Raw genomic sequence first — 113718 nt, forward strand, 5'->3', positions numbered from 1 at the left:
CCCGTCCTGCACAAGGAGTTCGCCACGTTCGTCGGCAGGCAGCCGATAGCGCAGGCGCACGGGATGACCGTGACGGAGCTCGCTCTGCTGTTCAACGGCGAGTTCCTGGAGCGCCCCGTGGAGCTGGAGACCGTGCGGATGACGGGCTGGAAGCGCTCCGACTTCTACGACGCGTCCGCGCTGCCCTGGGTGCCGCCGAGCCCGAACATGCCCACGCCGGAAACCGCCCTCGTCTACAGCGGGACCTGCCTCTTCGAGGGCACGAACCTCTCCGAGGGACGCGGTACGACCCGCCCCTTCGAGCTGATCGGCGCGGACGGCATCGACCGGAAGTGGGCGGAAGCCGCCAACGAAGCCGGCCTGCGCGGCGTGCACTTCAGGGAGGCCTACTTCGCGCCGACCTTCTCCAAGTTCCAGGGCAAGACGATCGGCGGCGTCCAGCTGCACGTGCACGACCGCGAGTCGTTCGACCCGGTGCGCACCGGCATCGCGCTCCTGATCACCGCCAAGAGGACGTGGAGCGGCTTCGCCTGGCGCCCCGACAACTGGATCGACAAGCTGACGGGCACCACGCGGGTCCGCACCATGATCGACGCGGGCGCGGACACGGACGAGGTGGTGGCCGGCTGGCACGACGATCTCGCGCGGTTCCGAGCGGTGCGCAGGCGGTATCTGCACTATCGGTAGGCGGTATTTGCACTACCGGTAGGGGGTGGGGAAGGCCCTACCCGGCAGAGGGGTGCCTGCTGGCTGGTGTGCTCACGGGCGGTCCGGGACCGTGATCTTCAGCTCCGTACAACCGAGTTGAGGAGACCCCGCATGGCACGGACGGTACGCCGCACGGTTCCGCCGGCACTGGCCGGGACGCTCGGCCTGGGGGTGCTCCTCGCCCCACAGGCCGGCGCTTCGCCCACGTCGACTGACCCCGTCCCCGCGATCGAGCGCGCCGCCCACCCCTTGCGCTCCACCGGCCCCGGCGGCTCCGCGAGGGACCTGCGCCCCCTGGGCCGGATGGTGGGTGACGCGAAGGTGGTGGGCCTGGGCGAGGCCACACATGGCTCGCACGAGTTCTTCACCATGAAGGACCGGGTTTTCCGCTACCTCGTGGAGGAGAAGGGATTCACCACCTTCGCCCAGGAGGTCAGCTGGACCACGGGCCTGCGCTTCGACGCCTACGTACAGGGCGGCGCGGGCGACGTGCGCGAGCTCGTCCACAAGGAGCTGGCGAAGACGCCCTGGGACACCGAGGAGTACGTCGAGCTCCTGACGTGGATGCGCGCGTACAACGACGAGCACCCGGGCCGCCGGGTGCACTTCATGGGCGATGACCTCAACTACCCCGAGATCGGTCACGAGTTGTTCGACGGGGTCGAGGACTACCTCCGCGCGCACAAGCCCGCCCTGCTGCCCAGGATCACGGAGCTGTACGCGCCGATCCGCAGGCTCGCGGACGGCGACACGTACATGGCGCGGCCCCTGGAGGAGCGGCGGAAGCTGGCGGAAAAGGCGCGGGAGGCGCTGAAGCTGGTGCAGGGCCTGCAATCCGCCTCCGGGCGACCGGGAGTTCGCGACGGTCGTGCATCACGCCCGTTCCGTCTCACAGACCTCCACGATCTACGCCTTCGACCTGGAGTCCCCCGAGGGGATCAAGGACGGCATGCTGTACCGCGACCGTCTCATGGCGCGGAACACCGCCTGGTGGCAGCGGCAGACCGGCGACAAGGTGCTCATGTCCGCCCACAACGCCCATGTGGGGTACGAGAGTTACGATCCGCGCTATCCGAAGATGCAGGGGGCCTTCCTGCGGGACCGGCTCGGCAAGCGGTACGTGAGCATCGGGTTCACCTTCGACCGGGGATCGCTCATGGCGCAGAGCGCGGAGTCCGAGGTGTGGAAGCCGCGTTCGGTGGGCGCGGCCACGCGCGGCATGAACGAGTACACGCTCGACAAGGTGCGCCACGACGACTACTTCCTGGACATGCGGACCGCGCCGGCGACCGCCCGGAAGTGGCTGGAGAAGGGGCGGCTGACCAAGAGCATCGGCACGGCGTTCCCGGACGGCCCGCACACGATCCGGCTCGCCCCCACGCACGACATCCTCATTCATCTGCACCGCGTCACCGCAGCTCACCGACAGTCTCAATGACCGAGACGAGCCGTCCCAGGTATTGACTGGCCCCTACATCCAACGCGACAGTGCCGGTCGTGCGGAGTGAAACGACAGCAGCAGAGAAGCAGCAGGTCCGGAGCGATGACGGCGCGGACGGCGGCGCGGACGGCAGCCCCGAGAGCATGCGCCGGGTGGCCGTCGCGTCGTTCATCGGGACGGCCATCGAGTTCTACGACTTCTACATCTACGGCACGGCGGCCGCGCTCGTCCTGAACGACGCGTTCTTCCCGACCCTGGACCCGGTCAACGCCACCCTCGCCTCCTTCTCCACCTACGCGGTGGCGTTCGCGGCGCGGCCGATCGGCTCGGTGGTCTTCGGGCACTTCGGTGACCGGGTCGGCCGCAAGTCGGTGCTCGTGGCCTCGCTGCTGCTCATGGGCCTCTCGACGGCGCTCGTCGGACTCCTGCCCGGATACGGCACGTTGGGCATCTGGGCGCCCGTCCTGCTGATCCTGCTGCGCTTCCTTCAGGGCATCGGACTCGGCGGCGAGTGGGGCGGGGCCGCGCTGCTCGCGGTGGAGCACGCGCCGAAGAAGAAGCGCGGCCTGTACGCCGCCTTCCCCCAACTCGGCCCGTCCGTCGGCTTCTTCGCGGCGACCGGTGTCTTCTGGCTGCTCTCCGCCGCCCTCTCCGATGACGCGTTCCGCTCCTGGGGCTGGCGCGTGCCGTTCCTGCTCTCCTTCCTCCTGGTCGGCGTCGGGCTCTTCGTACGGCTGCGCATCAGCGAGACGCCGGTCTTCGCGCAGGTCATGGACGCGCAGGAGGCCAGCAAGGTCCCCACGCTCGACGTGCTGCGGCGCCATCCGCGCGAACTGCTGCTCGGCGCGGGCGGGATGATCGTCGCGTACGGGCTCTTCTACACGGCGACGACCTACTGCCTCGCCTACTCCACCGGCACCCTGGGTGTCCCCCGCAACACCATGCTGGGCCTTTCGCTGGTCGCCTGTCTCTTCCTCGCGGCCGGTACGTGGCTCGCCGCGACCCGCTCCGACGGCGCGGGGCGACGCAAGCTGGTCCTCGTGGGCGCGGGGCTCGCGGTGGTGTGGGGCCTCGTGCTCTTCCCGCTCCTGGACACCGAGCAGCCGGTACTGATGGCCCTTGCGCTCGGCGGCGCGCTGTTCTGCATGGGCGTCGTCTACGGGCCGATGGGTGCGTATCTGCCGGAGCTGTTCGGCACCCACGTCCGCTACTCGGGAGCCTCGCTCGCCTACAACCTGGGCGGTGTGCTCGGCGGCGCGGTCTCCCCGCTGGTGGCGACGCGGCTGCAGTCCGCTTTCGGTTCCTCGTCGGTGGGCTGGTACGTGAGCGCGATGGCGATCGTGTCCCTGGTGTGTGTGCTCGCGCTGCCCGAAACCCGCGAGCGGGAACTGGTGTGAGAACGGCGTGAACCCGATATACGTGGTGGGCGTCTGTCGCAACGCCTGCTGCGGGACATCTGGTCAGTACAGCGGGCCCGCAGGACGATGGGCCGCGTGGAGCCCTACTGGGAACTGACCTTCGACGCCGACGGGGATGTCAACACCACGCAACGCGACCATCTCCTCGCCGAGGTGGCCGCCGAGCACGTCACCGACCTCCTCGTGCTGGCGCACGGCTGGAACAACGACCAAGACATGGCGACCGACCTCTACCGGCGGTTCTTCGCACCCTGCCGGGACCTCGCCGGCCCGCGCGTGCGCCTGGGTTACGTGGGCGTGCTCTGGCCCGCCATCCGCTTCCCCGACGAGCCGATCCCGGACTTCGAACCCTCCCTCACGGCCGCCGGACCGGGCCCGGCGCCGGGCGCCGGGCCCCTGCTCGACGAGCCGACCCGGCTCCTGCTCGCACGCGCGTTCCCCGATCATGACGACGACCTCCGGCGGATCGGGGCGCTGCTGGAGGAGCGGTCCGAGGTGACCACGCGCCTGTACGAGTACAGCCGCCTCGTACGCGACCTGGTCGCCGTGCACCAGAACAGCGCCGCCTGGCGCTTCGCCAACGACACCTGGACGGGCCTGCCCGCCATGCTGACCGACGACGCGGTCGAGGTGTGCCAGATGTTCGCCGCGGCGATGGAGGGCACCGGCCAGCAGGAACTCTTCGGCAGCCTGCGCAAACGGCTCTGGAACGGGGCGCACGAACTCCTGCGCCAGGCCAGCTACTACGCCATGAAACGCCGGGCGGGCTCCGTGGGCCAGCTCGGCCTCGGCCCCGCGATCGGACTGCTGGCCCGCGAGGCACCGGACGTGCGGATGCACCTCATCGGGCACAGCTTCGGCGCACGGCTCGTGTCGTACGCGCTGCGCGGGATGCCGGCACCGGTGCGCAGCGTGAAGTCCACGACGCTGCTCCAAGGGGCCTTCTCGCACTACGCGTTCTCCAAGCGGCTGCCGCACGCTCCCTCGCGCGGCGGCGCGCTCAGCGGCGTGCAGCGGCGGATCGACGGGCCGCTGGTGTCCTGCTACTCGCGGCACGACGACGCCCTGGGCAAGATCTACCCCCTGGCGTCGAAGACCGCCGGGGACTCCTCGACGTTCCTCGGCCTCTGGGAGCGCTGGGGCGCCATCGGCTACGACGGCATCCGGGCGGTGGACGGCGCCAAGCGCGTCAAGCTGGGCCGGGCGATCCCCGCCAAGGGGTGTGTGAGCGTGGACGCGTCGGCGGTGGTGCGGCGCGGCGGTCCGCCCGCCGGCGCGCACAGCGACATCTGCCACGAGGAACTGGCGCGTGTCGTGTTCGCCGCAGGGCGGATCCCGCTGGCGTGACTCCCTTCCTGTTGAACTGTTGAAGTGCTGCTAGTTGAACTGTTGAAGTGCTGAAGTGCTGAAGTGCTGCTAACGGTGCTCGGGGAACTCGACGACCTGCTGGTACGTGGGCCTGTTCTGCCACTGGACCGGCCCGTGCGTGATACCGCCGAGCGCCCGGTGGATGATCGAGTCCGCGCACCACTGCTCGCCGGGCTTGCAGCTGTCGTCGCCGGGATAGACCTCGGCCGCGGGCTTGGCGGCGGCCTGCGTCAGGGTGGCCAGTAGCACGTCCCGGCAGGCGTCCAGCTTTCCTTCACCGCAGTACGCCTCGCCCAGCTCGCCCTCGACGGGCTGCCCGAGCACGGCCCGCAGATCCTTGTCCGCGTAGCCCCACCAGCCGTACTGGAAGGCCGATCCGGCGTGCGCCCCGGTCGGGCCGTGCCCGGCCGAGGGTGCCTCGTCGGTGCTCAGCTGCGCCGTCAGCGCGTCGTACAGCTCCTTGCCCATGCCCGGCTTGAACTCAGCCTCGATCAGCAGGGGCCACCAGGCGTCCATGATGCGTACGGCATCGGGGTGGGCGTACGTCTTGGAGCCGGCCGCCGTCTGGTTGCGCTGCGAGCCCGCCTTCCGCCAGGCCTCCAACTGCTGGACGGCCTGCGCCTGCTGTGGGTCGGTGACGGGCCTGCTCCGGAGCACCTTGAGCAGTTCGGGCAGCACCTGTTCGCCGCGCAGGTCCGTGACCGCGGCCTCGGACATGGCCCGGGTCAGCGAGGCCCGCGTGACGCCGCCTTCCTCGGTGAGCTTCTTCACCCGTCCGTCGAGCAGGTCGCCGCGGTGCACGGCGCTGAGGCCGAAGCCCGCCGTGCTGAAGTCCTTGGCCTGTTTGTTGTTCCAGGAGATGTAGTAGTCCTGGTTGACGGACTGCGGGTGCTCGGCCGCCGGGGTCTGGGCGGAGGTGTTGTCCTCAGGGTCGAAGTCCAGCCATTCGTAGGCCTGTTCACCCTTGACGGGCAGGGCGGGGTCGATGTCCTTGGCCCGCTCGGGGTTGGCGCCGCTGTTGTAGTACGCGGTGTCGCGCGCGTCGGCGTAGAACCAGTTGAAGGCGTAGCTGATGTTCTGGGCCGCCTTCATGAAGGTCGAGGCGTCCTTCACGTAGGTCGGGTCGTTGAGCATCTGGAAGCCGATGATCGAGTCGGCCTCGTGGCGGTAGGTGGAGCGCAGCGAGACGTACGCGACGGGCTTGCCCTCGACGCTCGCGCGGTGCGTCACGACGCCGTACTTCGTGCGGAACACCTGCATGCGGTAGGAGCCCGCGGCCGTGGAGTCGGCGAGGGTCGGCTTCCAGGCGTTCTTGCGCTCCAGCTTCTCCATGGGGGTGCAGGTGCCGTGGTGGAGGTAGTGGGCGGACTGCTTCGTGGGTGCGCCGCCGCCCGGTTCACAGAGCTCCACGGCGTACGTGTCCGTGATGTCCTGCCCGGCGGACGTGGCCGACCAGGCGTAGTCCTGGCCGCGCCCCAGCTGGACGTACATGCCGACGCCCGCGAAGGAGACGCCGCGCGCGCTGATGCCGGGTCCCTGGAGTTCCTGCTGCATCAGGAGCTGCGGGGCGAAGTAGCCGGTCTGGGGTCCGAAGACGGCGACGGGGTTTCCGCTCGCGGTGTGCTTCCCGGAGACGAGGAGGGCGTTCGACATGCCCTTCTTGTGGCCGTCCCGCTGGAACAGGTCGGCGGGCAGCACTCCTTCGTCGTACATCCCCTGGAGCGGTTCGAGCTTCTTGGGCGCCTTCACCGGGTCCTTGGGCGCCTTGGACGCGGACTTGGCGCCGCCCTCGCGGTCGTACACGAGCTGCTCGCGCTCGACCGACCCCTTGTCGGGCATCGCGGTGCCGCGCGCGTTCTCGGGCTTGCCCGCGTAGGGGAAGCTCGTGCCGTCGTGGATGGTCTGGACGGTCTCGGGGTCGTTGCGGGCGCGGAAGGACTCCCAGACCTTCGTGCCCTTCTCGACGCCGTACTTCTCCTGCGACTTGAGGAGGGAGAGCGCCGCGTCGACCTCTCCCCCGCCGCCGTTGCCGAAGAGGCCGCCGACGACGGAGGCGAGCGCGATCATGTCAGTGATCTTGAAGGGCTCGATCTCGCCGATGTTGGTGATCGCGTCGATCTTGCCGGTGAGGACGTACTCGCCCGGGAAGTAGCGGCCGTTCTTCGACTTCACGCGGTAGGCGTTGAGCCCGTCGATGTAGGCCTGTGCGTCCTCCATGGCCTGCTCGCCGCGCTCGCCCTGCGTCGACCTGATGTACTCGACCTGCTTCTCCAGGTCCTTCTCCGTGTACGGGGCCTGCGGCCAGAACTGCTGCTCCAGGCCCTGGTTGGCGAGTGCGCCGCCCGCGAAAGAGGTCAGCTCACCGCGGCCGATGTGCCGGAACAGGTCGATGAGCCAGAGCCGGTCCTGCCCGGCCGCGAAGCCCGCGCCGAACTCGGTGCCGTAGCGCGTGGAGCCCTTGATGTGCGGGATGCCGTACTTCTTGTCCCGGGTGATCGTCACATCGTCGCGGGGTCTGGTGACGGAGGCGACCTGGCCCTCGCGGACGCCGAAGGACGCGTCGTTGAAGAATTCCGTCAGTTTGCCGTCGGTGAGTGACGGATAGCCGGAGGAGAGGGCGTCGTAAGGACCCAACTGGTCATCGGCGTGCTTGGGCTGAGTTCCGAAGACGCGGTGGGCGAGTATTTCGGCGAGCGTGGCGTTGCCGTTGGCGCCGGGTGGCAGCACGTCGGCGCACTGCCCCTCGCAGTGATCGGTGACCGGCGGGGGTTCGTCCGCCGCCGTCCCCGGCTGTGGCGAGAGGAGGGACGCGGCGAGCGCGAACGCCGCAGTGGCGGTGAGGGTTCTGAGCCGGACGATGCGTTGACGCATGTGTGCTCCTCTGGGCTCCGCTTGTGCTCCTGTGGGAGGGAGTTGGGGCGGAGGTTACTGGCGGGTTGCCGAACCCGGAAGATGAGCATGCGTCGCCTTTTCAACACCCGCACATAGCTCCAGCTCACGGCCGCCTTATGTCAGTCATCGAAAATCGGATGGAAGTCGAGGGAGCCGAATCGCGTGTCGATACGTCTACTCGGCAACGTCCGAGAACGTGCGACGGAGGTGCAGGGCGATGGCCGGATTCCGGAGTCTCGCGAGACAGGTGCGCGATCCGCTGAGCGATTTGGCACTGCGGCGGTACTCACTGCGCAAGTGCCTGGAGAGGTTCGCCCCATACGGCCACCGGGCGACCTGGGACCATTTGTGCTCCCGGGCGGGCTTCGGGCCCGAGGACCGCTCACCCGACCCGGCGCGGCTGGTGGCCGCGCTCGACGAGCTGGAAGCGGCGCGCGCGGTCTGGCTCGCCTACGAGGCGGGCTTCGCGGAGCGCCGCCGCAAGGAGAAGCACGACGGGCTCCGCAGCCCCGGCAGCGTGGACGACTGGCACCGGTGCACCTGGGGAGGGTTCGGGGTCGCCTGGTGCGACGACCCCGGTGTGCATCCCTCGGGACCGCTCGCCGAGGTGCTGCGCAGGCTGATAGCGGCCCTTGAGCGCGAGCCGGGCACGGACTGCCCGGTGTGCGACCGCTCCGACCTCGTCTGGACCCACGGCCTGGTGCACGAGCCCTCTTCGGGCGCCGTCTGCACGGGCTGCGGCATCGTCGTGCCGGCCCCGGTGCTCACGCCCGCCGCGATGGCGAGGGCGCGGGCACGGCGGGCTCGGCCGCTGGTCTCGGCATGAGGTCCTGCCGGACCGGCTGCGGGTGTACGGCGGCTAGGGCGTCGCCACGTCGGACTGTATGGCCAGCTTGAGCTCGGCGAACATCAGCGGCGCGGCGATCTTCACGTCGCCGGGGCCGCGCGCCGACAGCTTCAGGCAGACCGGAGTCTGCGGATGGACGAACATCTGCCAGGTGTGCGTCCGGTACTGCCCGCCCCTGGTGGGAACCCAGTCGGTGGTGGCCGTCGAGTCGTACCCGGTGGACAGGCCGAGCGGATCGCGCACGAAGCGCGCGCGGTACTCGGTGGGCCGGCTGTCCGGCTCCCAGAAGATCATCGCCGACAGGGTGCCCCAGCCGTCGTGGCTCGGCCAGATGAGCCCGGACCTGGCGTCCGGGAACTTCGACGGGCTCGTGCCCCCCTTGGCTGGGTCGTGCATGTGCCACGGGTCGTACGACTCCTCGGCGTCCGCGTACGGGAACCGCACGAGGTGGTAGCCGTCGCTGTCGTATGTGATCTTCTGCCGCCCCGAGTGCGCGGCGCTCCACAGCAACGAGCAGATGGCGATTCCCATCGGCCTTTCCCCCTGTGTGTCGTCGTCTGTACTGTCCTTCGGTGATGCAGGTCTGCGTGAACGGCGCCCGCGGCGCGAGCGATGGTGCGTCGATCCCGATGTCACCCGGGGCGATGGCCGAGTCCGTGGCACAAGCTGTCGCGGCCGGTGCTCGGGATGTCCATGTACACCCCAAGTCCCCTTGTGGACAAGACACGTTGGCGCCACGTGCGGTTGCGGCCACGCTCGAAGCGGTGCGTTCCGCCGCATCGGTACCGGTCGGCGTGACCACGGGCGCCTGGGCCGAGCCGGACCCCGGACAGCGGGTGGCGCGGATCCGCGCGTGGACGGTGCTGCCCGACCACGCGTCGGTGAACTGGCACGAGCCCGGCGCGGAGGCGGTGGCCGAGGCCCTCCTCGACCGGGGGATCGGCGTGGAGGCGGGCATCTGGTCCGGTACGGACGCCGCGGAACGCTTCGCGGCATCCCCGCTCGGCCCGCGCGTCCTGCGGGTCCTCGCGGAGGTGACCGACCCCGACCCGGCCACGGCCCGTGACTCCGCCCGCGCCCTGATCGCCGTGATCGGCCGCGCGCACGGCCGTCCCGTCCTGCTGCACGGCGAGGAGGGCGGCACCTGGCCGGTGCTGCGCCTCGCGGGCCGCCTGGGCCTCGCGACCCGGATCGGTCTGGAGGACACACTGACCCTGCCGGGCGGGGAACCGGCCGGGTCGAACGCCCAGTTGGTGTCGGTGGCACTCTCGATAGCAGGTGGATAATCGATCGCTCCAGCGGTTTGCCGTCGGCAGAGTTGGCGTCGATGACAGACATCTGCGCGTGCCGACACGGCAGCGTAGAACCCAAGGAGCCCGCCCCATGTCGACGCTGCGCGTCACCGCCGAAGTGCTGACCGTCCACGAGCATCCCAACGCCGACGCCCTCGAACTGGCCCAGGTGGGCCTGTACCGCGCGGTCGTCGCCAAGGGCGCCTACCGCACGGGTGATGTGGCGCTCTACATCCCCGAGCAGTCCGTGCTGCCCGCGGAGTTGATCGAGGAGCTGGGGCTCACCGGGCGGCTCGCGGGCGGCAAGTCGGACCGGGTCAAGGCGGTGCGGCTGCGGGGCGAGCTGTCCCAGGGCATCGTGTGCAGGCCGCGGGCGCTCGCGGACGTGGACCTGGCGCGGGCCGCGGCCGACGGCACGGATTTCGCGGAGCGTCTCGGTGTCGCGAAGTGGGTGCCGCCGATACCGCCCACCATGAACGGTGACGTCGAGTCCGCGCCGGATCTGCTGCCGTGGGTGGACATCGAGAACATCCAGCGTTACCCCGATGTCTTCGCTCCGGGCGAGGCCGTGGTGGTCACGGAGAAGCTGCACGGTTCCGCGTGCCTGCTGACGTACGTGGCGGAGGAGGGCGGCCGGGTGCACGTCTCCTCGAAGGGCTTCGGCTCCAAGTCCCTCGCACTGAAGGAGGATCCGCGCAACCTCTACTGGCGCGCGGTCCACGGGCACGGCGTCGCCGCGGTGGCCGCCTCGCTGGCACAGCGGCTCGGCGCTCGCCGGGTCGGCATCTTCGGCGAGGTGTTCGGAGCGGGGGTCCAGGACCTGACGTACGGCGCGGACGGGCGCCGAGAGACGCTCGGCTACGCGGTCTTCGACGTGAGCGCCGAGATCGACGGCGAGGTCCGGTGGCTCGACCCCGCGGCGCTGCTGGAGGGCGAACTCCCCCTGGTGCCACGCCTGTACGAGGGGCCGTACGACGCCGAGCGCGTCCTGGAGGTGGCGACGGGCCGGGAGACGGTCTCGGGCCGCGCCCTGCATCTGCGCGAGGGCGTCGTGATCCGCCCCGCGGTCGAGCGGTACTCCCCCGTGACCGGGGGCCGCGCCATCGCCAAGGCCGTCAGCGCCGCCTATCTGACGCGCAAGGGCGGCACGGAGTTCGAGTGACTCCCTGGAGGGAGCGGGCGGCCCGGGGTCACGCCCCGGGTCGGCGCTCCGCCAGCAGACGGGAGCCGGTGAGGCGTTCGCCGAAGACGTCGTCGGGGTTGGAGAGCACGCACGTCTCCAGGGAGAGGCAGCCGCAGCCGATGCAGTCCGTGAGGTGATCGCGCAGCCGGCCCAACTGCTTGATGCGCTCGTCCAGTTCCGATCGCCAGGTCTCCGAGAGGCGTGCCCAGTCCTCGCGGGTGGGGGTGCGCTCCTCGGGGAGCGAGTCGAGCGCCTCGCGGATCGTGGCGAGCGGGATGCCGACGCGCTGGGCGGCGCGGACGAAGGCGACGCGACGCAGCGCGTCACGGTGGTAGCGGCGCTGGTTGCCCGAGGTGCGACGGCTGGTGATCAGGCCCTTGGACTCGTAGAAGTGCAGGGCGGACACGGCCGCGCCGCTGCGGGCCGAGAGCTGGCCGACCGTGAGCTCGTGGATCTTCTCTGGGATCTGGGGCACCCGCCCAAGCCTAATGGCCTGCCCGCCGGCCCTTGCCGGCTGGCCCTCGGCCGTGCTGGCCGCTCCGATCGGCCGCTCCGTTGACACACGTCGGCGCACCCAGCATGCTGAGCAAGCGCTTAGTTCGATTACTTTGAGGAGGCCAGGGACATGGCAGAGCCGAGGATCTTCGCGTCGGCCGACGACCTGCGTGCCGGAGTCGGCGAGCAGCTCGGGCACAGCGAGTGGCTGGAGGTCGACCAGAAGCGGATCGACCTGTTCGCCGACGCCACGGGCGACCACCAGTGGATCCACGTGGACGCGGAGAAGGCGGCCGAGGGCCCCTTCAAGACGACCATCGCGCACGGCTATCTGACGCTGTCGCTGCTGCCGAGCCTGGTGCCGCAGGTGATGCGGGTCGAGGGCATGAAGATGGGCGTCAACTACGGCACCAACAAGGTCCGCTTCCCCTCGCCGGTGCCCTCGGGCTCCCGGGTGCGGGCGACCGCCGTGCTGACGGAGGTCGAGGAGACCAAGGACGGCGGCGTACAGATCACGGCCAAGGTCACCGTCGAGCGCGAGGGCGGCGACAAGCCCGCCTGCGTCGCGGAGTCGGTGTCGCGCTACTACTTCTAGAGCGCCCCGGGGCTTCGAGAGGGCTCACGAGACCCGCTCCGGAGCTCAGGAAACCCGCTTCTGAGCTCCGACCATGCGCAGCACGAGGTCGGCGTAGAGCGCGCCGACCTCGTCGGGCGTCCGGGTGCCCGCGACGTTGAACCAGCGGGCCACGTCGATGCAGAGCGAGAGCACGGCCAGCGTGGTGCCCGGCACGTCGGGGACGTCGAACTCCCCGTCCCGCACACCGTCGTTGATCATGTCCCGCACGGTGGCGTCGGTCTGGCGGCGCAGCGCGACGATCTCCGTGCGGTGCTCGTCGCCGAGCGCGTCCAGTTCGTACTGGACCACGCGGGCGGTGGTGTGATGGTCCGCGTGCCAGCGGACGAAGGACCGTACGGCGTCGGCGAGCCGCTCCGCCGCGCTGCCCGGACCCTCGGCCGCGGTGCGCAGGACCCGCAGGGCCTTGTCGTGGCCGATCCGGCTGATGCGGTGGAGCAGCTCTTCCTTGGTCTTGTAGTGGATGTAGAGCGCCGCGGGGCTCATGCCCGCGCGGCCGGCGATGTCCCGGGTGGTCGTCGCGTGGTACCCACGCTCGGCGAAGGCCTCGACGGCGGCGACCAGCAGCCGCCGCGCCGCATCGGGCGTGACCTCGCCCCATGGCAGGTCCTCGCCCTCGGTCTGCTCCGCCGTGCTCATCGCCCACTCCTTCCGCCGGTCGGGAGGGACACCATACCCCTGACGGTGAGCAAGCGCTTAGGGAGCCGGTCAGGCCACCGGCTTGAACGGGTCGTGTTCGGCGAGGATCTTCTCCAGGCGGGCCTGGTCGACGCGGCTGACGAGCTGGCCCGCCTCCTGTCTGTCCCTGACCACCTTGGCGAGGGTGAACGCGGACGTCGTCAGGTACAGGACGGAGATGGCGAGGAAGGCGCGGATCCAGCCGCTGACGTCGAGGCTGTAGACGCCGATCGCCACGGCGGCGAGCGCCACGGCGAACGATGCGACGGCCTGACCGTAGTAGGCGTTGGTGCTCTGCTGCTTGACCGGTGTCTCACTCATGATCAGAGCTTCGCCCGGGAGGGGCCGCGCCACATCCGTTCCCGTACTCAGCTCACGTACTCAGCCCTCCCCCGGGGAACACGCGCTCAGAAGGCCGAGACCCCGGTGAGCGCCCGCCCGATGACCAGCTTCTGGATCTGGCTGGTGCCTTCGTAGAGCGTCATCACGCGCGCGTCGCGCAGCAGCTTGCCCGCGGGGTACTCGTCGATGTAGCCGTAGCCGCCGAAGACCTGGAGCGCGTTGTTGGCGGCGCGCACCGCGGCCTCGGAGGCGAACAGCTTGGCCTTGGAGGACTCCGTGGTGAAGGGCTGCCCGCGGTCGATGAGGTCGGCGACCCGCCAGGTCAGCAGGCGCGCGGCGTCCACGTCCACCGCGATGTCGCTGATCAGCTCCTGCACCAGCTGGTGTCCCGCGATGGGCTTGCCGAACTGTTCGCGCTCGGTCGCGTACGTCACCGCCGCGTCGAGGGCGGCCTGGGCGATGCCCACGCACCCCGCGGCGACCGACATCCGCCCCTTGGCGAGCGCCGACATGGCGACCGAGAAGCCCTTGCCCTCGGGCGCCATCATGGCCGACGCGGGGACACGGACGTCCTCGAGGACGAGTTCAGCGGTCGCCTGGCCGCGCAGGCCCAGCTTGCCGTGGATGGTGCGGCGGCTCAGGCCCGGAGTGTCGGTCGGCACGAGGAAGGCGGAGACGCCCTTGTGTCCGGGGGCGTCGTTCGTCCGGGCGAAGAGCAGCACGACGTCGGCCCAGGTGCCGTTCGTGATGAACATCTTGGAGCCGTTGATCACGTAGTCGCCGCCGTCGCGCACGGCCTTCGTCGAGAGGTTCCCCGCGTCGGAGCCGGTGCCCGGCTCGGTGAGCCCGAAGCAGCCGACGTACTCACCGGAGGTGAGTCCGGGCAGCCACTGCCGCTTCTGCTCCTCGCTCCCCCAGTACGCGATGGTCTTGGCCACGAGCCCGAGCGACACCGACACGATGCCGCGCACGGAGGAGTCGCCGCGCCCCAGCTCCTCGGTCACCAGGCAGTACGCGAGGTGGTCGCCGCCCGAGCCGCCGTACTCCTCGTCGACGGTGAGCCCGAGGAAGCCGACCTCGCCGAGCTTCTTCACGATCGCCCGGTCCACGCTCTCGGCGCGGTCCCACTCGATGACGTGGGGCGCGATCTCGCGGTCCACGAAGTCCTTGGCGAGCTGCCGTACGGCGGACTGCTCCTCGCTGAGCTCCAGATTCATCGCGTGGCACCTCTTCGGGTCGGCTCTCGGGGTCGGTCCGCGGCTCGGTCTTCCGCCGGGCTTTAAATTAGCACTGCTAGTTTCTTGCGGCAGCCCTACTATGTGCCGCATGGCCCGACCGCGCAAGCCCCTCCTCAGCAGAGAACGCATCGTCGACACGGCGCGCGCGCTCGTGGACACCGAGGGCCTCGCGGCCGTCTCGACGCGCCGCCTCGCCGCCGAGCTCGGGGTCAGCGGGCCTTCGCTCTACAACCACTTCCGTACGAAGGACGAGATCCTGGAGGCGGTCGCGGACTCGGTGAGCGCGCAGGTCGACCTGTCGATGTTCGAGGCCGCCGACGAGCGCGACTGGCGGACGGCGCTGCACGACTGGGCCGTCTCGTACCGCGCGGCGCTCACCCTTCACCCCAACATCGTTCCGGTGCTCGCGAGCGGCCCCGGCCGCCGGCCTGCCGGACTGCGGCTCGCTGACGCGGTGTTCGGGGCGATGGTCGACGCGGGCTGGCCGGCCGCGCAGGCCACGTCGATCGGTGCGCTGATGCGCTACTTCATCATGGGCTCGGCGCTCGGCTCCTTCGCGGGCGGCTTCGTGGACGACGCGACCGCGTACGACCCCGCCGACTATCCGCACCTGGGCCAGGCCCACCTTCTCGCCGAGCGTCAGCAGGAGGTCGACGAGCGGGCGTTCGAGGCGGGGCTGCGCGCGCTGCTCGACGGACTCGCCCTCCAGTACGCGCAGGTGGCGACGCCGACGGGGTGACGGGCCCACCGCGGTATCGCGGCACCCGGGCGGGTGGTTGTAAGGTGCATCCGTCTTGTCGGGGGAAACATGGACGTAACACGGGAGTGAGCCGTGCGGCACTCAACGGATGCCAGTCGCCCGCTCTTCGGCGCGCCGGTCTTCGTCGCCCAAGTCCTGCGCGGCCAGGCGCAGGTGACCTTCCTGCCCAGCGCGGCGGCGGGCGCGCTCTTCTGCGTGGCGCTCTTCGCGGCGGGCTGGGAGTACGGGCTCTACGGGCTCGCGGGAACAGCGGTCGGTACGGGCACGGCGCTGCTCCTCGGGGCGGCGCGGGACCGGGTGACGACCGGGCTCGAAGGCTTCAACGCCTGCCTCACCGCGCTGTGTTTCGCGGTGTTCCTCGGCGCCGGGTACCTGTCGACGGCCGTGCTCGCCCTCGCGGGCTGCGTGGTGGTCACGGTCGTGACGGCGGCGGCCGGCAATTTCCTCGCCGTCTGGGGCCTGCCCTCGCTCACGCTCCCGTACTGCCTGCTCGCGAGCGTGACGACGATGGCGGCGCCGGGCTTCGAGCGGGTCTGGCACCACAGGGTCGACCCGGCGGCGCTGACGCAGGCGGCGAGCGGTCCGACAGCGATCGAACCCGCCGATCTGGCGCGGGCGTTCTTCGCGGGCTTCGCGCAGATCTTCTTCATGCCGCAGTGGTACGTCGGTGCGCTGGTGCTCGTCGGCCTCTTCGTCGCCAGCCGTCGCGCGGGGGCCGTGGCCTGCCTCGGCAGCCTGACGGGCATCGGTACCGCGGTCGCGCTCGGGGCGCCGGCCGCGCGGATCGCGGACGGCACGATGGGATACAACGCGGTGCTCGTGGCGCTCGCGCTGTGCGGCGTCTTCCTGCCCGTCCGGGGCATCACCCTGGCGTACGCGCTCGTGGGCGCCGCCACCGCGACCATCGGGGGTTCGGCCCTGACGGCGCTCCTCGCCCCGTCCGGCGGGCACGCGTTCACCTGGCCGTTCGTGCTGACGACCCTCGCGTTCCTGGCGGCGGCGAAGTCCTTCTCGCGCCTGGGTGAACCGGCCGCGGCTCCGTCGGCACAGACGGGGCCGCAGCCGGTCACGAACGCTGCCGTCAGCGGGAACTCGCCCGCCCCGCAAGCACCTTGATGGAGATCAGGGCGATCACCGCGAGGCCGATGATGTAGGCGGCGACGGCCATCGAAGTGCCCGTCGCCTCCAGGAGCAGCACCATCACGAACGGCGCGAGGCCGCCGCCGAACACGGCCGCGATCTGGTAGCCGAGCGAGGCTCCCGTGTAGCGCATCTCGGCCGTGAACAACTCGGCGAACAGCGCGGCCTGCGGCCCGTACATGATGCTGAGGAAGCAGCTGGTGACGAAGGTGCCGACGGCCAGCCACAGCAGTGAACCGGTGTCGATGAGCAGGAACATCGGCACGGCCCAGACCGCGAGCCCCGCGGCGCCGAGGGCGTAGATCCTCAGCCGTCCGATGCGGTCGGAGAGCGCGGCGGACGCCGGGATCAGGGCGAGTTGGGTGAGGCTGACGCAGAGCGAGACGGTGAGGACCGCGCTGCGTTTCATGTCGAGTTCGCGGGTGGTGTAGTCGAGGACGCCCGTGATGATGATGTAGAAGGTGGCGGTGTTCACCGCGAACGAGCCACCGGCCAGGAAGACCGTGCCGAGGTGGTGGCGGAGGATGGTGCGCAGGGGCGAGTTGCCCTCTTCGCCGCCTGCGCCCTTCTGCGCCTTCTCCTTCTCGGCGAGCGCCCTCTCCGCCTCGCGGAACTCGGGGGTCTCCTCCACGCGCGTGTGGATGTACCAGGCGAGGACGAGCACGAGGAGCCCGACCATGAAGGGCACCCGCCAGCCCCACGCCTCGAAGGTGCTCTCGCTGGTGACGGCACCGGCGATCAGGAACACCGTGTTGGCGGTCACCACACCTATGGGGACGCCGAGTTGGACCAGGCTGCCGTAGAGGCCGCGCTTGCCCTCGGGGGCGTACTCGGTGGCCATCAGCATCGCGCCGCCCCACTGCGCGCCGACCGCGATGCCCTGGAAGACGCGGAGGGTGACGAGCAGGATCGGCGCGGCGATGCCGACCGTCTCGTACGTGGGGAGCAGGCCGATGCCCGTGGTGGAAAGGCCCATCAGGGTCAGCGCGAGGACCAGCATGGGCTTGCGGCCCCGCTTGTCGCCGAGGTGACCGGCGATGATGCCGCCGACGGGCCGGGCCAGGAACCCGACGGCGAAGGTCGCGAACGCGGCGAGTACTCCGGCGGACGAGCTGCCGGAGGGGAAGTACAGGTCGCCCAGGACGAGGGCGGCCGCGATGCCGAAGACGAAGTAGTCGTACCACTCGACGGCCGAGGCGAGCGCGGCCGCGGTGGCCACCTTGCGGCGGTGGGGGTCCGCCGGTGACGCGGGAGCGGGAGCGGAGAGGGGGGTTACGGAGGACGGTGCGGGGTCCATGCGGGTGCACACTCCGGTGGGTCCGGGGACGGGACGGGGGGTGGCGTGTGGTTGCAGGGACCGTACCGACCGGTGGGTATGTGGTCAACGGTTCACGCAGGGGGTTTCCTTCCCCGACCCCGCCCCTTCCCGAAAACCCGGCTCCGCCGGGACCGATGCCTACCGTCGATCACCGGCTTCGCCGAGTTCGTCCTCAAACGCCGGACGGGCTGAGAACGCCTAGAACACCACCAACGCCCGCCCGCCCTTCCCCGCGACCATGTTCTCGAAGGCGGCGGGGATCCCGTCCAGCCCGATCCGGTCGGTCACCAACGCGCTCAGGTCAAGGCGCCCGGCCCGAATATGCTCCGCCAGGACCGGCAGATCCGCCGCCGGGTCGGAGTTCCCGTACACGCACCCGGCCAGCGTCCGCCCCCAGTGGAAGATCTCCAGGGCGTTGAAGGTGACCTGCTGGTCCTTGCCGCCGATGCCGACCACCGTCGTACGCCCGCCGCGCCGCGTGGACTCCCAGGCGGTACGGATCGTCACGGCGCGCCCGACGCACTCCACCGCCACGTCCACGCCCTGGCCGCCCGTCAGCTTGCGGATGTCCTTCGCCGTCGTCTCGGAGGCGACCACGTACTCCGTCGCTCCCGCCGACCGCGCCAACTCCTCCTTCGCCGGGGACACATCGACCGCGATGATCTTCGAGGCGCCGGCGATCCGTGCCGCCTGGAGCGTGGCGAGGCCCACGCCCCCGACGCCGTAGACGGCCACCGTCTCGCCCTCGCGCACCTTCGCGGAGTGGTGCACGGCGCCGTACCCGGTGAGCACGGCGCAGCCGAGGAGCGCCGCGTCCGTCAGCGGGACTCCGACGGGGGCGGGCAGTACGCAGTTGCCCGCGACGACTGTCTCCTCGGCGAACGCCGCGACGTTCAGGCCGGGGTGGAGGTCGGCGCCGTCCGACGCGCGGCGGGCGTAGACGTCGGCCGCGCCGGCGAGCGCGTTCACGCACAGCCATACCTCTCCGAGCGTGCAGGCATGACAACTGCCGCAAGAGGGCGCCCAGTTGAGCACGACCTCGTCGCCCGGCGCGACATGCGCGACCCCCTCACCCACGGACACGACCGTCCCCGCGCCCTCGTGCCCGAGCACGGCGGGCACGGGCACCCGCATCGTTCCGTTGGTCAGGGACAGGTCGGAGTGGCAGACCCCGGCGGCGGCGAGACGCACCCGTACCTGGCCGGGCCCCGGCTCGGGCAGGTCGATCTCGGTGATCTCCAGGGGAGAGCCGACGGCGGGCAGAACAGCGGCGCGGACCACGGTGACGTACTCCTTGAAAGGCGGGCAGCGGAAGGTTCAGAACTGGAGGGACTTCGTCTGGAGGTACTCGGCGAGCCCGTGCGGGCCCAGCTCGCGTCCCACTCCCGACTGCTTGTAACCACCGAACGGGGCAAGGGGGTTGAAGCTGCCGCCGTTGATGTCGACCTGGCCCGTGTCCATGCGGCGGGCGAACGCGATCGCCTCCGCGTCGTCGGCCGCCCAGACGGCACCCGCGAGCCCGTACACGGTGCCGTTCGCGATCCGCAGGGCGTCGTCCTCGTCCTCGTACCTGATGATCGAGACGACCGGGCCGAAGATCTCCTCCTGCGCGATCGTCATCTCGGGGGTGACGTCGGCGAAGACGGTCGGCTGGACGAAGTAGCCCTGCTCGCGCGGTGCTTCGGAGCCGCCGGCCACCACGCGTGCGCCTTCCTCGACGCCCTTGTCGATGTAACCCCGCACGCGCGCCTGCTGCTTGGCGTTGACGACGGGGCCGATGCGGGAGCCGTACTTGGCTGCGGCCTCCGCCGCGAGCGAGACCGCCTCGTCGTAGCGCGCGGAGTCCACCAGCATGCGGGTCCACGCGCTGCACGTCTGGCCGGAGTTGGACATGACGTTGGCGACGCCGGCCTTGACGGCCTTGGTCAGATCGGCGCTGGGCAGGATGACGTTGGCGGACTTGCCGCCGAGCTCCAGGGCCACGCGCTTGACCGCGGCGCCCGCGGTGGCGCCGATCTGCTTGCCGACCGCCGTCGAGCCGGTGAAGGAGACCAGGTCGACGCCCTCGTGCTCGGCGAGGGCCTGCCCCGCGACCGGGCCGAGGCCCGTGACCAGGTTGAAGACACCGGCGGGGATGCCCGCGTCGTGCGCGGCCTCCGCGAAGAGCTGGGCGGTGAGCGGGGTGTCCTCGGCGGGCTTCAGGACCACCGTGCAGCCCGCGGCGAGCGCGGGGGCCACCTTGTTGACGATCTGGTGGAGGGGGTAGTTCCAGGGCGTGATCGCGCCGACCACACCGACCGGCTCCATGTAGACGGTGGAGTTGCCGATCTTCTCCTCGAAGGAGTACGTCGCCGCGAGCTCGGCGTACGAGCCGGAGACCAGGATCGGCACGCCCGCGTGCACCATCTCCGAGAACGGCAGGGGTGAGCCCAGCTCCGCCGTCACCGTCTCGGCGATCTCGTCCTTGCGGGCGACCAGCTGGTCGCGCAGTGCCCCGATGAGCGCGCCGCGCTCGGCGGGCGGGGTCGCGGCCCAGGCGGGGAAGGCCTCGCGGGCGGCGCGCACCGCCGCGTCGATGTCCTGCGCCGTACCGGCGGGGACCTGACCGACCGGCTGCTCGTCGGCCGGGTTCAGGACCGTGATGGTGTCCGTGCCGACGGCGGGCCGCCAGGCGCCGCCGATGTACATGCCGTCGTGGGCCTTCATCGCACTCCTCGAGTAGTCGTCCGCACGACTCACATGGTCGCCCGCACGTAGTCCACTCCAAACTAGCGCTGATAGTTTTTTGGCACCAGGGGGGTCGGGACGGGCGGGTCCGGGGAAGGTCTCGTCGGCTCACGCCGCAGCCCCAGCCCGGCCGCCACCAGCAACAGCCCGCCCAGCATCACGAACGGCGCCGCCACGCCCGCGACCCCGGCGATCAGCCCGGCCCCGGCCGGCGCGGCGACCTGCCCGAGCCGGTTGCCGGTGAGCCGCAGCGCGAGCGCGGTGGAGCGAGCCCCCTCCGGGGCCGCCCGGACGACCGTCGTCATCGACAGCGGCTGCCCTACCCCCAGACAGAAGCCGAGCAGCCCCAGCATCACCGCGAGCCCCCACACCGGCACCGGCAGCGCGACTCCCGCGCACAACAAGGCGGCCAGCAGACACGTGACCACGATCAGCGCCGTACGGCCGAGCAGGTTGATCAGCGGCGTCATCACGAGCCGGCAGGCGATCGTCGCGGCGGCCCGCAGCGAGAGGAGCACGCCGACCGTCGCGGGCGCGATGCCCCGGTGCTCGCCCACCACCGGCAGATAGGCCGTGAGGATGTCCGTGGCGGAGAGCACCGCGAGGCTGATGAAGATCCCCGCGGGCACACCGCGGGTGCGCAGGATGCCGAGCACCGGGACCTTCTCCGAAGCTACGGCCCCGGCCCGTGGCGCCGCCGACCGCGCATGCTCGATGCGCCACAGCGAGGTGAAGGACACCGCAGCCACCCCCGCCGATACGAGCAGGGCGAGCGCGCTCGTACGGCCCATGTCCCCGCCGATGAGGGAGCCCGCGGCGATCGGCCCGACCAGCTGCCCGAGTGAGGCCCCGATCGTGAAGTGCCCGAAGTTGCGGTCCTGTTCGTCGGGTGCGGACTGCCGGGCGACGATCGACTGGGCGCCGATCACGAAGCAGAGGTGGCCGAGGCCCATCAGACCGCTCCAGGCGGCGAGCGCGCCGAGGGACCCGGCGGTGCCGCTGAGCGCACACCCGCCGGCGATCAGGACGACGCCGATCGGAAGGAGCGGCGCGCACCGCCCGTGGTCCGTCCTGCGCCCGAGCGGCACGGCGGCGAAGAGCGGGAGCAGTGCGTACACGCCCGCGATGACGCCGATCGCCCGCTCGTCGGCGCCCAGCGAGAGCGCCCGGTAGGAGACGGCGGGACGCGCCATCGACACCGCCCCCTGCGCGAAGCTGAAGGCGATGACGAGGCGCAGCAACCAGGCGCGGCCCGGTGTCGACGGCCTCACCGGTGTCGATGGCATCAGATGATGCCGAAGAGGATTCCGGAGGCGAGCACCACGAGCGAGGTGAGCACGGCCCATTTGACGGTGAACTTGGTGTGGTCGCCGAACTCGACCTTCGCCATGCCGACGAGGACGTACACGGCCGGCACCAGCGGGCTCGACATGTGCAGGGCCTGGCCCGCGATCGAGGCGCGGGCGATCTCCAGGGTGCTGACGCCGTGTGCCTGGCCCGCCTCGGCGAGGACGGGCAGGACGCCGAAGTAGAAGCCGTCGTTCGACATGAAGTAGGTGAGCGGCAGGGACAGGAGGCCGGTGACCAGGCCCATCTGCGGGCCCATGCCCTCCGGGATCGCGTCGACGAGCCACGTGGCCATGCTGTCGACCATGCCGGTGCCCTGGAGGACGCCGGTGAAGACGGCGGCCGCGAAGACCATGCCGGTGACGTTGAGGACGTTCTCGGCGTGGGCGCCGATACGGGCCTTCTGGTCGGGCATGTGCGGGAAGTTGACCGTCAGGGCGAGCGCGGCGCCGAGCAGGAAGAGGACCGGGATCGGCAGCCACTCCATGATCATGGCGGTGAGCAGGACCACGGTGAGGCCGGCGTTGAACCAGTAGAGCTTGGGGCGCAGGGTGGAGCGGTTCGGATCGAGCCCCTGGAAGCCGTCGTCCTCCTCGTCGGCCTCACCGGAAGCGTCCGCGTCCGCACCGGAGCCCGCTCCCCCGGCGGTCTTCTTGGTGAGCGACATACGCCCGCCGTTCCCGGTGCCGCCACCCGCGCCCACCAGGACCGTCTCGTGCGCCGTCTCCTTCTCCAGGACCTCGTCCAGGGAGAGCATGCCGAGCCGCTTGCGCTCCCTGAGCCCGAGTGCGTAGGAGAGCAGGAAGACGCACACGAGGCCCATGGCGAGCGCCGGGATCATCGGCACGAAGATGTCGGCCGCGTCGACCTTGAGGGCGGTCGCGGCGCGGGCCGTGGGGCCGCCCCAGGGCAGGGTGTTCATGACGCCGTTGGCGGTGGCCGCGACGCCCGTCATGACGACGAGGCTCATCTTGAGGCGTTTGTAGAGCGGATACATCGCCGAGACCGTGATCATGAAGGTCGTCGAGCCGTCGCCGTCCAGCGAGACGATCGCGGCGAGCAGCGCGGTGCCGACGACTATGCGCACCGGGTCCGCCTTGCAGAAGCGCAGGATGCCCCGGACGATCGGGTCGAAGAGGCCGACGTCGATCATGACGCCGAAGTACACGATGGCGAACATGAGCATGGCCGCCGTGGGCGCCAGATTCCCGACGCCTTCGAGGACGTAGTCCCCGAGATGGGCTCCCTTTCCTACGAACACGCAGAAGAGCGCGGGGATCAGCACCAGTGCCGCGATCGGCGACATCTTCTTCATCATGATCAGCACCAGGAAGGTGGCGATCATGACGAATCCGAGGATTGTCAGCATGGGGGCTACCTAACGTTCACCATCGAACTCCCACCAGGTCTGGCGGTCCGGTTGACGTTAGGACCCGTTCTCAAGCGTTAACAAGATGTTGACGTGTGAGCAATAAGCGCAAAACTCCAGGTCAACGAGTTACTGCTGGCGTCAGGGGCGTCAGGGACACCGGGAAGCCGTTGAGTACGGACGTCCCGGAGAGCGGGTCGATGAGCGTGCCGTCCAGGAGCTGGTTCACATTGGCTCCGGGGTTCTCCGCGGCGACGGCGAGGCGCGTGCCGGGGCGGTCGTGGCCCCAGCCGTGCGGCAGGCTGACCACTCCGGGGCGCACGGCGTCGGTCACCTCGACGGGGACGGTGAGCGAGCCGCCGGCGGACTCCACGCGCGCGTGGCCGCCGTTCTCGACGCCGATGCGGGCCGCGTCCTCGGGGTGGACGTGCAGGGTGCAGCGGTTGGAGCCGCCGGTGAGGGTGCGCACGTTGTGCATCCAGCTGTTGTTGGAGCGCAGATGGCGGCGTCCTACGAGGACGAGCTCGTCCGGGGCGGCTCGCAACGCCTCGGTGAGGCGCGGCAGGTCGTCCGCGATGGGTCCCGGGAGGAGTTCCACCCGTCCGCTGCGCGTCTTGAGGACCTGCGGGAGGCGGGGTTCGAGCGGCCCGAGGTCGATGCCGTGCGGGTGGGCGAGGAGCCGCTCCAGGGTCAGGCCGTCCGCGCGTACGCCGAATCCGTCGCCGTAGGGGCCAAGGCGCAGCATCAGGTCGAGCCGCCGCTCGGGGCCGTTGTCGCCGGTGAGGAGAGCGGCCAGTTCCCTGGGGTCGCGGCCGTACGCGGCGGAGTGCGGCTCGGTGACGGCCTTGCCGAGGGTTTTGTCGATGACCATGGCGTCGACGGCTGCCGGATCGGCGCCGTGCATGCCGCTCGCGGCCAGGACGAGACGCGCGAGGATCTCCGTCTCCGCCATCCTGCCGTCCGCCAGGGGCAGTGCGGCGCGGGTGTGGCGGACCTGGTTGCGTACGGCGAATCCGTTGAAGGCGAAGTCGAAGTGCGCGCTCTGGGAGGGCGGGGGCGGCGGCAGCACCACGTGGGCGTGGCGTGAGGTCTCGTTCAGGTACGGGTCGACGCTGACCATGAAGTCCAGTGCGGCCAGGGCCTCGTCGAGGCGGTCGCCGTCCGGCGCGGAGAGGACGGGGTTGGCCGCGACGGCGACGACCGCGCGGATCGCCTCGTCGCCGGGGGTGTCGATCTCCTCGGCGAGCGCGGCGATCGGCAGTTCGCCCTTGGCCTCGGGGTGCCGGCTGACGCGGCTGTGCCAGCGGCCGAGCGCGAATCCCTTGCCGGGGCCCGCGGGGCGGGGCGCGCGGTCGGTGGCCGAGAGCGGGAAGAGGGCGCCGCCGGGCCGGTCGAGGTTGCCGGTCAGGACGTTCAGGACGTCGACGAGCCAGTTGGTGAGGGTGCCGTGGGCGACGGTGCTCGCTCCCACGCGGGCGTAGACGGCGGCGGTGGGCGCGGCGGCCAGCTCGCGGGCGAGGACGCGGATGGTGTCGGCGGGGACGTCGCAGGCCGCGGAGACGGCGTCGGGGGTGAAGTGACGTACGGCCTCGCGCACGGCCTCGACGCCCTCGACCTGGTCTTCGAGCACGCCCAGGTCGGTGAGCTTCTCCTCGAAGAGGACGTGGGCCATGGCCGCGAGCAGCAGCGCGTCCGTGCCGGGCCGGATCGCGAGGTGCCGGTCGGCGAGCTTGGCGGTGCGGGTGCGGCGCGGGTCGACGACGGTGAGCGTGCCGCCGCGGGCGCGCAGCGCCTTCAGCTTGCCCGGGAAGTCGGGGGCGGTGCACAGGCTCCCGTTGGACTCCAGGGGGTTGGCGCCGAGCAGGAGCAGATGGCTGGTGCGGTCCAGGTCGGGCACGGGGATGGCGAAGGCGTCGCCGAAGAGGAGCCCGCTGGAGACGTGCTTGGGCATCTGGTCGACGGTGCTCGCGGTGAAGATGTTGCGGGTGCCGAGCGAACTCAGCAGCACGGGCGGGTAGAGGCCGCCCGCCATGGTGTGCACGTTCGGGTTGCCGAGCACCACGCCGACCGCCTGCGGCCCATGCCGCTCGATCAGGGGCCGGAGGCCTGCGGCTACGGCATCGAACGCCTCGTCCCAGCTTGCCTCTTGGAGTACGCCGTCCTTGCGTACGAGGGGGTGCTTCAGACGGTCGGGGTCGGAGTCGGCCTCTCCGAAGGAGGCGCCTTTGGGGCAGATGAAGCCGCGGCTGAAGACGTCGTCCCGGTCACCGCGCGCACCGGTCACGCGCGCGGCGTCGGTGCCGTCAGGGGGTCCTTCGATGGTGAGCGTGAGCCCGCAGGTGGCTTCGCAGAGGGGACAGATACGCAGGGCGGTGCTGGGCATGGAGAACCCTCCAGGGCGGCGGCTACGGCGCACGTGCGCTCTCACCATACCGACCGGTATGCATGGCGTCAGGACCCGCGAAGGGTCGGGGCACGAAACCGCCGACGCAGATACGGCCCCAGTGTCAGTCCAGTGAACCCGCGAAGTAGGAGTGCAGCAGGGTCCGCGTCTCGTCGATCAGGTCGGGGTCGCCCGACGGGTGTGCGCGGAAAGCGAGTTGGAGGACGGCGTCGACCGCCTCGACGCCGACGAGCACCGTGCGCCGCAGCTTCTTGTCCAGCGGCCGATCGAGGTGGGCCGCGAGCAGGCCCGCGACCCGTTCGGCGACGTCCGAGTTGGCGTCGGGCATCGCCTCGGGCGCCGATGGGATGCCGAAGTCGACCAGGCCGAAGCCGGGGACGCTGCGTTTCATGGCGAGGTACTCGTCGAAGGCCGCGTCGACGGCACCGCGCCAGTCACCGCGCTCCACCCCGGCCATACGGGCCGCCACGCGCTCCCCGTAGGCGTCGAGATTGCGGTGGGCCAGGGCGTCGGCCATGGCCCGCTTGTTGCCGAAGAAGCGGTAGACCGAGCCGATCGGGACGCCCGCGCGGGTGGCGACGGCGCGGGTGCTCAGGCCCTCGTACCCGACCTCGTCCAGGAGGTCGGCGCAGGCGTCGAGGATGCGGGTCAGACGCTCGGCACTGCGCTCCTGCACGGGCACGCGGCGCAGGGTTTTCGGGGGCGGCGGCGGCTTCTTCTGATCACGGTGGGGCATCCCCGGGAGAGTAGAGCATTGTTCACATCCATGGATCCCCTTGCGGAAGGAAAACGTGAATCCTACGGTGACCCATAGGAATCGTTGACGAGGGAGCGATGATGAGCCGGGAACACACCAGCGACGCCGGACGTGCGGACGCGAACGACCCGCGCAAGACGGCGGAGGCACTGACGTACCTCTCCGGCTTCGGCAACGAACACAGCTCCGAGGCGGTGCCCGGCGCCCTGCCGCACGGCAGCAACTCGCCCCAGCGCGCCCCCCTGGGCCTTTACGCGGAGCAGCTGAGCGGCACCGCCTTCACCGAGCCCCGCGCCCACAACCGCCGCTCGTGGCTCTACCGCATCCGCCCCTCGGCCGCGCACCCGGCGTTCACCCGTGTCGACAACGGCGCGATCCGCACGGCGCCGTTCACCGAGACGCCCGACCCCAACCGGCTGCGCTGGAACCCGCTCCCGGTGCCCGCAGCCGGCACGGACTTCCTCGCGGGCCTGTGGACGCTGGGCGGCAACGGCGACGCCACCCAGCGCACCGGCATGGCCGTGCACCTCTACCACGCCAACTCCTCCATGACGGAGCGGGTGTTCAGCGACGCGGACGGTGAACTCCTCGTCGTACCCGAGCAGGGCGGTCTGCTCCTTCGCACCGAGTTCGGCATGCTGCGCGTCGAGCCGGGCGAGGTGGCGCTGATCCCGCGCGGGGTGCGCTTCCGCGTGGAACTGCTCGACGAGACCGCCCGCGGGTACGTGTGCGAGAACTACGGTGCGCCCTTCCAGCTCCCCGACCTGGGCCCGATCGGTGCGAACGGCCTCGCGAACGCACGGGACTTCAGGGCTCCGGTCGCCGCGTACGAGGACGTCGACCGCCCGGTGGAGGTCGTGAACAAGTTCTGCGGCAATCTGTGGCGGGCGACCTACGACCACTCGCCGCTCGACGTCGTCGCCTGGCACGGCAACCACGTCCCGTACGTGTACGACCTGCGCCGCTTCAACGTCATCGGCACCATCAGCTACGACCACCCGGACCCGTCCATCTTCACGGTCCTCACCTCTCCGTCCGATACGCCGGGCCTCGCGGGCGTCGACTTCGTGGTCTTCGCGCCGCGCTGGCTGGTGGGCGAGGACACCTTCCGGCCGCCGTACTTCCACCGGAACGTGATGAGCGAGTACATGGGCCTGATCGAGGGCGCGTACGACGCCAAGGCGGAGGGCTTCGTGCCCGGCGGCGGCTCGCTGCACAACATGATGTCGGCGCACGGGCCCGACCGCGACACCTTCGAGAAGGCCTCCGCCGCCGAGCTGAAGCCGCAGAAGATCGACGACGGGCTTGCCTTCATGTTCGAGACGCGCTGGCCGGTGACGGCGACCGAACAGGCAGCTCAGGCCGCCCATCTGCAGCGCGGATACGACGATGTGTGGGAGGGTCTGGAGCGCCATTTTCGAAACTGACCCCGTTTCGAAGCCGACGCGACAGACTCGGACTGATTCGGAGAGACCGTGACCGCTTTCGCCCCGGACTCGATCGTCCTGAATCGCAAACTGCCGCTCTGGTATCAGGTGTCGCAGTCCCTGCGCGCCTCGATACTCGGCCGCACACCCGAAGCCCCGCTCCGGCTGCCCACCGAGGAGCAGCTCGCGGGGCACTACGGCGTGAGCGTCCTGACCATGCGCCAGGCGCTCAAGGAGCTGGAGGACGAAGGCCTGATCACCCGCCACCGGCGGCGCGGCACGTTCATCGAGCCCAGCGCCCAGCGCGGCTCGCCGGTCCGGCTGCTCGGCTCGGTCGACGCGATCGTGGCCCAGCAGTCGGGCATGAGCACCCGGCTGCTCGCGCATGGGACGTCGCCGGTCTCCGGCGAACTCGCCGCGCACTTCCCCGACCTGACCGAGGTGGCGACGTACCACCGGTTGCGCAGCGACGAGAAGACGGGCGAACCGACCAATCACGCCCATAACTTCATCCGCCCCGAGCTCGCCGAACGCATCGACCTCGACGACCTGACGCGCTGGCCCATGACGAAGGTCCTGCGCGACGTGGTGGGCGTGCGCATCAGCCGCATAACGGACACCGTCGAGGCCACGCTCGCCGACCCGGAGACGGCCCGCCTCCTCGAAGTACCGCTGCTCAGCCCGATCCTGCACTACACCGGCATCACGTACGACGAGGACGGGCGCGCCCTGGACGTGGCGCGCATCCACTACCGCGGCGACCGCTTCTCCTTCACGGTCACCCTCGACGCGACGTAAGGGTCTCGACGTACGATGCCGGGCGTGACGCACGACGAAGCGGCGCTGCTCGCCGACCTGATGCCGTGGTCCGTCGCACCGCTCCGGCCGGGCCGCGGGTGGCCGATGGGCCCTGACGCCGCATCCCTCAGAGCCCGTTGGGCCCGTTTCGTGCAGGGGGACACGGCGGAGCGAGAGCGGCTGCTCTCCCCCTCGCGCACGCGCACCCTGCACACCGCGGTCGCCCAACTCCCGGGCCACCAGGGCGCGACGGTTCCGTTGGCCGCCGCGTCGGGCCCCTGCCCAGAGCCGGTGCGCGTCCTGCACGGCCCCTTCGACGAGCAGTGGCTGATCCCGGACCACCGGCTCATCGACGCCGCGCGCCCGGAGTTGTGGCGGGTCGCGGGCGAGGGCCAGCTGTTCGCCGTCGAGCAGGGTTACGTCGCCGGGTCCGCGGGCCCCGCGGTCCTTGCGTCCGCCGTGCTGCCGGACGGGCGCTCCCCCGCCGGGCGGCCCGGGCGCATCCGTCCGCTGTTCCGCCGTCCCGGCGGCCTCGAACCCAATGCGGCGCCCGGTCTGCTCGCCCACCTCTCCGCCGCGCTCGGCCTGGACGTCGGCGCCGTGGACCTGCTGGCCTGGACGCTCGCCGTCGCGGAGGCCTCGCCGGGCGGGTGCCGGGTGCCGCTGACCTCGGACGCCGACGTCTGGACGCGTGGCACGGAACTGGGGCGCCGCATCCTCGCGCTCCAGGCCCGCGGTGACGGCGCGCGGCCGAAGCTTCCCGGTGGCCGGCGGCCCTACGTACGGGCGCCGCTGCCCGCCCGCCCCGCGGAGATCTCGTACGACGCCGACGAGGAGGCCCTCTCTGTGGACGCGGGCCGCATCTCGCCGGTGCCGCGGGAGGCGTGGGAGTTCGAGGTGAGCGGGGTGCGGGTCATCGAGCTGTGGTTCGCGCGGCGTACGGAGACGGGCGAGGCGGGCTCCCTGGATTCCCTGGGTTCCCTGGATTCCCTGGAGGCGATCCGGCCCGCGGAGTGGCCACAGGCCTGGACGTCCGAGCTGCTCGAACTCATCACGGTGCTCGCACTCCTTGCGGAACTCCGGCCGCTCCAGGACGAATTGATCCGGTCACTCACGTCGGCCGGCCCCGGCGTCTCCGCGGACGTGCTGCACCGGGCGGGCGTACTCCCCGTCCCTGACGCGGCCCGCCGCCCGGCATCGGTCCTCGACCACCACGAGGAAGGCCCGGGCGGCCAGTTCGCCCTCATCTGAACCTGCCCGGGGATCGGCGCCTACTTGGCCCGTTCCTCGCGCGGACCACCGCCAGAGGCGAGCAGCGCCACCAGGCCGGCGACCTGCAGCAGGGCGAGGGTGGCGACCCCGACCCAGAAGCCGTCCGCCCCTCCGCCGCCCAGGCCGTACGCGAGGGCCGCCACCGCCGGTCCGACGGTGAAGCCGAGGGTGCGGAACGTGTTGCCGACCCCGCCGCTCGTGCCCACCAGGTCGGCGGGTGCCGCGGCCAGGATCGAGGCGTTCACCGGGGTGCCGAACAGCGCTTGGCCCACGCCGATCACGGCCAGCCGCCAGCCGATGTCCAGCAGCCCGGAGCCGGGTCCGAGCGTGAGCATGCTCAGCAGGCCGCCGATGACCAGGAGCAGGCCGGCGGCCCCGAGGATTCTGCCGGGCAGCCGGTCGGCGAGCTGACCGCTGAGCGGCGAGCTCACGGCCACGGCGCCGATGAAGAACACCATCGCGAGGCCCGTCATGGCGGCGCTCCCGTGCAGGACGTCGGCGACGTAGAACGGCAGCAGGAAGTAGGAGAGCCCCACGAACGTGCCGGTCAGCATGAGCGAGAGGACCGGAAGGCCGATGGCCCTGCGCCGCAGGAGACCGATCACCGGGCGCGCCGAGCGCAGCCGCGTCCACCACAGCGCGAGCGCCGCCGCGGCCACCGCGAACAGGGCCGCGACGACCGGCTGTTCGGCCTCCACCCGGTCGAAGGCCACCAGGAGCGCGGTCACCGAGCCGCCGAGGACCAGGCCGTCTCCCACCAGGGACCGGTCGGGCCGAGAGAGCCCACCGCCGGTGGAGGGGATGTGCCGCGCGCCCAGCCAGATCACGAGGATCAGGACCGGCACCTTCATCAGCATCACGGGCCGCCAGCCGTAGGCGTCGGCGACGATCCCGCCGAGGGACGAGCCGCCCATCGAGCCGATCGGCATGATCGTGGCGATGTAGCCCATCGCGCGGCCCCGCTGCTCCGGCCGTACGACGGCAGCGACCACCGGCAGGTAGACCGCGACGGCGAGCGCGCCCGCGACGCCTTGCAGGGCGCGGGCGGCAAGCAGCACGGGGAGGTTCGGCGCGGCTGCCGCGAGAACGCTGGTGAGGCCGATGGCCGGGACGGCGAAGAGGAACACGGCGCGCAGGTCGACGCGGTCGGCCCACCGCCCCGCGGGGATCGCGAGGGCGGCCGTCGGCAGGGCGTAGGCGAGGAGTACCCACTGGGTCGCGGAGGTCCCGACGCCGAGGTCGGCGCCGATCGCGGGCAACGTCACGGAGGAGAGGCTCAGCTCCAGGGTGACCATCAGCATGGCGAGCGCCATGACGGCGACCGGCGTCCAGCGGGTCTTGGTGGGGTCGGTCTCGGCAGGGGGCGTGGTGTCACGGGTCGCGTGCGTCATGAGGTCGACGCTAGGAACCGGGGCCTGTGCGGCGCCTCTGTCGTACGACTGGGGTGACAGGGCGACCGCACCCCAGTCATCACCCGGTCATGATCCCGGTCACGATCCCGGTCACGCGACGGAGGCCCCGGGCCTCGGCCGCTCCGTAGCTTTCCGGTGGGAGGAGGACATCCGCCGCCTCACCCCATACGACGAAAGCGAGTTGACCATGCGAGCGATCCGACTGCACGCCTTCGGCGGGCCCGAGAACCTGCGGTACGAGGAGGTCGCCGACCCGGAGCCAGGACCCGGCCAGGTCCGGATCGCGGTCAAGGCCGCGGGAGTCCACCTCCTGGACACCGCGCTTCAGAAAGGGGCGGCCGACGAACTTCCCTTCCCGTTACCGGAGTTGCCGATGACACCCGGCCGGGAGGTGGCAGGCGTGGTCGACGCCCTCGGCGAAGGAGTGGACGAACAGTGGCTCGGCAGACGGGTGGTGACGCACCTGGGCCTGGTCAACGCGGGCTACGCGGAGCTGGCCGTGCGGGAGACGGACGCGCTGTTCGCTCTGCCCGAGACGCTCTCCTACGAGGCCGCGATCGCCATGGTCGGCACCGGCCGCATGGCGCTGGGCATCCTGCGCGTCGCCGCGCTCGAACCGGACGACGTGGCCCTGGTGACGGCCGCCGCGGGCGGCATCGGCACGCTCCTCGTGCAGGCCGCGAGGAACGCGGGCGTGACCGTGGTGGGCGTGGCGGGAGGCCCGGAGAAGACCGCGCGGGTCCGTCGGCTCGGCGCGGACGTGGCCGTCGACTACAACCAGCCCGACTGGGCCGAGAAGGTGCGGGCGGCGCTCGGGGGCCGTGAGGTGAGCGTCGCCTTCGACAGCGTGGGCGGTGACGCGGGGCGTGCCGCGCTCGAACTCCTGGGCTGCGGCGGCCGGTTCGTGATGTACGGCTGGTCGTCGGGCGCGCCCACGGAACTGGGCACGAAGGATCTTCAGAGCGGGCTCCTGACGGCGACGTACGCGCTGGGCCCGCGGATCGCACGCGTCCCCGGGGGCCTGCGGGGCCTCCAGGAGCGGGCGCTGGAGGAGGCGGCACGCGGCACGCTCGTACCGGAGGTGACGACGTTCCCGCTGCGGGACGCGGGGGTGGCACATGCGGCGCTGCTGGGGCGGGAGACGGTGGGAAAGGTGGTGCTGAGCCCGTGAGCACCGGCGGACTCGGAACTTGGAACTTCGAACTTGGACCTCGGGACTCGAAACTCGGAGAGGAACTCTCATGAACGCTGACACAGCAAAGACGATGCGAGCCGCGGCGTTCGCGGCGCACGGTCCGGCGGAGGTGCTGCGTCCGGTCGATCTGCCCGTCCCGGAGCCCGGTCCGGGCGAGGTCCGTGTACGGGTGCGGGCGGCCGGCGTGATGCCCTTCGACATCGGGCTGCGGAAGGGGGAAATCCGGCCGCCGGGGGCGGTGTTCCCCGTGGTGCCGGGCAACGAGTTCGCGGGGACGGTCGACGCGACAGGCTCCGGAGTGACCGGCTTCGGCCCCGGCGATCCGGTGCTCGGCTTCTCCTTGCTCGGCTCGTACGCACAGTACGTCGTCGTCCCGGCGGAGAATCTGGTCGCCAAGCCGGACGCGATGGAGTGGGCGGTCGCGGGCGGCTTCTCGGGCAACGCGCAGGGCGCGCACATGGCGTTGAGCGCGATGCGGGTGGGCGCGGGCGACACGGTTCTGATCAACGCGGCGGCGGGCGGACTCGGCACGCTGGCGGTGCAGTTGGCGAGGGCGTGGGGCGCGAGGACGGTCATCGGAACGGCGAGCGAGCCCAACCACGACCACCTGCGGGCGCTGGGCGCGATCCCCGTGACGTACGGGGAGGGTCTGGAGGAGCGGGTCCGCGCGATCGCCCCGGAGGGCGTGGACGCGGCGCTCGACGGTGCGGGCGCGGAGGCGCTGCGTGCGTCGGCCGCGGTGGCCAAGCACCCCGACCGGGTCATCACGATGGTCGCCACGGAGGAGGCCCGGCGTCTCGGCCTCCCCGAACTCACCGGCATCAGAACGGCGGCCCGCCTCACGGAGATGACACAGCTGTACGCGAAGGGCGTGCTGCGGGTGCACATCCGCGCGCAGTACGCCCTGGACCAAGCGGCGGACGCACAGCGGGAGGTGGAACGGGGACATGGCCGAGGCAAGGTGATCCTGACGGCCAGCGTCTGACTGGCGGGGGCCTATTACTGGCGGGGGCGCCTCTGGCTGGCGGGGGCGCCTTGACTGGCGGGCCGCCTGAAACCCGGGGCCCCAGCGCCCGGCTCCCGGCCGCCTGCCGCTGGCCCCCGGCCGGCTGCCGGTTGCCGGTTGCCGGTTGCCGGTTGCCGGTTGCCGGTTGCCGGTTGCCGGTTGCCGCAGGCTCCCGGCCGCCTGCCGCTGACCCCCGGCTTTCGACTCCCGACGCACGCCCGTCGCCCGCCGCCCGCCGCCCGCCGCTGGCTCCCCGCTCCGGGGTAACGGGTGGGTGGGTGGGAAAGATCCGCCGCGAAGCGGGCGGAACAGACGTCGACGAGGCCAGGCAGGCGCCCCGTTAAGGTCGAGGCATGCTCTACGGACGCGGCGATGAAATCGCAAGGCTGGACGCCCTGTTGGCCCAGGCCCGGCAGGGCCACAGCGCTGCCCTCGTAGTGCGAGGAGAGGCCGGCATCGGCAAGTCCGCGCTCCTCGCGCACGCCGCGGCCAGGAGCCACGACACCCGCCTGCTGCAGGCAACCGGCATCGAAGCCGAGAGCGAACTCCCCTTCGCCGGCCTGCACCTGCTCCTGCACCGCGTGACCGACCGGATCGACACCCTGCCGGAGCCGCAGGCAAGGGCGCTCCGCGCGGCCCTCGGCCTCGCCCCGAACGCACCGGCCGACCGCTTCCTCATCGGCCTGGCCGTCCTGACCCTCCTCGCGGACCTCGCCGACGAGGCCGGCTCCCTGCTCTGCCTGGTCGACGACGCCCAGTGGCTCGACCAGGCCTCCGCGGACGCCCTCCTCTTCGCCGCCCGGCGCCTCGCCGCCGACGGCGTGGTGATGCTGTTCGCCGCGCGTGACGCCCACGCACCGCCCTTCCCCGCCCAGGGCCTGCCCGAGCTGCGGCTCACCGGCCTCGACGACGAGACCGCGGGGGATCTCCTCGCCGAGCACGCGGGCGATCTCCCCCGCTACGTACGCGAGCAGATCCGCGCCGAGTCCGGCGGCAACCCGCTCGCCCTGCGCGAGCTGCCCGCGGCCCAGCGCGAGGGCCACATATCCGTCTACGGCCAGCACTTGAGCTCGCTGCCGAGCCACTCCCGCCTTCTGCGGACCTTCGCGGACCGGATGTCGTCGCTGCCCCGGGCCACCCGCACCCTGCTCGTGCTCGCGGCGGCGGAAGGGACCGGCGACCTGACCGTGACGGCGGCCGCGGCGAGCAAACTGGGCGCCGGCGTCACCGATCTGGAGCCCGCCGAGCGCAAGGAACTGCTCAGCCTGGACGGCGGGCGCCTCACTTTCCGGCACCCCATGATCCGCGCCGCCGCCTATCAGAGCGCCCCGGCCGGCGACCGGATCGCCGCGCACCGCGCACTGGCCGACGCTCTGCCCTGCGTGGGCAACGTGGACCGCAGGGCCTGGCATCTGGCGGCCGCCACCACGGAGCCCGACGAGTACGTCGCCGGTGTCCTGGAGCAGACCGCCGAACACGCGCGATCCCGCGGCGGCTACGCGGCCGTCGCCGCCGCCTGCGAACGCGCCGCCCAGCTCAGCCCGGACGGCGCGCACCGCGCCCGGCGCCTCGCGCTCGCCGCGTCGGCCGCCGCGGACGCGGGCCACAACGAACGCGCCGCCGAACTGGCCCTGCGCGCCGCCCCCGCACCTGACCGACCCGGTCGTCCTCGCGCAGCTCGCGCAGGTGCGCGCCTCCGTGGCCCGTGAGCAGGGCCGCTTGGAGGCCTCGTACTCCGTGCTCCTGGACACGGCCGCCGACATCGCCCCGCACGCGCCACAGACGGCGGCGTTCATGGCGTACGAGGCGATGACCGCCGCCTGGCTCGCCGGGCACCGGCAGTCGATCGACGAGATGAGCCACCGGATCGCCGGACTCGACGTCACGACTCCCCCGCACGCCCTGCCCTACCTGCCGGCCGCCGAGGGTATCGCCCGGCTCGCGGCGGGCAATCCGGGCGGCGGACTCCCGCCGCTGCGCGCACTCTTCGAGGGTCTGCGGGCCGAGCGGCACGACCGCGGGCACACCTTGCGCGAACGCGTCTCGATCGCCTCCTGGTTCTCGCCGCTCGGCGCGCTGGAGACCGGCAACGACCTCGCCGCCGAGCTGGACCGCGAGTGTCGTGAGCAGGGCGCTCTGGGCCCGCTGCCGCTCGTGCTCCTCCTGCGCACCCGGGCGCGGATCTTCCTGGGCCGCCACAGCTGTGCCCTGATGGGCGCGACGGAGGGCCTGCGGATCGCCCAGGACACCGGACAGCCGCACTACGTGGGCCAGTTGTCGGGCGTCCTCGCCTACCTCGCCGCGCTCGACGGCGACGAGGAGCGCTGCCGCGAGCTCGCGGCCAAGGGTGATCTGCGGCAGGTGCTGCCCGGGCAGGTGTGGGGCGGGACCGCGATCGCCATGCTGGAGCTCGGCCTCGGCCGCCACGAGGCCGCGCTGCGGGCGTACGAGGACGTGGCGGCAAGCCCGTCCGGCCACACGATCGTCGTCCTGTACTGCGTGCCGGACCGGGTCGAGGCGGCCGTACGGACCGGGAAGGCCGATTCCGTACGGGAGCCGGCGAGGACGTTCGCCGAGTGGACCGAGCACACGGGAGCGGCCGGGGCGCGGGCGCTGGCCGCCCGCTGCCGTGCGCTGCTCGCCCCGGAGACGGAGGCGGAGGCCGCGTACGAGGAGGCTCTCGCGCTGCACGTCGACGACGGCCGCCCGTTCGAACGGGCCCGCACGGAGCTGCTCTTCGGGGAGTGGCTGCGCCGCGCGGGCCGCAGGAGCGAGGCCCGGGCGCCGCTGCGCTCGGCCCTCGACACCTTCGAGCTGCTGGCGTCGCCGCCGTGGGCCGAGCGGGCCCGCGCCGAGCTGCGGGCCACCGGCGAGAGCAGGGTGCGGCACGTCGGCGACGAGGCGCCTCTGGAACGGCTCACCCCGCAGGAGCGGCAGGTCGTGCGCCTGGCGGCGACCGGCCTGACCAACCGGGACATCGGCGCCCAGCTGTTCCTGTCACCGCGCACGGTGGGCTACCACCTCTACAACGCCTATCCGAAGCTGGGCGTGGCATCACGCGGCGAACTGACCCGCCTCCGGTTCCGGGACCAGGAGGAGGCCACGGCCTGAGCTGCACCAGTCCCGGTGCCGGTGCCTGTTGCTGTTCTTCCGGTTCGCGACGACCTGGGTCGGCATCCTGCTCGGCCTCGTCTCGCAGAGCGAGGAAGCGGCGGGGCAGCTGGGCAGCGCGACGTTCATGCTGCCGCTGCTGTCGAACGCGTATCTCCCCACCGACGGGCTCCCCGGGTGGCTGCGCACCGTCGCCGAGTGGAACCCGATCAGCGCGGTCGCCACGGCGGTGCGTGAGCTGTTCGGCAACGCGGCCGTGCCGTCGGACGCCGCCTGGCCGGTGGCGCATCCCGTGGCCGGGGCGGTCCTCTGGTCGCTCGTGCTGCTCGCCGTGTGCGTGCCGCTCGCCGTCCGCCGGTACACGCGCGGCGGACGGTGAGCGGACTGCCGAAGTCGCCGCGGACGCCCTACTTCTGGGGCGCGAGCTCCGGCCCCAGCGAGGAGAACTTCTCCTGGGACACCACCCGCTTCGGCGGCCATGTGATGTTCGGCGGCGGCCACTTCTGACCCGTCTTCTTCAGGAACCACGCCGGAGGTTCGTACATCGGCGGCTCGTAGCCGTCCGGCAGCGCGGTCCGCCAACTGACGCCCTTCGTGCGCTCCTTGAACTCGTCCTTGACCGCCTTCAGACGCTCGGGCTGCGTGATCAGGTCGACCGCCGTCGCCGCCAGGTACTTCGCCGCGGCGATCACCGCGGCCTGGCCCGGACCCGCCGCCGCGCAGGCGGCCGTGGACCAGGTGTGCATCTTGGTGCCGATGGGGGCGAGGGCGGCGCCCATCGAGACGGTGGGGACGTTCCAGCTGATGTCGGCGACGTCCGTCGAACCGCCGCCCATGAACACCGGGTTGGGCGGGGTCAGCTCGCCGATCTTGTCGTGCATGCCCTTCTGGGGCAGGCCCAGCGACTCCTGGAGCTCCTTGGCCAGGTCGTGGGCCTCGTCGGTGAAGCGCGGCGGGCCTATCTCCCGCATGTTCGCGTGCAGGAGTTCGGCGAAGGCCTTGGCCGGGAGCTGGTTCCAGCAGGCCGATGTGACGCGGTGACGGACGGACGTCTGCGACGCCTTCGCAGCCGCCTCGGAGACCGCGATCACCTTGTCCAGGAGGACCTTGACGCGGGCGGGGCTTCCTTCGCGTACGTAGTACGAGATCTCGGCGATCTCCGGGGTGACGTTCGGGATGTCACCGCCGTTGTTGATCACCCAGTGCAGGCGGCCGCTCGGCGCGAGGTTCTCCTCGCGCAGGAACTCCGACATCGTCGCCATCATCACGGCGGCGTCGAGCGCGGACTTGTTGCCGAGCGGGGTGCCGCCGTGTCCTGCCACACCGAGGAAGGTGAAGGTGACGGCGGTCATCGCGGTGGTGGTGCCCCAGCCGGTCGCGTTGGCCGTCGAGGGGTGCCAGTCCAGGAACGCGTCGAGTCCGTCGTACACGCCCTTGCTGACGGCGTACGTCTTGCCGATCAGTGCTTCCTCCGCCGTGGAGCCGAAGAACTTCACGGTGACGGGGAGGCGGTGCTTCTTCGCCGCCTGCGCGACGGCCGCCGCCGCGGCAGCTGCCGCCGTGCCGAGCGCGCTGTGGCCGCAGCCGTGGCCGGGGCCGTAGCTGGGGGCGAAGGGGTCGTGGATGTACTCGCGCGGGTCATGGTGGCCGACGCCCTTGTGCTGCGAGAGGCCGGGCAGCGCGTCGTACTCGCCGCTGAAGCCGAGGACCGGTCCGCCCTTGCCGTACGTGAACGTCGCGGTGAAGGCCGTCGGGAAGCCCGCGGTGCCGAACTGCACGTCGAAACCGGCCTGTTCGAGGAAGTCGGCCTCGGCGATGGAGGACTTCCACTCGCGCAGGGACAGCTCGGCGTTGTCCCAGATCTCGGCGTTCAAGCCGGTGATCCGGTCGTCGTGGGAGGTGATCCAGTCGAGCGCGGCGCGCTTGGCGGGGGTGTCGGCCGCGAGGTCTTCGGGAGCCTCGTAGGCGGCGGGGCTGTCGTCGGCGCCCGCGGCCATCGCCGGGTCCGCGTCGGCGGTCATGACGCCGGCGGTGACACCGGCCGCGCCGAGGAGCTGCATGATGTGGCGGCGGCTCAGGGACGGGCCGCTCGCGGGGAGTGCTTCATGCTCATGCTGATCGTGCAGGTCACACACGCGCACCTCCGGGGGTGAGGTTGGGTGTATCAGCCAATCGACCAGCCACACTGGGGCCGGAAAGTTGCGGCGTCAACAGGTGCGCATGACACGTGTGTTACGAGGGGTACTTGGTGAGTGACACGTGGGGAGAGGGAAGGGGCGGGTGGGTGGGAGCAATCCGCCGCTGAGCGGCGGCCCGAACCCCCGACCACCCGTGGTCAGCGACCCCCAAAGAGCGACCGCCGCAGCCTGCGCAAGGGAGCGAAGAGGGAGACCCTCCGCACACGTGCACCGCGGCCACTGTGATCATGCGCGCCACGTGAGGTCAGCTCACGCATCAGCAGCGTCGCTTCCGCCGTCTCGCGCTGCGGAACGGCAGGGCCGCCCAGCACTGAGAGATGGCGGTCGAGACGCGAGCTTGTCGCGCTGCTGCCGCAGGTGATCGCAGGGACACGCGCCCTGCTGCGCACCGTTATCTGTTCCATGTCACTCCCCACCCGTACGAGGGCACCCGGCCCAGGGCAGGTTAACCCTATCGCCCCGCCTCGACACTCGTGTATCCCGGTCACAGGATTCACCTACCCCGTAAGGCGGTTGACGATTACTCTCCGAATACAACTGATTCCAGGGCGAGTTGGACAAGCGGGGCGCAAGCGGGCTCTTCTGAGCCGCCATCCGACGCGATGGTCACGGCGAGTGACCCTGTGAACGCAAGGGGGTCCTCGGCGATCACGGGCGTTTCGCCGTCGAGCGGTCCCGGGGAGCAGCTGCCGGAACGTGGGCGATCTCACTGCGTGCGACGGAGACAAGAAGCGTGCGAGTGCGAGGGGGCGCGCAGGGACGGGCGGGCGCCCTCGGGTGCGGCTCCGGCCGCGCCGGGCCACTCACCGCTCCCCAAGGGGGCGGCAACCGCGCTCGGTTGAGGTAGTTTTGTGGAGAATCGCACGGCTGCGGATGGGGGACCCCCGTGAGCGTGAACGAGCGTGTGATCGCGGGGCGCTACCGCCTGCTCGCCCCTCTGGGCGAGGGCGGCATGGGCACGGTCTGGCGGGCCCGCGACGAAGTCCTCGGCCGCGAGGTCGCCGTCAAGGAAGTGCGTGCGCCCGCGGGGCTCCCGGCCGGCGAGGTCGACCGGTTGTACGCCCGCCTGGAGCGCGAGGCGTGGGCCGCCGCCCGTATCCCGCACCGCAATGTGGTGACGGTCTACGACGTGGCGAGCGAGGACGGGCGCCCGTGGATCGTCATGGAGCTCGTGCGGGGTCTTTCACTGTCCGACGTCCTGGACGCGGAGGGCCCGATGGCGCCGCAGCGTGCCGCCCGTGTGGGCGCCGAGGTGCTCGCCGCCCTGCGCGCGGCCCACGACGCCGGGGTCCTGCACCGCGACGTCAAGCCCGGCAACGTACTCATCGCGAACGACGGCCGTGTCGTCCTCACCGATTTCGGGATCGCCATGGTGGAGGGGAGTTCGGCCCTCACCATGACCGGCGAGGTGGTGGGCTCGCCCGAATTCCTGGCCCCGGAGCGGGCGTTGGGGCAGCGCCCCGGGCCCGAGTCGGATCTCTGGTCGCTGGGCGTGCTGCTCTACGCGTCCGTGGAGGGCCATTCGCCGTTCCGGCAGGACACCCCGCTCAGTACGTTGCGCGCGGTCGTCGACGAGGAGCTACCACCGCCCCGGAACGCGGGGCCATTGGTCCCGGTCATCGAGGGGCTGCTGCGCAAGGACCCCGCGGCCCGGATCTCCGCCGCCGACGCGGAGAACCAACTGCGGCTCGTCGCGGCGGGCGGGACCCCACAGGTGGCGACGCCCCTTCCGTACATGCCGACCGTCACGTCACAGCAGCAACATCAGCACCAGCAAGCGCCCGCCCCCTCTCCGCCTCCACCCCCGCCGCCTTCGTACCGGCAGGAGCCCGTCGTCACGACGACCACCACGGCTCCCGCTTCACGCTCGCGCCGCACTGCCCTCGTCCTCATCGCTGGCCTGGTCGCCCTGGCGCTGGCCCTGGGTGGACTCATCTACGCCCTGGCCAACCGCGACGACGGAGGCGGGGGCGGCACCACGAGCGGGGCCTCCGAGGGCAGTGGAGGCGACGGCGGCGGGAACGGGAGCGGTGGTTCCGACGGCGGCAAGAACGGCGGCAGCACGTCGGACGGCGGCGACGGCGGCGGGTCGGGCGACGGCGGCGGCGGTGACGGCGACTCCACCGGCGGCGGCTCCACGGACGGTGGCGGCGGAGGCGGCAACAACGGCGGTGGCGGCAACGGCGGCGGCTCGACCACGCACCCGGCACAGTCCGTCAAGGTCTCGGTCACCGGCGCGAACACGCAGTACAGCGGTGTCTGTCCGCCGGCCGCCGGGCAGGCACCCGCGTTCCTGGCGACGTTCACCGTGGGGCGGACCCCGGTCACGGTCGACTACCGCTGGGTGACCAAGTCCGGCGAGCCGGGCGACCCCGGCTGGAAGACACTCAGCTTCGCCTCCGGTGGAGGGAAGACCAAGCAGGTGCATCACACGGAGACGGTGGACGGGGAACCGGGCTCGACGCATCAGAACGAGATCAGCGTGGAGGTGCGCAGCCCGGTGAAGGCCGACTCGAACTCAGTTGCGTACTCCGTGACATGCGAGGAGGAGACCCCGACGGGCGGGGCCTCCTCCTATGCGCCGAACGAGTAGGGCCGTACACAGTGGATCAGGAGGGGGTTGATCAGGACGCCGCCGCGCTGAACACGGGGAGATAGCCGCCGGACTGGCCCGCGGCCTTGGGGTGGTAGGACTCGCCGATGTTGGTCCAGTTGACGCTGTGCAGCCACGGGTTGCCGGAGCAGATCTCGTGTCCGGCGAACGTGGAGGTCACGTCGCCGAAGGTGAAGCCGTGGTCGGCGGCGCGCTTGGCGGTCGTGGAGTTGAGGAAGTCGGCGGCGCTGTTGATGGCGCCGCGCTCCTTCTCGGAGAGGCCGGCGAGGCAGCCGCCGCCGAGCTTGTAGAAGCGGGGGTAGCCGAGCACGACGACCTGGGCGGCCGGGGCCTTGGCGCTGATCGCCGAGTAGACCCGGTCGAGGTTGCCGGGGAGCGTCGTCTCGACGTAACTGCGCGCCTGTGCGATCCGGGCGAGACAGTTGCTCTCGGACTGGAGCACGCAGGTCGTCATGACGTCGGCGAAGCCGGCGTCGTTGCCGCCCACGGAGAGGCTGACGAGGCCCGTTCCCGAGCCGAGCGGGCCGAGTTGGTTGGCCAGCACGTCACCCGTACGGGCGCCCGAGCAAGCCGTGAAGTTGAAGCTGGAGGGTGAGTTGGCGGCCGCCCAGAGCGCCGGATACGCGCGGGGGGTGCGCTTGCAGTCGCCGCTGCCGCTGTCGTATCCACCGGCTCCGACGCCGGAGGAGTAGGAGTCGCCGAGCGCCACATAGCCGGTGGCGGCGGCCTGTTGATCGGTCTGCTGGTCCGCTTGAGCCGCTGTGGCCCCGGTGAGGGCGAAGGCGGTGGCGAGGAGGAGTGAGGAAGCGTATGCCGTGATTCGGGACAATCTCATGGAACCTCCCTTAGCAGGATTTCTGCCACGACTGTGGTACCACTCCCCCCAGGGCGTCGGTAGTGCTCATGTCAATGAGTTCTCCTGCAATTCCCTTGCCCTCGCAGGGAGTTCCGTCGCGGTTCAGGGGCCCGACGTCGAACATCTCCACACTCCCTCCGCATCTTGACGTGCCGCCGTGGACTGCGCGACATTGAAGCCCGGCATCCGGCGCGTCGGGGGGCAAAGTCGCCAATGCAGACCATCAGGATCAAGTCACCGTCATCAGACACCGGGCGAGAGCCCGGCGACCGGCCGGTTCGCCGCGAGGACGCGCTCTCGCTGCTCGCGGGCACAGCTGTGGCGGTGGGCGCCGTCGGCGCGATGCTCGCGCTCACGGACATCGATTCGCCGCTGCGCGGCCCCTTCACCCTGTTCTTTCTCCTGGCGGCCCCCGGCTCGGCGATAGCGGCCGCGCTCAGGGGGCTTGACCCGTGGGGCCGGTGCATCGCTTCCGTTTCCGGGGCCGTCGCGGTCAATCTGCTGGTGGCCCAGGCGATGCTCGCCCTCCACATGTGGTCGGTGCGTGGCGGGGTCGCCGCCATCACCGTGATCGGCGCGCTCATCCATCTGCTGGTACTGGCACGGCGGCTGCGACGCCGTGCCCCGACGAGTCGGACCTCCTGACGTGGACATCACCGTGCACCGGCCCGGAGAACTCACCGCCGCGGACCGGGCGGCCTGGACGGCGCTGCAGTCCAAGGCCCACCTCAACGGCTCGCCGGAACTGGCCAATCCGTTCCTCTCCCCCGAGTTCACCCTCGCGGTGGGTCACTGGCGGCGCGGGGTGCGGATCGCGGTCGTACGCGAGGGCGGCGAGCCGGCGGCCTTCTTCCCGTTCCAGAGATCCATCACCGGCGTCGGCCGGGCCATCGGCCTCGGCGTCTCCGACTGCCAGGGCCTGGTGCACCGGCCCGGCTTCACCTGGGACGCGCGGGAACTGTTACGGGCCTGCGGGCTCGCGATGTACGAGTTCGACCATCTGGCCGCCGGCCAGGAGCCGTTCGAGGCGGGCGCCTCCGGTTCCTTCGCCTCCCCCGTCATGGACATCGACCAGGGGTACGAGGCATATCTGGAGCGGCTCAGGGCGAAGTCGCCGAAGTTCGCGCGTACGACCTTCTCCAAGGAGCGCAGGCTCGGGCGCGACCACGGCACCGTGCGCTACGTGCACGACGAACGCGACCCCGCGGCCCTGCGCACCCTGATGCGGTGGAAGTCGGCCCAGTACCGCAGGACCGGGCGCAGCGACCGCTTCGCGCAGGCCTGGATCAACCAGCTCGTGCGCCAGCTCTTCCACACCAGGTCCGATCAGTTCGCCGGCCTCCTCTCCGTGCTGTACGTCGACGAGGTGCCGGTGGCCGCGCACTTCGGGCTGCGCTCCGAGCGGGTCATCGCCCAGTGGTTCCCCGCCTACGACCCGGAGTACGCCAAGTACTCGCCCGGCCTGGTCATGCATCTGCGCATGGCCGAGGCGGCCGCCGCCGACGGCATCGCGTACCTCGATCTGGGGCGGGGCCAGAAGCAGTACAAGGACTCCCTGAAGACACGCGAACTCACCGTGTCCGAGGGGTGGGTGGCTCTGCGCCATCCGGCAGCGATCGGTCACCGGGCGCGGCGCGCTCCGGTCAGGGCGCTGCGCAACACCGTCTTGTCACGACCGGAGCTGTTCGAACCGGCCGACAAGCTGCTGAAACGAGTGGGCCAAATTCGATCAAGAAAGAAGTAATAAGAGAGAGCGACAAGGAACAGAGCGCTCCATATGTGGCCACCAAGACCGGCCATTTCATCAAAAGGGTGAGGCCTCGTTCCAGGTCTTGCCATACGGTGTCAATCATCAATACCGTCTTACATCCACCCGCATCGGTCCATCACGCAGTGCGATCCAGGGGAGGGCTCAGGGTCGCGGTGGAACCGGCGCGGGGCGCGGTAGGGGGGTGCCGTGCTCGGCGACTGAATTCGTGCCGAGTCACGTCCCGCGCGATGCCAGCTCACTCGGCATGCACGGAGATCCATTTCGTCATGCTCACGTGAGAACCCCCCTTTCGAACCGGATACATAGCCGGACTGCCCGGGGGTGGGCGGTCCACCGGACGAGAGGGACCAGACTCATGAGTTCTGTTGTGCACCCGGCCACCGAGCCGGGTCCGGACCCGTTAGACAAGCCGACGCTGTCCGGTAACTACCGGCCGATTTCCTCACACCTGGCGATCACACCGCCGGTGAGTGTCGTGATTCCCGCCATGAACGAAGCGGAGAATCTTCCCTACGTTTTCAAGACACTGCCCGACTGGATTCACGAGGTCGTACTCGTGGACGGAAATTCGACGGATGACACGGTGGCCGTCGCGCGCGAGCTGTGGCCGGACGTGAAGGTCGTCCGACAGCTCGGCAAGGGCAAGGGCGACGCCCTGATCACCGGATTCGAGGCGTGCACCGGCGACATCATCGTGATGGTCGACGCGGACGGCTCGGCCGACGGGCACGAGATCGTCAGTTATGTCTCCGCCCTCGTCTCGGGCGCGGACTTCGCCAAGGGCTCCCGCTTCGCCAACGGCGGTGCCACGGACGACATGACGCCGATCCGCAAGCTCGGCAACCACGTCCTGTGCTCCGTCGTGAACGCCAAGTTCGGCGCCCGCTACACCGACCTGTGCTACGGCTACAACGCCTTCTGGCGGCACTGCCTCGACAAGATCGAGCTCGACTGCACGGGCTTCGAGGTGGAGACCCTGATGAACATCCGGGTGGTCAAGGCCGGGCTCAAGGTGCAGGAGATTCCCAGCCACGAGTATCTGCGCATCCACGGGGTCAGCAATCTCAGCGCCGTGCGCGACGGGCTGCGTGTCCTGAAGGTGATCCTGACGGAGCGCTCCAACCGCCGTGGGCAGCGCCGTCGTACCCGTGGTGTTCCGTTCCGCACGCGTCAGGGAGAGGTGTCTTGAGCGGTCCCGGCCACCACGGGGGGAGCACGGTCGCGGGTGTCTCCGTCGTCATCTGCGTCTACACCGAGGACCGCTGGGAGGACATCCTCGCGGCGGTCGCCTCGGTGCGGGCGCAGTCCCTGACGGCTCTCGAGACGCTGCTCGTGGTGGATCACAACGCCTCGCTCCTCGACCGACTCGCCAAGGAGTACAAGGAGACCGAAGGGGTGCGGGTGCTCGCGAACGCGGGCCCCCGCGGCCTCTCGGCGGGCCGCAACACCGGGATCGCCGCCTCCAGCGGCGAGATCATCGCGTTCCTCGACGACGACGCCGTCGCGGAGCGGGACTGGCTGCGCCACTTCGCCGAGGGGTACGCCGACCCGAAGGTCTTCGCGGTGGGCGGGCGCACCATGCCCGTCTGGGAGTCACGGCGCAGGCCCGCCTGGTTCCCCGAGGAGTTCGACTGGGTCGTCGGCTGTACGTACAAGGGCCTGCCCGAGGGGCGCGTGCGGGTGCGCAACGTCCTGGGCGGCAACGCCTCCTTCCGGCGCACCGCCTTCGAGGCCGCGGGTGGCTTCGCGACCGGTATCGGGCGTGACGGCGACAAGCGTCCGCTCGGGTGTGAGGAGACGGAGCTGTGCATCCGTCTCACCCGGGCGAGGCCGGACGCGGTCCTGCTCATCGACGACCGCGCGGTGATCCACCACCGGGTCCCCGCGGCGCGGGAGCGCTTCCAGTACTTCCGCACGCGGACGTACGCGGAAGGCCTCTCCAAGGCGCTCGTGGCCCGGAGTGTGGGCGCGGACAAGGGCCTTGAGTCCGAGCGGCGGTACGCCACGCGCGTCCTGCCGGCCGGGGTCGGGCGCGGTCTGCGGGACGCGCTGCTCGCGCGTCCCGGCGGCGCGGGCCGCGCGGGCGCCATCGTGGCGGGCGTGGTCACTGCGGCCGGTGGGTACGTCCTCGGGAGTGTCCGCGCGCGCAGGGGAGGCGCCGCTTTCTCGGTCGTGGAGATCGGGACCGACGCGGACGGCGAGGGGGCTTCGGCATGAGGACGAGTGCGGCACCGACAGGCCTGGGGGGACCGCCATGAACGCTCCTGTGCCGATACTCATGTACCACTCGATCGCGCATGAACCGACCTTGGAGACACGGGACTTGTCCGTGTCTCCCGGGGCGTTCGCCGAGCAGCTCGAGCTGCTCGGCGAGCGGGGTTTCACGCCGCTGAGCACGGCCGGGCTCGCCGCGATCTGGCGTACTCCCGGCCGCACCCTGCCGCCGAGGCCCGTCCTGATCACCTTCGACGACGGTTACGAGGGCGTGCACCGGCACGCGCTGCCCGTGCTCGCCAAGCACGGCTTCGCCTCGACGCTCTTCGTCTCCACCGGCTGGCTGCGCGGGGCGCACGACACCGGGGGCGGCCTCGACGTGATGCTCGACTGGGACCAGGTGCGTGAACTGGCCGCGGCGAACACGGAGATCGGCGGGCACAGCCATACGCACCCGCAGCTCGACCAGCTGGACGACGACGACCTCTGGTTCGAACTGCTTCGCTGCAAGGAGATCGTCACCGAGGAACTGGGCACCCGGCCGGTCTCCTTCGCCTACCCGTACGGCTATTCGAGCCGACGGGTGCGCGAGACGGTGCGCGGCGCCGGATTCGCCCAGTCGCTCGCGGTCGGCAACGGCCTCGCACGGCGTACGCAGGGGCCGTACGCCCTACAGCGGGTGACCGTGCGCCGCTCCACCGGCATCGCGGAGTTCGAACGGCTCGTCGAGGGCCGTGCGATCGCCCGCACCTTCGCAAGGGACCGTGCCCACACCAAGGGGTACGCCGTGGTCCGTAGGTTCCGACAGGCCCGCCGGAAGGCAACTCGTACCCGTGTCTGACACGTCGACCGCCCAGGCAGACGTCTCTGGGACCCCGAGCAGCGAACAGCAGCCGCCGTCCGGCAAGTCGGGCAGGCCGCGCAGAATGCGGCTGCCCGGAAGGGGCGGCGGCGGTGGCGGGAGTCCTCTGTTCCGCAATGCCTATGCGCTGATGCTGAACACCGGCATCTCCGGCGTGCTCGGCGTCGGCTTCTGGCTGGCCGCCGCTCGGTACTACTCCGAGTCGGCGGTCGGCCAGGGCTCGGCGGCGATCGCCGCCATGAAGCTCCTCGCGGGGCTCACCGCGCTCACCCTGACGGGGGCCCTCGCCCGCTTCATCCCCGTCGCGGGGCGCGCCACGGGCAGGCTCATCTTCCGTACGTATGCGACCAGTTCACTCGTCGTCGCGTGCGCCGCACTGATCTTCCTGTTCACGCTCGACCTGTGGGGGCCCTCATACGCTTTCCTGCACGGCCCGCTCAACGGTCTCGGCTTCATCGCCGCGGTCATCGCCTGGTCGCTGCTCACCCTTCAGGACGGGGTGCTCACGGGGCTGCGCAGCGCGCTGTGGGTGCCGGTCGGCAACACGATCTTCTCGGTCGTCAAGCTGGGGCTGCTCATCGCGGTGGCGGCGGCGATCCCGACGGCGGGCGTGTTCGTGTCGTGGGTGGCCGCGATCGCCATGTCCGTCATCCCGCTGGGCTGGCTGGTGTTCCGGCGGCTCGTGCCACGGCACGTGAAGGCGACCCAGGACAAGACGCGGCCGCCGACGCTGCGCGAGATGGGCCGCTTCCTGGCCGGTGACTACACCGGCTCGCTCTTCTCGCTCGCCGTGGTCTATCTCGTACCGGTGATCGTCGCCTCGCAGGTCAGCTCGGTCGACAACGCGTACTTCTACATCACCACCACGATCGGCGGCACGGTCAACCTGCTCGCCATCAACATGGGCGCCTCGCTGACGGTCGAGGGCGCGCACGACCCGGCGCGGCTCGCGGCGAACACCCGGGCCGCGCTGCGCCGCATGGCGCGGATCATGCTGCCGGTGTGCGGTCTGCTCTTCGTCGGGGCGCCGTTCATCCTGCGGGTCTTCGGCCAGGGGTACGCGGACGCGGCGACGCCGCTGCTGCGCTGGTTCGCGGTGGGAGCGGCGCTGCGGGTCGTCATGGAGACGTACTTCGCGGTGCAGCGCGCCCAGAGCCGTACGTCGGGGATCGCCTGGATGCAGGGCCTGTTGTGCGCACTCGTGCTCGGCCTGACGCTGCTTCTGCTGCCGCGGATGGGTCTCACGGGGGCTGGGGTCGCCGAGATCTGCAGCCTCGCGGTGATCGTGGCGATCGTGGCGCCGAAGCTGTACCGCGTGGCGCGGGGGGCCGGGCCGTCGGACGGTGGCGGGGCGCCGGACGGTGATCTCGCGGCCCTGGGGGCGCCCGTGACGCCGCCCACCGCCGCCGCGGACGAGGCGGGTCAGCAGCAGGAGCGGCGGCGGGGGCCCGCCTGGGCCCTGCGCGAGTCGCTCGACTCGGACACGCTGCAGCTTGCGGTGCAGCCGGACTTCGAGCATCCCGAACGCAGGCCCGACATGCGTCCGGGACCGGGGACGCCCGCGTCCGGGACCCCGGCCTTCTCGAAGGCCGGTGTCCCGGACGCGGGCACGGGGGACGAGGGGGAGGACATGCAGGACAGGGGGGACCTGGAGCACCGCCCGACCTGGGCGCTGAGAACACCGGTCGGACCGCGCGAACCGGCGGCATCGTCAGCGATCCCGCCTTCGGTGTCATCGGCCGTCACCGCACCCGCCGAGGAGCCGGGCACCGCACCGAGTGTGACGGAGGAGCCGGCGGAGACCGGCGGCGCGTCCGGACCGCTCCCCCGCCGCCGCGCCGTCCTCATGGCGCTCCTCCTCGCCTTCGCGGTGGCCCTCTACTGGCTGCCCACCGTGGGCATGACCGAGGGCGATCTGGACGCGATGGGCGGCCTCGGGCTCATCTCCATCCTGCCCGCGCCGACCCTGTTCGGGGCCGCGCTGCTCGTCGTCGTCTTCGCCTCGCTGCTGTGGCTCGAGCGGCCGCACAAGGCCCTGCTCCTGGCGACGCTGCTCACCACGGTGGTGTGTCTGCACGCGCTGCCCGCCGTCCTCGAGGACGAGCCGCGGTTCGCGACGGCCTGGCAGCACCTGGGCTTCATGGAGTACATCGACAGGACCGGCTCCGCGGTGCCCGACCTGGACGCGCGCTGGAGCTGGCCCGGGTTCTTCGCCGCGGCCACGTTCGTGGCGAAGGCGTGCGGCGTCTCGGACATGACCGAGGTGATCCGCTGGTGGCCGCTGGCCATGCAACTGCTCTACCTGGCACCGATGTTCCTGCTCGTGCGCGCCATGCGGGCGTCCTGGCGCGCCAAGTGGGCCGGTCTGTGGATCTTCGCGCTGAGCGGCTGGGTCGGCCAGGACTACTTCTCCCCGCAGGGCTTCACGTATCTGCTCTATCTGGTGTTCGTCGCGGTGCTCCTCGTGTGGTTCCGCGCGCCGCACGTGCTGTGGGCCAAGCGGCGTCCGGGTGAGCTGGAGGTCGAGCCCGCCGACCGGCGGCAGCGCGCGGTCCTGCTCGCCGTCCTGATCGCCTTGTTCGCGGCGACGGTCCCCGCGCACCAGCTCACGCCGTTCGTGATGCTCGGTGTCCTGGCAGGACTCGTCCTGGTGGGCCGCTCGGAGCTGCGCGGACTGCCGATCCTCTTCGCGGTCCTGGTCGCCGTCTGGGTGGGCTTCTTCGCCGAGCCGTACTGGTCGGGGCACTTCGACGAGCTGTTCGGCGGGATCGGCGGCGTCGGCGGCAATGTGACCTCGTCGGTGTCCGGCCGCATCGAGGGCGGCAGTTCGACCCACCAGCTCGTCCTGTACGCACGCGTCGCACTGGCAGGCGGCGTGATGGCGTTCGCCTGCCGGGGCTGGTGGCGGCGGCGCGACCACAAGTACTCGGAACGCTCGCTGCTCGTCCTGACCTTCATCCCGTTCCTGGGCTTCGGCATGCAGTCGTACGGCGGCGAGATGGCCCTGCGGGTCTTCATGTTCGCGCTGCCGGGCGCCGCGCTCCTCGCCGGGCTCGCGTTCTTCCCGCGTGCGGGCATCACCGCGAAGGAGCGGGACCGCGACAAGGTGAGTCTGGCGCCGCTGGCCGCGCTGATGGCGGGCCTCGTCCTGATGGGCGGCTTCCTGGTGGCGCGCTGGGGCAACGAGCCCTTCGAGCGGACCCGGGCCGGCGAGGTCGCCGCGATGGAGTACGTGTACGAGCACGACGATCCGACGGTGCGGCTGCTGTGGATGAGCGACGACACCATCAACAACGTGACGCCGGCGATGCCGTGGGGCACCCGTGACATGGAGAAGGTGAGTTACGTCCCGACGCTCGCCCCGGCCGACCCGGTCCTGGTCTCCAGCCTGGTGAAGGCGCTCAGGGACGCGGGTCCCAACTCGTATCTGATGATCAACAAGAGTCAGACGGTCTATCTCCAGATGGACGTGGGCTACTCCAGGACGTGGGACACCCGGCTGATCAAGAACCTCGACAACCGCCAGGAGCTGAAGAAGGTCCTCACGAACGACGACGCGACCCTCTACACCCTGAGCAAGCAGCCGAACGGCAAGGTAGCGAAGGCCGAGCCGGGCCCGATCGGTCCGCAGGTGACGTGGACCCCCTGGTCGGTGATCGGCGGGCTCGCGGCGATCGCCGTGGTCCTGCTGCTCGTCACGCGTGAGGTCGTGCGGGTGGCGTGGGAGCCGAGCGTGCGGCAACTGCGCTGGCTGCAGAGCAGTTTCTGGTTCTCGCTGCCGCTGCTCGCGGTCCTGCTCGCGTCGCTGATCCAGCGGTTCCTGACCATGGCGTGATCCGGGGGTGGGCGAAGAGGGCTGAGGCGGATCACCGCTTCAGCCACTTCACCTCGTACCCCTTCATCTTGAAGCGTTGCCCGTCGACCTTCGCGTCGATCGGGCGGTCGAGGGTGTTGACGACGAGCACGGTCTCCTTGGTGGCGAGGACGCGTACGTTCGGTTCGTCGTCGGCGTCGACGGAGACCTTCTCGTACTGCGTGCCGGGCGGGAACGCGTCGCTGAACCGGGAGAGCATCGCCAGCATCGGCAACTCCGTGCCCCCGTCGTCGAGTTCGGTGGAGCGCCACAGGCAGCCCGCGCAGCTCTCGCCCCTCTTCTGCGGGTTCCAGTAGAAGCCGCTGCTCGCGCCGCCGCGCGCCATCGCCATCAGTCCCGTGGCGTGGACGGCGACGCGGTGCGGCTCGGACCAGTCGTCGCGGTTGTCGTCGCTGTCGCCCGGTTCCACGTAGTACTCGGCCCACCACAGCGGCAGGTCTCCGGTGCGCTCCCGCACCCACTTGCCGACGGCCGTGAGCTTCTCGGTGGCCTTGAACTCGTCGGGGAGCATCTCGTCGTCGACGGTGTAGCTGGAGCCGTCCACGACGACGAAGTCCGCGCCGGTCTTGTTCTTGTTCCAGTAGTCGAAGGCGTCGAGGGCCCGCTGGTCCATGCGCCCCCAGTCGCCTTCGACCTCGCTCGACGCGCCCTCGGTCTGGCGCGGGTCGACGCTGTCCATGACGAGGTAGGGGCCGCCGACCATGATGTCCTTGTTGACCTTCTTGAGCTCCTTGTACACCAGGTTGTAGAGCTCGGTGTAGCCCTCGTAGTCCCAGCGGGCCTTCTCGTCGTTCCAGAAGCCCTTGAACTCGTTCCAGACGATGAAGTGCCGGACGTCGGGATAGCGCTTGGCGACGGTCGCAGCGAGCTTGGCGTAGTCCTCGAAGTGGGCGGGTTCCGGGGCGGTCTCCAGGGCCTGCTGGCTCCAGTCGGTGTTGTCCGCGCCGGGCTCGCCGCCCTTCATCCAGTCCGGGGCGCAGCACAGGGTGACGACCGGCGTGCCGTCGGTGGCCCGGATGAAGTCCATCCGCTGGTCCATCGCCGAGAAGTCGTAACGCCCCTTGACCGGCTCGGGGTTGCCCGCGCCCCAGCCCATGATGTGCTGGATCTGCGGCAGCGGGCGGGGCAGGCCGGCGAGCAGCTCCTCGGCGCGGCGGGTGGCCGCGTCGCCGCCCTCGTCCGCGCTGTACTGGGTGTGGGTGAAGCCCCAGCCGACGGCCGGATCCGCGTCACCGGGCGGGACGGCGGGGGTGCCGTGCACCTTGTCGCCGTCACGCGTGGTGCCTTCGGTACCCGAATCGTCACCGGGAAGCGTGGTGGTGACGGTCAAAATCAGGGCCAGTGCGGCCAGAGCGACGCCGAGCAGCGCGGCGAGCCGCCACCGCTGTGCCCCCGAATTCCACCCATGACGTGCCATCAAGGACAACAGTAACGGCGACCGTTGGCGGTAGGACAGGTTCCGGGCCACGGGTTCGCAACCGGACGAAGTGCGAGGGAGTGCGACGGGAGTGCGGCGTGAGTACGGCGGAGTGCGTAAACGGGGATGCACGCGGGCACTCGTGTGCCGGATCATGGCGGCATGTCTGCGAACCCTCAGGACACCCTGCCGATCCGGCTCAACGTCGACGACAGCGACTCGCCGTCGGATGTCGTGGACGCCCTCTTCCTCGGCCGTTTCGCCACCGGCGAGCAGCCCTTCTCGCACAGCTCCAACATCGACCGCGTCAAGTCCGGTTCCACGCTGCTGCCGCCGGGTGCGACGGTGCTGCGCGCGGCCCGCGACGACGACCGCAGCGCGACGCTGGCCGAGGGTGACGGCTGGACGCTCCTGGTCTCGCGCTGGAACCGCGGCGCGGACGTCACGGTGACGGCGACGAGCGCCGGCCTCGCCGAGCAGGTCCTGAAGCAGGCCACGGACGGCGCGCAGGACGAGCCGGAGCCGCAGCCGGACAACGTGACCATGGGGTTCTGGTACGTGTCCCCCAGGCGCGGCCCGCACCGCACCACACGGCAGATCGCCGCCGGTACGTGGGAGGAGGTGCGGGAGAACTACACCGCGCCGGTGGCCGATGCCATGGACTCCCTGATGAAGACGGGCCCCGAGGACATCTCGGGCCGCCTCCTGCTGCTGCACGGCCCGCCGGGCACGGGCAAGACGTCGGCGCTGCGGACGCTCGCGCGGTCCTGGCGTGACTGGTGCCAGGTGGACTGCGTCCTGGACCCGGAGCGGCTGTTCAGTGACGTCGGGTACTTGATGGACATCGCGATCGGCGAGGACGACGGCACGGCGAAGGGCCGCTGGCGGCTGCTGCTCCTGGAGGACTGCGACGAGCTGATCCGGGGGGAGGCGAAGCACACCGCCGGGCAGGCGTTGTCGCGGTTGCTGAACCTGACGGACGGGCTGCTCGGGCAGGGCCGCAACGTCCTGGTCGGCGTCACCACCAACGAGGACCTGGAGCGACTCCACCCTGCGGTGGTCCGCCCCGGCCGGTGCCTCGCCCGCATCGAGGTCGGGAGCCTGACCCGCGCCGAGTCGATCGACTGGCTCGGCACGGAGGAGGGGGTGTCCCGCGAGGGCGCGACGCTGGCCGAGCTGTACGCGCTGCGCCGCGGCACGTCGCCTACGTCGGTACCGGACCCCCGGGGCGGGGCGGACGCGGGGCTCTATTTGTAGCTTCCGTTGTGGGCAGGCGTTCCGCAGGGCGATTGGGGCCTCCCCTGCTCGAGCGAAGCCGAGAGCTTGGGGAAAGGTGGGCACAACGCGAAGCTACCGGGTGCCGGAACAGCCAGGCGTCAAGTACCGCCCCGCCACGGGGTGGAAGTCACCCCGAGTCCCCATAGGCAGCACGCAACGCATCCCGCGCAGCGGCAAGCGCCCCCGCCTCGGAGAGGCCGAGCCGCCGAGCCCGCTCGGCGAAAGCCTGGGCCGCGGCGGAGGCCTCCCGCGCCGCCGCGTCACCGGCCGCGGCCACGAACGTCCCATGACGCCCCCGCGTCTCGATCACCCCGTCCGCCTCAAGGGCCCGATACGCCTTGGCCACCGTGTTGGCGGCAAGCCCGAGCTCCTGGGCGAGCCCCCGCACCGTCGGCAACTTGTAGCCCACCGGCAGCGTCCCGCCCCGCGCCTGCTCGGCGATCTGGGCCCGTACCTGCTCGTAGGACGGCACGCCACCCGCACCGGCGGTGCCACCGTCGATCTCGATCTTCAAAGTCACGCGGCGATTGTCCCGCACCGCGGGAAAATAGGAGGCACCCCGACGCGCCACGCGCGTAGCCTGCGGCCCCATGACCCTCCTCGTCCGCGCCCTGCGCCCCGGAAACAGCCCCGACGCCGAGGCCTTCGCCGCGGTCCGCCGCGCCTGCGTGCCCGCCATGCTCGCCACCGCGGCTTCGGTCCGGTTCGACCTGGCGCACGCCCATCCCGACTCCCGTTACCTCCAGTTGGTCGCCGAGGCCGACGGGGAGATCGTCGGCACGGCGCAGGTGGGCATCGCCCACGACAGCCCCGAGCCGGGCCAGGGCTTCGCCAACGTCTACGTACTGCCGGAGCGGCGCGGTCTCGGCGCGGGTTCACTGATCCTGCGGACGGCGGAGGCTCACCTCGCGGACCAGGGAGCGACCACGGTCTTCTCCTGGGTGCTCGACGAGCCCGCGAACCGTGCTTTCGCCGCCTCCCGCGGCTACCGCGCGAGCCGCTCGGCCCACTTCCTCCGCCTCGACCTGGCAGGTGGCCCGTTGCCGCCGCGCCAAGAGCTGCCGGATGGGGTGGAGTTGCGTACGGGAGCGGAGCTCGGGGACGACCCGCGCGCCCTCTTCGATCTCGACGCGGAGACCGTGGCGGACGAACCGGGCGATGTGGCCGCGGAGTTCACGGACTACGGGCACTGGCTCGCCGAGACCTGGAACCACCCCCTGGTGAACCGCGAACTGACCACCGTGGCGGTCGTGGACGGCCGTCCCGCCGCCTTCACGCTCGCCCGCACGGACGACGCGTCGCGCTACGCGAGCGGCATGACCGGCACGGGCCGCGCGTTCCGCGGGCGCGGTCTCGCCAAGCTCGCCAAGAACGACTCCCTGCACCGGGCGCGGGCGGCCGGATACACGGAGGCGTTCACCGGCAACGACGCCGGGAACGAGCCGATGCTGGCGATCAACAAGTGGTTCGGCTACGAGATCTGTGCGACGGAGGTACGTCATGTCCGAGAACTCGGCTGACACGTTGGACATCGTCCTGATGAAGGCGGGCCGCACGAAGATCCGCTACCCGGCGGAGGTCATCGCGGACGACGGCACCGTGGTGACGGTCCGCGCGCCGTGGGCGGCGGACGGGGTGCGGGACTTCGGCTTCGTACGCTTCGAGCCGGGCGACGTCTTCACGGAGCACTACTGGCGAGACCGCTGGTACGCCGTGAAGGAGGTCCGCACGTCCACGGGCGTCCTGAAGGGCTGGTACTGCGACGTGACTCGCCCCGCGGTACGGAACGGGGCCACCCTCACGGTGGAGGACCTGGACCTCGACCTGTGGTGCTCCGCGGACGGCGGAACGATCCTCCGCCTGGACGAGGACGAGTTCACACAAAGCGGCCTGGCCACCCGCGACCCCGAGGCGGCGTCCAAGGCCCTGTCCGCGTTGGACGAACTGGAACGCCTGGCCCGCGCCGGCGCCCCACTGTCACCGCCGCCGCCCTCTCCCGCCACCGAGCCCGCCGCCCCCAGCGACCGCTGACCAGCGGCCAGGGGCGCACCAACCGTGCCCCCGGGGCCTCCGCCACCATCCGGTCCAGGTCCGCCAGGCCCGGCGCGTGAAACGCCAGGTGGTTCAAGCCGGGCCGCTGCCGCCAACTGCCCCCGCCCCCACATCGTGCACACCCCGGGTGCGGGTGAGGGCCACCGACCTGTCCGCCCCGCCCCTCTCGAACCGCACCGCGTCCCCCTCCTCCTGCCAGTGCAGGGCGAACCGCTCCCCCGCCCGCCAGGCCTCAAGTGCCGCCCTGCAGTACGCCACCATGTCGTCCGGCGGTGTGGCCGCCTTGTGCCAGGTGAGTTCGCTGCACTTGTCCGGCTCCGCGTTGAAGGGGGCGCCGCCCGCGCCGTACCGCGCCTCGAAGAACCAGCCGATGCGGGCCTCCCCGCCAGGGCCGCGGTGCTGGAGGACCAGTTCGGCGCTCACGTCCTCGGGGGCGAGGTCGAGGCCGATCTCCTCCCGCGCCTCACGGATCACCGCCGTGCGGACGTCCTCGCCGGGCTCCACGTGGCCGGAGGGGAGGTTGAACAAGCCATCCCCATAACCGGTGTTGGCGCGGCGGGCGAGGAGGACCTCGTCGCCGCGGCGGAGGATGAGGTGGACGTCCACCACCTCCTTGTGACGGATGGGCGCCTCTTCCTCGGGGAGGACCGCCACCACCGCGTAGCGCTCGTCCTCCACTCGCTTGCCCCACAACAGCTCGTCGCCCGACAGGCGTTCGGAGTGCAGACGGGCGGCCATCGGCGTCAGGGCCTCGATCAGACGGCTCGCGGGGATGCCGGAGGGGTTCGTCGTTCCCCATACGCCCTCGACGAGGATCAGGCGGCCGCCCGGCCGCAGCAGCCCGCACCAGCGCCGCAGCGTCGCCTCCAGGTCAGGCAGCATCCACAGCACGTGCCGGGCCAGGACCACGTCGAAGCGGCGGCCATCGACCGGGGGCGCGTCCGCGTCGCCGACCAGCACCTCCGCCGCGTGCCCCGCCAGCTTCTCGCGGGCCCGCTCCACCATGTTCGGGGAGAGGTCCACCGCCGTGACGCGGTGCCCCCGCTCGGCGGCCAGCAAAGACAGGCTTCCGGTGCCGCAGCCCAGGTCGAGAACGTCCCCGGGGGCCACCGGCAGCCAGTCCCGCAGGCGCCCCGCCCACGCCTCCCGCACCGCCACGTCCCGCAGTCCGTGGTCCGCCTCGTCGTCGAAGGTGGCTGCCTCTGTCTCCCAGTCGATCGTCATCCGGCGATGGTGACACTCGCCACTGACAATCCAACTCGAATGAGAAACCCTCCCCGCAGAGGTCTACAGACGTCCCACCTTGGACATCGGTAGTACAGGGAGGCAGCCATGCGCCGTGTGACCGTGCACAAGACCGTCGGTAAGCCCACCAATCGGCAGATCCGGGAGAAATTCGAGGCCGAGGAGCGGCCCCGCGAGCGCTCCGAGGTCCGCAAGGACATCCAGCGGACCTGGTGGCCGGACGGGTGAGATCCCGGGGCGAGGAGGGAGCTAGAGCCTCTTCCGGTAGTGGTAGCGGTCGTACGGGCCGTCCACCCTGCGCTCCACCATCTCGTAGCCGTACCGAGGGTAGATCTTCCGGTTCTCCCACATCATCGCGTTCGTGTAGAGCCGGACCTCCGGCAGTCCAAGCGACCGCGCCCGCTCGTCCACGAAGGCGAGCAGGCGGCGGCCCACCCCTTGGCCCGCGGCCTCGGGGTGGACCGCGATGCTGTCCAGGAACAGGTGGTCCGCATGCGGGACGAGGACCAGGACACCCACCACCGGGTCACCGGTGACATACACCCGCCCCGCCGCCACTTCCGCCGCGTGGTCCGCCTCCATGGGGACGGGCACGACACCGATGCGCTCGATGTAGGGGTGGTACGCCGCGTCCGTCACCGCCTGCACGGCGGGGACGTCGGCGGCGGTCGCCGGGCGGATGTCGTCGTTCGTGCCTCGGGTCATGCCTTTACGTCTACGTCACTCCTCCTGCCCCGCACCAGCAGTTTCTTCAGGAGAGGCCAGAGCACGATCAGCGCGATGATCACGTACACCGTGATCGAGAAGGGCGTGTCGACCAGGCCGCTGACGCTGCCGTCGCTGATCTGCAGGGCGCGGCGCAGCTGTTGCTCGGCGTTCGGGCCGAGGATGACGCCGATGACGGCGGGCAGGACGGGCAGCCCGTAGCGTCGCATGCCGAAGCCGATCAGGCCGATGATGAGCAGGATCACCAGGTCCAGGGCCTCGCCGCCGACCGCGTACGCGCCGACCGCGGCGAAGAAGAGGATGCCCGCGTAGAGGTAGGGCCTCGGGATGCGGAGGAGCTTCGCCCAGACCGGGGCGAGCGGCAGGTTCAGGGCCAGGAGCAGGACCATGCCCACGAACAGCGACGCGATCAGGCCCCAGACCAGGTCCGGCTCGCGTTCGAAGAGGAGCGGGCCCGGCTGGATGCCGTACTGCTGGAAGGCGGCGAGCATCACGGCCGCCACGGCCGTCGTGGGCAGGCCGAGCGTCAGCATGGAGACGAGGGTGCCCGCGGCCGAAGCGGATGACGCCGACTCCGGCCCCGCCACTCCCTCGATCGCGCCCTTGCCCCACTCGTCCTTGTGCTTGGAGAGGCGCTTCTCGGTGACGTACGAGAGGAAGGTGGGGATCTCGGCGCCGCCCGCGGGGATCGCGCCGAACGGGAAGCCGATGAGCGGGCCGCGCAGCCAGGACTTCCAGGTGCGCTTGACGTCCGCCTTGCCGAGCCAGGGGCGGCCGACGGGGATCGCCTCGCCGCTGGTGCGCCGCAGGTGGGCCGCGACCCACAGGGCTTCGCCGATCGCGAAGAGACCGACGGCGACAATCACCACGTCGATGCCGTCGGCGAGTTGGAGCGAGCCGAAGGTCAGGCGCTGCTGCCCGGTCATCTGGTCGAGGCCGACCAGGCCGAGGGTGAGGCCGATGAGCAGGGAGGCAAGCCCTCGTACGCGCGAGGAACCGAGCACCGACGTCACGGCGATGAACGCGAGCACCATGATGGCGAAGTAGTCGGGCGCCCCGATGTCGACCGCGAGCTCCGCGACCTTCGGTGCGAGGGCCACCAGGAGGATCGTGCCGATGATGCCGCCCGCGAAGTGCCCGATGGCGGCGGCCGCTAGCGCTTGTGCGCCCCGGCCGGACTTGGCCATCGGGTTGCCTTCCATGGCGGCCACCACCGCCGCGCTCTCGCCCGGCGTGTTCAGCAGGATGGAGGTCGTGGAGCCGCCGAACATCGCTCCGTAGTAGATGCCCGCGAACATGATGAACGCGCCGGTCGGCTCCAGGCCGTAGGTGACGGGCAGCAGCAGCGCCACCGCCATCGCGGGGCCGATGCCGGGCAGGACGCCGATCGCGGTGCCCAGGAGCACGCCGATGGCCGCCCAGAGCAGGTTCATGGGGGTGAGGGCCGTGCCGAAGCCGTCCATCAGGGAGTTGAAGGCGTTCATGTCACAGCACTCCCATCAGCGGTCCGCCGGGCAGCGGCACCCCGAGCAGGTTGTTGAAGACGACGTACGTGAGGAGGGAGAGCCCCGCCGCGATGAGCGGATCGCGGTCCAGGTGCCGGCTGCCGAGCGCGTACGCGGCGCCCCAGAAGAGCAGGGCACCCGCGACGGGGAAGCCGAGCGGTTCGATGAGGACGGCGGCGCCGAGGAAGACTCCGGCCAGGAGCAGGACGGTGCGCCAGTCGGCGGGTTCGGACAGGTCGATGTCCTCGCCGCCCTCGGCCTCGCCGCGGCCGCCGCGCAGGACGTCGATCGCGAGGAGCACGGCGACGACGAGCAGTCCGATGCCCACGGCGATCGGGACCGTCTTGGGGCCGATGGGGCCGCGCTGGGTGATCTCGACGTCCATGGTGAGCGCGTCGGTGAGGACGAGGGCGCCGAGGGCCAACAGCATGAGGCTGACGCCGAGTTCGGAGTGTTCGCGCAGCCAGGTACGTCGGCTGCGGCCGTGCTCGTCGGGCGGGGTCTCGGTGGTCGGGGTCGTCACAGTCCCAGCTCCTTCAGCACGGACACCACGCTCTTGTCCTGTTCGGCCAGGAAGTCGCCGAACTTGTCGCCGGTGAGGAAGGCGTCGTCCCAGCCGTTGGTCTTGAGGGACTTCTTCCACTGCGGGGAGTCGTGCAGCTTCCTGACCAGGCCGGTGAGCTTCTTGCGTTCGGCGTCGGAGAGGCCGGGCGGGGCGACGATGCCGCGCCAGTTGGTGAAGTCCACGTCGTAGCCGGACTCCTTGAGGGTCGGTCCTTCCAGCCCCTTGGCCCGCTTGGGCCCGGTGGTGGCGAGGAGGCGCAGCTCGCCCGACTTGATCTGGTCCAGGTACTCACCGACGCCCGAGACGCCGAAGGCGACCTTCTTGCCGAGGATCGAGGCGAGGAGTTCGCCGCCTCCGTCGAAGGGCACGTAGTTGACCTTCTTCGGGTCGATCCCGGCGGCGCGCGCCATCAGCATGGGGGCGAGGTGGTCGGGGCCGCCCGGGGAGGAGCCGCCGCCGACCGGCAGCTTGCCCGGGTTCTTCTTCCAGGCCGTGATCAGCTGCTTGATGTTCTTGTACGGGGAGTCCTTGGCGACCACGACGACGTCCGGCTCTTCGGTGAGGCGGGCGATCGGGGTGGTGTCGGCGAGGGTCTTGGGCGAGTCGTTCGAGCGCGCGGCGCCGACGACGCCGAGGCCCATGGACATCGCGAGCTTGCCGTTGCCGTGCTCGCCGACGAGGCGGCTGAGGCCGACGGTGCCGCCGGCGCCGGGCAGGTTGAACACCTCGATGTTGTGGGTGAGTCCGGCGTCCTCGGCGTTCTTCGCCGCGGTGCGGGCGGTGATGTCGTAGCCGCCGCCCGGGGTGTTGGGGACCATGAAGCGCAGTCCGGGGATCTGGGTGCCGGTCTCGGCGTCGCTGCCCGTGGAGAGCAGCGGCGGCCCTGCGAGCACGAGCAGCGCGGCCCCGAGCAGGGCAAGGGGTGTGCGCAGACGCACGTGTGCCACCACCTGTCGGTACGTAGTCGGTACGTGGTTCCGTACGCCGTTCGGTACGGAGGAGTTGAAGCGGCCGGGCTCCCCGTGGGGGCGGGAACCCGGCCGCCGTCCGCGGGGACGGGAACCTGTGAGGTGGCCCACATGTTGCCTGCGCGTTAAGAAGCTGTCTCTCTTCCGGAATCAACGGACGTTGTGGTCGTTGTGGTCGCGCCCATAGCCTGCGGCGATGACAAGGGTCCTGGTCGTGGACGACGACTTCATGGTCGCCAAACTGCACAGCCGTTATGTGTCCGCGGTGGACGGGTTCTCGGTGGTGGGAGTGGCGCACAGCGGCGCGGAGGCGCTGGCCGCGGTGGAGCGGCTGCGCCCCGATCTGGTCCTGCTCGACATCTATCTGCCCGATATGGACGGCATCGCGGTGCTACGGGAGTTGCGTGCCGTCGAGGAGCGCGACCGGGACCGGCAGCCGCTGGACGCGCTGTTCATCACGGCCGCGCGGGACGCGGGGATCGTGCGTGCGGCGCTGCGGGCCGGGGCTCTGCACTACCTCATAAAGCCGTTCAACCAGGCGGCGCTGCGTGAGCAGTTGCTGCACGTGGCGGCGCTCCGGGCGCGCCTGGACGGTCTGGACGAGGCGCGCCAGGAGGACGTCGACCAGCTTTTCGGCCCCCGCCCGCCCGGCTCCCGCGAGCTCCCCAAGGGCCTGGCGGCCCACACCGCGGACCTGGTCGAGCAGACGCTACGGGGCCACCCGGCAGGTCTCTCCGCCTCGGAGTGCGCACAGGAGGGCGCGCTGTCCCGGGTCAGCGCGCGGCGCTACCTGGAGTTCTTCGCGGACACGGGCCGGGTCGAGGTGACGCTGCGGTACGGCGGGACGGGGCGGCCGGAGCGGCGGTACCGGTGGGTTCGGTGAGGGCGGGCCCGGTGGGTTCCCCGGGGCAAGGTGACGGCGGGCCGGTGACCTCGCCGGGGCAAATCGGGCGCGACCTGAGCGGAGCCTGAGGGCTCCCTTAACCCCACCATAAAGATCGCCATCACCCCCTCCCAGCAGGCGAATTCGGGGATTTCAGCGGCTAGTTTTCTCGTCGCCGGGCCGGTTACGAACCGTCGGCGCCGCACGTGATCGGGGGGCGGCACCGGCCGTTCGCAACCGTCTCGTGTCCCCCACCCCCCAAGAACCGCCGCTGAGGAGACCCACTCATGACCGCACGCCGAAGCAAGGTCGCCGCGATCGCCGCCGTCGGGATCGCCCCGCTCGCCCTGACCGCCCTTTCGGCCGCCCCTGCCGCCGCGCACGGTTCGATGACGGACCCGGTGAGCCGTGTCTCCGCGTGCTTCCAGGAGGGCCCCGAGTCCCCGAAGTCGGCTGCCTGCAAGGCCGCGGTCGCCGCCAGTGGCGTGCAGGCCTTCTACGACTGGAACGCCGTCAACATCGCCAACGCCGCGGGCAAGTCGAAGGAGATCATCCCCGACGGGAAGCTGTGCAGCGCGGGCAACGACAAGTACAAGGGTCTCGACCTGCCGCGCACCGACTGGCCGTCGAGCAAGATGTCCGGCGGCAACCACACCTTCCGCTACAAGGGCACCGCCCCGCACAAGGGCTCCTTCGAGCTGTACATCACGAAGGACTCGTACGACCCGTCCAAGCCCCTGAAGTGGTCGGACCTGGAGGAGAAGCCGTTCGTCGACGTCACCGACCCGAAGATGGAGAACGGTGACTACGTCTTCGACGGCAAGGTCCCGGCCAAGTCGGGCCGCCACCTGATCTACTCGGTCTGGCAGCGCTCGGACTCCCCCGAGGCCTTCTACACCTGCTCCGACGTCGTCTTCGGCAAGGACAGCGGCGGTGGCGACAGCGGCGGCGCCGAGGCCGCGGCTCCGGCCCCGACCGCCTCCGCGCCCTCCGAGCAGGACATCGCCGCGGGCGCGGACAAGTCCACCGTCGAGCACCACGGCCACGGCGACAGCGACGCCGAGACCGGCGCCGACGCCTCCGAGGCGGCGCCCTCCGCGGGCGACGACACCGCCGCGAACCAGCCCGAGGTGAACGGCGGCGCCGCGAAGCCCGCCGCTGCCACCAACGAGAACCTCGCCGAGACCGGCGGCGACAGCACCACCCCGTACATCGCGATCGGCGGCGCCGCCGCCCTCGCGATCGGCGCCGCGGCCATGTTCGGCGCGGCCCGCCGCCGCACGGCGCGCCACGGCCGCTGAACTCTCTGAGAACGAGGACGCGCTGAGCCGCCGCTGAGATCCCTCAGCGGCGGCTCTCGGCTCAGGAGAAGCAGGTGCTCGGCGTCGCGTGCGCCGGGTCGAGCGCGTTCGCGACCTCGTGGTGGGCGACGCGGTCGAGGATCCCGATCGCCACGTGCTCCGACACGTCGACGGGGCACAGGTCCTGGATGGTCACGTTGCGTACGCCGGGGCCGTCGAGGAACTGCGTGCGGTACGGGGTGACCACCTCGTCGTACTTGGTGGCGATGACGGTGTAGCGCACGCCGGGAACGGTGTCGCCGCCTTCGTTGAGCTTGGTCAGGAACGGCGATCCGGCCACCTGGTCGGCGAGGCTGGGCGTCTTGGTGGTGAGCAGGTCCTCGATGCCCGGGAAGTAGGGCAGCAGCTTGGTGAGGCCGAGCAGCGTGGTGCCGTGGTTGTCCGGCGCGAGGCCGACCAGGGCGTTCACCTTCTCCGCGCCGCCGAGGAACTTCAGGTAGTAGCGGGGCATCATGCCGCCCTGCGAATGGCCGACGAGGTCGGCTTCGGCCGCACCCGTCGAGGCGAGCACCTTGTCGACGAAGCCGTCGAGCTGCTCGGCCGACTTGTCGATCGGACCGAGCCCGTTGAAGAACGGCACTCCGGGCAGCTGGCCGTAGTCGAGGGAGTAGACGCAGTAGCCGCGCCTCATCAAGTAGGGCGCGAGGACGAGCCAGTTGTCGACGGAGTTGCCGAAGGTTCCGTGGACGAGGACCACGGGTCGGGGGTGTGCGGCGGACGGCTTGCAGTCGTAGTCGTTCCAGCCTCGCGAGGTGGCAGCGGGAGCGGCGGGGGCGGCGGACGCCGTGGTGGCGGCGGGGGTGAGGGTGAGCAGGCCCGTCACGAGAAGTGTCATGAGGAGGGCGGCGGTGAACGCTCTGAGCGTGCGTCTCCAGGGCAGCATCGGGTGATCTCCTTGCGGCTCAAGGGAGGTGCGATGAGTGAGCCCTGTGATCCGGATCACGAGGATGCCGTGCACACGACAAATTACGGGCGAGTAGTAAAAGTGTGAAGTTGCGCGTCGGCAAAACTTCCAGCGCTCACTGGCACGGTCGCCCCGGGACCTGTCGCCGCCATGGACCCAGGAGGCCCTACCGCGGGGGCGACACCAGTCCCACCTCGTACGCGATGATGACCAGTTGGACCCGGTCCCGGGAGTCCAGCTTGGTGAAGAGCCGCGCCACATGCGCCTTCACCGTCGCCACGGTGATGAAGAGTTCAGCGGCGATCTCCGCGTTGGACAGGCCGCGGCCGACCAGCGTGAGCACCTCGCACTCGCGGTCGGTGATGCCGTCGACCGTCCGCCGGTCCGCCCGCGGCGCCGGGTCCGGCCGCGCGGCGAACTCCGCGATCAGGCGCCGGGTGACGCTCGGCGCGATCAGGCCCTCGCCGGCGGCCACGACATGGATCGCCCCGAGGATGTCCTCCAGCGCCATGTCCTTGACGAGGAATCCGCTCGCGCCCGCGCGGAGCGCGCCGTACACGTAGTCGTCGTCATCGAAGGTGGTGAGGACGAGCACACGCGTCTGCCCCAGCTCGGCAGTGATCAGGCGCGTCGCCTCGATGCCGTCCATGCCGGGCATGCGGATGTCCATCACGACGACGTCGGGGCGTAAGTCGCGGGCCATGCGCACCGCCTCGGTGCCCGTCCCCGCCTCCCCCACGACCTCGATGTCCGGGGTGTCGGCCATCAGGACGCGCAGGCCCGCGCGGACGAGGGGCTGGTCGTCGGCGAGCAGCACCCGGACCGCGGGGGCGGCGGGGCGGGCGGCGCCGGTCATCGGGCCTCCACCGGCGGCAGGGGCAGCAGCGCGGCCACCCGGAAGCCGCCCTCGGGCCGCGGCCCGGCGGTGAACCGGCCGTGCAGCAGGACGACTCGCTCACGCATGCCGACGAGGCCGAACCCGGTGCCGGCGGGCAGACCACCGCGGCCGTCGTCCTCGACCGCGAGGGACAGTTCGCCCTCCCTCTGCTCGACGGTCACCCGGCAGGTGTCCGTCCCCGCGTGCCGTACGACATTAGTGAGGGCCTCCTGGAGGATGCGGAACGCGGCCAGGTCGATGTCGGCCGGCAGCGGCCCGCGCTCCCCCACCCTGCGGATCTCCGCACGGACCCCGGCGTCCCGGGCCGCCACGGCGAGGCGGTCGATGTCGGCGAGCCCGGGGGCGGGTTCACGGGGCGGCGCGGACGAGTCAGCGGTGGCGGCTTTGTCAGCGGTACGGCCGGCGGCCCGATCAGCGGCCCCGTCGGCGGCGTCTGGTTCCGGCTCGGCCCTGCGCAACGCGACCAGCGTCCGGCGCAGCCCCGCGAGGGTCTCCCTGCTGGTGGCCTCGATGGTCCTGAGGGCGTTGCGGGCCTCCGCGGGCTGGGTGTCGATGACCCGGCTGCCCACACCCGCCTGGATGGCTATGACGCCGATGCTGTGCGCGATCATGTCGTGCAACTCCCTCGCGATGCGCAGCCGTTCGGCGGTGATGGCGCGGGCCGTGTTCTGGGCACGCAGGGCTTCGGCATGGGTACGGCGTTCCCGGGCCGAACTGCCCGCCATCCAGGCGGCGATGAGGAGGACGGCGAAGAACACGGCGGTCTGACCTCTGTCGTTGGCCCACTGGGACGCCACGCAGTGGCTGTCGTACGGGCGGGGGTGGCAGTCGGGGTCGACCGGGAAGCCGAAGAGGCTGCCCAGCTGTGCCGTGAACGCCAGGAGGGCGGCGGTGACCGACGTACGGCGCGCGCGGGTGGCCGCGAGAAAGCCGACGGCGCAGACCCCCACCAGGGCCTGGAGATAGCTGACTTGCGTCGTGCGCATCTCCATCGTGGCCGTGACCCCGCCCAGGAGCAGCAGGGCCAGGGCGGGCAGTGGCCTGCGCCGCAGCAGCGAGGCGATCACAGCGAGGAGCAGGACCGACGCGAGGACCATCAGGAGGTCGAAGCCCTGCTGCCCGTCGGCGAACGTGACGTTGGTGACGGCCGGGAAGAGGGCGGCCCCGGTCCAGGCGAGGCCCGTGCGCACGGCCGGCCACAGGCGACCGGGCACGCGTCGGCTCCGCCCCTCCCCGGCCGTGGCCTCACCTGGGTCGATGTCCATGCGCTGATCGTATGTGGCCTTTCCGCGCGGGGGTATTGGCCCGGAGTCGTACGCCCGTGGGCTGCCGGGCCCGCGGCGGTATGGCCCCCGGCCCGATGCCGCGCCGCCCCGGTCGGCGGCACCGTGGCTCACATGATCGAGGTCAACGAACTGACGAAGCGTTACGGCGCCAAGAGCGCCGTACAGAACCTGAGTTTCACGGTGCGCCCGGGGCATGTCACCGGGTTCCTGGGCCCGAACGGCGCGGGCAAGACGACCACCCTGCGGATGCTGCTCGGCCTGGTGGCCCCCAGCGGCGGAAGCGCCACCATCGACGGCCGGCCCTTCCGGGACCGGCCGCGCGGCCTGCGGCACGTCGGTGCGCTGCTCGACGCGGGCGACGTGCACGGCGGTCGTACGGCCCGCGCCCATCTGCGCGCCCTGGCCCATGGCAACGACATCCCCCGGAGCAGAGTGGCCGTGGTGCTCGACGAGGTCGGCCTCGCCGAGGTGGCCGGGCGGCGCGTGGGCGGCTTCTCCCTCGGCATGCGCCAGCGCCTCGGGATCGCCACCGCGCTGCTCGGCGACCCGCCGGTGCTCCTCTTCGACGAACCCCTCAACGGCCTCGACCCGGAAGGCGTGTTGTGGGTACGCGGGCTCTTCCGGCGCCTGGCCGCCGATGGCCGCACCGTGTTCGTCTCCAGCCACCTCATGTCCGAGATGGAGAACACCGCCGACCAGCTCGTCGTCATCGGCCGTGGCGAGCTCATCGCCGCCGAGAGCGTCACCGCGTTCGCCGCGCGCGGCACCCGGCTGAGCGTCACGGTGCGCACGCCCGACGCCCTCGCCCTGAAGGAGCTCCTGACCGCCGAGGGCGCCCGCGTCCAGGAGGACCGCGATGCCCTCACCGTCACCGGCCTGCCCGCGGCCCGCATCGGCGACCTCGCCTTCCGGCACGGGGTGCGACTCCACGAACTCGCCACCCGGGCCGCCTCTTTGGAAGCGGCGTTCATGGAACTGACCGCCGACAGCGTCGAATACCTAGCGGGAGATGCCCGATGACGACCACTACCACCCCTCCCCCGGCCACCGAGGTCACCGGGGCCACCGGGCCGCGGGCCCGTTTCCGCCATCTCCTCGCCGCCGAGTGGATCAAGCTGTGGTCGCTGCGCTCCACCTACTGGGTCCTCGCCATCGGCGCGCCGGCGGTCACCGGGATCAACGTGAACTCCGCGCTGACGAACCTCGACTGGCTCTCACAACGGGACGCGCCCGCGCCGATGGACCCGCGGATGCGGTACGACGCGCTGTCCAGCGCGTTCGTCGACCCCGCCTGGCAGATCCTGATGGTCGTCGCGGGCAGCGTGGGCGCTCTCGCGGTCTTCGGCGAGTACACCAGCGGACTGATCCGTACGACGTTCACGGCCGTCCCCGACCGGCGTGCGGTGATGCTGGCCAAGGCGGTCGTCATGTCGGCGGTGACGGCCGTGCTCGGGGTGCTCGTCTCCGTGGCCTCGTTCGGCGTGACGCAGGCGATCCTGCGGGAGCACGGCGGTCTGTCGATCGGCGATCCGGGCGCGCTGCGTGCCGTCGCGGCGTCCGCGCTGCTCATACCGCTGAGCGCGCTCGTGGGCATGGCCGTGGCGGCGCTCGTGCGGCATGCCACGGGCAGCATCGTCACGACCCTCGTGTCGCTGGTCCTTGCGCCCGCCTTCCTCCAGGGCGACACATACCGGTGGGTGAAGGAGCTCGGCAACGCGATGCCGATCACCGCGTGGAACACCCTCATCGAGAACCCCGCGATGGAACACCCGCCGGCCAAGTACGCGGAGACGGTCACGGAGGCGTGGATCGTGTTCGCGGCGTGGCCGGTGGCCGCGGTGATCGTCATGGTCCTCGCCGTGCGCCGCCGGGATCTGTGAGGAGTGCGGTGCTACGCCGCCAGCGTGCCCGGCACGATCGCGCCAGGACCGAACTTCGCCCGTGCCCGGTCGGCCACCGCTTCGAGCTTGCGGGCCCTGTCGTCCACCGGGTCGAACATCAGCTGGTGGGCGGCGTGTTCGGCGGGTCCGAGCCCTTCGGCGCGCAGCGAGATGCCGCGCACCCTGGCCCGCTGGAGGCCGAGCGCCTCGTACATCCGGTACGCGGATCCGGTCAGTGCGCAGGAGTGCGCGGTCGGCTCGGGCAGTGCGCGCGTGCGGGTGGTGGTGGAACGGTCCGCGTAGCGCACGGTGAGGGTCAGGGAGCGGCATACCTGGTCCTCGTCGCGCATCCGCGCACCGAGTTCCTCGGTGAGGGAGAGCAGCGCCCTGCGGTGCCGCGTGGGGTCCAACTCGTCGCGCGGGAAGGGCCGTTCGGCGGCGAGGGAGCGGGCGGCGGCGTTCGGCACGACGCGTGCGCGGTCCACGCCGTGTGCCTTCTCGTGCAGCTCGCGGCCGGCGCGGGCGCCGACGAGGCGCTGCAGCGTGGACAGCGGCGCGGCGGCCACCTTGCCGACGGAGTCGAGCCCGTACGAGCACAGGGTGCGGGCGGTGGCGCGGCCGACCCCCGGCAGTTCGACGACCGGCTTCGGCCCGAGGAACTCCGCGACGGCGTCCACATCCGCGCCCACGGCCCGGGTCACGCCGGGCGCGGCCTCCCGGGCGGCCATCCGCGCGAGCATCGGGCCGGGGCCCGCGCCGATCACGCAGTCCACGCCGTGGTGGGCGAGCGCCCGCACCCGTATCACCGAGGCGAGCTCGACGGCGTCCCGGCCGAAGTAGCGCATCGCTCCCCGTACGTCGACGAGCGCGGAGTCCGGCGGCAGGGCCTCGACGACCGGGCTGAACTCACCGAGCAGCGTGAGCAGCCGGGGCATGGCCGCCTCGTACAGGGGCGGCAGGAGGAACCGTACGCACAGAGTGCTCATCCCGCGCTCCCCGGGCTCTGGTGCCACAACTTCCGTCCCGTCGCCGCCCGTTCACCTGGTGGCTGGAGGTCGGCCCAGGGGTGCATCTCGTACCCCGTGGACATCCGGATGCGGCGGCCGTCGTCCGCCGGGGCCCCGTCGGGCTCCCCGTCGGGTCCCGGCTCGGCGAGGCGCGCCCCCACCGCTTCGAGCCCGCCCTCCTGCCGCAGCTCCACCAGTTCCGCCAGGTTCCACGCGGCGGCGCCGACCACGCTGAGGCTGCGCGGCCCGCGCCGCTGCACCACTCCGCGGACCAGGAGCAGCCAGGAGTGGAAGACGGTGTGCGCGCACCGTTCGTGGGCGTCGTCGAAGAAGGCCAGGTCGACCAGGCCCGTGCCGTCGTCCAGGGTGGTGAAGATGACGCGTTTCCCGGAGCGGATCGGCGGGGTCTGGGTGGCCGCCTTGGCGCCCGCGACCAGGACGGTCGCCCCGTGTTCGGCCTCCCGCAGGCGGCGGGCGCTCCGCACGCCGAGCTCCCGGAGGAACTCGGTGTGGTCGCCCATGAGATGGCGTGAGGAGTCCATGCCGAGGACGCCGAGCTCGGCGCTGAGCCGCTCCGCGTCGTCCAGGTCGGGAAGCCCGGCGGGTGCCGTCTTCCGGCCGCCGGACAGGGGGAGTTGGGCCCCGGCGGCGCCCCGCGAGCCCCGCCGGAGCTCCGTCAGGTGCAGTTGCAGGTCGCGGCGATTGGCGCCGAACGCGTCGAGCGCGCCGACCTGTGCGAGCCGCTGCGCGACCGGCTTGCTCGGCCTGGCCCGCTCCCAGAAGTCGAGGAGCGAGGCGTAGGGCTGCGCGTCGGCGATCCGCTCGGCCTCGGCCTCGCTGATGCCGTGGACGTCGGAGAGGGCGAGGCGCAGACCCCAGCGGTCCGGAGCCGTATCAGAACCAGACACCAGTTCGATACGGTGAGCGACCGCGGACCGGTTCACGTCCAGCGGAAGGATCGGCACCCCTCGCCGCCGCGCGTCCGCGAGCAGCAGCCGCTTCGGGTACATGCCGGGGTCGTGCGTGAGCAACCCCGCGTAGAAGGCGGCCGGGTGATGGGCCTTCAGCCACGCCGACTGGTACGTCGGCACGGCGAAGGCCACCGCGTGCGCCTTGCAGAAGCCGTACGAGCCGAAGGCCTCGACGATCTCCCACGTCCGGCCGATCGTCTCGGCGTCGTAGCCCTTGGCCGCCGCCTGCTGCGCGAACCAGAACCGGATCCGCCCCTGCGACTCGGGGTCGGAAAGCCCGCGCCGCACCCGGTCCGCCTCGTCGCGCCCGCAGCCGGTCATGATGTCCACGATCTGGATGATCTGCTCGTGGAAGACGACGACGCCGTACGTCTCCTTGAGCGGACCCGCCAGGTCCGGGTGCGGATAGCGGATGGGCGCGCGGCCGTGCCGGGCCTCGATGAAGGGCCGCACCATGTCGGCGGCGACGGGGCCCGGCCTGAAGAGCGAGATGTCGACGACCAGGTCGTGGAAGGTCGCGGGCTGCAGCCGCCCGACCAGGTCCCGCTGGCCCGGCGACTCGATCTGGAAGCAGCCCAACGTCTCGGTGGACTTGATGAGTTGATACGTCGCCGGGTCGTCCGGCGGCGCCGCGTCCACGTCCACCCGCGCGCCTGTGGCCCGCTCGACCTCCCCCACCGCGTACGCGATCGCCGACTGCATCCGCACGCCGAGCACGTCGAGCTTGAGCAGCCCGAGGTCCTCCACGTCGTCCTTGTCGAACTGGGACATGGGCAGGCCCTCGCCGCTGGTGGGCATGACGGGCGTACGCGCGAGCAGTGAGGCATCGGAGAGCAGCACCCCGCACGGGTGCATGGCGACCCCGCGCGGCAGCGCGTCCAGGGCCTCGACGAGTTCCCACAGGCGGCCGTGCCGCTCCTGCTGTCCCGCCACCTCCCGCAGTTCGGGCAGCTCCTCCATCGCCGAGCGGGCGTCCCGCGCGCGGATGTGCGGGAAGGCCTTGGCGATCTTGTCGATCTCGGCCGGGTCCATGGAGAGCGCGGCGCCCACATCGCGGATGGCGTGGCGGACCCGGTAGGTCTCGGGCATGGCGACGGTCGCGACCCGGTCGGTGCCGAAGCGCTCGATGATCGCGCGGTAGACCTCGATGCGGCGCGCCGACTCCACGTCGATGTCGATGTCCGGCAGGACGGCACGCCGTGTGGACAGGAACCGCTCCATGAGCAGGTCGTGCTCGACGGGGTCGGCGTGCGCGATGCCGATGAGGTGGTTGACCAGGGACCCGGCACCGGAGCCGCGCGCCGCCACCCTGATACCCAAGTCGCGTACGTCGTCGACCACTTGGGCCACGGTGAGGAAGTAGGAGGCGAAGCCGTGGTACGCGATGATGTCCAGCTCGTGGTGCATCCGCTCCCAGTAGCCACGGGCTTCCGGGAGGCGGTCGTACCCGCGCCGCACCATTCCCGCCGCCGCCCGCGAGGCGAGCACGCGCTGGGCGCTGCGGCGTCCGGCGCCGACGAGGTGCGGCTCGGGGAAGCGCACGGAACCGATGCCGATGTCGTCCTCGGGGTCGACGACGCACTCGGCGGCGGCCGCCTGCGTCTGCTCGACGAGGCGGTGGGCGGTGTCACGGCGGAAGCCGGCCGCCTCCACGATCCGCTCGGCGTTGCCCAGCATGGCGTCGGCGCCCTTCAGCCACCGCTCGCCGGTGTCGAGCTCCTTGGTCGGGTCGACGGGGACGAGGCGGCGCGCGGCGTCGAGCACGTCGGCGACCGGGCCCATGCCGGCGTCGGCGTAGCGGACCGCGTTGCTCAGGACGGGGCGCACACCCTGCTCGGCGGCGAAGCCGACCGTGCGGGCGGCCAGGCGGAGCGAACCGGGTCCGGTGCCTTCACGCCCGTGCCAGACGGACTCCAGGCGCAGCGCGTCCCCGTAGCGCTCGCGCCAGGGTGCGATGAGGCGGGCGGCCCGGTCGGGGCGCCCGGCGGCGAGCGCGCGCCCCACGTCGGATGCGGGGCCCAGCAGCACGGTCATGCCGTCCCCGTGGTTCTCCTCCCACGGAAGCACGGGCTGCCCCTCGCCGCTCCGGTGGGCGGCGGTGATCAGGCGGCACAGCGCGGCCCAGCCCGTGGCGCCGTCGCGGGCGAGGAAGGTCACGCGCGGGGTCGACTCGTCGATGAAGGCACCTCCGCGCACCGGGGTCCGCCGCCGCGCACCGCTCGACGGTGCGGGCTCCCCCACCGCGAGCTCGGCCCCGAACAGCGGCCGCACCCCCGCCTTCGCACAGGCCTTGGCGAACCGGACGGTCCCCGCGAGGGTGTCCCGGTCGGTGAGCGCGAGGGCGTCCATGCCCCGCTCGGCGGCGCGCTCGGCGAGCCGCTCCGGGTGCGAGGCCCCGTACCGCGGGGAGAACCCGGAGACGGTGTGCAGATGCGTGAACCCTGGCACACGCACCTCCTGAAACCCTGAACCGATCCGACCTCACATCCCCCGCCTCCACCATAGACCAACTTTCGAACGCGTGTACGACACCGTTGTGCGATGCCCGAGCGAAACCGCACCCTCTTCGCCCATTCGGCCCCGCCCACCTGCGCAAACAGCAGGGGACACGGAGCGTGGGGGCATGAGTTTCACCGATGAGTTGAAGAGCGCCGTCACCCCGCGAGCAGCCCTGCTGGTCATCGGTGTACTGGCCCTGCAGCTGCTGTTCATCGCGTCCTACGTAGGGGCCCTGCACGACCCGAAGCCGAAGGACGTGCCCTTCGGGGTCGTCGCTCCGGGCCCGGCGGCCAAGGAGACGGCGGACAAGCTCGGGAAGCTCCCCGGCGACCCGCTCGACCCGCGTGTGCTCAAGGACGAGGCCGCGGCTCAGCACCAGATCATGAACCGTGACATCGACGGCGCCCTGCTCCTCGACCCCCAGGGCACCGACGACACCCTCCTGGTCGGCTCCGGCGGCGGCTCCGCCCTCGCCACCGCCCTGGAGAAGATCGCCACCGAGGTCGAAGGGGCCGAGAAGCGGACGGTCAAGACCGTGGACGTGGCCCCGGCGTCCGCCAGGGACTTCGACGGCCTCTCGTCCTTCTACCTGGTCGTCGGCTGGTGCGTCGGCGGCTACCTGTGCGCGTCGATCCTGGCGATCAGCGCGGGCGCCCGGGCCACCAACCGGCAGCGCGCCCTGATCAGGACCGGCGTCATGGCGCTCTACTCGATCGCGGGCGGCCTGGGCGGCGCGCTCATCATCGGGCCGGTCCTGGGTGCCCTGCCCGGCAGCATCATGGGCCTGTGGGGCCTCGGCTCGCTCGTCGTCTTCTCGGTCGGCATGATCACGCTCGCCCTGCAGTCGCTCACCGGCATCGTGGGCATCGGCCTCGCCGTCCTGCTCGTCGTGATCGCCGGCAACCCGAGCGCGGGCGGCGCCTTCCCGCTGCCGATGCTGCCGCCGTTCTGGAAGGAGATCGGCCCCTGGCTGCCGCCGGGCGCCGGTACCTGGGTGGCCCGCTCCATCGCGTACTTCAAGGGCAACGCGATCACCGGCCCGATGCTGGTGCTCGCCGCCTGGGCGGTCCTCGGCACCGTCATCACCCTGGCCATGTCCGCGCTGCGCGGGGACCGCCAGCCGGGCCGGCGGCCGGCGATGGAGGAACCGGAGACGGACACCGGCGCCCACCGCCGGTGAAGGCCCGCTTCCCCCGGCCGTTGTCAGACCCGGGTGCGAGGCTGGAGCAATGATCACCACCCTGGCCGTCGAGAACTACCGCTCCCTGCGCAAACTGATCGTCCCCCTGGACCGGTTGAACGTGGTCACGGGCGCGAACGGCACCGGCAAGTCGAGCCTGTACCGCGCTCTGCGGCTGCTCGCCGACTCCGCTCGGGGCGGCGCGGTCTCGGCCCTGGCCCGCGAGGGCGGGCTGCCCTCGGCACTGTGGGCGGGCCCCGCGAAGGCGGAGGCGACCAGCCTCCGACTCGGCTTCGCGGGCGACGAGTTCGGGTACGGGGTGGACTTCGGCCACCCGATCCCCACCTCGGGGTCCGGCGCCGCGCCCTCGATGTTCAACCTCGACCCGGAGATCAAACGCGAGTGCACCTGGGCCGGGCCCGTCCTGCGCCCCGCCGCGCTGCTCTGCGACCGCGCGGGCCCCGCCGTGCGCACCCGCACCGCCGACGGCGGCTGGCACCGCACCCAGGGCATCCGTCCGTACGACAGCATGCTGAGCGAACTGGCCGACCCGCAGCTGGCCCCCGACCTGCTCAGGCTGCGCGAGCTGATCCGCTCCTGGCGGTTCTACGACCACGTCCGCACGGACGCCGAAGCCCCCGCCCGCGCCGCCCGCATCGGCACCCGTACGCCTGTCCTCGGCCATGACGGCGCCGACCTGGCCGCCGCGCTCCAGACCATCCGCGAGATCGGCGACCCGGCGGCGCTCGACGCGGCGGTGGACGACGCCTTCCCCGGCAGCCGGGTGGGCATCGTCGAGCAGGGCGGCCGCTTCGAACTCCAGCTGCACCAGCGGGGGTTGAACCGCCCCCTCGGAGCGGCCGAGCTGTCCGACGGCACGCTGCGCTATCTGCTGTGGACCGCTGCACTGCTCACGCCCCGGCCACCGTCCCTCCTCGTCCTGAACGAACCGGAGACGAGCCTGCACCCGGACCTCCTGCGCCCGCTCGCGGACCTGATCCTCACCGCCACCAAGGACACCCAGGTCGTCCTGGTGACCCACGCCCAGCCTCTCGCCGAAGCAGTCGCCAAGGGAGCGGCCCGCCACCGCGTCGACGTCAACTCCATAGAACTGCTCAAGGAGTCGGGGCAGACGACGGTGGCGGGCCGGGAAAGCCTCCTGGACGAACCGCTGTGGTACTGGCCAAAACGATGAGGCGCCCCGCAGGGGCGCCTCATCAGGGGCGCGGGGAACTGCGCGACCAGCCACATGCGGCCCGCAGACGGCGAACCAGATCAGGCGCCTACCCCGTTCCCGTAATACGCCAGCCGCATCAACCCCTCCATCTCGGAGAGCATCGGCATCCGGGGGTTGGCCGGCGCGCACTGATCGGCGTACGCGTTCATCGCCTGCTCCGGCAGCGCTTCGATGAAGGCCGCCTCATCGACGCCCTCCTCCGCGAACGAGCCGGGAAGACCGCACTTGGCCCGCAGCTCCTCGACGGCACGGGCGTAGGACTCGACCCCTTGCTCAGGGGAAGCCGCCGCCAGGCCCAGCATCCGGGCGATCTCCTGGAACCGCTCCGGCGCCCGGTAGACCTCGGCCTTCGGCCAAGGCGTCGCCTTGGCCGACACCGTGCCGTTGTGCCGGATGACGTGCGGCAGGAGCAGCGCGTTGGTGCGGCCGTGCGAGACGTGGAAGGTGTTGCCGAGGGTGTGCGCCATGGCGTGCACCAGGCCGAGGAAGGCGTTGGCGAAGGCCATGCCCGCCACGGTCGAGGCGTTGTGCATCTTCTCGCGCGCCTCGGGATCGTCGGCCCCGTTCACGACGCACCGCTCCAGGTTCTCGAAGATGAGCTTGATCGCCTGGAGGCAGAGCCCGTCGGTGTAGTCGTTCGCGTACACCGAGACGTACGCCTCGGTGGCGTGGGTCAGCGCGTCGAAGCCGGAGTCGGCGGTGACCGTCGCGGGGAGCTTCATCGGCAGGACCGGGTCGACGATCGCGACGTTCGGGGTGAGCGCGTAGTCGGCCAGGGGGTACTTCTGCGCGGCCTCCGGGTCGGAGATGACGGCGAAGGGGGTGACTTCGCTGCCCGTGCCCGAGGTGGTCGGGACGGCCACCATCTGCGCCTTCTCGCCGAGGCCCGGGAACTTGAAGGCCCGCTTGCGGATGTCGAAGAACTTCTCCTTGGTGTCGGCGAACTCGATCTCCGGGTGCTCGTACATCAGCCACATGATCTTGGCGGCGTCCATCGGCGACCCGCCGCCGAGCCCGATGATCGTGTCCGGCTCGAAGTCCCGCATGCGCGCGGCTCCGGCCCGGACGGTCGCGAGCTCCGGGTTGGGCTCGACGTCGTCGATGACCTGGACGGTGACGGCCTCGGGGCGCGCGGCGAGGATGTCGGTCACCCGCCGCACGAAGCCGAGCGTCGACATCGTCTTGTCCGTCACGATCGAGACGCGCCTGATGCCGTCCATCTCCCCCAGGTAGCGCAGGGAGTTGCGCTCGAAGTAGATCTTCGGCGGGACCTTGAACCACTGCATGTTGGTGTTGCGCCGTCCGATCCGCTTGACGTTGATCAGGTTGACCGCGGAGACGTTGTTGGACACCGAGTTGTGTCCGTAGGAGCCGCAGCCGAGGGTGAGCGAGGGCAGGAAGGCGTTGTAGACGTCGCCGATGCCGCCGAAGGTCGAGGGCGCGTTGACGATGACGCGCACCGCCTTGACCCGCCTGCCGAACTCCTCGGCGAGTTCCTCGTCCTCGGTGTGGATGGCGGCGCTGTGGCCCAGGCCGTTGAACTCGACCATCCGGGCGGCCAGTTCGAGGCCCTGCTCGGTGGAGTCGGCCTTCAGGGCGGCCAGGACCGGGGAGAGCTTCTCGCGGGTGAGCGGCTCACCGTCGCCGACCTCCGCGCACTCGGCGACGATGACCGAGGTGCCCTCGGGGACCTCGAATCCGGCCTGCTCGGCGATCCACTGCGGGGACCTGCCGACGACGGCCGCGTTCAGCTTCGCGCCCGCGCAGTCGGCGCCGAAGGCCGTCGTCCCGAAGACGAACTCCTCCAGCTTGGTCTTCTCGGCCGCCGTGACGACGTACGCGCCGAGCCGCTGGAACTCCGCGATCCCCGCGTCGTAGACCTCCTTGTCGAGGATCACGGCCTGCTCCGATGCGCAGATCATGCCGTGGTCGAAGGCCTTGGAGAGCACGATGTCGTGCACCGCGCGGCGCAGCTTGCCGCTGCGTGCGACATACGCGGGTACGTTGCCCGCGCCGACGCCGAGCGCGGGCTTGCCGCAGGAGTAGGCGGACTTGACCATGGCGTTGCCGCCGGTGGCGAGGATGGTGGAGACGCCCTTGTGGTTCATCAGCAGCCCCGTCGCCTCCATCGAGGGCTCCTCGATCCACTGCACGCAGTCGGCGGGGGCGCCGGCCTCGATCGCGGCGTCGCGCACGACGCGGGCGGCCTCGGCGGAGCAGCGCTGGGCGCTGGGGTGGAAGGCGAAGATGATCGGGTTGCGGGTCTTCAGGGCGATGAGTGCCTTGAAGAGGGTCGTCGACGTCGGGTTGGTCACCGGGGTCATGGCGCAGACGACGCCGACCGGTTCGGCGATCTCGGTGATGCCGTTCAGCTCGTCGCGGGAGATGACGCCCGCGGTCTTCAGGCCGCGCATCGAGTTGACGACGTGCTCGCAGGCGAAGAGGTTCTTGACGGCCTTGTCCTCGAAGAGCCCGCGGCCCGTCTCCTCCACGGCCAGCCTCGCGAGATCCCCGTGCCGGCCCAGCGCGGCGAGGGAGGCCTTCTTGACGATGTGGTCGACCTGCTCCTGGTCGTACGACGCGAACCGGCCGAGCGCGGTCAGCGCTCCCTTGACCAGTCCGTCCACCATCTCGTTGGCCTCCATGGCGGGGCTCCTTCGGTGAGACCTTTTCGCTGATACCTCCATTCGACACCCGTCCGCCGGCCTTCGGGCGCCGCATAAGACCCCTCTGAGCAGGTCAAAGGTCCTTGTGAATGTTTTCACAAGGACACATGGAAAAGAGGCCGGCCCGCCCATGGCGGCGGACCGGCCCCTGTCCCGCTGCCCCCTGCCGGGGGCGCTCCTGACTAGCCGATCTCCGCACCGAAGGCGGACAGCGCCTCCGGAACCGGCTGGAAGAACGTCTCCCCGCCGGCGCTGCAGTCACCGCTGCCGCCCGAGGTGAGACCGAGCGCGGTGTCGCCCGCGAAGAGCGCGCCGCCGCTGTCGCCGGGCTCGGCGCAGACGTCGGTCTGGATGAGTCCGTTGACGATGTCGCCGTTGCCGTAGTTCACGGTGGCGTCGAGACCGGTGACCGTGCCGTCGTGCAGCTGCGTGGTCGAGCCGCTGCGCTGCACCTTCTGGCCGACGGTCGCGTCGCCCGCCTTGGTGATGGCCTGCGTCGAGCCGTTGTAGAGGTTCACCTCGCTCGGGTGCGCGGTGTCGCCGCTGTACTTGACGATGCCGTAGTCGTTCTCGGGGAAGCTGGAGCCCGCGTTCTCACCGATGGCCGGGCCGCCCTGCTCCTCGGACCAGCTGGTCACCGCTTCGGTGCAGTGGCCCGCGGTCAGGAAGTGCGGAGCGCCGTCCTTGACCACGTTGAAGCCGAGCGAGCAGCGGCTGCCGCCACCCCAGATGGCGTCGCCACCTGCGATGAAGGGCTTGAACTCCCCCTTGCTGCGCTGGAGTTCGGCCTTGGAGCCGAGCTTCTTCACGACCGCGCCGAGCTTGTCGAGCTGGGCACCCTTGACCGTGCGGTCCGCCGTGACGACGACCTTGTTGGTGGCCGGGTCGACCGCCCACGAGGTGCCGGGGATGGACGCCTTGTCGCTGAGCGTCGTGCGGGCGCTCTTCAGCTCGGCGAGGGAGTTCTCGACGATTCTCGCCTTGGCGCCCGCCGACTCGACGGCGTCGACAGCACTCTTGTCGAGGACGTTCACGACGAGGTTCTTGGCCTTGGCGTCGTAGTACGTACCGGCCGCGTCCAGGCCGAGGTCCTTGCCGAGGGACGAGGCGAGCTTTCCGGCCTTCGCGACCGAGAGGGTGTCCGGCGTGGGGGTCGGGGCACTCTCACTCGCGTTCGCAGTCTGGAAGGTGATTCCGGCGGCGATCAGTGCGGTGATGCCCGCACCTGCCACGGCTGCACGTCGCTTGGATATGCGTCGGTGCTTCAAGTCACGTCCTCCTGTGGGGGGTCGGCCCGTTCGGTGTGGGGACCTGGGGACCGGAAGGCGTACCGGCAAGGAGTCGCTCACGCTGCGAAAGCCGCGTCCATGCCAAAGGGTGGGCCCACTATCCCGATACCGCCCGGTAGCACACAAGGTCTACTTCAGGACGCGCACGCGACAGTCACCGCGCGCCCCCCGTGTCTTCACCGAAGCCTCACCGACGCCGGTCCCACCACGTCGGTCCCCGCTGCAAACACCGCGTGCGAGCGGGTGATCGGCAGCGGGTAAGGACTAGTCCTGTCCGGTTCTCGACGTTCCTGGCGCGTCCCGCTCACCGGCTTCCGAATCCGGAGCACCGAAATCCGGCAGCGCGACGGCGGGGGTTTCGGTCACGGTGGCGGGATGCTCGGCCCCCGCGGATACGGGAGGCCCGGACCCCGCGGATACTTGATCGGGCGCGCCCGCGGGCGGCGGCTGCCCCTGCGTGGACCGCTCCAGGAAGCGCAGGAGCTCCACGGGGAAGGGCAGTACGAGAGTGGAGTTCTTCTCGGCGGCGACGGCCACCACGGTCTGGAGCAGGCGCAGTTGGAGCGCCGCCGGTTCGTCCGCCATCTCATGTGCCGCCTGGGCCAGCTTCTTGGAGGCCTGCAGCTCGGCGTCCGCGTTGATCACGCGGGCCCGCCGCTCTCGGTCGGCCTCGGCCTGCCGGGCCATCGAGCGCTTCATGGTCTCCGGAAGCGACACGTCCTTGATCTCGACCCGGTCGATCTGCACGCCCCAGCCGACGGCCGGGGAGTCGATCATCAACTCCAGGCCCTGGTTGAGCTGCTCGCGGTTGGAGAGCAGATCGTCGAGATCGCTCTTGCCGATGATCGAGCGCAATGACGTCTGCGCCATCTGCGAGACCGCGAAACGATAGTCCTCCACCTGCACGACGGCCTCAGCGGCGTCGATCACCTTGAAGTAGATGACGGCGTCCACGCGCACCGTGACGTTGTCCCGGGTGATGCCGTCCTGCGCGGGGACCGGCATCGTCACGATCTGCATGTTCACCTTACGGAGCCGGTCCACGAACGGCACGACCATCGTGAACCCGGGCCCGCGCACCGCACGCTGCAGCTTCCCGAGCCGGAGCACCACGCCCCGTTCGTACTGTTTGACGACACGCGCCGCAGCCATCACATAGACCGCTCCGACAGACCCGACGGCTACTCCCGCCGCCACCAGCTCCTCGACCATGCCGGCCCCCCAGGGTCCGAATTGGGCGTGTTGGGCGTGCACTTCGAAGGTAGCGCCGCAGGGCGCACAAAGGGAGACGGGAGACAGGAGAGAGCCCCCGCCCGGACTTCCGGACGAGGGCTCCCCTGCTGCTGGCTGCAGACTGGCCGTGCGTGGGTCAGCCGCGCGTGGATCAGGTCGTACGTGAACCAGTTGTTGTACGTGCCTCAGTCATACGTGGATCAGTGGACGCTCACGCGTGGATCAGTAGACGCTCACGCCGTACGCGCTCAGCGCCTCGGTGACCGGCTGGAAGAACGTCGTGCCGCCCGATGAGCAGTTGCCGCTGCCGCCCGAGGTGAGGCCGAGCGCCTTCGACCCCGCGTAGAGCGGGCCGCCACTGTCGCCGGGTTCGGCGCAGACCGTGGTCTTGATCATGCCGTAGACGATGTCGCCGCCGCCGTAGTTGACGGTGGCGTTCAGGCCGGTGACCCGGCCGGTGTGGGTGCCGGTGGTCGAGCCGCGCCGGGTGACGTTCTGGCCCACGGTGGCGTTGCCCGCGCTGGTGATGTCCTGGCTGCCGACCGTGCCCGACTTGGTGATCGAGGAGTTCGTGTACCTGACGATGCCGTAGTCGTTGGTCGGGAAGCTGGAGCCGTGCGTGCTGCCGAGCACCGTGGTCTTCGCGGAGTTGGCCCACCAGGTGCCCGCGCCGTCGGTGCAGTGACCGGCGGTGAGGAAGTAGTAGGTGCTGCCGCTGCGGACGTTGAAGCCGAGCGAGCAGCGCCAGCTGGACGCGTAGATCGCGTCGCCGCCGGAGATCAGCTTGCTGAACTTGCCGGGAGTGCGTTCGACCTTGAGGGCGCCCGCATTGCTGCCCGCCGCCTCCTTGATCTTGGCGATCTCGGCCTTGGAGACGGTGCTGTCGGCGGTGACGACCAGGCGGTTCGTCGCCTTGTCGACACTCCATGCGGTGCCTGCGACATCCGCGTCGAGCACCGCGTCGCTCGCCTTGGTGAGCTGCGCCGAGCTGAAGGTGGAGACGTCGTTGGCGTTGGCGGCGGGGACGGCGAGCGCGCCGACGGCCACGAGTCCGGTGGCCACGGCCAGCAGACGTGTGTGTCTCGCTATGCCGCTGCGGGGGGTGGTGCGCTTGATCCTCACTTGTTGTTCCTCCCGAGGGGAAGTCAGTGGGTCCGTGTGGGTTGCGGACCCGTGAGGCGCAGCCATGAGCAAAGGGCAAGCCGGATTCCGGTTAGCCGTGCTCCTGACAAGCGCTGCTCGGGAGTATTCGGGCCACGGACACCGCGCACAAGGGCGCCTTTCGGCCGTAAGCCGGATACACGGCAACCGGCCCCGACGGCTGTCGTACCTGTCGTACGCCGTCGGGGCTTGGGTCATCGGCTCTTCTTCCGACGTGTCAGCGGCCGATGAGGTTCCGCTCTCCTGCGGCGATCTCGGCGTCCAGGGTGTTGCCCGGCGGCGGGAACGGGCAGATGAAGTGGTCGGCGAAGGCGCACGGGGGAAGAAGCGCGCGGTTGAAGTCCACCGCCGTGCGCCCCTCGGCGTCCGGCGCGGCGGGCCGCAGGAACCGGAAGCGGTAGCTGGACACTCCGCTGCTCGCGTCGGCGAACACCGCCCACAATGAGCCGTCGCCCTCCACCGACACCTGGAGCATGTGCTCCTTTCCGGCCAGGGCGAAGGCCAGCTCACCGCCGAGGCCGAGCCCCCGCTCCACCCCGTCCGCGTTGCCGACCCGCACGGTGCGCACCCCGTCGGTGGTGCTCTCCGCGGCGTACGGCGTGAATCGCCCCGGCACCGCCCAGCGCGCGTCGTACGCCGTGGCCTCGATGCCCGGGAAGGCGCGGCGCGCGGCGGAGTCAGGGTCGAAGTCGCGTACCGCCCAGAGCCCTTCGCGGCGCAGTACGACCAGGCGCCGGTCGCCGCACCCGACACGGGCCGCGCCGACGGGGCCGGGGTCGGCGGTGAGAGCGACATCGCCGCTGAAAGGCTGCCCGTCGAGGGTGAGCCCGTCGCCGGCGCCGGCGGCCAGGACGATCTCGTCGCCCGCCTCGGTCCAGCGTCCGGGGATGTCCGGAAGCGAACCATCCGGGTAGTCCGCGAGCCAGTGGGTGCCGGTGAGCGAGAGCGGGCCGTAGGGAGCGGACACCGTCTCCGTCCGCCGCTCGTGCCAGTGCTTCCAGTCCCGTGCAGCGTCCGTCGTCATGTGATCAACCTACGACGCCTACAGCCCGCAGTCGCAGCAGGAGCAGCACTCACAACAGGAGCAACACCCACTGTCGCCGCAGTTGTTGCAGCACCCCTCGCGCTTCTTGCGGGACCAGGGGCCCTCGTACGAATCGGCGCAGCACAGCTTGCAGGTGCAGCAGAGGCCGATGGCGACCGCGCACCCCGCCCAGAAGCCCCGCTTGCCCGGCTTCGGCGGCTGCTGCTCGGGCCCGTGGCCTCCCCCGAACCCACCGGGGCCGAACCCACCGGGACCACTGGGACCACCGGGACCGCCCGGACCACCTGGCGCCCCGCCTCCGTACGGGTTGCTGTTCCCGTACGGTCCACCCTGCTGTCCGTACGGCCCGCCCTGCCCCGGCGGCGGTGGCGGTGGCGGCCCGAAGGAGCCGCCCTGATGCGCCGTCACCTCGTGTGTGTGCCCGCACACGTCGGTCCCGAAGGCCCGGTCCACCGAGCGCCCCAGCTCATGCGCGAGCAGCACATGCGCCAGCTTGCCGTCGGTGAATTCGGCGTCCCGCAGCGCGAGCCGTATGCCGTGCAGGGCGTCGTCGGCGAGGCGCCTGGCCTCGGCGAGGCCGGTGCCCGTGGCCGTCAGGGGATTCCAGGCACCCGACGCGGCGTCAGCTTCCTTGTCCTCCACGGCATCCAGGAGATGCGCGAGCCTGCCGAAGAGCCGCCCGGCCTCGGCGAGCGGCTCGGCGTTGCCCGGCCTGCCCGCGATGACGGCGGTGTGCGCGAAGGCCGCCGCGGTCGCGGTCTCGGTCGGCTCGGTGATCGTGAGCAGGGAGGTGCCGGGGCCCGCCAAGCCCTCGATGCCGACCTGCCGTTCGACGGCGTCCAGCAGGACCGCCGTGTCGAAGCCCACGTCGGCGCCGGTGCGGGCGCCCGCCCGGTCCCAGCTCCGTGCGACCTTCCGGGCGGCCGCGGCCAGCGGCCTGCGCGCCAAGAGGCCGTCCCCGTCGACGACGTGGTCGCGCACCTTCGCCGAGGCGAGCACCAGCGAGACCGCGGCGGCGATCCGCGCGCCCTCACCCCGCGCGACGGACGCGGTGCGCATTCCGCGGAGGGGACAGGGCCCCGCGGTGCGCCTCCAGCTGGTCGCCCTGGCGGCCTGAGCCTCCGTCAGAACCGAGATGATCAGGCCGTCGTAGTTGGTCACGACACGGGCGAGCTGTCCGTGATCACCACGAAGGGCGAGACAGAGCCCGCACAGATGCGCCATCCATTGCGTCTTGAGGCCTTCTCCCAGACGATGGCTGCAGGGCCTGACGATTCCGAACATACGACTCCCCCGTGAGCCCGTTGACGATCAACTCGGGCATCGTATCGAGGGGTCCGTTCACCCGGACGCACCGGTCGTCACCCATACGCCGCGAACAATCATATTTCACTCACTGTCAGCAGCCGTACACAGCAGGACCCTTGAGGAATCACGCGTGTACGGCGTGTTGACTCTGCACCAGTACCGTCACGAAAACCCCGCGCGGCGACTATCCACTTGGCGCACTATCCGCATCATGGACGAACATGGGGATGCGGAACGCAGAAAGCCCGCTGTGAGAGGAGGCGTCCATGGGATCGGTGCGCAAGGCGAGTGCCTGGCTTGGCCTCGTCGACGACAACAACAACGACGAGCGTTACTACGACGGCTACGACGACGACGGGGCCGAGGGGCCCGGCGAAGCCTGGGTGACCGACCCGCGGGTGCGGGTGGTGGCCGAGGCCGCCGAGGAGGAAGGGCGCCGGATCGGCACCGTGACCCCGGACAGTTTCCGGGACGCGCGGGGTATCGGCGAGCTCTTCCGGGACGGTGTCCCGGTCATCATGAACCTCACGTCGATGGAGCCCGGCGACGCCAAGCGCGTCGTGGACTTCGCGGCGGGCCTCACCTTCGGCCTGCGCGGCTCCATCGAGCGCGTGGCGACGCGGGTCTTCCTGCTCACCCCCGCCGACACGCACATCGTCAACGGGGAGGCCACAAGCCGTCCGACGGACGGTTTCTTCAACCAGAGCTAGCGGGCGAGGCCGCTCACCGGAAGGCGTCAAGACCGGTGAGCGCCTTGCCCAACACGAGTTGATGCATCTCGACGGTGCCCTCATAGGTGAGCACCGATTCGAGATTTGTCGCATGCCGCATCACGGGGTACTCCAGCGAGATCCCGTTCGCGCCCAGGATCGTCCGGGACGTGCGGCAGATCTCGATCGCCTCTCGTACGTTGTTGAGCTTGCCGAAGCTGACCTGTTCGGGGCGGAGCCTGCCCGCGTCCAGGCGGCGGCCGAGGTGGTGCGCGAGCAGGATGCCCTTGTGCAGCTCGACCGCCATGTCGGCGAGCTTGGCCTGGGTGAGCTGGAAGCCGCCGATGGGCCTGCCGAACTGCTCGCGGGTCTTTGAGTACTCGACGGCGGCCTCGAAGGAGGAGCGGGCGGCGCCCATGGCTCCCCAGACGATGCCGTAGCGCGCGTGGGAGAGACAGCTCAGGGGGCCCTTGAGCCCAGTGACCTCGGGAAGCACCGCGTCGGCGGGCAGCCTTACCTCGTCCATCACCAGCTCACTGGTGACGCTCGCGCGCAGCGACCACTTGTGCTTGATCTCGGGCGCCGAGAAGCCGGGGGTCTCGGTGGGGACGACGAAGCCCCTGATCCCGTCGTCGGTGTGCGCCCAGACGACGGCGACCCCGGCGACCGAACCGTTGGTGATCCACATCTTGCGGCCGGTGAGCACCCAGTCGGTGCCGTCCTTCTTGGCGAAGGTGCGCATCGAGGCGGGGTCGGAGCCGTGGTCGGGCTCGGTCAGGCCGAAGCAGCCGATGATCTCGCCCGCGGCCATGCCGGGCAGCCAGCGCTGCTTCTGCTCCTCGGAGCCGAAGCGGTGGATGGCGTACATGGCGAGGGAGCCCTGCACGGAAACCAGCGAGCGGATTCCGGAGTCGGCGGCCTCCAGCTCAAGGCAGGCGAGCCCGTACTGGACGGAGCTGGCTCCCGCGCATCCGTAGCCCTCCAGGGACATGCCGAGCGCGCCGATCGAGCCGAGCTCACGGGCGAGATCGCGGATGCCGGGCAGCTCGCCCTTCTCGTACCAGTCGGCGATGTGCGGCAGGACGCGGTCGGCGGCCCAGGTGCGGACGGTCTCGCGGATCGCGAGGTCCTCCGGCTCCAGGAGGTCGTCGATGCCGAGGGGGTCGGTGGGGTCGAAGGGCGGCAGGGGCGTGCGGCTGCGTGCGGACATCTCGGGCCTCCGGCGGCGCAAAAACTAGCAGTGGTAGTTACTTACGACTCGCGCTGACGGTACCAAGGACCGAGGGCGGGCGGGTGGGGGAATGCCCGGCCGAAGGCCGGAGAGGCACGTCAGCGGAGGGACTCCGCCGGGACCTCCGCCTCACTCCGGGGCGCCGGGACCCCTTGGTCGAGCTGCGCCGCGGGCGTCCCGCACTCCATGGTCCGCGGCAGCTTCAGCGCCATCAGCGCGCCGAGCAACAGCAGCCCCGCGCTGACAAGCAGGGTCACATGCAGCCCGTGCACGAAGGACTCGCGCGCGGCGGTGCGCAGCGCCTCGCCCGCCCCGCCGCCGAGACTCGAAGCGACCTCGTACGCCTCGCCGAGCGAGTGGCTCGCGGCGGCTGTCTCCTCGGCCGGCACACCGCGCACGGACGAGAGGCCCGGCGCGTACGCGGCGTTCATGACGCTGCCGAGCAGCGCGATGCCGATGCCGGCGCCCAGTTGGTACGAGGTCTCGCCGATCGCGGCGGCGCCGCCCGCCTGCGCCTGGGGCGCCTCGCTGAGCATCGACTCGTACGAGCCGAAGAGCGTGGTCTGCAGGCCGAGGCCCAGCAGCACGAAGCTGAAGAGCAGGAGCGGGTCGTTGACCTCGTCGCCCAGGCCGGTGAGCACCAGCACGGCGACCGCGGTGAGGGTGAACCCGGAGGCGACCATCGTGCGCGGACCGAAGCGGTGCAGGAGCTTCGATCCGGCGAGGCCCGCGGCCATCGCGGCGACGGTGAGCGGCACGAGCCGCAGACCGGTCTCCAGCGGGGAGAGGCCGAGCACCAGCTGGAGATACTGCGCGGCGACCAGCTCCAGGCCCACCAGGGCGAGCATCGCAAGGACGATGCAGCCGAGGGATGTGCTGAACGCGGGCCGCGCGAACATCGACAGATCGATGAGCGGGTGCTTGCGCCGCCGCTGCCTGCGGACGAAGCCGACCAGGAGGGCGGCGCCCAGGAAGAACGCCAGGAGCGTCGTCATGCCGAACGGCGACTCGCCGCCGCCCGCCCGCTTCACCGCGAAGACGACCCCGAAGAGACCGCCCGCGGCCATCAGCGCGCCGACGACATCCCACGGCCCGTCGCGGTCGCCCGTCGACTCGGGCAGGAGCCAGCGTCCGATGGGCAGGCTGACCAGCATCAGCGGGATGTTTATCAGGAAGACCGAGCCCCACCAGAAGTGCTCGAGGAGGAACCCGCCGAGCAGCGGTCCGCCCGCCGCGCCGATCCCGGCCACCGCGCTCCACACGCCGATGGCGACGGCGCGCTCGCGCCGGTCGGGAAAGACCTGGCGGAGGATGGAGAGCGTCGCGGGCATGATCATCGCGCCGCCGACGCCGAGCAGGGCGCGGGCCGCGATCAGGATCTGTGCGTTGTCCGCCATGGCGGCGACGGCCGATGCCACGCCGAAGAGGGCGTAACCGAGGAGGAGCACCCGTCTGCGGCCCACGCGGTCGCCGAGCGTGCCGAAGAGGATGAGCAGCGAGGCGCAGACCAGTGGATAGACGTCCACGATCCACAGCAGCTCGATGCCACCAGGCTTCAGGTCCTCGGTGACTGCGGGCACCGCCACGTGCAGAACGGTGGCGTCGACGGCGACGAGCAACAGGCTTACGCAGAGGACCACGAGCACCAGCCAGCGGTTGGCGCCGCCCTGCGACCCGGGTACCCGACGGCCGGAAGGAGCGGTGGCCGTGGTTGAACCCGACATGTGCGATACCTCCCAGTGATCCCTCGCATCGGCGGCCCCGCGGGACGTGATCTCCCAGCTGGCGGCAACGAAAGGCGAGTGAGCCGCCAGAGTACGCGAGTTCACGGCTGTGTCGCGTGGCGGACCTCTCACGGTTGCACGGAGACGGTGTGGCATACGCCACGCTGCCCGCGCATGGACCACGCCCCCGGGAGCGTCGCCGGTTCCCGCCTGCGCCGATAATCGAGCCCGTGACCGACCTGGACCAATGCCTGCCCCCGCCGTCGTACGGCGCCCGTGCGAGCGCCGCGCTGCGCCGTGCGGCGCCCGCGCTGCTCGCCTACGCGGGGGTACGCGCCCTGGGGCTCGCGGTGCTCGCCGTGTGGAGCGCGGCGGCGGGCAAGAGCCCGCACACGCTCCTCACCGCCCGCTGGGACTCGCTCTGGTACACCCGCGTCGCCGAGCACGGCTACGGCTGGGAGGTGACGCTCCCGGACGGCAGCGTCCACTCGAACCTCGCGTTCTTCCCGCTGCTTCCCTGGCTTGAGCGGCTCGTCTCGGCGATCAGTCCCTTGTCGTACGCCGATGCCGGTCTGGTGGTGAGCTGGCTCGCCTCGCTCTGCGCCGCCGCGGGGATCTTCGCGATCGCCGACCATCTGTACGGGCGCCGGTCCGGCGTCTGCGCGGTCGTGCTCTGGGCGGTGCTCCCGGTCGGCATCGTGCAGTCGATGGCCTACAGCGAGTCGCTGTTCACCGCGCTCGCGGCCTGGTCCCTGTACGCGGTGCTCACCGGCCGCTGGGTGTGGGCGGGCGTGCTCGCCTCCTTCGCCGGCCTGACCCGGCCCGTGGGCGCCGCGGTCGTCGCGGCGCTCTGGGTGACGGCGGCCGTTCGGATCCGCCGGGAGGGGAAGGCCGGCCCGCGCATGATCCTGGGGGCGGCCTTGGCCCCGCTCGGCGCCGCGGGCTACGTCCTGTGGGTCGGCCACCGCACCGGCGACGGCATCCTCGGCTATCTCGACGTCCAGGCGGGCTGGGGCAACGGCTTCGACTTCGGTTACGCCTTCGCCCGCTTCGTCGGCGACAAGTTCACCGCCTTCCCCGCGGCCCTCGCGGGGGCCGGCCTGATCGTCGGGGTCGCCCTGGTGGTCTGGCTGTACGTCATCGGCGTACGGCAGAAGCAGCCGTTGCCGCTTCTCGTCCACTGCGGGATCGTCGTCGCACTCGCCCTGTGCGCCGCGGGCTATTTCGGCTCGAAGCCGCGCCTCCTGCTGCCCGCCTTCCCGCTGCTGCTTCCCATCGCGGTGGCACTCGCCCGGCTGCGTACGTCCAGGTCGGCGCTGGTGCTGGGGGGTGTGGCGGCGGCGAGCGCGGTGTACGGGGCGCTCTGGCTGAACGGCTCGGGTCCGCCATGATCATTTCCGGGCGCCTTCGGTGAGCGGACGGCAAATTCCGCACAAGACCCCGGTGAACGAATTCATAAGGACCATAAAACCGTCGCGCCAATGATCAACGAATTCGGTAAGGGGTTACTCTCGAAATAGGGAAACGGCAGGAATAAACTGCCGTCTGAGATCAATGCCACATCACATCGTCATCACAAAGCCACTGATTCGGCCTAGTCCCTCACTCACTCGCTGTAACGTCGATTGGGTGCGTACCGAACGAAACCTCACCCGTCTGGACCGGGTCTTCGCCCGTCTCGACCGGGAGCCGGAGCGACCGGCCGGCCTCGATCTGCCGAGGATGAGCAGACACAGGATCGTGCTCTTCAGCGCGACCCTGGCCTTCTACCTCGCCATCGTGGTCGCCGTGCTTGCCACGTCGTGGCTGGTGCGGTTCGACTGGCAGGTCATGTTCTTCCGGCCCTACCAGCAGTGGCCCGAGATCCACGCCTTCCTCGACTACTGGGTGGTCCTCGGCCAGCGCGGCCCGACCGCCGTGATGGTCGCGGCCTGGCTCGGCTGGCGCTCCTGGCGTCAGCACACGATCCGCCCGCTCCTGACGTTCGGCGCCGCCCTCCTTCTTCTCAACGTCACGGTCGGCGCCGCCAAGATCGGCATGGGCCGCCTCGGCCCGCACTACGCCACCACGATCGGCGCCAACGAGATGTGGCTCGGCGGCGATATATTCCCTTCGGGCCACACCGCCAACGCCGTCGTGACCTGGGGAATCCTGGCCTACATGGCCTCCACCCCGCGCACCCGGCGCTATCTCTCGGCGCTCTCCGCCGTGGTCTCCCTCAGCGTCGGCCTGACCACCGTCTACCTCGGCACCCACTGGCTGAGCGATGTCTTCCTCGGCTGGGCCGCGGGTCTGCTCGTCCTGCTCGCGCTGCCCTGGGTGGAGCCGCTCATCAACCGCGTCGAGGGCTGGATCTTCAGCCTGCGGGACCTGTGGCGCGCCCGCCGCGCCGGCCTCGCGACCCCGGTCGCCCCGGCCCCGGCGAGGCTGCCGCAGCCCACCCCCGCACCGGCCGACGAGCCCCCGCTGCGCGAGCCGGTCGGCGCCGCGCGCCCCGCCCGCGCCCCGGCCTACCTCGCGCCGGGCCCGCACACACCGCGCTCCGAGCGCAGCCCGGTCACCCCGGCGGGCAGCCGGCGCCCGCCGCACTCCGAGCGCCCCTCGCGCGCGGCCACGTCGCCCCGCCCGGTGGCGGGCGGCTAGCCCCGAAGGCCGCGGGGGTCGGTACGCACAACCCATCCCCCGCATCGCGAAGGCCCCGGTTCCGTCTCGGAACCGGGGCCTTTCGCCGTGCCGTTCTCGCCTCGCCGGGGGTCAACCCTTCCAGCAGCGGGTCACGAAGCCTTCCTTGACCTCGAAGTTGAGCCGCCCCGCGAGGTACTCCATGGTGATGATCGCGCCCGGCGGCAACGCCCTGACGGTGGACCAGCCGCGCTCGCGGGCCTGCTGCTCGGCGCCGTCGGCCGCGAGGCCCACGTAGGCGTCCAAGCTGTCCTGGGGTTCGGCGGGAGGGGTCGGAATAGGTGCCATGACCGCCACGTTAGGCGGCGCGGCCCGGCCGGGGAAGGCCGTAGCCGGACACCATGCGTCACCGGTCCCCCTCCGGTCACGCTTCTGTCACAGGATCACGACGTGCGTTTCGCCTTAACTCCGTCACACGTACGGGCGGTTCCGTAGTTGTTCCCGCGCCATTCCTGGATTTACCGAGAGCACCATGAGAGCTCACCGAGACGGGCCCGACACCACCGAAATAGCACGCCGGACAGGGGGGCCGAGTTGCCTTTACACACCCTCCGCATTTCCGAATCCAGGGCGCTCGGCGAGATGTGACGACGCATAGGGAATTCAGGATTCCAGCACAACGGGCCCGTACGCCCCCTGTCGGATCCGGGTGTGACACGAGCATCATGGCGGGTGCTTCGAGCAGGACCGGTGGCGCGACGGCGAAGGGGCGTGTGATGGGGACTGAGACCGCGGCAGCGACGGCACCGCAGGCCTTGCGGAAGAGTCCGGGCCGGGTCCTCGTGGACTGGCTGACCACCACCGACCACAAGAAGATCGGTCACCTGTACCTGATCACGTCGTTCGCGTTCTTCCTGATCGCCGGCCTGATGGCGCTGATGATGCGGGCCGAACTGGCCCGTCCCGGGCTGCAGCTCATGACCAACGAGGAGTTCAACCAGGCGTTCACCATGCACGGCACGATCATGCTGCTGCTGTTCGCGACGCCGACCTTCGCGGGTTTCGCCAACGAGATCATGCCGCTGCAGATCGGCGCGCCCGACGTGGCCTTCCCGCGCCTCAACATGCTCTCGTACTGGCTGTTCCTCTTCGGCGGCCTGATGGTGCTCGGCTCGCTCCTGGTGCCCAGCGGCCCCGCCGACTTCGGCTGGTTCGCCTACGCGCCGCTCAACAGCATGGAGCGGTCACCGGGCATCGGCGCCGACCTGTGGATCATGGGGCTCGCGCTCTCCGGGTTCGGCACGATCCTCGGCTCGGTCAACTTCCTGACGACCATCATCGGGATGCGGGCGCCGGGGATGACGATGTTCCGTATGCCCGTCTTCACCTGGAACGTGCTGTTCACCTCGATCCTGGTGCTGCTCGCGTTCCCCGTGCTCGCCGCCGCGCTCCTCGTCCTGGAGGCGGACCGGCGCTTCGGTTCCGTGATCTTCGCGCCGGAGAACGGGGGCGCGCTCCTGTGGCAGCACCTCTTCTGGTTCTTCGGGCACCCCGAGGTCTACATCATCGCGCTGCCGTTCTTCGGGATCATCTCCGAGATCATCCCGGTGTTCAGCAGGAAGCCGATCTTCGGCTATCTGCCCCTGATCGGCGCGACGATGGCCATCACCGGGCTCTCCGTCGTCGTATGGGCCCACCACATGTTCGCGACGGGCGCGGTGCTTCTGCCCTTCTTCTCCTTCATGTCCTTCCTCATCGCGGTGCCCACGGGCGTGAAGTTCTTCAACTGGACGGGGACGATGCTCAAGGGGTCGCTGTCGTTCGAGACTCCGATGCTGTGGTCCATCGGCTTCCTGGTGAGCTTCCTCTTCGGCGGGCTCACCGGCGTCATCCTGGCCTCGCCGCCCCTCGACTTCCACGTCACCGACTCGTACTTCGTCGTGGCCCACTTCCACTACGTCGTGTTCGGCACCGTCGTCTTCGCCACCTTCGGCGGCTTCTACTTCTGGTGGCCCAAGCTCACCGGCAAGATGCTCGACGAGCGGCTCGGCAAGATCCACTTCTGGACGCTGTTCGTCGGCTTCCACGTGACGTTCCTGGTCCAGCACTGGCTGGGCGCGGAGGGCATGCCACGGCGGTACGCGGACTATCTCGCGGCGGACGGCTTCACGGCCCTCAACACCATCTCGTCCATCGGCGCGTTCCTGCTCGGCATGTCGACGCTGCCATTCCTCTACAACCTCTGGAAGACCGCCAGGTACGGCGAGAAGGTCGACGTCGACGACCCCTGGGGCTTCGGCCGCTCCCTGGAGTGGGCCACCGCCTGCCCGGCGCCGCGCCACAACTTCGTCACGCTGCCCCGGATCCGCTCCGAGTCCCCGGCGTTCGACCTGCACCATCCGGAGTTCGCCGCGTTCCATCCGCCCCGGGCGCAGTACCCGGACCCGCAGACCGAACACCCCGGCCCGGGGCCCGGCTCAGGAGGTACCTCGCCGAGCTGATCCGCTCGGTGAGGCCCCGCGGCTGATCGTGCGTCAGTCCTCGACCGTGTCCGCCTCGCGGATCCGGACCGAGAGGTCGTTGTCGTTCGTGTAGTACGGCCCGGCTTCGAGCGGGCCGTGCGCCGCGGTGTCGAGCCGGACCGCCGGGTAGGTGAAGATCTGCTTCTTGTCCGGGATGTCGTCGAGGAGCCGCGCGAGCCGGATGCGCGGCCCGCTCTCCCCTGCCGGGCGCAGCCAGAGGTCCCAAGGGCCGGGGCCGCTGTCCGCGAGCACGTCACAGCGCAGACCGAAGCTGAACTCCACGCCGTCGGCGGTCAGTTCGTAGCGTTCGATACGGTCGGGCTCGGCGCGGCGGGACGCCTCGGCGTATGCGGCGCCGGTCAGCGCGGTGCCGTAGACACGGCCCTGTGCGGTCACCTCGGGGCCCTCGATCCGCAGCTCGCCGATCTCCGCGTGCGGGGCGCGCAGCCAACTGCGTACGGAGAGGTTGCCCTGCTTGGTGGCGTACGGAATGCGGACGGCGATGTGGCCGCGGGCGCCGCTGGGGGCGCGGTCGACCAGCGAGCGCAGGTCGTTGACGCCGGGCGCGAGGCGGCGCGGGGTGCCGCCGCCGACCTCCGCGTAGGCGTTCCAGCGTCCCTCGGCCAGTTCGACGCTGCTGGGCAGCGCGGCCCGCAGCCTGCCGTCGGCCGCCGGGGACAGCGGCAGGCGTACGTCCTCGTCGGTGGACGCGGCGTCGCGGCGGCGCAGCAGCAGATAGGTCTCGCCCTTGCCACCAGGGTCGGTGACGTCGAAGGTGAGGCCGCCGGCGGAGTCGGCTATGCAGTCGGCGCGTGGTGCCGCCGCGACGTCCTGACCGGCACCGGTGTCGCAGGGCGATGAGGCGTCCGAGGTGGCCAAGGCCGTCATGCGGTGGATCCCTTCGTCTGTATGCCGCTGGTCGGTACCCCGTGTCCGATGTCCCGCACCGCGTACGCGCCGTTCAGGAGCGCCCCGCGGGTGCGGTGCAGTGAGCTGCGCATCCGGCCGCCGAAGGAGCTTCCCCGGGTGAGCATGCCGGTGAACATCGCGTCGTAGCGTTCGGCGATGCGGACCGGGTCGAAGCGCTCCGAGTCCTCAAGGGCGGCACCCGCCATCCGATGGCGCAGCGTGTCGTTGTTGATCAGTTCGAGCAGTCCGCCCGCTATCGCGTCCGGGTTGCCGACCTCGACGAGGCGCCCGTCGACGCCGTTGTCGATGATCTCGCCCGGCCCGTGCGGGCAGTCGGTGGCGACGACGGGCAGGCCGCAGCGCATCGCCTCGACGATGGTCATGCCGAAGGACTCCAGGCTGGAGGTGACGGCCGCGATGGAGCCCTTGGCCCACTCGGGCTCGATGGGGTGGGCGGGCCCCATGAGGAAGACGTGGTTGTAGAGGCCGAGTTCGTCGATCAGGGCGCGCAGCTTGTCCTTCTGCTTACCGCCGCCGTATATCCGAAGGCGCCAGTCGGGGCGCTCGGCGCGCACCTGGTCGAAGGCCCGTATCAGCAGGTCGTACCGCTTGACGGGGGCGAGCCGCCCGGCCGCGACGACCCACTTCTGGTTGCCGTCGGCGGGCTCGATACCGGGCGCGGGCACCGGGTTGGGCACGGCCTGGACGTGCACGCCGGGCAGGCGCATCTTGCGGCGGTAGGCGCGGGCGTCGGCCTCGGTCGTCGTGGTCAGGACGTCGAGGCGGGGGTAGACGCTGCGCAGCTGACGGCGCAGTTCCTTGGAGTGGCTGTCCAGCGTGAGGTGCTCCTGGCCGACCCGCAGCGGGCCGCGCGCGGTCTCCCGGGCGAGGTGCACGTTCAGGCCCGGACGCGTGCCGACCACGACGTCGGCGCCGACCGATGAGAGATGCTCGGCGATGCGCCGGTCGGTGAGGGCGCTGTACTGGTCGTACCGGCCTTCCGCGCTGGGGAACGTCCGGGCGGGCCGCAGAGCTTCGGCGGTCTCCCCTTCGTACCCGGGGCTTTCCTTGCGCATGTCGACCAGGTGACTGAGCCTGACCCGGGGGTCGGGCGAGAACACAGGGTCGTCGCGGTGCCGGAACACGGAGACGATCTCGACGTCGTGCTGCTCGGCGAGCGTGTTCGCCAAGTTGTACGTCGTTCGGATCGTCCCGCCGATCCCGTACGCATTATGAATCAGGAAAGAGATGTGCATGCGTCCCCGTATCCCACGCTTCCCCGCGGACAGTCCTTCTTCGTCCGCCTACCGCAGGGTTAGACGGGGATTACGGACAGAGGGTTGGGTTTCATCATCGTCTTGTTCTTGAACAGTTGTGTCATCGGTATGCGCTTTCGGGAACTTTCCTGGTAGTTACATGCATCATGGCTGGTAGGAGAGCTGCGGCACCTCGAAACAGTTGTCTCCCATGTCGCCCTGTGTGACCCATCCCTCACCATCCTTCCAGCGGGCCACCGACACACAGGTCCTACGGCTCCCGGGCGGCTCGGCCCGCTCCTCGTACGTCACCGGCAGCAGCAGTCCACGCGCCGTGTAGGGCTCGCCGCGGTTCATGAAGCGGTCGACACACGCGCGCGTGACGTCACCCCGGCACGACGTCGCCGCGTCCGTGAACCACATGGCGGCGGCCCACCCCTCCAACTGCCACTGGGAGAGCTCCTTGTGGCCCTTCATGGCGTCGCGGAACTCGCGTACGGCGGGCTGGTCCGTGTCCTCGTAGTTGCGGCTCGCGCCGGTGGCCCACAGGGCGTTGCGGCAGCGCGGCGCCTTCTTGTAGTCGTCGGCCACGGAGGAGGTCCAGTTCTGGACGTTCGTGACCTTGGCGGTGACCCGTGCGCCCACCTCGTCCATCGCCTCGCACAGCTGGGCGTTGCCGTGGGTGTCCATCGCGTCGAAGACGAGGTCGGCGCCCTGCTCCTTCAGGTCGGCCGCGGCCGCGCGGAAGTTGGGCAGCGCGAAGTCGACCTGCTCACTGACCACCTTGTAGCCCTCGGCCTTCAGGCCCCGGGTGACGAGACGGGCGTACGCGGCGGACGAGGCCTGGTTGTAGGAGACGACGGCGGCGGTGCGTGCCCCCTGCTCCCGTTTGAAGTAGCGGTAGACCTCGGTCCCGCCGACCAGTTCGCCGCCCCAGCCGGGCTTCCCGTCCCGCGGGGCGAGGCTGCCGTAGATCCCGTACAGATGCGGATAGGTGTCGTACGCGGACCCGATCGGCTGGCCCCCGACGTCGGGCACGCGTGCGCGAGAGACCCGGGAGGCGCCCGCGTAGTCGAGGGAGCTGGTGGCGACGAGCGCGACGACGCGCTCCTCGTCGACCAGCTTGTGCACGCACGCGTTGTTGCCGACGCCGCTGCCACCGTCGTCACACGTACGCACCTCGACCTTGCGTCCGTCGATCCCGCCGCGCGCGTTCAGCCGCTCGAAGTACGCCTTGGCCCCGTCCCGGGGCCCGGTGAACGCGGAGCCGCCGACCGGGCTCGTCGCGCTGGTGATGATGCCGACCCGGACCGGCGCCCCCGACGGGGCGGGCGCCGTGCTCCTGGACTCGAAGTCGCTCTCGGGCAACCGGCTGCCGCACCCCGCCACCGCCACGAGCAGCGCGGCTACGGCAAAGACCTCAACAGCCCGGACCGGGCGACTCATTGCCGCTCAGCTTCACCAGTGCGCAGAGAGTCCTGACGGACACCTTCCAGGTGTCGTCCTGGTTGACGGAGGTGCCCGAGGCGTCGGGCAGCGCGGTGGCACCCTTCAATGTCAGGGCGTACGTCACGTCCGCCTCGGTCGCCGAGCTGAACTCGACCTTGTTGACGTCGGCGCTGACCTGTTTGCCGCGCTCGTCGCCGCTGAAGCTCTTCAGGACGGCGCGCATCTTCGGCCCGTTCTCGAGGACGGCCTCCTTGTCCTTCACGGGAACAGCCGGGTCGAAGAACTTCTCGAAGTTCTCCTTGACCTCTTTCTCGGCCGCCGCCGGATCCGCGGGCGCGTCCTGTGCGGGCGCCTCCGAAGAGGCGTCCTGGCTGGAGGCGTCCTGGCTCGACTTCTCGACGGACGGCTCGGGCGGATCGCTGTCGCCGCCCCCGCCGCTGTCGTCACCGCATGCCACGGCGGCCGGCGCGAGCAGCAGGACCGCGGCTGCCGCGAGTGCCGCGCTCCGTACCCTTCCCCGCCTGCGATCGCTCCCCCGCTTGGGGCTGGTCCAGAAAACCATCTGGCTCACCACCGGGTGTCGGTCCGGGCCCGCCTGGGCCCGGAGCTTTCAGGGTCAGCTTGCAGAAGGCATAGTGCAAGCCATCGGCTGACATGGACAGTCCACCGGCGCTACGAACGTGTCCCAGGGGGCGCAGATGCGGGCGGCTCAACCGGATCAGACAGACCGTTCGGCCCGGCTGCGTGCCGTGCGCCCCGTCCTCTGGGGGGCCTTGGCCGCGCTCGCCGCCGGCGCCGTGCTCTGCGTGGTCGGCTGGTACGGCGTGTCGGGCGAACGCTTCGCCGAGCGGCAGCTCCCGTATCTGGCGTCGTGCACGGTGCCCGGCGCGGCGCTGATCGTCGCCGGGGCGGTGCTCTACGCGCCCGGCAGAAGCACGTTGGCCACGGCCCGCGTAGAGGAGCTGTACGAGCTCCTGGTGACGGCGGGCACGCCTCCCGCCACGCCGGAGCGGCCGGCCCCGGTGGCGACGAGCGGCGACCTGCTGATGATGCCCGGCGGCACCCTCTGGCACCGGGCGGACTGCCCCCTGGTGGCGGGAAAACCGGAGGCGGTCCCCGCCGACACCCACATCCTCGCGACCGGCGACCTGAGCCCCTGCCCCATCTGCGAACCGCAGCCGACCCCCCTCACCCCGTCACCGGAGCGATGAGCCGGTGGCCTCCCTGAGCTACGACCTGACGCTGGCCGGGCTCGCGGTCGGCAGCGCCGCGGCACTCACCGGCATCGGCCTGATCGTCACGTACCGCGCGACCGGCGTCCTCAACTTCGCGCATGGCGCGATCGCGATGGTCTGCGCGTACGTCCTGCGCCAGCTGACGGTGGAGTGGAACTGGCCGCTGCCCCTGGCCACGGCGGCCACCCTCCTCCTGATCGCCCCGGCCATCGGCCTGCTCCTGGAGAAGGCGGTCTTCCGCCCCTTGGCGGTCCTGGGCAGCGACCCGGCGCAGACCCTGGTGGCGTCCATCGGCGTGTTCATCCTCCTGGTCGGCGGCGCCGCGCTGATCTGGGGCCAGGGAGCGAAGGCCGACGCCCCCACCCTCGTATCGGCGGACCCCTGGGCGCAGTTGGCGGTGACGACCGCCCTCGCTCTCGCGGTCTGGGCCGTCACCCGCTGGACCCGCTTCGGCAGCGAACTGCGGGCCGTGGTCGACAACCGCCCCCTCGCGGTCCTCAGCGGTATCGACGCGGACCGGGTGGCCTCGGTGGGCTGGGCGTTCGGCGCCTTCACGGCGGGGCTCACCGGCGTACTGCTCGCCCCCTTCGTACGTCTTGACCCGTACGGCATGCCGCTGCTCGTGATGGAGGTGGTGGCGGTAGCCGTGGCGGCCCGTATGCGCAGCCTGTTCGTCGCGGTGACGGTGGCCCTCGGAATCGGCGTGGCCCAGAGCCAGTTGACCCGTCTGCATCCCGCCGGCTGGGCGGAGCCCCTTCTCCAGGCCCTGGGAGCGAACCTCTTCGTGGTGGCTCTCCTCGTGGCGGCCCTCGTGCTGCCGGGCGTCGGCTCGCAGAGCACGCTCCCCCGCATGGCGACAGCACGCTTCCCGTCACCGCCGGGCGCGTGGATAGTGGCGGCGGTCCTCTTCCTCATCCCCTTGGGCTTCGCGGGGTCCGACCTCACCACGTCCGTCCAGGTCCCGGCCCTCGCGGTGATCCTCCTCTCCCTGGTGATCGTCACCGGCAGGGGCGGCCAGATCTCCCTGGGCCAGGCGGCGTACGCGGGTCTTGGCGCGCTCTTCACCGCGCTCCTGACGGCGGGGCGCTTCCCTGGCCTGCCCGAACTCCCCCATCTCCCGGCCCTGGCGGTGGCCGTCCTCCTGGTGGCCCCCCTCGGTCTCCTCACCGGCTGGCCCGCGATCAGCCGACGTGGCCTGGCGCTCGCGCTGGCGACGTTCGCCGTCGGCGTCGGCGTCAGCCGGTTCGTCTTCGCCCAGCCGTACGCCACGTCGGGCCTCGCCCTGGGCCGCCCGGCGGGCTTCGACAGCGACCGCGCGTACTACGTCCTCGAACTGGTCCTGCTGGCCGCGGCGTTGCTCTTCGCGTTCAGCATGCGCCGGGGCCGTGTGGGGCGCGCCCTTGCCGCGATGCGGGATCACGAGGCGGGGGCGGTGGCCGCGGGTGTGTCCGTACGCTCCCTGAAGCTCACGGCGTTCGTGGCCGGCGCGGGTCTTGCCGCCCTGGGGGGCGGGATGCTGGGCATGGGCCTACGGGCCTTCGACCCCGCCGCGTACGACCCCGTGCGGGGGCTCCTCTGGTTCGCGGCGGTGGTGGTCCTCGGCGCGGACAGCCTGCTCGGCGCGTTGGTTGCGGCTTCGCTTCTGGTGGGCCTGGACGCGGGGGCGCGGGGCGGGGTGGCGGCGGCCTTGATCGGCGTCCTCGCGGTCCTGCAAGGCCGGCCGGCTGCCGCCGGGGGCCTACGCCGTCCTTCCCTGACGCCGCTGGGCCTCCGAACCCGCAGCGTCCTGACCCCCGGCACCCTCACCACAGCGAACACGCTCCCCCACCCACCCACCCGATCACCCCGCATCCACCCCTGGCCGAACAACCTCTCCCACCCACCCACCCGATTGCCCCGTGGCGGGTGGGCGGGGCCCGTTTGGTTGCCCCGCAGCGGGCGGGTGGGCCCTACCTGGCTGTCTCGTTGGCGGGCGGGGGCCGGTCGTTTGTCCCACAGCCAAGGGGGAGGGCTTACCTGGCTGCTGCGCTGGCGGGCGGGGACCGACCGTACGTCCCACAGCCAAGGGGCAGGGCTCGCCGGGCCGCTTCGTCGGGGGGCGGGGACCGATCGCTCGCCCCACAGCCGAGGGGCAGGGCTCACCCGGCTGCTGCGTCGACGAACGCGGACCGAACACTCGCCCCACAACCGGCGGACAAGGCTCACCCGGCTACTGCGTCGACGAACGCGGACCGAACGCCCGCCCCACAACCGACGAGCCAGGCTCACCCGGCTGCTGCGTCGGCGGGCAGGGACCGATCGCTTACCCCGCGGCGAAATGGGGGACGGCGTGCAGACGCCGTCACTGCCCGAGGGGACGTGCCGGTATGTCTGCCCGGAGCACGGTTCGCGGCACTCCGGTGCCGAAGTAACCCGGCGGCCACCGGACGATAGCGAGGACGGACATACCGGCGCGGCCCCGCCCTCAACAGAACCCCGGCGCAACACCACGCACCCGCACCTGCCCCCGAACCCCAGCGAGACCGAACCCCAGCACAGCACCACGCACCCGCACCCGTACCCGTACCCAGCAGCAACAGAAGTCCCGCCCCCAGACGCACCCCGCCACCAGCCCCCGCACCCCCTCACGGCCCACCACATCACCGCCACCTACGACGGCTTCACCGCCCTGGACGACGTGAACCTCTCCGTACCCCAGGGCACCATCACCGCCGTAGTAGGCCCCAACGGCGCAGGCAAGAGCACCCTCTTCCACTGCCTGGCCGGCACCCTCCGGCCAGACAAGGGCCGCATCACCTACGACGGCCAGGACATCACCCGCACCCCCGCCCACACCCGGACCCGCCTCGGCGTGGCCCGCACCTTCCAGCAACTCGCGGTGTTCCCGTCACTGTCCATCACGGAGAACGTCCAAGTGGGCGCGGAACAAGCACGCGTGAAGCACCCCCAGGACACCACCACCCCCGCCCTCCGCCTCCTCGACCTGCACCACACCGCAACCCGCCACCACCCCGCCACGGACCTCCCCACCGGCACCCTCAGACGCGTGGAACTGGCCCGCGCCCTCGCAGGCCATCCCCACACCCTCCTCCTGGACGAACCGGCAGCAGGCCTGGACACCGCCGAAGTAGCCGCCCTGGCCCGCGTCCTGCGCGCCCTGGCCGCCGACGGCATGGCTCTCCTCGTGGTCGAGCACGACATCGACCTCATCGCGGACCTGGCCGACACCGTGCACGTCATGGCAGCGGGCCGCATCGTCACATCGGGCCCACCGACCGAAGTCCTCCACAGGGCGGCCCCGTGAGAACCGGCATCGAACTCCACCGGGCCCGGGTCCACTACGGCCCCCTCGAAGCCCTGCACGGCGTGACCCTCGCCGCCCCCTCCCCGGGCCTCACCGTCCTCCTCGGCCGCAACGGCTCGGGCCGCACCACCGCACTGCGCGCCCTGGCCGGCACGGCCCCCCTCACCACCGGCACCGTCACCTGGGACGGCACGGACGTCACCCGGCTCACCGCTCACGAACGCGCACGGCGGGGCCTGTGCTTCGTACCGGACGGCCAGGCGGTGTTCGGCCACCTCACCGTCGCCGAGAACCTCCGCCTCTGCGCCCCCGCGCCCCACCCCGACACCACCCCGGCCCTGGACGCGTACCCCGAGCTGCGTCCCCTGCTCCCCCGCCCCGCAGGCACCCTCTCCGGCGGCGAACAACGCATGCTCGCCCTCTCCCGCGCCCTCCTGACGGCCGGCACCTGCCCCCACACCCAGGTGATCCTGATCGACGAACCCACCCAGGGCATGTCCCCCGCGGTCGCGACCCGGACGTACGACCTCCTCATCGCCCTGAGCACACGAAGCCGACCCACCTGCGTCCTGACCGCGGAACAACGGCTGCCGCCCGGCCTGCGCGAACACGCGGGCCGGACGGCAGTAGTGGTGCACGAACTGCGCCGTGGCGCGGTCGTGTTCAGCGGCGAGGCGAGCGAACTCAGCCGACCGGAGCCGCAGGCTTAGCCGACTCCCCAGACTCGACCGGCCCAGCGGAGCCGTCGGGCTCCGCGGTCCCACCCGACTCAGCAGGCCCAGCCGGCTCCTCCGACACCCCAGGCTCACCCGGCTTCTCAGACACACCGGGACCGGCGGAAGCGCTCGGCTTGGCAGAAGCGCTCGGCTCCGCAGGCTCACCAGCCTCCGGCGTCTGTGACGACTCCTGCGACTTCGACGACTCCGGCGACGGCGACGGCTTCGGCTGCTTCGACAACTCCGGCTGCTTCGGCTGCTTCTTCGCCTCCGTCGCCCCCGACCCCTTCGCCCCCTTCTTCGGAATGACCAGCTCCGTCCCGATGGCCAGCCTGTCGGGTTTGGCCCCGACCTCCTTGCGGTTGGCTTGATACAGGGCTTTCCAGCCGCCCTTGACGTCGTAGCGGCGGGCAATGGAGCTCAGCGTCTCCCCCGCCTTGACGACATGCACGATCCCCCAGCCCTCGCGGATCTCCTTGGGGATCTTCTTGGAGCACACGGGCCAGGCATTCCAGCCCTGGACCCGCAGCACCTTCTCGGCGACCTTGATCTGCTCCGCCTTGGTGGCGAGATCAGCACGCGGCGCGTACTTGCGCCCGCCGAACTCCTCCCAGGTGGACTGCTTGAACTGCAGGCCTCCGTAGAAGCCGTTGCCCGTGTTCGCGTTCCACCGGCTCGTGCTCTCGCACTTGGCGAGGCAGCTCCACGCCCCCTCGGTCCTGGAGCAGTCGTACGCGCCGGCGACGGATCCGGGCAGGGGCCGCGGTGGGGCCGGAGCGGCGTTCGCGGATACCGGCAGCAGCAGCGAGGAGACAGCGGCGACGACCAGACCAGCGGGCCACAGCGACCGAAGACTCTTGATCGGCATCGGATACATCCGGCCACGCTAGGCAGCCCGGTCGCGGCACGGAGCCGTGCCGCGCCGCCACGGACGCGGCCCCACCCGGTCGGACGACCGAGCGGGACCGCGCCCCTGATGCCGCGGCGCTCAGAGATCGAGTCGCTGTCCGGGCAGGATCACGTTCGCATCCCCGCCGATGACCGCCTTGTTGGCGGAGTACACCTTCTGCCAGCTGACGCCGTGCGCGGCCGCGATCCGGCTGAGGGTGTCCCCCTGCCGAACGGTGTAGTCACCGCGCCCCGCGCTCCGGTCGGCATGACCCGGCGTCTGCTTCCGCGGCTCGGCGGCGGGCTGCTGCCCGGCCGCCTCGGGAGTCTTGGCCGCCTTGGGTGCCTCGGCAGCCTTGGGGGCCGCCGGAGCCGCTGCCTCCCCCGGCGCGCTACCGGAGGCCCCCGCCCGCGCCGAGCAGGAGGGCCAAGCGCCCCACCCCTGGGCGCGCTGGACCTTGGTGGCGACAGCGATCTGCTGCGCCTTGGACGCCTTGTCGGCGGTCGCCGCGTAGGCGCCTCCGCCGTACGCGCTCCAGGTGGACGCGGAGAACTGGAGTCCTCCGTAGTAGCCGTTCCCGGTGTTGATGCTCCAGTTTCCGCCGCTCTCGCACTGAGCGATGCGATCCCACACTCCGCTGTCCGCCGCTCCGGCCTGGCCGGTGGCGGTGAGCAGCCCCAGCGGGGCGAGCAACGCCGCTCCGCCGATCACTGCCGTCCTGCGAACGCGCTTGGGATGTGCGGACATGTATATCCCTCTCGAAGGACCCGGGCTCCCCCAGGTGACCCGGACCTCCTCGCGCATCTGACGCCGGAGGCCCGCTCACCCCGTCCGCCGGAGTTCGGCACGTGCGTGCCGTGGTGCTTGAGCTGGCTGCCTGGTGCGGCCGGCGGACGTACCCGAGCGGTGCTCGCTGCACACGGCGGTGGAATCTAGGCGCCTGCTCGCCCCGATAACAACCAACTCCTTGTCATTCCAGGCCAGTTGGGCGTTACCTGGAGTAGCGGCGAATTCAGGCCAGCCACTTAATCCACTGATTTCATGATTTGTCGACCTGTCGTCCCAGCGATCTGTGACCCACCTCACCGGTCCAACTTCCCTGTACGCAGAAGACATTGGCCCGGAGTGACGGGTTCCGCCGGGCAACTCACCCTCTGCTGTGGATGGTTCGATTCCGTTCGCCTTCGCGCGTGACTTGCGCCACTGATCGCCCGTTGTCTCCTTATGAGCCGGGCACCCCCGGTCCGCACGCAACGATTCCGAGGAGCCCCCCGTGCCGCGCATGCTCGACGTCGGCGACGACGTACGCGCCGAGATCGGCGACGAAGAAGCCGACCGGCTGCTCGCCGGAGACAACGCCCCGGGCAGTTACGACTGCACGTCCTGCCGAACCCCGGGCGACACGGAGCAGGAACGCACCAGCACGGTCCTGTTCATCGGCGACGAGACCGCCGTACTCGCCTTCGCCCACGCCACCTGCCTGCCCTCCCAGATCGTCCAGGTCTCCGAGGAGCAGCTCCAGGGTGCCGTGCGCTCCATCACCGGGGAGGAGGGCACCGGCCTCGCCGGTGTCACGGGACCCGGCCCCGGCGAAGGAGTGCCCGACCAGGCGGTCCTCGGCGTGACCAGTGGTCTCGTACTCATCGAGGGCGAGCTGCGGCCCGCCCTCGTCGTCGAGCCGACCGGCGCCGTCGCGCGCCCGGGTTCCGCTCCCGGCGGCGGCGACGACTTCCTGCAGCTCCTGGTCGAGCAGGGCTTCACGCCCGCGGCCTCGCTCGACGCCGTACCCCCCGTGCTGCACGGCTGGTCGGTGCTGCTCGCCGCGGGCCAGCTGCACGCCGTGCTCCAGCCCGGCGCGGGCGGCGGCGCCCCCGTCGCCTGGTGGCAGGCGCACCACCCGCTCCAGGTCACCGAGGCCTGGCGGTCCGCGGCGAACAAGCTCCAGATGGTGCTCCTGTTCGCGGGCCCGGTCGGCTCCATCGGCCGCCAGCCCCGCGAGGACCTGCTGCGCGACGCCCTGGACAAGGCGGCGACGCACGGCCGGCTCGTCGCGGCATCGATGCCGCTCGCGGGCACCTGAGCCCGTGCGGGCCGCGCCGCCGCCCCACTCCGAGGCACGACTGCGCCGGTCACGCTCCCGGCGCCCCGTGAAAGCGGCGCGGCCCCCGCATCCGTAGGAGCACGGGGTCGTTGGCACATACGTGCACACATACGACCCCTCCCGCCCCCGGCCGGCGTACCAGACCCCCATCCCTTCCATGCGTTCGCCGCAGGACACGGGGGGCGACCACTCGGCCACACCGATCTACGACGCGCTCTACTCGGAGTACCGCAGGTCGTTCAAGGCTCTTCCGGGAGACCGGACCGGCGAGGAGGATCTGGGGTTCACGTCGTTCGGCAGCTCGTCCTACGGCATGCACCGTGTCGGTGACCGGCACGACCCCCGGCACAACACCTTCAGCCAGCTGCACGTCACCCGCTACGGCCACGAGCAGCACGGCACGGTGCACCAGCAGTTCCCCGCGGCGCTTCCGCCGGGGCCGCGCAGGGGGATCTGAGGCAGCGCCGCGCCACCGGCGCCCCACGCCAATGGGCCGGGCCCCGCCTTCTCTTCGAAGGCGGGGCCCGGCCCATTGGCATCCGTGCCTACTTCTTGCGGCCGCGCTTCTCGCGCACGCGCACCGAGATGTGGATCGGTGTGCCCTCGAAGCCGAACTCCTCACGGAGCCTGCGCTCCACGAAGCGGCGGTAGCCGTGCTCGATGAAGCCGGAGGAGAAGAGCACGAACCTCGGCGGCTTGGTGCCCGCCTGCGTGCCGAAGAGGATGCGGGGCTGCTTGCCGCCGCGGATCGGGTGCGGGTGAGAGGCCACGAGCTCACCGAGGAAGGCGTTCAGGCGGCCCGTCGGGACGCGCGTCTCCCAGCCCGCGAGCGCTGTCTCGATCGCCGGGACGAGTTTCTCCATGTGGCGGCCGGTCTCGGCGGAGACGTTGACGCGGGGGGCCCACGCGACCTGGAGGAGCTCGGTCTCGATCTCCCGCTCCAGGTAGTAGCGGCGCTCCTCGTCGAGGGCGTCCCACTTGTTGTACGCGACGACGATGGCGCGGCCCGCTTCGACGGCCATCGTGACGATGCGCTGGTCCTGGACACTGATCGACTCGCTGGCGTCGATCAGGATGACCGCGACCTCCGCCTTCTCGACGGCGGCGGCCGTGCGCAGCGACGCGTAGTAGTCGGCGCCCTGCTGGAGGTGGACGCGCTTGCGGATGCCCGCGGTGTCCACGAACTTCCAGACGACGCCGCCGAGTTCGATGAGCTCGTCGACCGGGTCACGGGTGGTGCCCGCGATCTCGTTGACGACGACGCGGTTCTCGTTCGCCACCTTGTTGAGCAGCGAGGACTTGCCGACGTTCGGACGGCCGATGAGCGCGATGCGCCGCGGGCCGCCGATGGCGGTGCCGAAGGACTGCTCGGGCGCTTCGGGCAGCGCTTCGAGCACGGCGTCCAGCATGTCACCGGTGCCGCGGCCGTGCAGTGCGGAGACGGGGTACGGCTCGCCGAGGCCGAGCGCCCACAGGGCGGTGGCGTCGGCCTCGCCGGAGGGGCCGTCGACCTTGTTGGCGCACAGGACGACGGGCTTGCCGGACTTGCGGAGCAGCCGTACGACGGCTTCGTCCGTGTCGGTGGCGCCGGTCGTGGCGTCCACCACGAAGACGACCGCGTCGGCGGCCTCGATCGCGTACTCGGCCTGGGCGGCCACGGACGCGTCGATGCCGAGGACGTCCTGCTCCCAGCCGCCGGTGTCGACGAGCTTGAAGCGGCGGCCCGCCCACTCGGCCTCGTACGTCACGCGGTCGCGGGTCACGCCGGGGCGGTCCTCGACGACGGCCTCGCGGCGGCCGATGATGCGGTTGACGAGGGTCGACTTGCCGACATTCGGGCGGCCGATCACCGCGAGGGCGGGCAGCGGGCCGTGACCCGCGTCGCCGATCGCGCCCTCGACGTCCTCGGGATCGAAGCCTTCCTCCGCGGCGAGCTCCATGAACTCCGCGTACTCGGCGTCGCCAAGCGCCCCGTGCTCGTGTTCAGCCGAGCCTTCGGGCTGGATCTGGTCGTTCATGAAGTCCGTACCTCTGTCGTATTCGTGATCGGTGGCCCGCCTCGGAGGCGCCCACTACTGAAAGTCTCGCTCAGCGCCCGGTCAGGCGCCTGGCGTCCGCCAGGTGGGCGGCGAGCCGCTCCTGGATGCGCACGGTCGCCTCGTCGAGCGCCTTGCGCGTACGCCGTCCGCTGTCGTCGCCCGCTTCGAAGGGGTCGCCGAAGACGACGTCGACCCTGCTGCGCAGCGGGGGCAGCCCCTTCAACAACCGTCCGCGCTTCTCCGTGCTTCCCAGGACCGCGACCGGAACGATCGGCGCCCCGCTCCGTACGGCGAAGTACGCGAGGCCGGCGCGCAGCGAGGCGAAGTCTCCCTCGCCGCGGGTGCCCTCGGGGAAGATCCCGAGGACGCCGCCGTGGTCGAGCACGCCGAGCGCCCGGGTGATCGCCGTGCGGTCGGCGATCTCACGGTCCACCTTCACCTGCCCGATGCCGAGCAGGAAGCGGTCCAGGGGGCCGACGAACGCTTCCTTCTTGATGAGGAAGTGCGTCGGCCTGGGGGCCGTCCCCATCACCATCGGGCCGTCGACGTTGTGGGAGTGGTTCACGGCCAGGATCACCGGGCCGGTCGTGGGGACCTTCCAGGCGCCGAGGACGCGGGGCTTCCACAGGCCGTACATGAGGCCGACGCCGATGCGGCGGCCGACCTCCGCACCCCGTTCCGACGGCGCCGCGGTCACTTCGCCGCCCGCTTCTCCTCGACGAGGGTGACGACGCACTCGATGACCTGCTGCAGCGTGAGCTCGGTGGTGTCCACCTCGACGGCGTTGCCGGCCTTGGCCAGCGGGGACGTCTTGCGGCTGGAGTCGGCCGCGTCCCGCTGGATGAGCGCCTCACGCGTGGCGGCCACGTCGGCGCCCTTGAGCTCGCCGCTGCGACGGGCGGCGCGGGCCTCGGGCGAAGCCGTCAGGAAGATCTTCAGGTCGGCGTCGGGCAGGACGGTCGTACCGATGTCACGCCCCTCGACGACGATGCCCTTCTCGGCGGAGGCGGCGATGGTGCGCTGCAGCTCCGTGATGCGGGCGCGCACCTCGGGGACGGCGCTGACGGCGCTGACCTTCGAGGTGACCTCGGTGGTGCGGATCGGCCCCGCGACGTCCGTGCCGTCGACCGTGATGGTCGGGGCGAGCGGGTCGGTGCCGGAGATGATCTCGGGCTTGCCCGCGACCGCGGCGATGGCGGTCGGGTCCGTCAGCTCGATGCCGTTGTGCACCATCCACCAGGTGATCGCGCGGTACTGGGCACCGGTGTCCAGGTAGTTGAGGCCGAGCTGGGCGGCGACGGCCTTCGAGGTGCTCGACTTGCCCGTGCCGGAGGGCCCGTCGATGGCGACGATCACTGCTGCGGGCGCCGGACCGGCGGTTTCCACGGTTTCCACGGGGTGCGAAACCTCTCTCAGGACGCGGGGGCGGGGTAGCGGGGCGCGGACACGCCCCGCACAAGGTTACTGGCTCCCGCGCGCACCTCTTACTGCCGGATGCCCCGGGCCTTCACTGCCGGATCGCCCAGCCCCGCTCCCGCAGCGCGGCACTGAGCACCGGGACGGCCTTCGGCTCCACGACGAGCTGCACGAGTCCCGCCTGCTGCCCGGTCGCGTGCTCGATACGGACGTCCTCGATGTTCACCCCGGCCCGGTCGGCGTCGGCGAAGATCTTGGCCAGCTGCCCCGGCTGGTCGTCGATGAGCACCGCGACGACCTCGTACGCCGTCGGGGCGGACCCGTGCTTGCCCGGCACGCGGATCTGCCCGGCGTTCCCGCGCCGCAGGACGCTCTCGACGCCCGAGGCGCCCTCGCGCCGTTTCGCGTCGTCCGCCGACTGCAGGGCGCGCAGCGCCGTCACCGTCTCGTCGAGATCGGTCGCGACGGCGGACAGCAGGTCGGCGACGGGCCCGGGGTTGGCGGACAGGATGTCGATCCACATCCGCGGGTCCGACGCGGCGATGCGCGTGACGTCACGGATGCCCTGTCCGCACAGGCGCACCGCCGTCTCCTCCGCGTTCTCCAGGCGGGCGGCGACCATGCTGGAGACCAGGTGCGGCATGTGCGAGACGAGCGCGACCGCGCGGTCGTGCGCGTCGGCGTCCATGACGACCGGCACCGCGCGGCAGAGGGCGACCAGCTCAAGGGCGAGGTTGAGTACCTCGGTGTCGGTGTCTCGGGTCGGCGTCAGGACCCAGGGCCGCCCCTCGAAGAGGTCGGCGGTGGCGGCGAGCGGGCCGCTGCGCTCGCGCCCGGACATGGGGTGCGTGCCGATGTACGGGGTGAGGTCGATGCCGAGGGCTTCGAGCTCCCGGCGCGGGCCGCCCTTGACGCTCGCCACGTCGAGGTAGCCGCGGGCGGCGTCGCGCCGCATGACGTCGGCGAGGGTCGCCGCGACGTGCGCGGGCGGCACGGCGACGACGCACAGGTCGACCCGGCCCTCGGGGGCTTCGTCGGTGCCCGCGCCGAGCGCGGCGGCCGTGCGGGCCTGCCCGGGGTCGTGGTCGGCGAGGTGCACGCTCACGCCGCGCGATGCGAGGGCCAGGGCGGCGGAGGTGCCGATCAGGCCGGTGCCGATGACGAGGGCGGTTCTCACTGGGCGATGTCCTTGCGCAGGGTGGCCGCGGCGCCGAGGTAGACGTGGGTGATCTCGGCGCGGGGCTTGGGGGAGTCGATGTGTGCGAGGACGCGGACGACCCGCGGCATGGCTCCCTCGATCTCCAGCTCCTGCGCGCAGATCAGCGGGACGTCCACGATGCCGAGCCTGCGCGCGGCCGCCGCGGGGAAGTCGCTGTGCAGGTCGGGGGTCGCGGTGAACCAGATGCTGATCAGGTCCTCCTGAGTCAGCGCGTTCCGTTCGAGGATGGCGGTGAGCAGCTCGCTGACCTGCTCGTCCATGTGGTCGGCCGCGTCCCGCTCCAACTGGACGGCGCCCCGGACCGCTCGTACCGCCACAGTGCTGCTCCTCGCTCGCGTACGTCGACTGATGTACCGACAAGGGTAGTCAGGGCCCGGGGGACGAGTGCGCGGCGCCCGCCTGCCGAGACGGACGCCGCGTGCCTCAGGGTGCCTCACCGGGGTGGGGAGCACCGTGGGGTCAGAGCTTCTGCTCCTTGATGATGTCCTCCAGGGAGCCCGTCGGTACCTGACCCTGCGGGGTCAGTTTGTCGACGGCCTGGGGCAGCTGCTGGGCGATCTGGTCGGCGGCCTCGTCACGGCTGACGCCCGCGTCGGTGGCGACCTTGTCCAGGGTCTCGTCGGGGACGGACTGCTTGACCTGGTCCGGGCTCAGCGGCTGGTTGTCGCCCTTGCCGACCCACGAGTCCAGCTGGTCCTGGCTGACCAGGCCCGAGTTCTTGATCATGTCGAGGATGCCGCCCAGCGGGTTGCCTCCCGCGGAACCGCCCTGCCCGCCGCCACTGCTGGCTGCACCGCCTGCGCCACCGGCGCCGCCGCCCAGCAGGCCGCCGAGCAGCGAGCCGAGGACGTTGCCGCCTCCGGAGCCGCCTTGACCGCCCTGACCGCCCTGACCGCCGCCGAGGAGACCGCCGAGAAGGCTTCCCAGATCGTTACCCGCCATGGTCGCGCCTTTCGAGTGAGGGGCCGGGTCGGCGCCTCGGAGGGGCGCGGACCTCGGACCATGACAATGTCGCCCGAATCGCCCCCCGTCGCCACTTGGACCGTTCGGTGGCCGTTCAGCGATGGACGCCGGGGGCACGGGTCCGCTTGCCGCGGCCTAGGCGTCCCCGTCCCAGAGCGCCCCCAGCTCAAGCAGCTCCCCCCGGTACTCGATCCGCTCGGCCCACTCGGCGGGCCAGGCGTCCGCACCCAGGTGGGCTCCCGCGAAGGCGCCGGCCAGGCAGGCGATGGAGTCGGAGTCACCGGAGGTACAGGCTGCTCGGCGCAGGGCGGTGAGGGGCTCGTCCACGCATTGCAGGAAGCACAGCAATCCCGTGGCGAGCGCCTCTTCGGCGATCCAGCCAGCGCCGGTGGCCAGGCAGGGGTCCGTCTCCGGGTTGGCGTCCCGCAGCGCGGCCTCCAGACGTTCGAGGACGGCGAGGCACTCGTCCCAGCCACGAGCGATGAACATCCCCGGCGTCGGGTCGTCACCCCGCGTCCACAGCTCGCCGAGCCAACGCCCGTGGTACGTCTCCCGGTTCTCGTAGGCATAGGAACGCAGCAGCCCGACCAGTCCCGTCGGCTCGGCGCCCTGCGCGAGCAGCCGTACGGCGTGCGCCGTGAGGTCCGACGCGGCGAGCGCCGTGGGGTGGCCGTGGGTGAGCGCGGACTGCAGCTGGGCCGCGCCCGCCCGCTGCTCGTCGCTCAGACCCGGGACGAGCCCGATCGGCGCGACGCGCATGTTGGCGCCGCAGCCCTTGGAGTGCAGCTGGCTCGCCTCCTCCCACGGCTTACCGGCCTTGAGGAGGTAGCAGGCCTTGAGGCAGGTGTTGCCGGGTGCGCGGTTGTTCTCCGGTGACTGGTACCAGTCCACGAACTCCTCGCGTACCGGCCGTTCCATCCGCTTCGGGCCGAGCAGTCCTCGGTCCATGGCGGTACGCAGGCCGCGGCCCAGCGCCAGCGTCATCTGCGTGTCATCCGTGACGATCGCGGGCCGGGGCAGCTCCATCTCCCGCCAGGGCCCGCACTTGGCGAGGATCGACGGCACGTCGTGGAACTCGGTCGGGAAGCCGAGCGCGTCCCCCAGGGCGAGGCCTATGAGGGATCCGGTGGCGGCACGCTTCATGAGGGATTTCCTTCCGAGGAGGCAGCCGAGGGAACGGTCGAGGGACGGAGCAGGGGCGGATGCAGGGCGGTGGCCGGGCCCGCCCGGTAGAGGGCCGCCGGTTTGCCCCGGCCGCCCGTCAGGCGCGCGGCACCGGGGATCGCCTCGACGAAGCCGGACGTGCCGAGCACCTTGCGGCGGAAGTTGGCCGGGTCGAGTTCGGCGCCCCACACCGTCTCGTAGACCTGCCGCAGCTCGCCGAGCGTGAACTCGGGCGGGCAGAAGGCGGTGGCGAGGCCGGTGTACTCGAACTTCGCGCAGACGCGGTCGTGGGCGTCGGCCAGGATCCGGTCGTGGTCGAAGGCGAGCGGCCCCTGAGTGCCGTACGGCAGCCACTCGGCGCGGGCCGCGTCGCTGCCGGCGCGCACCGCGGGCGGTTCGGGGACGAGGGCCGCGAAGGCGACCGAGACGACGCGCATCCGCGGGTCGCGGTCCGGCTCGCTGTAGGTGCGCAGCTGTTCCAGGTGGAGTCCGGCGCTGTCGGTGAGGCCGGTCTCCTCGGCGAGCTCGCGTCCCGCAGCGGTCTCGGCGGACTCGTCCGGCAGCACGAACCCGCCGGGCAGCGCCCAGCGCCCGGCGTACGGCTCCTGGCCGCGCTCGACGAGCAGTGCGTGCAGGCGGCCCGCGCGGACGGTGAAGACGGCGAGGTCGACGGTGACGGCGAACGGTTCGAAGGCGTACTTGTCGTAGCCCTGCATGGCTCCCCACCCCCTTAATGGTCAGTACGACTATAAAGGGAGGGGGTCGGCCCGGCAAGACGCAAAAGGCGGCCGGCCCCTGCTTCCGCAGGGACCGGCCGCCTCAACTGACCTCAGGGGTTGGCCTAGAGGTCGACCTCCTGCATCAGCATGCCGACCTCGGTGTTCGACAGCCTGCGCAGCCACCCCGACTTCTGGTCGCCGAGCGTGATCGGCCCGAAGGACGTCCGCACCAGCTTGTCGACCGGGAAGCCCGCCTCCGCGAGCATGCGGCGCACGATGTGCTTGCGGCCCTCGTGCAGCGTCACCTCGACCAGGTAGTTCTTGCCGGTCTGCTCGACGACGCGGAAGTGGTCGGCGCGGGCGTACCCGTCCTCCAGCTCGATGCCGTCCTTGAGCCGCTTGCCCAGGTCGCGCGGGATCGGGCCCACGATGTGCGCGAGGTAGACCTTCTTCACGCCGTACTTCGGGTGCGTGAGGCGGTGCGCCAGCTCACCGTGGTTGGTGAGCAGGATGACGCCCTCGGTCTCGGTGTCGAGCCGCCCGACGTGGAACAGCCGCGCCTCGCGGTTGTTCGTGTAGTCGCCGAGGCACTGACGCCCCTCGGTGTCCTCCATGGTGGAGACGACACCGGCGGGCTTGTTCAGCGAGAAGAACTGGTACGACTGGGTCGCGACCGTCAGGCCGTCGACCTTGATCTCGTCCCGCTCCGGCTGGACCCGCAGGCCCTGCTCCATCACGATCTCGCCGTTGACCTCGACACGGGCCTGCTCGACGAGCTCCTCGCAGGCACGGCGTGAGCCGTAGCCGGCGCGGGCGAGGATCTTCTGCAGCCGCTCGCCCTCCTGCTCGGCGCCCGGGAAGGTCTTGGGCGGGCTCGCCTTCGGCTTGCCCGCGTACCGCTCGCGGTTGCGCTCTTCCTGCCGTGCGTCGTACTCACGGGACGTGGAGGGAGCTCCCGCGCCGCGCCGAGTGCCCCGGTCGGAGCCCTGGGGCGCCCTGGGGCCGCCCTTGGCGCCACCGCGCGCGGCCGCACCGCGGCCCTTCCTCGACGCGTCGCCGCCTACGTCGTAGCGACGCTCCTCGGGACGAGGCTTGCTCTCGCGCTTGGGGGCCTGGTCGTCACGCGCGCCACCGGCGCCGCGACCCTGCCGGTCGGGGCTGTTACCGGAACCCCGGTAATCGCGGCCGCCACCGCCACCGCCACCGCTGCCCCGGCCGCCGCCGGTCGGGCGGCCGCCGCCGCTCCCGCGACCGCCGCCGCTCGGGCGTCCACCGCTGCTGCCACGGCTGCCGCTGTTGCCACCACGGCTCCCGCCGTTGTTTCCGCTGCTGTTCCTGCCGTTGCTGCTTCGCATCAAATTTCCGTTAGTCGTCTGTGCCCTTGGCGTACTCGTCACCCGGCGCATCAGGCGCGTCCGGGTCGAACGACGGAACACCCTCCAGCGTCTCGGCCTCGATCGCCTCCGCCTCGGGGAGGAAGGGCGCGAGCTCCGGGAGCTCGTCAAGGCCACGCAGGCCCATCCGCTCCAGAAAGTAGTTCGTCGTCCTGTACAGGATCGCACCTGTTTCGGGTTCCGCGCCCGCCTCCTCCACCAGACCCCGCTGGAGAAGCGTCCGCATCACGCCGTCACAGTTCACTCCGCGCACCGCGGAGACCCGAGATCGGCTGACCGGCTGCCGGTACGCGACGACGGCGAGGGTCTCCAGGGCCGCCTGGGTGAGCCTCGCCTGCTGCCCGTCGAGCACGAAGCGCTCCACGGCGGCGGCGTACTCGGGCCGGGTGTAGAACCGCCAGCCGCCCGCCACGAGCCGCAGCTCGAAACCCCGCTTCTGCACGGTGTACTCGTCGGCCAGCTCGCGCACCGCGGCGGCGACCTGCCGCCGTGGCCGGTCGAGGATCTTGGCGAGGTGTTCCTCGGTGGCCGGTTCGTCGACGACCATGAGGACGGCCTCCAGGGCGGGCCGCAGCTCCAGGTCGGCGAGGGCGCTCGCCAGGTC

General features: G+C 71.1%; 97 protein-coding genes and 2 pseudogenes (2 of these 99 running past the window's edge). 45 read left to right on the top strand and 54 right to left on the bottom strand.

What is annotated here, in order from left to right:
- The 5 genes and pseudogenes from ABXJ52_RS07395 to ABXJ52_RS07415 all read left to right on the top strand — a co-directional run.
- Positions 1 to 687, top strand: the 3' portion of a protein-coding gene (locus ABXJ52_RS07395; protein WP_367040299.1) for a DUF1343 domain-containing protein. Its footprint begins 582 nt before the window's first position; 687 of the gene's 1269 nt are visible here — the last part of the coding sequence; its start codon lies off the left edge, out of view; its stop codon occupies positions 685 to 687.
- A 390-nt stretch (positions 688 to 1077) separates the two neighbouring features.
- A pseudogene (locus ABXJ52_RS07400) lies at positions 1078 to 1485 on the top strand (erythromycin esterase family protein); the annotation flags it as partial.
- 91 nt (positions 1486 to 1576) lie between these two features.
- Complete coding sequence (locus tag ABXJ52_RS07405; protein ID WP_367040300.1) at positions 1577 to 2146, top strand: erythromycin esterase family protein; 570 nt, start codon at positions 1577 to 1579, stop codon at positions 2144 to 2146.
- A 146-nt stretch (positions 2147 to 2292) separates the two neighbouring features.
- Complete coding sequence (locus tag ABXJ52_RS07410) at positions 2293 to 3546, top strand: MFS transporter (protein ID WP_367048876.1); 1254 nt, start codon at positions 2293 to 2295, stop codon at positions 3544 to 3546.
- A gap of 96 nt (positions 3547 to 3642) precedes the next feature.
- A complete protein-coding gene (locus tag ABXJ52_RS07415; protein WP_367040301.1) occupies positions 3643 to 4914 on the top strand; it encodes a serine-threonine protein kinase in 1272 nt (423 codons plus the stop codon).
- Positions 4915 to 4983: 69 nt separating this feature from the next.
- On the opposite strand, the gene ABXJ52_RS07420 is transcribed toward ABXJ52_RS07415, so the two are convergent.
- Positions 4984 to 7806 (bottom strand): penicillin acylase family protein, encoded by a 2823-nt coding sequence (locus ABXJ52_RS07420; RefSeq protein WP_367040303.1) that lies wholly within the window; start codon positions 7804 to 7806, stop codon positions 4984 to 4986.
- A 238-nt stretch (positions 7807 to 8044) separates the two neighbouring features.
- Here ABXJ52_RS07420 and ABXJ52_RS07425 point away from each other — a divergent pair, with 238 nt between their 5' ends.
- Positions 8045 to 8653, top strand: a complete 609-nt coding sequence (locus ABXJ52_RS07425) for a hypothetical protein (RefSeq protein ID WP_367040306.1) — start codon at positions 8045 to 8047, stop codon at positions 8651 to 8653.
- A gap of 33 nt (positions 8654 to 8686) precedes the next feature.
- Here the strand turns inward: ABXJ52_RS07425 and ABXJ52_RS07430 are convergent, their stop codons facing one another.
- Entirely contained in the window at positions 8687 to 9205 is a 519-nt protein-coding gene (locus tag ABXJ52_RS07430; RefSeq protein WP_367040307.1) for a hypothetical protein, read from the bottom strand.
- A 41-nt stretch (positions 9206 to 9246) separates the two neighbouring features.
- Here ABXJ52_RS07430 and ABXJ52_RS07435 point away from each other — a divergent pair, with 41 nt between their 5' ends.
- Positions 9247 to 9960: a 3-keto-5-aminohexanoate cleavage protein gene (locus tag ABXJ52_RS07435; protein WP_367040308.1), complete on the top strand. Its 714-nt coding sequence runs from the start codon at positions 9247 to 9249 to the stop codon at positions 9958 to 9960.
- A gap of 97 nt (positions 9961 to 10057) precedes the next feature.
- Entirely contained in the window at positions 10058 to 11128 is a 1071-nt protein-coding gene (locus ABXJ52_RS07440; protein WP_367040310.1) for an RNA ligase (ATP), read from the top strand.
- A gap of 28 nt (positions 11129 to 11156) precedes the next feature.
- Here ABXJ52_RS07440 and soxR read toward each other — a convergent pair whose 3' ends face one another.
- Complete coding sequence (gene soxR, locus ABXJ52_RS07445; RefSeq protein ID WP_367040312.1) at positions 11157 to 11624, bottom strand: redox-sensitive transcriptional activator SoxR; 468 nt, start codon at positions 11622 to 11624, stop codon at positions 11157 to 11159.
- Positions 11625 to 11774: 150 nt separating this feature from the next.
- Here soxR and ABXJ52_RS07450 point away from each other — a divergent pair, with 150 nt between their 5' ends.
- The gene (locus ABXJ52_RS07450) at positions 11775 to 12239 is read left to right on the top strand and encodes a MaoC family dehydratase (RefSeq protein WP_367040314.1); all 465 of its coding nucleotides are present in this window, start codon (positions 11775 to 11777) and stop codon (positions 12237 to 12239) included.
- Between the two features lie 45 nt (positions 12240 to 12284).
- Here ABXJ52_RS07450 and ABXJ52_RS07455 read toward each other — a convergent pair whose 3' ends face one another.
- From ABXJ52_RS07455 to ABXJ52_RS07465, 3 genes are all read right to left on the bottom strand, one after another.
- Positions 12285 to 12917, bottom strand: coding sequence for a TetR/AcrR family transcriptional regulator (locus tag ABXJ52_RS07455; protein ID WP_367040316.1), 633 nt, complete (start codon positions 12915 to 12917; stop codon positions 12285 to 12287).
- A 69-nt stretch (positions 12918 to 12986) separates the two neighbouring features.
- Entirely contained in the window at positions 12987 to 13277 is a 291-nt protein-coding gene (locus tag ABXJ52_RS07460; RefSeq protein WP_367040317.1) for a YiaA/YiaB family inner membrane protein, read from the bottom strand.
- A gap of 86 nt (positions 13278 to 13363) precedes the next feature.
- On the bottom strand, positions 13364 to 14515 hold the full coding sequence (locus tag ABXJ52_RS07465; protein WP_367040319.1) for an acyl-CoA dehydrogenase family protein: 1152 nt from the start codon (positions 14513 to 14515) through the stop codon (positions 13364 to 13366).
- A 109-nt stretch (positions 14516 to 14624) separates the two neighbouring features.
- Between ABXJ52_RS07465 and ABXJ52_RS07470 the strand changes: the two genes are divergently transcribed.
- Together ABXJ52_RS07470 and ABXJ52_RS07475 are read left to right on the top strand one after the other, a co-directional pair.
- Positions 14625 to 15275, top strand: a complete 651-nt coding sequence (locus tag ABXJ52_RS07470) for a TetR/AcrR family transcriptional regulator (protein WP_367040320.1) — start codon at positions 14625 to 14627, stop codon at positions 15273 to 15275.
- 93 nt (positions 15276 to 15368) lie between these two features.
- The gene (locus ABXJ52_RS07475; protein ID WP_367040321.1) at positions 15369 to 16412 is read left to right on the top strand and encodes an urea transporter; all 1044 of its coding nucleotides are present in this window, start codon (positions 15369 to 15371) and stop codon (positions 16410 to 16412) included.
- Here ABXJ52_RS07475 and ABXJ52_RS07480 read toward each other — a convergent pair.
- From ABXJ52_RS07480 to ABXJ52_RS07510, 7 genes are all read right to left on the bottom strand, one after another.
- Positions 16378 to 17733, bottom strand: coding sequence for an MFS transporter (locus tag ABXJ52_RS07480; protein WP_367040322.1), 1356 nt, complete (start codon positions 17731 to 17733; stop codon positions 16378 to 16380). The genes ABXJ52_RS07475 and ABXJ52_RS07480 overlap by 35 nt on opposite strands.
- Positions 17734 to 17952: 219 nt before the next feature.
- Positions 17953 to 19035: a Zn-dependent alcohol dehydrogenase gene (locus tag ABXJ52_RS07485; RefSeq protein ID WP_367040323.1), complete on the bottom strand. Its 1083-nt coding sequence runs from the start codon at positions 19033 to 19035 to the stop codon at positions 17953 to 17955.
- Positions 19036 to 19071: 36 nt separating this feature from the next.
- Entirely contained in the window at positions 19072 to 20460 is a 1389-nt protein-coding gene (locus ABXJ52_RS07490) for an aldehyde dehydrogenase family protein (protein WP_367040324.1), read from the bottom strand.
- Positions 20461 to 20522: 62 nt separating this feature from the next.
- A complete protein-coding gene (locus ABXJ52_RS07495) occupies positions 20523 to 21752 on the bottom strand; it encodes an MFS transporter (protein ID WP_367040326.1) in 1230 nt (409 codons plus the stop codon).
- Between the two features lie 14 nt (positions 21753 to 21766).
- Positions 21767 to 23197, bottom strand: a complete 1431-nt coding sequence (locus ABXJ52_RS07500) for a citrate:proton symporter (RefSeq protein WP_367040328.1) — start codon at positions 23195 to 23197, stop codon at positions 21767 to 21769.
- Positions 23198 to 23318: 121 nt separating this feature from the next.
- Positions 23319 to 25580 (bottom strand): molybdopterin-dependent oxidoreductase, encoded by a 2262-nt coding sequence (locus ABXJ52_RS07505; protein ID WP_367040330.1) that lies wholly within the window; start codon positions 25578 to 25580, stop codon positions 23319 to 23321.
- Between the two features lie 124 nt (positions 25581 to 25704).
- Positions 25705 to 26337: a TetR/AcrR family transcriptional regulator gene (locus ABXJ52_RS07510; RefSeq protein WP_367040332.1), complete on the bottom strand. Its 633-nt coding sequence runs from the start codon at positions 26335 to 26337 to the stop codon at positions 25705 to 25707.
- 101 nt (positions 26338 to 26438) lie between these two features.
- Between ABXJ52_RS07510 and hmgA the strand changes: the two genes are divergently transcribed.
- Genes hmgA through ABXJ52_RS07525 form a run of 3 tightly spaced genes read left to right on the top strand, consistent with a single transcriptional unit; the run spans position 26439 to position 29834 of the window.
- Positions 26439 to 27785, top strand: coding sequence for a homogentisate 1,2-dioxygenase (hmgA, locus tag ABXJ52_RS07515; protein WP_367040333.1), 1347 nt, complete (start codon positions 26439 to 26441; stop codon positions 27783 to 27785).
- Positions 27786 to 27833: 48 nt separating this feature from the next.
- On the top strand, positions 27834 to 28583 hold the full coding sequence (locus ABXJ52_RS07520; RefSeq protein ID WP_367040334.1) for a GntR family transcriptional regulator: 750 nt from the start codon (positions 27834 to 27836) through the stop codon (positions 28581 to 28583).
- A gap of 15 nt (positions 28584 to 28598) precedes the next feature.
- Positions 28599 to 29834, top strand: coding sequence for a type ISP restriction/modification enzyme (locus tag ABXJ52_RS07525; RefSeq protein WP_367040335.1), 1236 nt, complete (start codon positions 28599 to 28601; stop codon positions 29832 to 29834).
- A gap of 20 nt (positions 29835 to 29854) precedes the next feature.
- Here ABXJ52_RS07525 and ABXJ52_RS07530 read toward each other — a convergent pair whose 3' ends face one another.
- Entirely contained in the window at positions 29855 to 31246 is a 1392-nt protein-coding gene (locus tag ABXJ52_RS07530) for an MFS transporter (protein WP_367040337.1), read from the bottom strand.
- A 208-nt stretch (positions 31247 to 31454) separates the two neighbouring features.
- Here ABXJ52_RS07530 and ABXJ52_RS07535 point away from each other — a divergent pair, with 208 nt between their 5' ends.
- From ABXJ52_RS07535 to ABXJ52_RS07555, 5 genes and pseudogenes are all read left to right on the top strand, one after another.
- Complete coding sequence (locus tag ABXJ52_RS07535; protein WP_367040338.1) at positions 31455 to 32438, top strand: zinc-binding dehydrogenase; 984 nt, start codon at positions 31455 to 31457, stop codon at positions 32436 to 32438.
- Between the two features lie 70 nt (positions 32439 to 32508).
- Complete coding sequence (locus ABXJ52_RS07540) at positions 32509 to 33447, top strand: NADP-dependent oxidoreductase (RefSeq protein WP_367040339.1); 939 nt, start codon at positions 32509 to 32511, stop codon at positions 33445 to 33447.
- 374 nt (positions 33448 to 33821) lie between these two features.
- Positions 33822 to 35177 carry an AAA family ATPase gene (locus ABXJ52_RS07545; RefSeq protein ID WP_367040340.1) on the top strand — a complete coding sequence of 452 codons (1356 nt, stop codon included), beginning with the start codon at positions 33822 to 33824 and terminating at the stop codon, positions 35175 to 35177.
- On the top strand, positions 35167 to 36579 hold the full coding sequence (locus ABXJ52_RS07550) for a LuxR C-terminal-related transcriptional regulator (protein WP_367040341.1): 1413 nt from the start codon (positions 35167 to 35169) through the stop codon (positions 36577 to 36579). The genes ABXJ52_RS07545 and ABXJ52_RS07550 overlap by 11 nt, the downstream gene beginning before the upstream one ends.
- A gap of 25 nt (positions 36580 to 36604) precedes the next feature.
- Positions 36605 to 36958 (top strand): annotated as a pseudogene (locus tag ABXJ52_RS07555) (ABC transporter permease); the annotation flags it as partial.
- Positions 36959 to 36986: 28 nt separating this feature from the next.
- On the opposite strand, the gene ABXJ52_RS07560 reads toward ABXJ52_RS07555, so the two are convergent.
- Positions 36987 to 38714 (bottom strand): amidohydrolase, encoded by a 1728-nt coding sequence (locus tag ABXJ52_RS07560; protein WP_367040342.1) that lies wholly within the window; start codon positions 38712 to 38714, stop codon positions 36987 to 36989.
- Between the two features lie 200 nt (positions 38715 to 38914).
- A complete protein-coding gene (locus ABXJ52_RS07565) occupies positions 38915 to 39181 on the bottom strand; it encodes a hypothetical protein (protein ID WP_351165136.1) in 267 nt (88 codons plus the stop codon).
- A 482-nt stretch (positions 39182 to 39663) separates the two neighbouring features.
- On the opposite strand from ABXJ52_RS07565, the gene ABXJ52_RS07570 reads away from it, so the two are divergent.
- Entirely contained in the window at positions 39664 to 41370 is a 1707-nt protein-coding gene (locus ABXJ52_RS07570; RefSeq protein WP_367040344.1) for a serine/threonine-protein kinase, read from the top strand.
- A gap of 31 nt (positions 41371 to 41401) precedes the next feature.
- Here the strand turns inward: ABXJ52_RS07570 and ABXJ52_RS07575 are convergent, their stop codons facing one another.
- Entirely contained in the window at positions 41402 to 42226 is an 825-nt protein-coding gene (locus tag ABXJ52_RS07575) for an SGNH/GDSL hydrolase family protein (RefSeq protein ID WP_367040345.1), read from the bottom strand.
- 234 nt (positions 42227 to 42460) lie between these two features.
- On the opposite strand from ABXJ52_RS07575, the gene ABXJ52_RS07580 reads away from it, so the two are divergent.
- The 6 genes from ABXJ52_RS07580 (at position 42461) to ABXJ52_RS07605 (ending at position 50929) form a co-directional block, all read left to right on the top strand.
- Positions 42461 to 42892, top strand: a complete 432-nt coding sequence (locus tag ABXJ52_RS07580; protein WP_367040346.1) for a hypothetical protein — start codon at positions 42461 to 42463, stop codon at positions 42890 to 42892.
- Between the two features lies 1 nt (position 42893).
- Positions 42894 to 43991, top strand: a complete 1098-nt coding sequence (locus tag ABXJ52_RS07585; protein ID WP_367040347.1) for a GNAT family N-acetyltransferase — start codon at positions 42894 to 42896, stop codon at positions 43989 to 43991.
- A gap of 382 nt (positions 43992 to 44373) precedes the next feature.
- Entirely contained in the window at positions 44374 to 45207 is an 834-nt protein-coding gene (locus tag ABXJ52_RS07590; RefSeq protein ID WP_367040348.1) for a glycosyltransferase family 2 protein, read from the top strand.
- Positions 45204 to 46235, top strand: a complete 1032-nt coding sequence (locus tag ABXJ52_RS07595; protein WP_367040349.1) for a glycosyltransferase family 2 protein — start codon at positions 45204 to 45206, stop codon at positions 46233 to 46235. Before ABXJ52_RS07590 ends, ABXJ52_RS07595 begins: the two co-directional genes overlap by 4 nt.
- A gap of 37 nt (positions 46236 to 46272) precedes the next feature.
- Positions 46273 to 47073, top strand: coding sequence for a polysaccharide deacetylase family protein (locus ABXJ52_RS07600; RefSeq protein WP_367040351.1), 801 nt, complete (start codon positions 46273 to 46275; stop codon positions 47071 to 47073).
- Positions 47074 to 47158: 85 nt separating this feature from the next.
- On the top strand, positions 47159 to 50929 hold the full coding sequence (locus ABXJ52_RS07605; RefSeq protein WP_367048878.1) for a lipopolysaccharide biosynthesis protein: 3771 nt from the start codon (positions 47159 to 47161) through the stop codon (positions 50927 to 50929).
- A gap of 31 nt (positions 50930 to 50960) precedes the next feature.
- Here the strand turns inward: ABXJ52_RS07605 and ABXJ52_RS07610 are convergent, their stop codons facing one another.
- Positions 50961 to 52385, bottom strand: coding sequence for a xylan 1,4-beta-xylosidase (locus ABXJ52_RS07610; RefSeq protein WP_367040352.1), 1425 nt, complete (start codon positions 52383 to 52385; stop codon positions 50961 to 50963).
- Between the two features lie 162 nt (positions 52386 to 52547).
- Here ABXJ52_RS07610 and ABXJ52_RS07615 point away from each other — a divergent pair, with 162 nt between their 5' ends.
- On the top strand, positions 52548 to 53642 hold the full coding sequence (locus ABXJ52_RS07615) for a DUF5925 domain-containing protein (protein ID WP_367040353.1): 1095 nt from the start codon (positions 52548 to 52550) through the stop codon (positions 53640 to 53642).
- Between the two features lie 148 nt (positions 53643 to 53790).
- Here ABXJ52_RS07615 and ABXJ52_RS07620 read toward each other — a convergent pair whose 3' ends face one another.
- Complete coding sequence (locus ABXJ52_RS07620; RefSeq protein WP_367040355.1) at positions 53791 to 54183, bottom strand: GntR family transcriptional regulator; 393 nt, start codon at positions 54181 to 54183, stop codon at positions 53791 to 53793.
- 70 nt (positions 54184 to 54253) lie between these two features.
- Between ABXJ52_RS07620 and ABXJ52_RS07625 the strand changes: the two genes are divergently transcribed.
- Together ABXJ52_RS07625 and ABXJ52_RS07630 are read left to right on the top strand one after the other, a co-directional pair.
- On the top strand, positions 54254 to 55183 hold the full coding sequence (locus tag ABXJ52_RS07625; protein WP_367040356.1) for a GNAT family N-acetyltransferase: 930 nt from the start codon (positions 54254 to 54256) through the stop codon (positions 55181 to 55183).
- Positions 55164 to 55694 (top strand): DUF402 domain-containing protein, encoded by a 531-nt coding sequence (locus ABXJ52_RS07630; RefSeq protein WP_367040358.1) that lies wholly within the window; start codon positions 55164 to 55166, stop codon positions 55692 to 55694. Before ABXJ52_RS07625 ends, ABXJ52_RS07630 begins: the two co-directional genes overlap by 20 nt.
- 93 nt (positions 55695 to 55787) lie before the next feature.
- On the opposite strand, the gene ABXJ52_RS07635 is transcribed toward ABXJ52_RS07630, so the two are convergent.
- On the bottom strand, positions 55788 to 56939 hold the full coding sequence (locus ABXJ52_RS07635) for a methyltransferase domain-containing protein (RefSeq protein WP_367040359.1): 1152 nt from the start codon (positions 56937 to 56939) through the stop codon (positions 55788 to 55790).
- A 108-nt stretch (positions 56940 to 57047) separates the two neighbouring features.
- Between ABXJ52_RS07635 and ABXJ52_RS07640 the strand changes: the two genes are divergently transcribed.
- On the top strand, positions 57048 to 57188 hold the full coding sequence (locus ABXJ52_RS07640; protein ID WP_367040361.1) for a hypothetical protein: 141 nt from the start codon (positions 57048 to 57050) through the stop codon (positions 57186 to 57188).
- Positions 57189 to 57209: 21 nt separating this feature from the next.
- Here ABXJ52_RS07640 and ABXJ52_RS07645 read toward each other — a convergent pair whose 3' ends face one another.
- Genes ABXJ52_RS07645 through ABXJ52_RS07660 form a run of 4 tightly spaced genes read right to left on the bottom strand, consistent with a single transcriptional unit; the run spans position 57210 to position 60694 of the window.
- Entirely contained in the window at positions 57210 to 57665 is a 456-nt protein-coding gene (locus ABXJ52_RS07645; protein WP_367040363.1) for a GNAT family N-acetyltransferase, read from the bottom strand.
- Positions 57662 to 59170, bottom strand: a complete 1509-nt coding sequence (locus ABXJ52_RS07650) for a tripartite tricarboxylate transporter permease (RefSeq protein ID WP_367040365.1) — start codon at positions 59168 to 59170, stop codon at positions 57662 to 57664. The genes ABXJ52_RS07645 and ABXJ52_RS07650 overlap by 4 nt, the downstream gene beginning before the upstream one ends.
- Position 59171: 1 nt before the next feature.
- The gene (locus tag ABXJ52_RS07655; RefSeq protein WP_367040366.1) at positions 59172 to 59714 is read right to left on the bottom strand and encodes a tripartite tricarboxylate transporter TctB family protein; all 543 of its coding nucleotides are present in this window, start codon (positions 59712 to 59714) and stop codon (positions 59172 to 59174) included.
- Entirely contained in the window at positions 59711 to 60694 is a 984-nt protein-coding gene (locus tag ABXJ52_RS07660) for a tripartite tricarboxylate transporter substrate binding protein (RefSeq protein WP_367048879.1), read from the bottom strand. Before ABXJ52_RS07660 ends, ABXJ52_RS07655 begins: the two co-directional genes overlap by 4 nt.
- Positions 60695 to 60920: 226 nt before the next feature.
- Here ABXJ52_RS07660 and ABXJ52_RS07665 point away from each other — a divergent pair, with 226 nt between their 5' ends.
- Positions 60921 to 61607, top strand: coding sequence for a response regulator (locus ABXJ52_RS07665; RefSeq protein WP_367040368.1), 687 nt, complete (start codon positions 60921 to 60923; stop codon positions 61605 to 61607).
- Positions 61608 to 61894: 287 nt separating this feature from the next.
- Complete coding sequence (locus ABXJ52_RS07670) at positions 61895 to 62908, top strand: lytic polysaccharide monooxygenase (protein ID WP_367040369.1); 1014 nt, start codon at positions 61895 to 61897, stop codon at positions 62906 to 62908.
- Between the two features lie 61 nt (positions 62909 to 62969).
- On the opposite strand, the gene ABXJ52_RS07675 is transcribed toward ABXJ52_RS07670, so the two are convergent.
- From ABXJ52_RS07675 to ABXJ52_RS07685, 3 genes are all read right to left on the bottom strand, one after another.
- Positions 62970 to 63851, bottom strand: a complete 882-nt coding sequence (locus ABXJ52_RS07675) for an alpha/beta fold hydrolase (protein ID WP_367040370.1) — start codon at positions 63849 to 63851, stop codon at positions 62970 to 62972.
- A gap of 187 nt (positions 63852 to 64038) precedes the next feature.
- Positions 64039 to 64728, bottom strand: coding sequence for a response regulator transcription factor (locus tag ABXJ52_RS07680; protein WP_367040372.1), 690 nt, complete (start codon positions 64726 to 64728; stop codon positions 64039 to 64041).
- Positions 64725 to 66035, bottom strand: coding sequence for a histidine kinase (locus ABXJ52_RS07685; protein WP_367040374.1), 1311 nt, complete (start codon positions 66033 to 66035; stop codon positions 64725 to 64727). The genes ABXJ52_RS07680 and ABXJ52_RS07685 overlap by 4 nt, the downstream gene beginning before the upstream one ends.
- A 132-nt stretch (positions 66036 to 66167) precedes the next feature.
- Between ABXJ52_RS07685 and ABXJ52_RS07690 the strand changes: the two genes are divergently transcribed.
- Positions 66168 to 67076: an ATP-binding cassette domain-containing protein gene (locus tag ABXJ52_RS07690; RefSeq protein WP_367040375.1), complete on the top strand. Its 909-nt coding sequence runs from the start codon at positions 66168 to 66170 to the stop codon at positions 67074 to 67076.
- A complete protein-coding gene (locus ABXJ52_RS07695; RefSeq protein WP_367040377.1) occupies positions 67073 to 67936 on the top strand; it encodes an ABC transporter permease in 864 nt (287 codons plus the stop codon). The genes ABXJ52_RS07690 and ABXJ52_RS07695 overlap by 4 nt, the downstream gene beginning before the upstream one ends.
- An 11-nt stretch (positions 67937 to 67947) precedes the next feature.
- Here the strand turns inward: ABXJ52_RS07695 and ABXJ52_RS07700 are convergent, their stop codons facing one another.
- Together ABXJ52_RS07700 and ABXJ52_RS07705 are read right to left on the bottom strand one after the other, a co-directional pair.
- Positions 67948 to 68922: a hypothetical protein gene (locus tag ABXJ52_RS07700; RefSeq protein WP_367040378.1), complete on the bottom strand. Its 975-nt coding sequence runs from the start codon at positions 68920 to 68922 to the stop codon at positions 67948 to 67950.
- Positions 68919 to 72362 (bottom strand): DNA polymerase III subunit alpha, encoded by a 3444-nt coding sequence (locus ABXJ52_RS07705; protein ID WP_367040379.1) that lies wholly within the window; start codon positions 72360 to 72362, stop codon positions 68919 to 68921. Before ABXJ52_RS07705 ends, ABXJ52_RS07700 begins: the two co-directional genes overlap by 4 nt.
- A gap of 175 nt (positions 72363 to 72537) precedes the next feature.
- Here ABXJ52_RS07705 and ABXJ52_RS07710 point away from each other — a divergent pair, with 175 nt between their 5' ends.
- Together ABXJ52_RS07710 and ABXJ52_RS07715 are read left to right on the top strand one after the other, a co-directional pair.
- A complete protein-coding gene (locus ABXJ52_RS07710) occupies positions 72538 to 73593 on the top strand; it encodes a DUF3533 domain-containing protein (RefSeq protein ID WP_367040381.1) in 1056 nt (351 codons plus the stop codon).
- Positions 73594 to 73642: 49 nt separating this feature from the next.
- Complete coding sequence (locus ABXJ52_RS07715; protein WP_367040382.1) at positions 73643 to 74788, top strand: AAA family ATPase; 1146 nt, start codon at positions 73643 to 73645, stop codon at positions 74786 to 74788.
- 80 nt (positions 74789 to 74868) lie between these two features.
- Here the strand turns inward: ABXJ52_RS07715 and adhE are convergent, their stop codons facing one another.
- From adhE to ABXJ52_RS07745, 6 genes are all read right to left on the bottom strand, one after another.
- Positions 74869 to 77460, bottom strand: coding sequence for a bifunctional acetaldehyde-CoA/alcohol dehydrogenase (gene adhE, locus ABXJ52_RS07720; RefSeq protein WP_367048881.1), 2592 nt, complete (start codon positions 77458 to 77460; stop codon positions 74869 to 74871).
- A 218-nt stretch (positions 77461 to 77678) separates the two neighbouring features.
- The gene (locus tag ABXJ52_RS07725) at positions 77679 to 78764 is read right to left on the bottom strand and encodes a S1 family peptidase (protein ID WP_367040383.1); all 1086 of its coding nucleotides are present in this window, start codon (positions 78762 to 78764) and stop codon (positions 77679 to 77681) included.
- A gap of 285 nt (positions 78765 to 79049) precedes the next feature.
- The gene (locus ABXJ52_RS07730; protein WP_367040385.1) at positions 79050 to 79997 is read right to left on the bottom strand and encodes a slipin family protein; all 948 of its coding nucleotides are present in this window, start codon (positions 79995 to 79997) and stop codon (positions 79050 to 79052) included.
- 243 nt (positions 79998 to 80240) lie between these two features.
- Positions 80241 to 81140, bottom strand: a complete 900-nt coding sequence (locus tag ABXJ52_RS07735; RefSeq protein WP_367040386.1) for a S1 family peptidase — start codon at positions 81138 to 81140, stop codon at positions 80241 to 80243.
- Positions 81141 to 81396: 256 nt separating this feature from the next.
- A complete protein-coding gene (locus ABXJ52_RS07740) occupies positions 81397 to 82203 on the bottom strand; it encodes a DUF1684 domain-containing protein (protein WP_367040388.1) in 807 nt (268 codons plus the stop codon).
- A gap of 18 nt (positions 82204 to 82221) precedes the next feature.
- Positions 82222 to 83508 carry a DUF5685 family protein gene (locus tag ABXJ52_RS07745; protein WP_367040389.1) on the bottom strand — a complete coding sequence of 429 codons (1287 nt, stop codon included), beginning with the start codon at positions 83506 to 83508 and terminating at the stop codon, positions 82222 to 82224.
- A gap of 290 nt (positions 83509 to 83798) precedes the next feature.
- Here ABXJ52_RS07745 and ABXJ52_RS07750 point away from each other — a divergent pair, with 290 nt between their 5' ends.
- Positions 83799 to 84242 carry a cell division protein SepF gene (locus ABXJ52_RS07750; protein ID WP_367040391.1) on the top strand — a complete coding sequence of 148 codons (444 nt, stop codon included), beginning with the start codon at positions 83799 to 83801 and terminating at the stop codon, positions 84240 to 84242.
- Between the two features lie 13 nt (positions 84243 to 84255).
- Here ABXJ52_RS07750 and ABXJ52_RS07755 read toward each other — a convergent pair whose 3' ends face one another.
- Both ABXJ52_RS07755 and ABXJ52_RS07760 read right to left on the bottom strand, forming a co-directional pair.
- Positions 84256 to 85452 carry an acyl-CoA dehydrogenase family protein gene (locus ABXJ52_RS07755; protein WP_367040393.1) on the bottom strand — a complete coding sequence of 399 codons (1197 nt, stop codon included), beginning with the start codon at positions 85450 to 85452 and terminating at the stop codon, positions 84256 to 84258.
- Positions 85453 to 85571: 119 nt separating this feature from the next.
- The gene (locus ABXJ52_RS07760; RefSeq protein WP_367040395.1) at positions 85572 to 87197 is read right to left on the bottom strand and encodes an MFS transporter; all 1626 of its coding nucleotides are present in this window, start codon (positions 87195 to 87197) and stop codon (positions 85572 to 85574) included.
- 239 nt (positions 87198 to 87436) lie between these two features.
- On the opposite strand from ABXJ52_RS07760, the gene ABXJ52_RS07765 reads away from it, so the two are divergent.
- Positions 87437 to 88588, top strand: a complete 1152-nt coding sequence (locus ABXJ52_RS07765) for a glycosyltransferase family 39 protein (protein WP_367048883.1) — start codon at positions 87437 to 87439, stop codon at positions 88586 to 88588.
- Positions 88589 to 88826: 238 nt separating this feature from the next.
- Positions 88827 to 89840 carry a phosphatase PAP2 family protein gene (locus ABXJ52_RS07770; RefSeq protein WP_367040397.1) on the top strand — a complete coding sequence of 338 codons (1014 nt, stop codon included), beginning with the start codon at positions 88827 to 88829 and terminating at the stop codon, positions 89838 to 89840.
- A gap of 111 nt (positions 89841 to 89951) precedes the next feature.
- Here ABXJ52_RS07770 and ABXJ52_RS07775 read toward each other — a convergent pair whose 3' ends face one another.
- On the bottom strand, positions 89952 to 90167 hold the full coding sequence (locus tag ABXJ52_RS07775) for an I78 family peptidase inhibitor (RefSeq protein WP_367040399.1): 216 nt from the start codon (positions 90165 to 90167) through the stop codon (positions 89952 to 89954).
- A 428-nt stretch (positions 90168 to 90595) separates the two neighbouring features.
- On the opposite strand from ABXJ52_RS07775, the gene ctaD reads away from it, so the two are divergent.
- Positions 90596 to 92320 carry a cytochrome c oxidase subunit I gene (ctaD, locus tag ABXJ52_RS07780; protein WP_367040401.1) on the top strand — a complete coding sequence of 575 codons (1725 nt, stop codon included), beginning with the start codon at positions 90596 to 90598 and terminating at the stop codon, positions 92318 to 92320.
- A gap of 33 nt (positions 92321 to 92353) precedes the next feature.
- Here the strand turns inward: ctaD and ABXJ52_RS07785 are convergent, their stop codons facing one another.
- From ABXJ52_RS07785 to ABXJ52_RS07800, 4 genes are all read right to left on the bottom strand, one after another.
- Positions 92354 to 93229: a hypothetical protein gene (locus ABXJ52_RS07785; protein ID WP_367040402.1), complete on the bottom strand. Its 876-nt coding sequence runs from the start codon at positions 93227 to 93229 to the stop codon at positions 92354 to 92356.
- Positions 93226 to 94506, bottom strand: coding sequence for a glycosyltransferase family 4 protein (locus tag ABXJ52_RS07790; protein WP_367040403.1), 1281 nt, complete (start codon positions 94504 to 94506; stop codon positions 93226 to 93228). Before ABXJ52_RS07790 ends, ABXJ52_RS07785 begins: the two co-directional genes overlap by 4 nt.
- Positions 94507 to 94671: 165 nt before the next feature.
- Positions 94672 to 95952, bottom strand: a complete 1281-nt coding sequence (locus ABXJ52_RS07795) for an ABC transporter substrate-binding protein (RefSeq protein WP_367040404.1) — start codon at positions 95950 to 95952, stop codon at positions 94672 to 94674.
- Complete coding sequence (locus ABXJ52_RS07800; RefSeq protein ID WP_367040406.1) at positions 95927 to 96517, bottom strand: hypothetical protein; 591 nt, start codon at positions 96515 to 96517, stop codon at positions 95927 to 95929. Before ABXJ52_RS07800 ends, ABXJ52_RS07795 begins: the two co-directional genes overlap by 26 nt.
- A gap of 136 nt (positions 96518 to 96653) precedes the next feature.
- Here ABXJ52_RS07800 and ABXJ52_RS07805 point away from each other — a divergent pair, with 136 nt between their 5' ends.
- Genes ABXJ52_RS07805 through ABXJ52_RS07815 form a run of 3 tightly spaced genes read left to right on the top strand, consistent with a single transcriptional unit; the run spans position 96654 to position 101204 of the window.
- Complete coding sequence (locus tag ABXJ52_RS07805) at positions 96654 to 97166, top strand: hypothetical protein (RefSeq protein WP_367040407.1); 513 nt, start codon at positions 96654 to 96656, stop codon at positions 97164 to 97166.
- 4 nt (positions 97167 to 97170) lie between these two features.
- On the top strand, positions 97171 to 100494 hold the full coding sequence (locus ABXJ52_RS07810; protein WP_367040408.1) for an ATP-binding cassette domain-containing protein: 3324 nt from the start codon (positions 97171 to 97173) through the stop codon (positions 100492 to 100494).
- Complete coding sequence (locus ABXJ52_RS07815; protein ID WP_367040409.1) at positions 100491 to 101204, top strand: ATP-binding cassette domain-containing protein; 714 nt, start codon at positions 100491 to 100493, stop codon at positions 101202 to 101204. Before ABXJ52_RS07810 ends, ABXJ52_RS07815 begins: the two co-directional genes overlap by 4 nt.
- Here ABXJ52_RS07815 and ABXJ52_RS07820 read toward each other — a convergent pair.
- Both ABXJ52_RS07820 and ABXJ52_RS07825 read right to left on the bottom strand, forming a co-directional pair.
- Entirely contained in the window at positions 101179 to 102087 is a 909-nt protein-coding gene (locus ABXJ52_RS07820; protein ID WP_367040410.1) for a transglycosylase family protein, read from the bottom strand. The two genes, ABXJ52_RS07815 and ABXJ52_RS07820, sit on opposite strands and share 26 nt — an antisense overlap.
- A gap of 111 nt (positions 102088 to 102198) precedes the next feature.
- Positions 102199 to 102846, bottom strand: coding sequence for a transglycosylase family protein (locus ABXJ52_RS07825; RefSeq protein WP_367040411.1), 648 nt, complete (start codon positions 102844 to 102846; stop codon positions 102199 to 102201).
- Positions 102847 to 103372: 526 nt separating this feature from the next.
- On the opposite strand from ABXJ52_RS07825, the gene ABXJ52_RS07830 reads away from it, so the two are divergent.
- Positions 103373 to 104179, top strand: coding sequence for a hypothetical protein (locus ABXJ52_RS07830; RefSeq protein WP_367040412.1), 807 nt, complete (start codon positions 103373 to 103375; stop codon positions 104177 to 104179).
- A 178-nt stretch (positions 104180 to 104357) separates the two neighbouring features.
- Positions 104358 to 104657, top strand: a complete 300-nt coding sequence (locus ABXJ52_RS07835; RefSeq protein ID WP_367040413.1) for a hypothetical protein — start codon at positions 104358 to 104360, stop codon at positions 104655 to 104657.
- Positions 104658 to 104745: 88 nt separating this feature from the next.
- Here the strand turns inward: ABXJ52_RS07835 and der are convergent, their stop codons facing one another.
- The 10 genes from der to scpB all read right to left on the bottom strand — a co-directional run.
- Positions 104746 to 106218 (bottom strand): ribosome biogenesis GTPase Der, encoded by a 1473-nt coding sequence (gene der / locus ABXJ52_RS07840; protein WP_367040415.1) that lies wholly within the window; start codon positions 106216 to 106218, stop codon positions 104746 to 104748.
- A 70-nt stretch (positions 106219 to 106288) separates the two neighbouring features.
- Positions 106289 to 106975, bottom strand: coding sequence for a lysophospholipid acyltransferase family protein (locus ABXJ52_RS07845; protein WP_367040416.1), 687 nt, complete (start codon positions 106973 to 106975; stop codon positions 106289 to 106291).
- Positions 106933 to 107625: a (d)CMP kinase gene (gene cmk / locus ABXJ52_RS07850; protein ID WP_367048884.1), complete on the bottom strand. Its 693-nt coding sequence runs from the start codon at positions 107623 to 107625 to the stop codon at positions 106933 to 106935. The genes ABXJ52_RS07845 and cmk overlap by 43 nt, the downstream gene beginning before the upstream one ends.
- A 121-nt stretch (positions 107626 to 107746) precedes the next feature.
- Positions 107747 to 108832: a prephenate dehydrogenase gene (locus ABXJ52_RS07855; protein WP_367040417.1), complete on the bottom strand. Its 1086-nt coding sequence runs from the start codon at positions 108830 to 108832 to the stop codon at positions 107747 to 107749.
- Entirely contained in the window at positions 108829 to 109191 is a 363-nt protein-coding gene (gene aroH, locus ABXJ52_RS07860; protein WP_367040418.1) for a chorismate mutase, read from the bottom strand. Before aroH ends, ABXJ52_RS07855 begins: the two co-directional genes overlap by 4 nt.
- Before the next feature lie 142 nt (positions 109192 to 109333).
- On the bottom strand, positions 109334 to 109816 hold the full coding sequence (locus ABXJ52_RS07865) for a YidB family protein (protein WP_367040419.1): 483 nt from the start codon (positions 109814 to 109816) through the stop codon (positions 109334 to 109336).
- Positions 109817 to 109972: 156 nt separating this feature from the next.
- The gene (locus tag ABXJ52_RS07870; protein WP_367040421.1) at positions 109973 to 110980 is read right to left on the bottom strand and encodes an ADP-ribosylglycohydrolase family protein; all 1008 of its coding nucleotides are present in this window, start codon (positions 110978 to 110980) and stop codon (positions 109973 to 109975) included.
- The gene (locus ABXJ52_RS07875; RefSeq protein ID WP_367040422.1) at positions 110977 to 111717 is read right to left on the bottom strand and encodes an NUDIX domain-containing protein; all 741 of its coding nucleotides are present in this window, start codon (positions 111715 to 111717) and stop codon (positions 110977 to 110979) included. Before ABXJ52_RS07875 ends, ABXJ52_RS07870 begins: the two co-directional genes overlap by 4 nt.
- 125 nt (positions 111718 to 111842) lie before the next feature.
- Positions 111843 to 113075: a pseudouridine synthase gene (locus tag ABXJ52_RS07880; protein ID WP_367040423.1), complete on the bottom strand. Its 1233-nt coding sequence runs from the start codon at positions 113073 to 113075 to the stop codon at positions 111843 to 111845.
- Between the two features lie 10 nt (positions 113076 to 113085).
- Positions 113086 to 113718, bottom strand: the 3' portion of a protein-coding gene (scpB, locus tag ABXJ52_RS07885) for an SMC-Scp complex subunit ScpB (RefSeq protein WP_367040424.1). 33 nt of this gene lie beyond the right edge of the window; 633 of the gene's 666 nt are visible here — the last part of the coding sequence; its start codon lies beyond the right edge, outside the window; it ends in the stop codon at positions 113086 to 113088.

This window comes from Streptomyces sp. Je 1-332 (assembly GCF_040730185.1).
GTDB lineage: Bacteria > Actinomycetota > Actinomycetes > Streptomycetales > Streptomycetaceae > Streptomyces.

What these genes read in the sequence shown, in the direction of transcription:
- ABXJ52_RS07490 (WP_367040324.1), bottom strand. Translation starts at nt 20,460, where the DNA reads ATGAAGGCCCACGACGGCATGTACATCGGCGGCGCCTGGCGGCCCGCC.
- ABXJ52_RS07430 (WP_367040307.1), bottom strand. Translation starts at nt 9,205, where the DNA reads ATGGGAATCGCCATCTGCTCGTTGCTGTGGAGCGCCGCGCACTCGGGG.
- ABXJ52_RS07875 (WP_367040422.1), bottom strand. Translation starts at nt 111,717, where the DNA reads ATGCAGGGCTACGACAAGTACGCCTTCGAACCGTTCGCCGTCACCGTC.
- ABXJ52_RS07510 (WP_367040332.1), bottom strand. Translation starts at nt 26,337, where the DNA reads ATGCCCCACCGTGATCAGAAGAAGCCGCCGCCGCCCCCGAAAACCCTG.
- ABXJ52_RS07670 (WP_367040369.1), top strand. Translation starts at nt 61,895, where the DNA reads ATGACCGCACGCCGAAGCAAGGTCGCCGCGATCGCCGCCGTCGGGATC.
- ABXJ52_RS07785 (WP_367040402.1), bottom strand. Translation starts at nt 93,229, where the DNA reads ATGACGGCCTTGGCCACCTCGGACGCCTCATCGCCCTGCGACACCGGT.
- ABXJ52_RS07455 (WP_367040316.1), bottom strand. Translation starts at nt 12,917, where the DNA reads ATGAGCACGGCGGAGCAGACCGAGGGCGAGGACCTGCCATGGGGCGAG.
- ABXJ52_RS07425 (WP_367040306.1), top strand. Translation starts at nt 8,045, where the DNA reads ATGGCCGGATTCCGGAGTCTCGCGAGACAGGTGCGCGATCCGCTGAGC.
- ABXJ52_RS07760 (WP_367040395.1), bottom strand. Translation starts at nt 87,197, where the DNA reads ATGTCGGGTTCAACCACGGCCACCGCTCCTTCCGGCCGTCGGGTACCC.
- ABXJ52_RS07505 (WP_367040330.1), bottom strand. Translation starts at nt 25,580, where the DNA reads ATGCCCAGCACCGCCCTGCGTATCTGTCCCCTCTGCGAAGCCACCTGC.
- ABXJ52_RS07790 (WP_367040403.1), bottom strand. Translation starts at nt 94,506, where the DNA reads ATGCACATCTCTTTCCTGATTCATAATGCGTACGGGATCGGCGGGACG.
- ABXJ52_RS07465 (WP_367040319.1), bottom strand. Translation starts at nt 14,515, where the DNA reads ATGAATCTGGAGCTCAGCGAGGAGCAGTCCGCCGTACGGCAGCTCGCC.
- ABXJ52_RS07750 (WP_367040391.1), top strand. Translation starts at nt 83,799, where the DNA reads ATGGGATCGGTGCGCAAGGCGAGTGCCTGGCTTGGCCTCGTCGACGAC.
- ABXJ52_RS07610 (WP_367040352.1), bottom strand. Translation starts at nt 52,385, where the DNA reads ATGGCACGTCATGGGTGGAATTCGGGGGCACAGCGGTGGCGGCTCGCC.
- ABXJ52_RS07700 (WP_367040378.1), bottom strand. Translation starts at nt 68,922, where the DNA reads ATGAGCACTCTGTGCGTACGGTTCCTCCTGCCGCCCCTGTACGAGGCG.
- ABXJ52_RS07440 (WP_367040310.1), top strand. Translation starts at nt 10,058, where the DNA reads ATGTCGACGCTGCGCGTCACCGCCGAAGTGCTGACCGTCCACGAGCAT.
- ABXJ52_RS07795 (WP_367040404.1), bottom strand. Translation starts at nt 95,952, where the DNA reads ATGAGTCGCCCGGTCCGGGCTGTTGAGGTCTTTGCCGTAGCCGCGCTG.
- ABXJ52_RS07825 (WP_367040411.1), bottom strand. Translation starts at nt 102,846, where the DNA reads ATGTCCGCACATCCCAAGCGCGTTCGCAGGACGGCAGTGATCGGCGGA.
- ABXJ52_RS07460 (WP_367040317.1), bottom strand. Translation starts at nt 13,277, where the DNA reads ATGAGTGAGACACCGGTCAAGCAGCAGAGCACCAACGCCTACTACGGT.
- ABXJ52_RS07615 (WP_367040353.1), top strand. Translation starts at nt 52,548, where the DNA reads ATGTCTGCGAACCCTCAGGACACCCTGCCGATCCGGCTCAACGTCGAC.
- ABXJ52_RS07835 (WP_367040413.1), top strand. Translation starts at nt 104,358, where the DNA reads ATGCGTTCGCCGCAGGACACGGGGGGCGACCACTCGGCCACACCGATC.
- ABXJ52_RS07580 (WP_367040346.1), top strand. Translation starts at nt 42,461, where the DNA reads ATGCAGACCATCAGGATCAAGTCACCGTCATCAGACACCGGGCGAGAG.
- ABXJ52_RS07800 (WP_367040406.1), bottom strand. Translation starts at nt 96,517, where the DNA reads ATGGTTTTCTGGACCAGCCCCAAGCGGGGGAGCGATCGCAGGCGGGGA.
- ABXJ52_RS07605 (WP_367048878.1), top strand. Translation starts at nt 47,159, where the DNA reads ATGCGGCTGCCCGGAAGGGGCGGCGGCGGTGGCGGGAGTCCTCTGTTC.
- ABXJ52_RS07690 (WP_367040375.1), top strand. Translation starts at nt 66,168, where the DNA reads ATGATCGAGGTCAACGAACTGACGAAGCGTTACGGCGCCAAGAGCGCC.
- ABXJ52_RS07540 (WP_367040339.1), top strand. Translation starts at nt 32,509, where the DNA reads ATGAACGCTGACACAGCAAAGACGATGCGAGCCGCGGCGTTCGCGGCG.
- ABXJ52_RS07565 (WP_351165136.1), bottom strand. Translation starts at nt 39,181, where the DNA reads ATGGAACAGATAACGGTGCGCAGCAGGGCGCGTGTCCCTGCGATCACC.
- ctaD (WP_367040401.1), top strand. Translation starts at nt 90,596, where the DNA reads ATGGGGACTGAGACCGCGGCAGCGACGGCACCGCAGGCCTTGCGGAAG.
- ABXJ52_RS07820 (WP_367040410.1), bottom strand. Translation starts at nt 102,087, where the DNA reads ATGTATCCGATGCCGATCAAGAGTCTTCGGTCGCTGTGGCCCGCTGGT.
- ABXJ52_RS07645 (WP_367040363.1), bottom strand. Translation starts at nt 57,665, where the DNA reads ATGACCCGAGGCACGAACGACGACATCCGCCCGGCGACCGCCGCCGAC.
- ABXJ52_RS07715 (WP_367040382.1), top strand. Translation starts at nt 73,643, where the DNA reads ATGATCACCACCCTGGCCGTCGAGAACTACCGCTCCCTGCGCAAACTG.
- ABXJ52_RS07525 (WP_367040335.1), top strand. Translation starts at nt 28,599, where the DNA reads ATGCCGGGCGTGACGCACGACGAAGCGGCGCTGCTCGCCGACCTGATG.
- der (WP_367040415.1), bottom strand. Translation starts at nt 106,218, where the DNA reads ATGAACGACCAGATCCAGCCCGAAGGCTCGGCTGAACACGAGCACGGG.
- ABXJ52_RS07650 (WP_367040365.1), bottom strand. Translation starts at nt 59,170, where the DNA reads ATGAACGCCTTCAACTCCCTGATGGACGGCTTCGGCACGGCCCTCACC.
- ABXJ52_RS07695 (WP_367040377.1), top strand. Translation starts at nt 67,073, where the DNA reads ATGACGACCACTACCACCCCTCCCCCGGCCACCGAGGTCACCGGGGCC.
- ABXJ52_RS07665 (WP_367040368.1), top strand. Translation starts at nt 60,921, where the DNA reads ATGACAAGGGTCCTGGTCGTGGACGACGACTTCATGGTCGCCAAACTG.
- ABXJ52_RS07545 (WP_367040340.1), top strand. Translation starts at nt 33,822, where the DNA reads ATGCTCTACGGACGCGGCGATGAAATCGCAAGGCTGGACGCCCTGTTG.
- ABXJ52_RS07865 (WP_367040419.1), bottom strand. Translation starts at nt 109,816, where the DNA reads ATGGCGGGTAACGATCTGGGAAGCCTTCTCGGCGGTCTCCTCGGCGGC.
- ABXJ52_RS07470 (WP_367040320.1), top strand. Translation starts at nt 14,625, where the DNA reads ATGGCCCGACCGCGCAAGCCCCTCCTCAGCAGAGAACGCATCGTCGAC.
- ABXJ52_RS07590 (WP_367040348.1), top strand. Translation starts at nt 44,374, where the DNA reads ATGAGTTCTGTTGTGCACCCGGCCACCGAGCCGGGTCCGGACCCGTTA.
- ABXJ52_RS07530 (WP_367040337.1), bottom strand. Translation starts at nt 31,246, where the DNA reads ATGACGCACGCGACCCGTGACACCACGCCCCCTGCCGAGACCGACCCC.
- ABXJ52_RS07535 (WP_367040338.1), top strand. Translation starts at nt 31,455, where the DNA reads ATGCGAGCGATCCGACTGCACGCCTTCGGCGGGCCCGAGAACCTGCGG.
- ABXJ52_RS07755 (WP_367040393.1), bottom strand. Translation starts at nt 85,452, where the DNA reads ATGTCCGCACGCAGCCGCACGCCCCTGCCGCCCTTCGACCCCACCGAC.
- ABXJ52_RS07730 (WP_367040385.1), bottom strand. Translation starts at nt 79,997, where the DNA reads ATGGTCGAGGAGCTGGTGGCGGCGGGAGTAGCCGTCGGGTCTGTCGGA.
- ABXJ52_RS07575 (WP_367040345.1), bottom strand. Translation starts at nt 42,226, where the DNA reads ATGAGATTGTCCCGAATCACGGCATACGCTTCCTCACTCCTCCTCGCC.
- adhE (WP_367048881.1), bottom strand. Translation starts at nt 77,460, where the DNA reads ATGGTGGACGGACTGGTCAAGGGAGCGCTGACCGCGCTCGGCCGGTTC.
- ABXJ52_RS07480 (WP_367040322.1), bottom strand. Translation starts at nt 17,733, where the DNA reads ATGGACCCCGCACCGTCCTCCGTAACCCCCCTCTCCGCTCCCGCTCCC.
- ABXJ52_RS07805 (WP_367040407.1), top strand. Translation starts at nt 96,654, where the DNA reads ATGCGGGCGGCTCAACCGGATCAGACAGACCGTTCGGCCCGGCTGCGT.
- hmgA (WP_367040333.1), top strand. Translation starts at nt 26,439, where the DNA reads ATGAGCCGGGAACACACCAGCGACGCCGGACGTGCGGACGCGAACGAC.
- ABXJ52_RS07740 (WP_367040388.1), bottom strand. Translation starts at nt 82,203, where the DNA reads ATGACGACGGACGCTGCACGGGACTGGAAGCACTGGCACGAGCGGCGG.
- ABXJ52_RS07680 (WP_367040372.1), bottom strand. Translation starts at nt 64,728, where the DNA reads ATGACCGGCGCCGCCCGCCCCGCCGCCCCCGCGGTCCGGGTGCTGCTC.
- ABXJ52_RS07775 (WP_367040399.1), bottom strand. Translation starts at nt 90,167, where the DNA reads ATGGCACCTATTCCGACCCCTCCCGCCGAACCCCAGGACAGCTTGGAC.
- ABXJ52_RS07410 (WP_367048876.1), top strand. Translation starts at nt 2,293, where the DNA reads ATGCGCCGGGTGGCCGTCGCGTCGTTCATCGGGACGGCCATCGAGTTC.
- ABXJ52_RS07675 (WP_367040370.1), bottom strand. Translation starts at nt 63,851, where the DNA reads ATGCTGCCCTGGAGACGCACGCTCAGAGCGTTCACCGCCGCCCTCCTC.
- ABXJ52_RS07500 (WP_367040328.1), bottom strand. Translation starts at nt 23,197, where the DNA reads ATGCTGACAATCCTCGGATTCGTCATGATCGCCACCTTCCTGGTGCTG.
- ABXJ52_RS07640 (WP_367040361.1), top strand. Translation starts at nt 57,048, where the DNA reads ATGCGCCGTGTGACCGTGCACAAGACCGTCGGTAAGCCCACCAATCGG.
- ABXJ52_RS07450 (WP_367040314.1), top strand. Translation starts at nt 11,775, where the DNA reads ATGGCAGAGCCGAGGATCTTCGCGTCGGCCGACGACCTGCGTGCCGGA.
- ABXJ52_RS07880 (WP_367040423.1), bottom strand. Translation starts at nt 113,075, where the DNA reads ATGCGAAGCAGCAACGGCAGGAACAGCAGCGGAAACAACGGCGGGAGC.
- ABXJ52_RS07630 (WP_367040358.1), top strand. Translation starts at nt 55,164, where the DNA reads ATGTCCGAGAACTCGGCTGACACGTTGGACATCGTCCTGATGAAGGCG.
- ABXJ52_RS07625 (WP_367040356.1), top strand. Translation starts at nt 54,254, where the DNA reads ATGACCCTCCTCGTCCGCGCCCTGCGCCCCGGAAACAGCCCCGACGCC.
- ABXJ52_RS07685 (WP_367040374.1), bottom strand. Translation starts at nt 66,035, where the DNA reads ATGGACATCGACCCAGGTGAGGCCACGGCCGGGGAGGGGCGGAGCCGA.
- ABXJ52_RS07420 (WP_367040303.1), bottom strand. Translation starts at nt 7,806, where the DNA reads ATGCGTCAACGCATCGTCCGGCTCAGAACCCTCACCGCCACTGCGGCG.
- ABXJ52_RS07710 (WP_367040381.1), top strand. Translation starts at nt 72,538, where the DNA reads ATGAGTTTCACCGATGAGTTGAAGAGCGCCGTCACCCCGCGAGCAGCC.
- ABXJ52_RS07635 (WP_367040359.1), bottom strand. Translation starts at nt 56,939, where the DNA reads ATGACGATCGACTGGGAGACAGAGGCAGCCACCTTCGACGACGAGGCG.
- ABXJ52_RS07870 (WP_367040421.1), bottom strand. Translation starts at nt 110,980, where the DNA reads ATGAAGCGTGCCGCCACCGGATCCCTCATAGGCCTCGCCCTGGGGGAC.
- ABXJ52_RS07745 (WP_367040389.1), bottom strand. Translation starts at nt 83,508, where the DNA reads ATGTTCGGAATCGTCAGGCCCTGCAGCCATCGTCTGGGAGAAGGCCTC.
- ABXJ52_RS07600 (WP_367040351.1), top strand. Translation starts at nt 46,273, where the DNA reads ATGAACGCTCCTGTGCCGATACTCATGTACCACTCGATCGCGCATGAA.